Origin of the sequence: Bosea sp. 29B, from assembly GCF_902506165.1 — a bacterium.
Lineage (GTDB): Bacteria > Pseudomonadota > Alphaproteobacteria > Rhizobiales > Beijerinckiaceae > Allobosea.
This window is the reverse complement of the sequence record NZ_LR733817.1, coordinates 3512455-3624656: the sequence shown is the minus strand read 5'-3', so window position 1 is coordinate 3624656 and position 112202 is coordinate 3512455. Positions and strand designations below refer to the sequence as shown.

Below are 112202 nucleotides of genomic sequence, written 5' to 3'. Positions count from 1 at the left end.
CAGGGACTTGCGACGATCGCTAGCCTCATTGCCGAGCGCCTGAAAGCCCTCGGTGGCGAGACGGAGCTGATCGACTCGGCCGAGCCGACACGATCGCCGGCCAAAATCGCGCTCGCCCGCTTCAAGGGCAGCGGCACCAGGAAGATCCTGCTGCTCGCGCATATGGATACGGTCTACGCCAAGGGCATGCTGGCCCAGCAGCCCTTCCGGATCGAGGGCGACAAGGCCTATGGCCTCGGTATCGCCGACGACAAGCATGGCGTCGCCCTGATCCTCCACACCGTCGCGCTGCTCAACACGCTCGCGGCCAGGGACTATGGCACGCTGACCGTGCTCATCAACGGCGACGAGGAGATCGGCTCGGCCGGCTCCAGGGCGCTGATCACCAGGCTCGCGGCCGAGCAGGACGCAGTGTTTTCCTGCGAAGGCTCCGGGATCGGCCAGGACACGCTCCGCCTCGCCACCAGCGGCGTCGGCTCCGTGCAGCTCAAGGTCACCGGCCGGGCCTCGCATGCCGGCAGCTCACCTGAAATGGGCCGCAACGCGCTGTACGAGCTCGCCCACCAGATCTTGCAGATGCGCGATCTCTCCAAGCCGGAGATGGGCCTCAAGCTGAACTGGACGCTCGCGTCCGCAGGCTCGGTCAGCAACGCGATTCCGGCCGAGGCGAAGGCACAAGGTGACATGCGGGCACTGCGCATGGCCGATTTCGACCTGATCGAGGCCGCGGTGAAGGAGCGCATCCAGAACAAGCTCATCCCCGACACGGTGGTGGAGGCGACATTTACCCGCGGGCGCCCGCCCTTGGCGCCGACCGAGGCCAGCAAGGACCTGGGCGCGCATGCCAAGCGCGTTTTCGGCGAGATCGGCCGCCCGCTGACCATCGCCGAAAGGGCAAGCGGCGGCGGAACCGACGCAGCCTATGCCGCGCTTCAAGCCAAGGGGCCGGTGATCGAGGGCTTCGGCCTCAGGGGCTTTGGCTCTCATTCGAATCAGAACGAGTACGTCGCGCTCGATTCGATCGTGCCCCGGCTCTATCTGCTCGCCCGCATGATCACCGACGTATCGCGCGGCGAAGCGAAATAGCCGCTCGCCGCGGCCGGGCTAACGGCAACGCTTGAGTTCCGCCGCGTCCTCGCCGACATTGGCGGCGCTGCAACAAGGGTTCGCACATGCGTTGGGAAGATTACCGCCAGTCCGAGAACGTCGAGGATCGGCGCGGCGGTGGTGGTGGCGAATATGCCGGCCTTCCCGGCGGTCGCGGTGGCATCGGCATCGGCACCATGGTCGTGCTCGGCCTGCTCGGCTGGGCGCTCGGCATTGATCCACGCCTTTTGATCGGCGGCGCCGAGATGATCGGCGGCATCGGCGGACGCAGCGCGCCGACACAGGAGCAGCGCAAATCGGCCGGCCCGCCGCAGGACGAGATGGGCAAGTTCATCTCGGCCGTGCTGGCGCAGAACGAAGACATCTGGACGAAGGTGCTGCCGCAGCAGGCCAACCGGAAATACGTACCGCCCAAGCTGGTGCTGTTCAGCGGGGTCGATCGCTCGGGATGCGGCACGGCCCAGTCGGCGATGGGGCCGTTCTATTGCCCCAACGACCAGAGGGTCTATCTCGACCTCTCCTTCTTCCAGGAGATGCAGCGCAAGCTCGGCGGCGGCGGCGACTTCGCCTATGCCTATGTCATCGGCCACGAGATTGGCCATCATATCCAGAACCAGCTCGGCATCCTGCCCAAGGTGAACGAACTGCGCCAACGGATCTCCGAGCGCGAATCGAATGCGCTGTCGGTGCGCGTCGAATTGCAGGCCGACTGCTTCGCCGGCGTCTGGGCCTACAACCTCCAGGCGATGGACCGGATCGAGGCCGGCGACATCGACGAGGCGATGCGAACAGCTTCGGCGATCGGCGACGACAAGCTGCAGCAGCAGGGCCGCGGCGTGGTCGTGCCGGATTCCTTCACGCACGGCTCGTCGGCGCAACGTACCCGCTGGTTCAACACCGGCTTCAAATCGGGCTCTATGCAGAGCTGCGACACCTTCCGCACCAACCAGCTCTGAGCCTCAGAGCTCGGCGCGCTCGCGGCGGACCGTAAGCCGGCGCGGCGCACGCGCCAGCCGGCCGGAGAGGATCTGCTTCTTGGGCGCGAGCAGCCCCGCCCTGACGCCGCGCGAGCGCAGCGAGACCGCGCCCCATTCGCGCAGCGCCGCAGCCATGCCGCGCAGCGGCATCAGCGCCGGCCGAGCCGCTGCGGTCAACAGATGCCGCTCGATGCTCGGCGTCCATTGCGGCTCGGGCAGGTCGCCGGCCTCAAGCAGGATCACCCAGTCGCCGCGCGCCTGGGCGACTCCTGACGACCAGGCCTCGCCGGCCTTGGCCTTGACGTAGCTCGCACCGGTCTCATCGGCGAGCCGCGCGATCGCGGCGTCGTCGCCATCGTCGACCACCACGGCATGGCCGATCACGCCCTTGGCGACCGCTGGAATCAGCACGGACAAGGTCGCGGCCAGCGCCTCGGCGTCACGATTGGCCCAGATGACGGCAGTGATCATGAGCGATCAGCTTATGACGCAGTGCAACATGTCGCAATCCTGTCACTTGCCTTTCGTTCTCTATATGTTCACATTCCTTGGTCTCGGAACATCCGATTCCGCCGAGGAGACGAAGCCATGCTGCAGGCCAGACCCTCAGCCAAGACGCAACCGCTCAAGCGCCGCGACAGCGAGCCGGGCACGGTCTCGGCACCGGTGCGGCTCGCGCCGGTCGATCCGCTCGCCCATATCGGCAGCCAGATCGACCCTGACAGACGGCGCGGACGCGGCGCGACGATCAACCCCGGCGGCCGCTATGAGGCAGAACAGCGCATCAGCGAGGATGATGGCTGGGGCTCGCTCGGCGAACTGCCGCCGTTCAAGACCGAAGTCTCGGTCGAGAAGCCGCGCACGATCATTACACGCAATGACTCCCCGGATATTTCGTTCGACCGCTCGATCAACCCTTATCGCGGCTGCGAGCATGGCTGCGTTTACTGCTTCGCGCGGCCGAGCCATGCCTATCTCGGCCTCTCGCCCGGACTCGACTTCGAGAGCAAGCTGACCGCCAAGCCCGATGCGGCGCTGCTGCTTGAGAAGGAACTGTCCTCGCCGAGCTACCAGCCGCGCACCATCGCGATCGGCACCAATACCGACGCCTACCAGCCAATCGAGAAGAAGCTCAGGATCATGCGTTCGATCCTCGAGGTGCTGGCGAAGTTCAACCACCCGGTCGGCATCGTCACCAAATCGGCGCTGGTGCAGCGCGACATCGACATCCTCGCGCCCATGGCGGCAAAGGGGCTGGTCAAGGTCGCGCTCTCGGTGACGACGCTCGATCCTAAGCTTTCCCGCAACATGGAGCCGCGCGCCGCCGCCCCGGCCAAGCGCATCGAGACGATCCGCAAGCTGTCGGAAGCCGGCATTCCGGTGACGGTGCTGGTCGCGCCGATCGTGCCGGCGATCAACGAGCATGAGATCGAGCGCATCCTCGACTCCGCCAAGGCTGCGGGAGCTCGCGAGGCCGGCTATGTGCTGCTGCGCCTGCCGCTCGAGGTGAAGGACATCGTGCAGGACTGGCTGGTGACGCATCACCCCGACAAGATGCGCCATGTCGTCTCGCTGATCCGCTCGACCCGCGGCGGCAAGGACTATGATGCCGCCTGGGGCCAGCGCCAGGTCGGCTCCGGCCCCTATGCCTGGATGATCGGCAGGCGCTTCGAAATGGCGGCCGAGCGGCTCGGCTTCAACAGCACGCGGCTGCGGCTTCGCACCGACCTCTTCGTCAAGCCGGAGAAGGAGAAGGCGCAGTTGAGCTTGTTCTGATCCCGCATACCCACGGATGTCATCCCGGACGCAGCGAAGCGGAGGTCCGGGATCCATGCCTGAGCCGTTCCGGAATGGATCCCGGGTCGGACTACGTCCGCCCGGGATGACCGGTTGGATATGGATCGTGGCTGGTGGACAAGATGCAATTCCGGCAGACCTTCAGGCCACGATCTGGCATAGCCGGGCCATGACCGCCGATTTCAGCCGCGAGCAGGCCGCGATGATTGCCGGGCGCGCCCGCGTCGCCGGCGTGGACGAGGTCGGGCGCGGTCCGCTCGCAGGCCCGGTCGTCGCGGCCGCCGTCATCCTCGACCCCTCGGCGATCCCCGACGGACTCGCCGATTCGAAGGAGCTCAGCGCCCAACGCCGGGAAGAGCTCTGCGTGCTAATCCTCGCCAGCGCGCTTGCTGTCGGCGTCGGCAGCGCCTCGGCGACCGAGATCGACACGATCAACATCCGGCAGGCGACGCTGCTTTCCATGCGGCGCGCGGTTGGAGCACTACCGCTATCGCCCGATCTCGTCCTGGTCGACGGCAACGATCCGCCGGCGCTGGCCTGCGGCTGCGAGGCGATCATCGGCGGCGACGGGCTGATCGCCTCGATCGCCGCGGCCTCGATCGTCGCCAAGGTGATGCGCGATCGGATGATGGCGCGGCTCTCGCTCACCTACCCCGCCTATGGCTTCGCCAGCCATGCGGGTTACGGAACGGCCGCGCACCGCGCCGCCATCAAGGAAAAGGGTCCCTGCCCTGCGCACCGCTATTCCTTCGCGCCGATCAAGGGTGTCTGGACGAGATAGCGGCGACGACCGGGCTCGTCATTCTCGGGGGAGCGAAGCGCCGACCCGAGAATCTCATGACGAGCAGGCGGCAACCGGAGCCTCTTCCGGCCCGAGATACCCGGGTCGAGCCCGAGCATGACGCTTGCCCCAACGGCAGCCAGGCGCCGCTTACCCTTCCTTAACTTCCGTTACGAATTCCCAAACATATTCAAAGGGCTAGGCAAAATCTGCAGCCCCAGAATGGGACGCATTTTTTTCAACCTGGAAACCCGCCCTTTACCCTGACCGGCCAGGATCGCGACTGTTGAAGTTGCGTAACGGTCTTGGCGTCATGAGTACCTCGCGTACCGGGACCGCCAGCGCTCCCGTCCGGATTCAGGTTTCGCGTACCGGACGGCCCGCGCTGGGGGCCCGGATGAAGGCCAAGAGCCTTCTCCACTCTCAGATACTCCCTCGCGAGCTTCCGCTCGACCAGGTGATCGTGGGCGATTGCGTCGCCGCGATAGAGGCCCTCCCCCCCGGGAGCGTCGACCTTGTCTTCGCAGACCCGCCCTACAATCTGCAGCTCGGCGGCGATCTGCGCCGGCCCGACGACAGCCTCGTCGACGCCGTCGACGACGACTGGGACAAGTTCGCCTCCTTCGCCGATTACGACGCCTTCACCCGCGCCTGGCTCACCGCCTGCCGCCGCGCGCTAAAGCCGGACGGCGCGCTCTGGGTGATCGGCTCCTATCACAACATCTTCCGCGTCGGCTCGATCCTGCAGGATCTCGGCTTCTGGATGCTGAACGACATCGTCTGGCGCAAAGCCAATCCGATGCCGAACTTCCGCGGCCGCCGCTTCACCAATGCGCATGAGACGCTGATCTGGGCGGCGCGCGGCGAAGCGTCCAAATACACCTTCCATTACGAGGCACTGAAGGGCGGCAATGACGACCTGCAGATGCGCTCGGACTGGTATCTGCCGCTCTGCACCGGCGATGAGCGCCTGAAGGACGACAAGGGCGCCAAGGTCCATCCGACCCAGAAGCCCGAATCACTGCTCGCCCGCGTGCTGCTTTCGGCCAGCAATCCCGGCGACGTCGTGCTCGATCCCTTCTTCGGCACCGGCACGACCGGTGCCGTCGCCAAGGCACTCGGCCGGCATTTCATCGGCATCGAGCGCGAGCAGGTCTACGCCAACGCAGCCCGCGAGCGCATCGCTGCGGTTCAGCCGCTGCCGCCGGAAGCCTTCGCCACGGCGCCGTCGAAGCGCAGCGAGCCGCGCGTGCCCTTCCTCAGCCTGGTCGAAGCCGGGCTGGTCAAGGCGGGCGAGCGCGTCTTCGACGAGAAGCGCCGTCACAGCGCCACCATCCGCGCCGATGGCACTCTGGTGCTCGGCCCGGCCGTCGGCTCGATCCACAAGGTCGGCGCACTGGCGCAGGGGTTGCCAGCCTGCAATGGCTGGACCTTCTGGCATGTCGAGCGCGACGGCAAAGCCATGCTGCTCGATGTCCTGCGCGGTGAGATCAGGACGCAGATGGCGGCGGCCTAAGGCCGCTGCAGCTCTTCCAGCCCGGCCTCGAGCGCCTTCAGGAAGACGTTCGGAAACGCCTCTTCCTTCAGCCTGTTGAACGGCGTGAAACGCATGCCGTCCGGCGCCTGCGTCTCCAGCGGGACGCGCCCGGCGAAGATCGTCAGCTCCAGCGGGAAATGCGTGAAGACGTGGCGGACCGGCAGCATTAGCCGGCGCCATTTCGCCGACACTGGCGCATCGCGCAGGGCGTCATCCACCTCGTAATCCGCCCGCCAGTCGCCACCAGGCACCTCGACCATGCCACCGAGCAACCCCTTGACCGGCCGGGTGCGGACCAGCACGGCGCCATCCTCGCGCATCGCGACGAAGGCCGCGCCATAGCGGGTCTTGCCGGTCTTCTTAGCCGCCTTGCGCGGAAAGCTCTCCTGCGTGCCGGCGATGCGCGCCTGGCAAGGCTCGCGCCAGGGGCAGAGCCCGCAGGCCGGCGAGCGCGGTGTACAGATCGTCGCGCCCAGATCCATCAGCGCCTGCGCGAAATCGCCGGGTCGCTCATGCGACAGCAAAGCCAGCACCCGCTCGCGGATCAGCGGCTTGGCCCCGGGCATCTCGCCCTCGATCGCGAAGAGCCGGGTGATCACCCGCTCGACATTGCCGTCGACCGCGACCGCGGGCCGGTCGAAGGCGATCGCCGCGATGGCTCCCGACGTATAGGCGCCGATGCCCGGCAAGGTACGCAGGCCCTCCTCGGTATCGGGAAAGCGGCCGCCATGCTGATGTGCGACCGTCTGGGCGCAGGCATGGAGATTGCGGGCGCGGGAGTAGTAGCCCAGCCCGGCCCAGGCCTGCATGACGTTCTCCGAGGGCGCCGCCGCCAGCGCCTCGACGGTCGGGAACCGCGCCATGAAGCGCTCGAAATAGGGTTTCACCGCCGCGATCGTGGTCTGCTGCAGCATGATCTCGGAGACCCAGACGCGGTAAGGGTCGGCCCGCTCGCCCGGCAGCGCCCGCCAGGGCAGGACGCGGCGATGCCGGTCATACCAGGCGAGGAGATCGGCGGCGCGGGGCTGGGGAACGGAAGCGTCCATGATTCCGGGTGTAATGCGTCGAGCCAGTCAGGCAAGCTCTGTATGAGCCGTCATACAAATGTCCGCGGCCGGCACGAATCTTTCACAAGCTGGATGAGTCGGTGCGTCGTAATGACGAAGCTGGAAGAATTCGGTCCCGAGATCTGGATCGCGAGCGGGCCCCAGGTGACGGCGGCGCTCGGGTTCAACTACCCGACGCGCATGGCTGTGATCCGCCTCGCTGACGGAGAGCTGTTCGTCTGGTCGCCGGTCGCGTTGAGCGACGAACTCAAGACGGAGCTCGCATCGCTCGGCTCCGTCCGCCATCTCGTCACGCCCAACTCGCTGCATGACCTGTTCATCGCGAGCTGGAAGCAGGCTTATCCCGAGGCTCGCCTCTATGCCGCGCCGGGATTGCAGCAGAAGCGCAGGGACCTCGCCTTCGATGCCGAGGTCACTGATGAGGCGATCCTGCCTTGGACGAGCGAGATCGCTCACATCGTCATGGCGGGCAATGTGATCACGACCGAAGTCGTCTTCTTTCATGCCAAGAGCGGCACGGTGCTGTTCACCGACCTGTTGCAGCAGTTCCCGCCGCGCTGGTTCCGCGGTTGGCGCGCGCTCATCGCGAAGTGGGACCTGATGCTCGCTTTTGAACCCTCGGTGCCGAGGAAGTTCCGCCTCGCCTTCACCGACAGGAAGGCGGCCCGAGCAGCTGCCGAGCGGCTGCTGTCATGGCCTGCCGAGAAGGTGCTGATGGCGCACGGAACCCCGGTCAGAACCGATGGCCGTGCCTTCCTGAAGCGGGCGTTTCGCTGGCTGACCCGCTGAACAATTGCGGCTAATCCTGTCGATCATGGCCAATATCGTTCCCAGCCTCGAAACCGAAAGATTGCTGCTCAAGCCGCTGGCACTCGACGACGCGCCTGCGATCCAGGCGATCTTTCCGCAATGGGAGATCGTGCGCTTCCTCGCCAGCCACATCCCCTGGCCCTATCCGCCCGATGGCGCAGAGAGCTTCCTGCGCACCGTGGCACTGCCCGGTATGGCCGCGGGCACGGAATGGCATTGGAGCTTGCGCCAAAAGGCCGAGCCCGAGCGGCTGATCGGCGTCATCAGCCTTTTGATTGGAGAGAAGAACAATCGCGGCTTCTGGATCGCGCCCGAATGGCGCGGCCAGGGCCTGATGAGCGAGGCGGTCGTCGCCGTGACCGACTTCTGGTTCGAGGTGCTCGGGCGCGATCTGCTACGGGCGCCGAAAGCGGTGGAGAACATCGCTTCGCGCCGGATATCGCAGAGTAGCGGCATGCGCATGGTCGGTGTCGAGACGCACAGCTTCGTCTCCGGCGAGCATCCGGCGGAAATCTGGGAGATCACCGCAGCGGAATGGCGCGCCCACAGGGCGGCTGGTTGATCTGCTTGCCGCCGCACGGCTCCCGTCGCAAAATAGCCCATGCCCGCAAAACCCCTCGCCGAATTGATCGACGACTGCCTCGCGCCGGCGCTCGCCGCCCAAGGCTTCGCCGGGCGCTCGGTCGTCTCCTTCTGGCCGGAGATCGTCGGCGAGCGGCTGGCGCAACGCACGCGGCCGCTCAAGATCGACTGGCCGCGGCGTCGTAGCGCGCCGGGTGAGCTCTCGGACCCGGCGACGCTGGTGGTGCGCGTCGAAGGTGCCTTCGCGCTGGAGATGCAGCAGCTCGGGCCTCTCGTGCTGGAGCGGGTCAACAGCCATCTCGGCTGGCGCGCCGTCGGTAAATTGGTGCTGAAGCAGGGACCGGTCGCGCTGCCTCCCGCGCCGAAACCGGCCCCGCCGCCGGACCCCGCCGTATTGGCGCGGATCGAGGCACAGGTCGCGGGCGTCGAAAATGTGGAGCTGCGCGAGGCGTTGACGCGGCTCGGGCGCGGCATCGCGCAGCGGCGCCAGGCCGCGGGCGACGACACGGCTTCGTGAGCGGGAACCAGCGAACCGATCTTGCCACAATCCTGATGGCGACTATGGTCCGCAGCAATTGCTTCGCCATCAGGGATTGTCTCATGACCAGCCGCCGTCAGGTGTTGATCGGCTCCGCCGCCTTGGCCCTCTCGCCGCTTCTCGCCAGCCAGGGCGCCTCGGCCCAGACGCTTCCCGGCGTTGCCAACCCGCTCGGCGACGTCTGGCTCGGCAACGCCGACGCCAAGGTCTCGATCATCGAATACGCCTCGCTGACCTGCAGCCACTGCGCCGCCTTCCACAAGGAGACCTGGCCGGCGCTGAAGGCCAAGTACATCGACACCGGCAAAGTGCGTTTCGTGCTGCGCGAGTTCCCGCTCGATCCGCTGGCCACGGCGGGCTTCATGCTGGCGCGCTGCAATGGCACCGACAAATACTATCCGCTGACCGACCTGCTGTTCGCGCAGCAGCGCAACTGGGCCTTCACCGAAAAGCCGGTCGATGCGCTCTCGAGCCTGGTCAAGCAGGCCGGTTTCACACAGGAATCTTTCGAGGCCTGCCTGAAACGTCAGGACATTTACGACGCTGTCACGCAGGTTAAGGAAGGTGGGTCCAAGGCTGGCGTGGACTCCACCCCGACCTTCTTCATCAACGGGCAGAAGCGCTCCGGTGCACTCAGCCTCGCCGAATTCGACAAGATCCTCGAGCCGCTGCTCGGCAGCTGACGCGCGCCTGCCCTTCTCCCCTCGGGGGAGAAGGTGGCAGCGCAAAGCGCTGACGGATAAGGGAAGGACAGCTACAGCCTCCCCTCGTCTCACCCAGTCATACCGCCCTCATCCGTCTGCTGCGCAGACACCTTCTCCCCCGAGGGGAGAAGAAGCGAGGCGTCGATGCAGCTGACGCGCCTCAAGCTCGCCGGCTTCAAGACCTTCGTCGAACCGGCCGAATTCCAGATCGAACCGGGGCTGACCGGCATCGTCGGCCCCAATGGCTGCGGCAAGTCCAATCTCGTCGAAGCCCTGCGCTGGGTGATGGGCGAAAGCTCGTTCAAGAACATGCGCGGCTCTGGCATGGACGACGTCATCTTCGGCGGCTCGTCCGAGCGCCCGGCCCGCAACATGGCCGAGGTCGCGCTTACCCTCGACAACAGCGACCGCAAGGCGCCCGCCGCCTTCAATGAGGCTGAGGTGCTCGAGATCACGCGCCGGATCGAGCGCGAGGAAGGCTCGACCTACCGCATCAACGGCAAGGAGGTGCGCGCCCGCGACGTGCAGCTCCTCTTCGCCGACGCCGCGACCGGCGCCCGTTCGCCGGCATTGGTGCGACAGGGCCAGATCAGCGAGATCATCTCGGCCAAGCCGCAATCGCGCCGGCGCATCCTGGAGGATGCCGCAGGCATCGCCGGACTGCACAGCCGCCGGCACGAGGCGGAGCTGCGCCTCAAGGGCGCCGAGGACAATCTCAACCGGCTGGAAGACGTGCTCGCCGAGATCGACGGCCAGGTCGAAGCCTTGCAGCGCCAGGCGCGCCAGGCGACGCGCTATCGCAACCTCGCCAGCGACATCCGCAAGGCCGAGGCCGTGCTGGCGCTGATCGCCCATCACGAGGCGCGCACGCAGGAAGCGGCAGCCGAACGCGCCCTCGAAGCGGCCGTGCGCGAGGTCGCCGACAAGACGGGCGTGCAGGCGGAAGCGGCCCGGTTGCAGGCGATCGCAGCGCATGTGCTGCCGACGCTGCGCGAAGGCGAGGCCGCTGCGGCAGCCGCCCTCGTGCGCTTGAAACGCGGTCTCGACGAGATCGAGGCCGAGAATCGGCGCGCCAAACAGCGCACAGAAGAACTGGCCAAGCGGCTCGCCGAATTGCAGAGCGATCTCGCCCGGCAGGACAGCCTCGGCAAGGACGCGAGCAACAGCCTGTCGCGCCTGACGGCTGAGGATGAGAGCCTGCGGCTGGAGGGCGAGGCTGCGGCCGGTGGCAGCAAGGCTGCGGCGGCCGAACTCGCCGAGGCGGAAAAAACATTGGCAGCGGCGGAAGCAGAGCACGCCGCCGTGCAGGCGCGCCTCTCCGAGCTCGCCGCCCGGCGTGGTGCGCTCGAACGGGCCCTACGCGAGGCCAATGAGCGCGAGGCTCGCCATGCCAGCGAGCGCGAACGGCTGCAGCGCGACCAGGCAGCGCTCGATGCCGACGGTACCGCCGCCTCGCTCGACGGATTACGCGCGATGGTCGCGACCGCGGATACCACGATGCAAAGCGCGGATGCCGCCGCGGGCGTCGCGCGCAGCGCCCTCGCCACTGTCCGCGAGGAGGAAGCGCGGCTACGCGGGCCGGTCGCGGAGGCCGATCGCAAGGCGCAGCGCCTCGAAACCGAAGTCCGCACCTTGCAGAAGCTGCTCGCTCCGGCGGCCGGCGGGCGCTGGCCGGCGATCCTCGATTCGATCGCGGCGGCCAAGGGCTACGAGACCGCGTTGGGCGCAGCGCTTGGTGACGACCTCGACGCCTCGGCCGATCCGGCTGCGCCGGCGCATTGGTCCGACACTGGCAGTGGCGAAAGCGACCCTGCGCTTCCCGATGGCGTCGAGCCGCTCGCCAGACATGTCCGCGGGCCGGCAGCGCTCGCGCGGCGCCTGCGCCAGGTAGGCGTCATCGCCCGGTCGGATGGCGCTGGATTGCGGCCTAAGCTGCTGCCGGGCCAACGGCTGGTCTCGCAAGAGGGCGACATCTGGCGCTGGGACGGCTTCACCAGCGCCGCCGAAGCGCCCTCGCCTGCCGCCCGCCGGCTCGCCGAGAAGAACCGCCTCGGCGATCTCGAACGCGAGGCGCAGGCAGCGCGCGAAGCGTCCGAAGCGGCGCGTGATGGCCTCGACCAGGCGAGCGAGCGCACCAAAGCTGCCGCGCAGTCCGAGACGAAGGCGCTGGAGGCGATCCGCGAGGCCAGACGCAGCCTCGATCAGGCTCGCGAGCGGCTGGCCCAGGCCGAGCGCAAAGCCGGCGAGACGGCGGCGCGCCGCTCGGCCCTGACCGAGGCGATCGGCAGGCTCGGCCAGAACATCGCCGATGCGCAGGCGCAAACCGAGGCCACGAATCAGGATCTGGGGGGCCTCGCCCCGGCGCCCGAACTGGAAAGCGCCCTGCTCGCCGCCCGGGCCGAACTGGGCGAGCGGCGCGCTGCAGCCTCCGAAGCGCGGGCGCGGGTGCAGACCCAGGGGCGCGAGGCCGAACTGCGCAGCCGCCGGCGCGAAGCGATCGCAGGAGATCTGCGCGCCTGGCGCGAGCGCGCTGCCACCAGTGAGCAGAGCGCCGCCGATACACGCCGGCGAATCGCGACGACGGCGGCCGAGCACAAGGCGCTGCTGGAAGCACCCGACACTTTCCTGGTCGAGCGCCGCCGGCTCCTCGCCGAGATCGAGACTGCGGAGGGGGCTCGCCGCGCCGCCGCCGACAAGCTCGCCGCTGGCGAGGTCGCGCAGGCGGAGGCTGACCGGCAGGCTCGCACGGCGCTGGAAGCGTTGTCGGCTACCCGCGAGGCTCGGGCGAGCGCCGAGGCCAGGCTGGAGGCAGCGCGCCAGCGCCTCGCGGACGTGGTGCGCCAGATCGTCGACGGGCTGGAGACCGAAGTCGCAAACCTGCATCAGCTCGCCGGGCTGAAGATCGGCGACACGCCGCCGGATGCAGAGGATGTCGAGCGCCGGCTGGGCGGGCTCAAGGCCGAGCGCGAGCGGCTGGGGGCGGTCAACCTGCGCGCCGACGACGAACTGAGCGAAGTCCAGGGCAAGCGCAGCGGCCTTGCGACCGAGCGCGACGACCTGACCGAGGCGATCCGGCGCCTGCGCCAGGCGATCGGGGCACTCAACCGCGAAGGAAGGGAGCGGCTTCTTGCCGCATTCGAGATCGTCAACGGCCATTTCCAGCACCTGTTCGGGGTCCTGTTCGGCGGCGGCACCGCCGATCTCACGCTGGTCGATTCGGAAGATCCGCTCGAAGCCGGGCTCGAGATCATCGCGCGCCCCCCGGGCAAAAAGCCGCAGGTGATGACGCTGCTCTCCGGCGGCGAGCAGGCGCTGACCGCGACCGCGCTGATCTTCGCGGTGTTCCTGACCAACCCCTCGCCGATCTGCGTGCTCGACGAGGTCGACGCCCCGCTCGATGACGCCAATGTCGAGCGCTATTGCGACCTGCTCGAGGAGATGGCGCGCAACACCGCGACGCGCTTCATCCTGATCACCCACAACCCGATCACCATGGCCCGCATGGACCGGCTGTTCGGCGTCACCATGGCCGAGCGCGGGGTCAGCCAGATGGTCTCGGTCGACCTCGCCACGGCCGAGCGCATCCGCGAGGCGGTCTGACATTATTGCCGCGGCGCACAAGAATCGTCCCCAACCCTCTGCGTCAGTCTAAAATCATTTTATTTTTCAAGGCATTAATGGCTTCTCACTCAGCTTGACACCATATGACCCCGTCAATATGGTGCGCCCGATTTTTCCGGGTGGCGGGGCTTTTTTCATCGCACGGAACGATCGGCAATCCGATGAGCGCACGCCACGACGATCCGGTTCCGGATCGGCTGATCAGGCAGCGCAAATCAGCGACAATTCCGGTATTGTCCGGTTCTCCAGGGGACCGAGCACGGAGGGGTCGTGTCATGACGGCGGTCGAGCGGCAATGACGGGCCAGGACGGAAAGAGTTCGGGCCCGGGGCGGCCTGCAGACAAGGATGCGAGCCTGGAAAGCCGGCTCAAATCCCTCGATGTGGGCCTGAAGCGTGCGACCAACCAGACGGAAGCCGAAATCCGGCGCGAGAGCACATCCGCCGATTCCAGCGGAATCGGGCAGGCGATGCGGCTTTCCACGGAATTCGTTGCCGGCATCATCGTCGGCGGCGGGCTCGGCTGGGCCGTCGATAAATGGCTGGGGACGGCGCCCTTCGGGATGATCGTCCTGCTGATGCTCGGTTTCGGCGCTGGCGTGATGAACGTCGTGCGCGCAGCGGGCTTGATGAAATCGCGCACTGACGATAAGTCGAGCGCGCAGAACTGAGGCTCGGTCCCGAAAGGGGCCGTCTTATGGCAGGAACAAGGGCGACAGATGGCTGGTCCGATCGAACAATTCGAGATCAAACCGATCGTGTCTCTTGGCAAGATCGGCGGAAGCGAAATCGCTTTCACCAATTCCGCCCTGTTCATGGTCGCCGCCGTCGCCATCATCGTGCTGCTGTTCGTCTATGGCACGCGCAACCGCTCGCTGGTTCCGGGCCGGCTGCAATCGCTGGCGGAGATGGGCTACGAGTTCGTAGCCAACACAGTGAAAGACTCGGCCGGCCATGACGGCATGAAGTTCATGCCGCTGGTGTTCTCGCTCTTCATGTTCGTGCTGGTCTGCAACATGCTCGGCATGATCCCGGGCTCGTTCACCGTGACCAGCCATCTGGTCGTCACCGCCGCGCTCGCCGCGCTCGTGATCTTCACCGTCATCATCTACGGCATCGCCAAGCACGGCGCCCATTTCTTCGGCCTGTTCGTGCCCAAGGGCGTGCATCCGCTGATGCTAATCATCCTGGTGCCGATCGAGGTGATCTCCTTCGTCTCGCGCCCGATCAGCCTGTCGGTCCGCCTCTTCGCCAACATGCTGGCCGGCCACATCGCGCTGAAGATCTTCGCCGGCTTCGTGGCGACGCTGCTCTTCGCCGGCGGCTGGGCCATCCTCTCGCCGCTGCCGCTCGTGCTGACCGTCGCGCTGATCGCGCTGGAATTCCTGGTCGCCGGACTGCAGGCCTATGTCTTCGCCGTGCTGACCTGCATCTACCTGCACGACGCCCTGCATCCGGGCCACTGAGCGGCCCTGATCTTAAAGTTCACCCCTCAACTGTCACAACTATCCCCCTAAGGAGCATTTCCATGGATCCCGTCGCAGCCAAGTACATCGGCGCTGGTCTCGCTTGCCTCGGCATGGCCGGCGCGGGCATCGGCCTCGGCAACCTCTTCGGCCAGTTCCTCTCGGGCGCCCTGCGCAACCCGTCGGCGGCCGATGGCCAGCGCGGCACCCTGCTGCTCGGCTTCGCGCTGACCGAAGCGCTCGGCATCTTCTCGCTGCTGATCGCGCTGCTGCTGCTCTTCGCGGTCTGATCGCGAACACTACCCGAGCCTGCCGCAGGCGACGGCCCTCATAGGGCGTCACGCGGCAGGCTCCCGCCTCCCTTCCCATATCGCCGTGCGAACCGTCCGGGCTCGTGCGGCCGGATGAGGTTCAGTGATGGCAGCGCCAGCCACGACCACCGGAACGACCGCCCATGGCGGCGCGGCTCCCGCCCATGGCGGCGGCTTCCCGCCTTTCCAGGGCGAAACCTTCGCCTCGCAGCTGCTCTGGCTGGCGATTACCTTCGGCTTCCTCTACTGGCTCGCCGCCAAGGTCATCGTGCCGCGTCTCGGCGGCATCCTCGAGGACCGCGCCAACAAGATCGGCAACGATCTCGACGAGGCGGCCGCGATGAAAGCCAAGGCTGAAGAGGCCGGCCAGGCCTATGAGAAGTCCCTTGCCGAAGCCCGCGCCAAGTCGCAGGCGATCGCGCAGGAGACGCGCGAGAAGGTCAACGCCGACAGCGCCACGCGGCGCAAGGGCGTCGAGGCCGACCTCGCCGCCAAGCTCGCCGATGCCGAGGCCAAGATCGTCGCCACCAAGATCGAGGCGATGAGCCATGTCGATGCGATCGCCGCCGACGCGGCCGGCGCCATCGTCAGCCACCTGACCGGCACGGCTCCGGCCCCGGCCGACGCCGCCAAGGCGGTCAAGACCGCGCTGGGAGGCTGAGCACCATGTTGAGCAATCCGACCTTCTGGGTCCTCGTCTCGACCGTCATCTTCCTCGCCATGGCGGTGAAGATGGGTGCTCTCAAGAGCCTCACCGGCGCGCTCGACGCTCGCGGTGAGCTCGTCGCCCGTGAGCTCGCTGAGGCCCGCCGCTTGCGCCACGAGGCCGAGCTGCTGCTCGCCGAGTTCGAAGGCAAGCGCAAGGCCGCCGAGGCCGAGGCCGAGGCGATCATCGCCAACGCCAAGGACGAGGCCCAGCGCCTCGCCAAGGACGCCGAGGAGAAGCTGGCGGAGTTCGTTACGCGCCGGACCAAGTCGGCGCAGGACAAGATCGCGCAGGCCGAGACACAGGCCACCGCCGAGGTCCGCGCGGCTGCAGCCGAGGCTGCGACGCGCGCCGCCGAGGTCATCCTGCGTGGCCAGGTCGCCGGCAAGGCCGGTGCCGACCTGATCGCTGCCGGTCTCAAGGATGTCCGCGCCAAGCTCAACTGAGCCGACAGCGTCATCACGAGAAACGAAAACGCCGCGGCCTTCGGACCGCGGCGTTTTCATTTGATCTCCCGGAACGAGAAATGCTGCGCGCGACCTTACTGGATGGCGACGGCCGTCGGAGGCGCCGGACGCGGCGCGACGACGGGAGCCGCGGCAGCCTTCGGCGCAGCCGGCCGGACGACGGGCTGAGGCAGCTTCGCCGTCGCCGGAGCCGCCGTCGGCACGGCAGCAGGCTTCGGCTTGGGCCGGCGCGGCTGGATCGTCGAGGTGACGATGCCCTGCGGCGTGTCGAGCCCATAGATGTCGTCACGGAACTGCACCAGCCCCTCGGCGTCCTGCCAGCCGGTCATGTAGACCCAGGCGACCGGCACGGCCTTCTTCAGCGTGATGTTCTTGCGCTCGCCCTTGGCGATCTCGGCCTCGATCGCCGGCTGGTTCCACTCGGTGCCTTCGAGCAGCCAGGCCGCCAGATCACGCACCCCCTCGATGCGGGCGCAGCCGGAGGAATTGAAGCGGACATCGTTGCGGAACAGCGACTTCTTCGGCGTGTCATGCATGTAGACCGCCTCGCTGTTCGGCATGTCGATCTTGAGCTGGCCGAGCGAATTGGTCGGCCCCGGCTCCTGCCGGACATAGAAATAGGGGTTGCTCAGGCTCGCCCAGTTGACGCTCACCGGGTCGATCTCACGGTTCTCGGCGCCGAGCAGCTTCATGTTGGACTTGGCGATGAAGCCGGGATCCTTGCGCATATGCGGGATGATGTCGGCCTTCACGATCGACATCGGCACCGTCCAGTACGGATTGAGGTTGACCGAGGTGATGCTGGCCTGGAGCACCGGCGAGGGCCGGTCGGGCCGGCCGACGATGGCAAGGTGGCGGCGCTGGACGACACCACCCTCCACGGCCTCGGCGCTGGCGCCGGGGATGTTCACCACGACGTAGCGACCGGTGAAGCTGAAGCCGTTGCCCTTGAGCCGCTCCAGCGTCGCCGTGAGCTGGTTGAGGCGCACTTCCACCGGCACGTTCAGCGCCTTCAGGGTGAGGCGGCCGACGGTACCGAGATCCGAGAGGCCATGGCGGCGCTGGAAGCGCTTCATCGCGGCGACGACGGCTGCGTCATAGACGTCGCCCGGCAACGCATCCGGCGGCAGGTCGCCGCTCAGCATCAGGCGCTGCTTTAACAGCGCGACATCCGGCCCCTGCGAATCGGGCTTCAGCGCGCTCGCCGAATTGGGAATCCTGGGCCAGCCGCCGCGGCCGGCGATATCCTCATGCGTGATCAGCGCCTCGAGCGTGCGGTCATAGGTCTTGGGACCATAGCCCGGTTCCTCGGCGCGGGAGGCCGAGAGCATCGCCGCGAAGGAGACTGCGGCAGCGAGCATATGGCGAAGACGAACGCGATACATGGGCGAGCTTCCAAGGCGCGAGGATACACGCCGTCGGAAGCTTCCCTCGCATATGGTCAAGGAAGACTTAAGGCAGCCGGCTCAGGTGACGAAAGGGCAGCAGCAGCCTTGCCGAAGCCATGCTCTGACTTATATGGTCATGATAGTCACTTTTTTGCGGAGGCCTCCATGACCGCGATCCCTAAGGAAACATGGACCGTCGCCAACGCCAAGGCGCGCTTCTCGGAACTGATCGACAAGGCGAAATCCGAGGGACCACAGACGGTGACGCGCAACGGCAAGCCGGCGGCGGTGCTGGTGTCGGTCGAGGAGTGGGAAAAGAAGACGGCGCCGAAGGGCACGCTCGTCGAGTTCTTCCAGAACTCGCCGCTCTATGACAGTGGGATCGAGATTGAACGCTTCAAAGGCGGTTTTCGGAAGGTAGACCTTTGAGCTTCTTGCTCGATACCAACGTGGTGTCCGAGCTCGCGAAGCGGGACCTCTCTCCGAATGTAGCTCAGTTCATTCTGGAGAAGCCCCAGAACGAATTCTTCATCAGCGTGATCACCCTGGCGGAGATACGCTTCGGCATCGCGTTGTTGCCAACCGGGAAGCGGCGCGACGCGCTGGAAACGTGGCTCGGCGCCGACCTCCCGCAGCGCTTCGACGGTCGCATCATCGAGATCGCTCACGACATCGCATTGGCCTGGGGCGACCTCATGGCGTGGTCGCGCCGAAACGGTGCGAATCTCGAGCCCATGGACGGGCTGATTGCGGCGACGAGCCGGATGCGCGACCTGACGCTCGTCACGCGCAACATCCGGGACTTCGATCGCCTCGGCCTGCGGCTGCTCGATCCCTGGATCGAGCAGCCCTGAGGCCCTTTACTCCGCCGCTTCCTTCACCGGCGCGGGCTTTTCCCATTTCAGCACCGGCTGGCGCGCGGCCCTCGTCTCGTCGAGGCGGCGCATCGGGGCATGGTGCGGAGCTGCGGTGAAGCGGCTCTTGTCATTGCCCTTGGCGGCGATGGCGAGGTCGCGCAGCGTCGCGATGAACAGGTCGAGCGAGGCCTTCGATTCGGACTCGGTCGGCTCGATCAGCATGGCGCCGTGGACGACGAGCGGGAAATACACCGTCATCGGGTGGTAGCCCTCGTCGATCATCGCCTTGGCGAAGTCGAGCGTGGTGACGCCGGTGCCCTTCAGCCACTCGTCGTCGAACAGCGCCTCGTGCATCGAGGGGTGATCCGGGAAGGGCAGCGACATCAGGTCGGCGAGACCGGCGCGGATGTAGTTGGCGTTCAGCACCGCGTCTTCCGAGGCCTGCTTCATGCCGTCGGCGCCGTGGCTGAGCATATAGGCGAGCGCACGGACATACATGCCCATCTGGCCATGGAAGGCGGTCATGCGACCGAACGGGTCGTTACCATCAGGCGCATCGCCCTTGTGCTCGACGAGACGCGACTTGCCGCCCTCGACATGGATGAACGGCACCGGCGCGTAGGGCGCCAACCGCTCCGACAGCACGACCGGGCCGGCACCCGGGCCGCCGCCGCCATGCGGGGTCGAGAAGGTCTTGTGCAGGTTGATGTGCATCGCGTCGACGCCGAGATCGCCCGGGCGCGCCTTGCCGACGATCGCGTTGAAGTTGGCGCCATCGCAGTAGAAATAGGCGCCGGCCTCATGCATCGCCGCGGCGATCTCGACGATCTGCGGTTCGAAGATGCCGCAGGTGTTCGGGTTGGTCAGCATGATCGCGGCGACGTCGGGGCCAAGCAGCGCCTTGACGTCCTCGACCGCGACGGTGCCGTCCGGACGCGCCGGAACCGCCTTCACCGAGAAGCCGATCAGCGCGGCGGTCGCCGGGTTGGTACCGTGAGCCGATTCAGGGACGAGCACGACAGTGCGGGTCGCGCCCTCGCCCTTGGCGGCGATCGCGGCCTTGATCGCCATCATGCCGCAGGCTTCGCCATGGGCCCCGGCCTTGGGCGAGAGCGCCACCGCCGGCATGCCGGTCAGCGTCATCAGATAGCGGGCAAGTTCGAGCATGACGTCGAGCGCGCCCGGCACGGTCGAGACCGGCTGCAGCGGATGCACGTCGGAGAAGCCGGGCAGCCGCGCCACCTTCTCGTTGAGGCGGGCATTGTGCTTCATCGTGCAGGAGCCGAGCGGGAAGAGCCCGGTGTCGATGCCGTAATTCTTCTGGCTGAGGCGCACATAATGGCGCATCGCCTCCGGCTCGGAGAGGCCGGGCAGGCCGATCTCGCCTTGGCGGGCATGCTTGCCGAGGCGGCTCTTGAACGGCGCCGGCTTGTCGATGTCGACGCCGGTCGATTCGTGGTGGCCGATCTCGAAGATCAGCGGCTCGATCTGCTGGAGCGCGCGGTTTCCGGTGAAGGTCTCATGGACCTCGGCAGAAGCTTCGCCAGCCTGGCTAGGACGTCCCTGACGGTTCAGCATCACAGCACCTCCGCGAGCGCCGCCACGAAGGCCGCCCGATCGTCATCCGTGTTCACTTCGGTATTGGCGACGATCAGGAGATCGTCGAGCCCGGCGCCCGGGAGCAGGCGCGAGACCGGCACGCCGGCGAGGATGCCCCTGGCCGCGAGCGCCTCGGCCACCTCGGCCGCCGGCTTGGCGAGCTTCACGGTGAATTCGTTGAAGAAGCTCTCGTTCAGCACCTCGCCCCCCTTCACGCCGGACAGCGCGTCGGCGAGCTTCACCGCATTGGCATGGTTGACCTCGGCGAGCCGGGTCAGGCCGGCCTGGCCGAGCAGCGTCATGTGGATGGTGAAGGCCAGCACGCAGAGGCCCGAATTGGTGCAGATGTTCGAGGTCGCCTTGTCCCTGCGGATGTGCTGCTCGCGGGTCGAGAGCGTCAGGACGAAGCCGCGGCGACCGTCGGCGTCGACGGTCTCGCCGCAGAGCCGGCCCGGCATCTGGCGGATATATTTCGACTTGGCGGCGAAAAGGCCGACATAGGGGCCGCCGAAATTCAGGGCATTGCCGATCGACTGGCCCTCGCCAACGACGATGTCGGCATCCTGGGCGCCGGGCGGGACGACCGCACCGAGCGAGACGACCTCGGTGAAGACCGCGATCAGCAGCGCGCCATGGGCATGTGCCTTGTCGGCAATAGGCTTGAGATCACGCAGATTGCCGAAGACGTCGGGCGACTGCACGACGACGCAGGAGACGCTATCGTCGATCGCAGCGAGGATGTCCTCGGTGGCGCGGACGTCGGGCTTCAACGCCACGACCTCGTCATTCGCCATTTCCGACAGGGTCTCGACGACCTGGGTATAATGCGGGTGCAGGCCGCCGGAGAGCACTGCCTTGCGCCGCCTGGTGACGCGGTGCGCCATCAGCACCGCCTCGGCGGTGCCGGTCGAACCGTCATACATCGAGGCGTTGGCGACCTCCATGCCGGTCAGCGCCGCGACCTGCGTCTGGAATTCGAACAGGTATTGCAGCGTGCCCTGGGCGATCTCCGGCTGGTAGGGCGTGTAGCTGGTCAGGAACTCCGAGCGCTGGATCAGGTGATCGACCGTCGCGGGAACATGGTGCTTGTAGGCCCCTGCCCCGACGAAGAACGGCACCGAACCGGCCGCGATGTTCCTGGCCGACATCTTGCCGAGGATACGCTCGACCTCGAGCTCACCCTTGGTTCGGGGCAGGTCGAGCGGCTCTTTCAGAAGCTTGCCGTTCGGCACGTCGGAGAAGAGCGCGTCGACGTCGGGTACGCCGATGCGCGCGAGCATGTCCTCGCGGTCGGTCTCGGTCAGGGGAAGATAGCGCATGGAGGTTCCGTTCTTCGATACGGCCTGGGACCGTTCAAAAGCTGCGTGGTCGTCCCGGGCGACCGGAGGGAGACCCGGGACCCATGCCGGAACCGTTCAGGCATGAGTCCCGGATCAGCGCCGCTACGCGGCTTGTCCGGGACGACTCGATGAGGGTCAGAGCGTCTTGACGTAGTCCTGGTACTCGGCCTCGCTCAGCAGGCCGTCGAGCTCGCCTGTGTTCGTCAGCTTCAGCTTGACGAACCAGCCCTTGCCGGCCGGGTCCTCGTTGACCGTGCCGGGCGCAGCCTCGAGCTCGCTGTTGACGGCGACGACCTCGCCGGAGACCGGGGCATAGACCTCGGAGGCCGCCTTGACGCTTTCGACGACAGCAGCTTCGCCGCCCTTGGCGAGTGCCTTGCCGACGGTCGGCAGCTCGACGAAGACGACGTCGCCGAGCTGGCCCTGGGCGTAGTCGGTGATGCCGACGGTGCCGGTGTCACCCTCGATGCGGATGTATTCGTGGTCCTTGGTGTAACGGGTCTCGGCCATGGTTTCCTCCGACGAAACAGGTGGGTTCAGCGCTTGTAGCGGTTGGGGACGAAAGGCATTGCGGCGATGGTCGCCGGCAGCGGCTTGCCGCGCACGATAAGATCGAGCCTGGTGCCGGGAGCGGAATGCTCCTTGGCGACATAGCCCATGGCGCAAGGGCCGTTCAGGGTCGGGCCGAAGCCGCCCGAGGTGACCTTGCCGACGATGGTGCCGTCAGCGGTCGCGATATCCGCGCCCTCGCGGGCCGGAGCCCGGCCTTCCGGCAGCAGGCCGACGCGGACGCGCGAGACGCCCTCGGCGAATTCGCGCTGGATGCGGGCCGCCCCCGGGAAACCGCCCTCCTCGCGCCGGCGCTTCTGGATCGACCAGTTGAGCGCCGCCTCGACGGGAGAGGTCGTCGTGTCGATGTCATGGCCATAAAGGCACAAACCGGCTTCCAGCCGCAGCGAATCGCGAGCGCCGAGGCCGATCGGCTTGACGCGCGCGTCGAGCAGGAGCGCATCCCAGATCTCGCCGATGCGATCGGCCGCGGCGGAGATCTCAAAGCCGTCCTCGCCGGTATAGCCGGAGCGGCTGACATTGGCCTTGACGCCGCCGAGCTTCATCGTGCGCAAGGTCATGAAGCCCATCTCGGCAGCCTCGGGATTGAGCGCCGCCAGCGCTTCCTCCGCCTTCGGCCCCTGCAGGGCGATCAGGCCACGATGCTCGGCCTTGACCAGCTTCACATTGGCCGGCAGACGCGCCTCGATATGGGCGTAGTCTTCAGTCTTGCAGGCGGCGTTGACGACGAGCAGCAGCGCGCCGTCCTCGTCCGGATCGGCCGAGCGCGTCACCATCAGATCGTCGAGGATGCCGCCCTCCTCGTTCAGCAGCTGCGAATAGCGCTGCTTGCCCGGCGGCAGGTTGACGATGTCGGCCGGAATCAGCGCTTCGAGCGCACGGGCCGTGGTCTCGTGGTCGGGACCGACGAGGAAGGCCTGGCCCATATGCGAGACATCGAACAGGCCGGCGTTCTCGCGCGTCCAGTTGTGCTCGGCCATGATCCCGGCAGGATACTGCACCGGCATGTCGTAGCCGGCGAACGGCACCATGCGTGCGCCCAGCGTGACATTGCGGGCGTGCAGCGGCGTCTTGAGCAGCGGCTCGGTGCTTGCAGTCTCGGCTTCGGCAGCCATGGCATCCCTTCCAGAGTCGAGCGCGAGCCCCGGACGGATTCGTCCGGAGCGCGCCCCCTCTGTCTCGGGACCTGAGAGATTTCCCCGCCAGGCTTAAAGCCTTGGGCGAGTTACCCCCGTCGGTGGGCGAGCCTCAAAGGCCCGCCACTTTCCAGAGCGCCAATTCCCACGCGGTCCGTTTGCCTGAGCGTTTCCGGGGCGGTTGCGCCTTCGGCGCCGGGTCCGGACGAGTCCGGTCCCGGTCTCTCCCGCGGGGATGATGCGGCTGAGCCAGCAATAGACGAGCGAGGGGCCGAGTCAATTGGCCCGCCCGCGTGAATTTTCGGCAGCGTGCCGCCTACCTGCGCCGGCGCCGCGCCGGCTCGCCTCCGCCGCCCGGATTCAGGCCGACGATGATCTCGACCTCGCCGGACCCTGCGGGAACCGAGATGTTGCTCTCGACATGCGAGAAATCGGCACCGGTCTGGCCACTGGGGATGGCGCCGCCGACGCGGGCACTGCGGCGCGCGATCACCTGGTTGTTGCGCATCACCTGCGTGTACAGCGTCGCGCCATAGCTGCCGGGGCTGCCGGCGGGTCCGATCAGGATACGCCCTTCGACGCCGACCTTGAGAGTGAAGGCGCCATCCTTGCCGATGGGCGTGCATTCGCGCGCGACGGTATTGATCGAGACCTGGCTGCGCAGGCTGCCGCTGTCCTGGCCCGACTGGGCGCGGATCGCCGCGCCACCATCGGAGATGATGACCTGCGGGCAGATGAAATTCACCTCGTCGTCCTGCGGCAGCTGATTGACCGGCGGCGGCGTGGTCGACTGGAACATCAGGATATTGCCGAGCTTCTGCGCGGAACTCGGCTCGCCGGAGCCCGACGAGCCGGAGGAACCGCAGCCGGCGAGCGTGAGCGCCAGAGCGGCAGGCAAAGCGAACCGACCGAAGCGGCCAGCAAAGCGATCAATCACGGCAAAGCCTCCACACCAGGGCCGAATCCGTTGAGCGAAACCGGGATTCCGACCCCTTCCTCCGGCGTCTGAAACACGATGAATGTGGCGCTCTTACCAGTCTTGAGCTGGCCGAGCAGCGTATCGTCCATCACCACCTCGGCAACGCAGCCGGTGGTCAGGCAGCGCACGAAGCCCGCGCGGCCGATATCCTTGTCGTCGATCTTGAGACCGAGGCCGGAGGGGAGCAGCACGCCGAGCGGGGCGACGACGCGCAGCAGACGGCTCTTCTGGTCGGCCGTCTTCAGCACGATGACGAGCAGCGTCAGATTCGGGCGGTCCTCGGCGGCGACGTTCTGAACGAGCGCGCATTGCTCGGCCTTGGCGCCGGGCGGCGTCTCGCAGCGCATCTGCCAATCGCCATGCGTGGAACGTACCGCGCCTTGCGCATGGGCCGGCGTAGCCGAGAGCCAGCCGCAGCCGATGACGGCAAGCGCCGCGGCCACGGGACCGATCAATGAGCGCATCCCTGTCATCCTCTCCTTACAGGTGTGGGAATGTGCGCACACCCACACCGAAACGGCGCCCCCGCCACGCGAGAATGCGTTCCGACCATGCGTCCCGATTCCTGTCAAGGCGAAGGATCACGTGCGTCCGCGCGGCAGACTCCCTGCAAACAGCGCAGATCGACCGCCCGGCGCCCATGCGCTCGTCGCGTACTTATGCCGCACGGGCTGCGTCACAGCCTGTCATTGCCCCACTGGCGCAAGCGTGATCTTTGATTTATCGCAATGCCGAAGAACCGGGCCGGTCAGACGTGGCCGCCCCGGCGCGCGCCTGTCTTAAGCTGACGAAGGCGGATCGCGCGGCATCAAAGGAGCTATGTCGGACCGATGCGATTTGTGACCACTCCTCTCAGGAACGCGCTGGCGGCCCTTGCTGCTGCCCTGGTAGCGTTTTCGCCGGCCGTCGCATCGGCCCAGAACGGCATGCCGCAGCCTTGGGAGCTGAATCTCCAGCCGGCCAATTCCGAGGTGATGACGTTCATCCACTGGTTCCATGACTGGGTGAACGTCCTCATCTTCATCATCACGCTCTTCGTGCTGGGCTTGCTGATCTACGTGGCCTGGCGCTTCAACGAGAAGCGCAACCCGGTCGCCTCGAAGACGACGCACCACGCTCTGCTCGAGGTCGCCTGGACGATCGTCCCGGTCCTGATCCTGGTCGTGATCGCCATTCCCTCGTTCCGCCTGCTCAAGCTGCAGCTGGAGATCCCGCAGGCCGACATGACCGTGAAGGTCACCGGCAAGCAGTGGTACTGGTCCTATGAGTACCCGCAGGACGGCGGCAGCTTCGGCTTCGATTCGCTGATGCTCGACGAGAAGCAGCGCGCCGAGGCAATCTCGTCGAAGAAGATCGCCGAGGCCGAGGCGCCGCGCCTGCTCGCCGTCGACAACGAAGCGGTCGTGCCGGTCGGCAAGATCGTGCGCGTGCAGGTCACCGGCGCCGACGTCATCCACAAGTTCGCGCTGCCTGCCTTCGGTGTGAAGATCGACGCCATCCCCGGCCGCCTGAACGAAACCTGGTTCAAGGCCGATCGCGAAGGCATTTTCTACGGCCAGTGCTCGTTCATCTGCGGCCAGAACCACGCCTTCATGCCGATCGCCATCCGCGTCGTCAGCCAGGAGCGCTACACGGCCTGGCTCGCGGAAGCGAAGCAGAAGTTCGCCAATGCTGCCGACGCCACCAGCAAAGTCGCCGAAGCGGCTCGCTGAACCCGACATTCTTGAAAGAACTCACGCGAAGCGCATTCGCAGGAGGAGACGAAATTCATGGCTACCGCGGCTCCCCACGCCCACGGGCATGACGACGCCCACGCCCACGAGCACCACACCCCAACGGGCTGGCGCCGCTGGCTGCTCTCGACCAACCATAAAGACATCGGCACGCTCTACCTGATCTTCTCGATCATCGCGGGCCTGATCGGCGGCTTCCTGTCGATCATGATGCGCATCGAGCTGCAGCAGCCGGGCCTGCAGATCTTCGCCAACGGCCAGAGCTACAACGTCTTCGTCACCGGTCACGGCCTGATCATGATCTTCTTCATGGTCATGCCCGCCGTCATCGGCGGCTTTGGCAACTGGTTCGTGCCGCTGATGATCGGCGCGCCGGACATGGCCTTCCCGCGCATGAACAACATCTCGTTCTGGCTGACGGTCGCGGGCCTGATCCTGCTGCTGATCTCGATGTTCGTCGAGGGCGCCCCTGGCGCCAAGGGCGTCGGCACAGGCTGGACGATCTACCCGCCGTTCTCATCGGCAGGCCATCCCGGCCCGTCGGTCGATTTCGGCATCCTGTCGCTCCACGTTGCCGGTGCGGCCTCGATCCTGGGCGCGATCAACTTCATCACCACCATCCTGAACATGCGCGCGCCTGGCATGACCATGCACAAGATGCCGCTGTTCGCCTGGGGCGTTCTGGTCACCGCCTTCCTGCTGCTGCTGGCGCTCCCGGTCCTCGCCGGCGCGATCACCATGCTGCTGACCGACCGCAACTTCGGCACGACCTTCTACGATCCGGCCGGCGGCGGCGATCCGGTGCTCTACCAGCACCTGTTCTGGTTCTTCGGCCACCCCGAAGTGTACATCATGATCCTGCCGGCCTTCGGCATCGTCAGCCACATCATCTCGACCTTCTCGAAGAAGCCGATCTTCGGCTATCTCGGCATGGCCTACGCCATGGTCGCGATCGGCGTGGTCGGGTTCATCGTCTGGGCCCACCACATGTACACGGTCGGCCTGTCGCTCAACACGCAGCGCTACTTCGTCTTCGCGACGATGGTGATCGCGGTTCCGACCGGCGTGAAGATCTTCTCCTGGATCGCGACGATGTGGGGTGGCAGCTTGCGCTTCACCGCGCCGATGGTCTGGGCGATCGGCTTCATCTTCCTGTTCACTGTCGGCGGCGTCACCGGCGTGGTGCTGGCCAATGCCGGCCTCGACCGCTCGCTGCACGCGACCTACTACGTGGTGGCTCACTTCCACTACGTGCTGTCGCTCGGCGCGGTGTTCGGCATCTTCGCGGGCTTCTATTACTGGTTCCCGAAGATGAGCGGCTACATCATCCCGGACTGGATCGGCCGCCTGCACTTCTGGATTGCCTTCATCGGCGCGAACCTGCTGTTCTTCCCGCAGCACTTCCTCGGGCTCTCGGGCATGCCGCGGCACTATGTCGACTATCCCGACGCCTTCGCCGGCTGGCATTTCTGGTCGTCGATCGGCTCGTACATCTTCGCGGCCGGCCTGCTGGTCTGGCTCTACGGCATCGTCGTCGCCTTCACCAGGAAGGAGCTCGCCGGCAACAATCCGTGGGGCGAAGGCGCGACCACGCTGGAGTGGACGCTGTCCTCGCCGCCACCGTTCCACCAGTTCGAGACGCTGCCGCGCATCACCGGCTCGGACCACTGAACACACCGGCGGCGGGCCTCTCGCCCGCCGCCGCCCCTCCCCCGAGCGCCTGATCCAGGGCGTTCCGGAGACGGGCGGATCCCGCAAGCGACACCCGGTTTGGGTGTCTTAGAACGTTGAAGTGAACGAGTTTCGATGTCTGCTGCCTTCGATCAGATCACCCAGGCTGACGACGGCGTCTCGCTGAGTTCCCCCGGCGAGGCGCAGGACTTCTTCGCGCTGCTCAAGCCGCGGGTGATGTTCCTCGTGATCGTGACGGCGCTCGGCGGCATGGTCGCGGCGCCAGGAGCGGTCAATCCGGTCATCGGCTTTGCCGCGCTGCTGGCGATCTCGGTCGGCGCCGGCGCCTCGGGCTGCCTCAACATGTGGTGGGACGCCGATATCGACGCGGTGATGGCGCGCACCGCCAACCGGCCGATCCCCGCCGGCCGCATCCTGCCATCCGAGGCGCTCGCCTTCGGCCTGACGCTCTCGATCGGCTCCGTGCTGGTGCTCGGCCTCGTCGCCAATCTGCTTTCGGCCGCGATGCTGGCCTTCACGATCTTCTTCTACGCCGTCGTCTATTCGATGTGGCTGAAGCGGGCGACGCCGCAGAACATCGTCATCGGCGGCGCCGCCGGCGCCTTCCCGCCGATGATCGGCGAAGCCGTGGTCACCGGCGATTTCGGCCTGACCTCAATCGTCCTGTTCGCCATCATCTTCCTGTGGACGCCGCCGCATTTCTGGGCGCTCGCTCTGGTCAAGTCATCAGACTACGCCCGCGCCGGCATCCCGATGCTGCCGAACGTCGCCGGTCCGGCCGCGACCCGCCGCCAGATCGTCGCCTATACGCTGGTGCTGGCCCCGGTCGCGGTGCTGCCGGCGCTGATGGGCTTCGGCGGGCTGATCTATCTGATCGTCTCGGTCGTCACCGGCCTCGCCATGATCGGCCTGTCGCTGCGCGTGCTGCACGTCACCGAGGGCGAGCCGGCCAACAAGGCGGCCTATGCGCTGTTCGGCTTCTCGATCCTCTATCTCTTCCTGCTCTTCGCCGTGCTGCTGGCCGAGAACGGCCTCGGCCTGATGTGGGCCCTGCCCAAGGTGCTGGGATGAGCCAGGACCCGCAGGACAAGAAGCAGCCGCCGGCGGCGTTCTCTCCGGAGGACATGGCCAGGCGCAATCGCCGCTCGATCGCGCTCGCGCTCGTGCTCGGCGGCCTCGTGGTCTTCTTCTTCATCGTGACGCTGGCCAAGACCGGGCCGGCGATCCTCAACCGGCCGCTGTGACGCGATGACCGCCGCTTCCCGCAACCGCCGTACCGTCCTCGCCTGCAGCGCCGCCGTGCTCGCCATGACCGGGCTCTCCTTCGCCGCCGTGCCGCTCTACAACCTGTTCTGCAAGGTCACGGGCTTCGCCGGCACGCCGATGGTCGGAACTGCCGCCACCGGCAAGACCAGCGAGCGCATCGTCTCGGTCGCGTTCGACGCCAATGTTGCGCCCGCGCTGGGCTGGCGCTTCGAGGCGGAGAAGACGGAGATCAGGGCGCAGGTCGGCGTGACGCAGACGGTGTTCTACAAGATCACCAACACGTCCTCGCGACCGATGACCGGGATCGCGACCTACAATGTCCAGCCGAACCAGTCGGGCGCCTATTTCGTCAAGATCCAGTGCTTCTGCTTCACCGAGACGACGCTACAGCCCGGCGAGACCCTGGAAGCGCCGGTCGTGTTCTACATCGATCCCGAGATCGAGTTGAACCGCGAGCTCGCCAGCCTGAAATCGATCACCCTGTCCTACACCTATTTCCCGTCGAAGAACGGGCAGCCGGTGGCGGAAAGCAAGGGTGACGGCAACCAATCGAAACTATAAAGCTGCGCGACAAGCGCTGCACTTCTACGGACGCGGAGACTTGAGCACGATGGCCGGGGCCCATACCAAGAACCACGACTACCACCTCGTCGATCCGAGCCCGTGGCCGATCGTCGGCGCCGCCAGCGCGACCATCATGGCGATCGGCGCGGTGATGTGGATGAAGGCGCTGCCGGTCGCCGGCATGACCGTCGGCCCGCTGGTCTTCGGCGTCGGCCTGCTCGGCGTGCTCTACACCATGCTCGCCTGGTGGATGGACGTGACCCGTGAGGCCGAGCGCGAGGGGCATCACACCCGCGTGGTGCAGCTGCACCACCGCTACGGCATGATGATGTTCATCGCCTCCGAGGTGATGTTCTTCGTCGCCTGGTTCTGGGCCTATTTCGATGCGAGCCTGTTCACCGGCGAGCACATCCAGTACGCCCGCGCCGAATTCACCGGCGGTCACTGGCCGCCGAAGGGCATCGAGACTTTCGACCCCTGGCACCTGCCGCTGCTCAACACGCTGATCCTGCTGACCTCCGGCACGACCGTGACCTGGGCGCACTACGCCCTGATCCAGGGTGACCGTAAGAGCCTGAAGCAGGCCCTGTGGCTGACCGTGATCCTCGGCATCCTGTTCACGCTGTGCCAAGCTTACGAATACTCGCACGCCGCCTTCGCCTTCAAAGGCAACATCTACGGCGCGACCTTCTTCATGGCGACCGGCTTCCACGGTTTCCACGTCATCATCGGCACGATCTTCCTGGCGATCTGCCTGTGGCGCGTCTATCTCGGCCACTTCAAGCCGGACCAGCATCTCGGCTTCGAGTTCGCCGCCTGGTACTGGCACTTCGTCGACGTGGTCTGGCTGTTCCTGTTCGCCTCGATCTATGTCTGGGGCGCCGGAGCGCCGGCAGCGCACTGAATTTCGGGCCGGAAGCGGCCGCGAACCTTCAAAGGGGCGGCCGCGAGGCCGCCCTTTCCATTTAAGGAGACCGCCATGGCGCAGCCGCAGATCACCCCGCCCTCGCCCTACTCGACGGGCCTGACCGGCCGCTGCCCGCGCTGCGGCGAGGGCAAGCTGTTCGACGGCTATCTCAAGCTGAAGCCGCGCTGCGCCGCCTGCGGGCTGGACTTCGCCTTCGCCGATTCGGCCGACGGGCCGGCGGTGTTCATCATGCTGATCGCCGGCTTCTTCGTGCTCGGCCTCGCGCTCTATGTCGAGATCGCCTACACCCCGCCGATCTGGCTGCATCTCCTGCTCTGGCTGCCGCTGGCGCTCGTCACCTGCCTCGGGCTGCTCAGGCCGATGAAGGGGCTCGCAGTCGCCTTGCAATATGCCCACAAGGCCGAGGAAGGCAGGTTGAAGAAGTGAGCGAACAGATTGCGTCCACGAGCCGGCCAAAGCTGCTGCTGCCGGCGCTCCTGACCATCATCGGCGTCGGCGTGCTCTTCTATCTCGGTGCCTGGCAATGGCAGCGCATGGACGAGAAGCGCGCTTTCATCACGCGGCTGGAGACGCAAGCCGCAGGTTCCGCTGCCCCGCTGCCGCCGGCGAGCGACTGGCCGCGGCTCGATCTCGCGGCTGTCGATCTCACAAGGGCTGTCGCCAAAGGCAGCTATCTCGACGGCATCGCCGGCGTCCGCACAACCATCGCGGCCGGTCCGCCCGGCTCACGCCAGCTCTCCGGCTTCGGCCGCTGGGTCTTCCAGGGTTTTCGGCTGGAAGACGGCGCGACGATCCTGATCAATCGCGGCTTCGTACCCGAGGCGCGCTTTAGCGCCATCACGCCGGCGAGCGGCCAGGCGACCGTCACCGGCTTCCTGCGCATCCCGGAGGCTCGCAACAGCTTCACCCCCGCCGACCTGCCACAGCAACGCGAATTCTACACGCGAGACCCCGCAGCGATTGCCGCATCTCTCGGCCTGCCCGCAGCGGCGCCGTTCTATCTCGAAGGCGAACGCCAGGGCGACGGGCTGACCCCGCCGGCCGGCGTCGATGCCAAGGAGCTGATCGCCCGCATCCCGGACAACCATCTGCAATATGCGCTGACCTGGTGGGGGCTGGCACTGACGCTGATCGGGGTGTTCGGCGCTTATGTCTGGCAGGCGCGGAGGCCGACGCAGAGCGGCTAATCAGCCTTTGCTTTTGCCCTCCCCCGCCAACGGGCCTATAGGATCAGCACGACATCAGAGACCATCATCGTGCTGCATATTTCGACCCGCGGCGAAGCGCCGTCGCTCTCCTTCGCCGACGCGCTGCTCGCCGGACTTGCCCGTGACGGCGGCCTCTATCTGCCGCAGACATTGCCGCGCTTTGGCACGCAGGAGATCGCGAGCTTCGCCGGCAAGCCATATGCCGAGGTGGCGGAGCGCGTCATCGGTGCGCTGGCCGATGGCGATATCGCCGCCGATGCGCTGAAGGCCATGATCGGCGAGGCCTATGGCACGTTCCGCCATCCGGCTGTCTGCCCGCTGGTCCAGCTCGGCGACAACCTGTTTTCGCTCGAGCTCTTCCACGGCCCGACGCTCGCATTCAAGGACGTGGCAATGCAGCTGCTCGGGCGGCTGATGGATCATGTGCTGACCCAGCGCGGCGAACGCGCCACCATCGTCGGCGCGACTTCGGGTGATACCGGTGGTGCGGCCATCGACGCCTTCAAGGGGCTGGAACGCGTCGACGTCTTCATCCTCTACCCGCATGGCCGCGTCTCCGACGTGCAGCGCCGGCAGATGACCACGGTCGAGGCGGACAATGTCCACGCCATCGCGGTCGAGGGCACCTTCGACGATTGCCAGAACCTGGTGAAGGCCCTGTTCAACCACCACGCCTTCCGCGACGAACTGCGCCTCTCCGGCGTCAACTCGATCAATTGGGCGCGCATCGCAGCTCAGGTCGTCTACTACTTCACCGCAGCGGTTGCGCTCGGCGCTCCGCACCGGCAGGTCTCCTTTGCGGTGCCGACCGGCAATTTCGGCGATATCCTCGCCGGCTGGATCGCCAAGCAGATGGGGCTGCCGATCGCCCGGCTGATGGTCGGCACCAACAGCAACGACATCCTGGCGCGCACGCTTGAGATCGGCGTCTACGAGATGCGCGGGGTCGCGGCAACGACCTCTCCCTCGATGGACATCCAGATCTCCTCGAATTTCGAGCGCCTGCTGTTCGAGGCGCATGGCCGCGACGGCGCCGCCGTGCGCCGGCTGATGCAGTCGCTGGCACAGTCCAGCCGCTTCGAGATCGCAGCCGAGCCGCTCGCCCGCATCCGCGCCGACTTCGATGCGGTCTCGCAGGATGAGGCCTCCATCGCTTCCGAGATCGGCACCACCTGGCGCGAGGCCGGCTATCTGCTCGACCCGCACAGCGCGATCGGCGTCGCCGCCGCCCGCAAGCTGCTCGAAGCCGATCCGGCCACGCCGGTCATCGCGCTCGGGACGGCCCACCCGGCCAAGTTCCCGGCGGCCGTCGCGGCGGCGAGTGGAATCACACCCGCCCTGCCCGCACATCTCGCCGACCTGATGGAGCGCAAGGAGCGCTTCAGCCTGCTGCCGAACGACCAAGGCAAGCTCGAGCGCTTCATCGCCGAGCGGGCACGGGCCGTCAGGAGTGCCGCGGCATGACGGTAGCCAAGACGCTCAAGGCCAAGATCGAGAAGCCCGTGAAACCAGGCGAGGCTGGCCACGACCCGGCCGTCAGCCTGACGACGCTGCCGTCGGGCCTGCGCATCGTCTCCGAGCACATGGCCCATGCCTCGACCGTCTCGCTCGGCATCTGGATCGGTGCCGGCGCACGGGACGAGCTGCCGCATGAGCACGGCCTCGCCCATCTGCTCGAGCACATGGCCTTCAAGGGCACGGCCCGGCGCACCGCGCTTCAGATCGCCGAGGAGATCGAGAGCGTCGGCGGCGACCTCAACGCCGCGACATCGGTCGAATACACCTGCTACACCGCCCGCGTGCTCGGCCAGGACCTGCCGCTGGCGGTCGACATCCTCGCCGACATCCTGACCCAGCCCTCGCTCACCGAGGAGGAGCTGGCGCGTGAGAAGGGCGTGATCCTGCAAGAGATCGGCGCCGTGCAGGATACACCGGACGATCTCGTCTATGACCGCTTCCTGCAGGCTGCCTTCCCGGAGCAGCCGCTCGGCCGGCCGATCCTCGGCACGGCGGAGACGGTGAAGAGCTTCACGCCCGACGCGATCCGCGCCTATCTCGACCGGCACTACCATGCTGGCAACATGGTGCTGGCCGCAGCCGGTGCGGTCGACCATGACGAGCTGGTCGCCCTGGCGGAACAGGCGCTCGCAGCGCTGCCGGCACGGCCCGCTGCTGCGCCCGCGCCGCGCACGCCGGCTGCCTATCAAGGTGGCGAAGCCCGCATCGATGGCGACGAGGAACAGGTCCATATCGTCCTCGGCTTCCCCGGCAAGCCGTTCACCAACGGCGTCCACTATCCGCTGCAGATCTTCTCGGCCGTGCTCGGTGGCGGCCTGTCATCGCGCCTGTTCCAGGAAGTGCGCGAGCGCCGCGGCCTCGCCTATGCGGTCGACGCGTTCCACTGGCCCTTCTCCGATTGCGGCGTCTTCGGCATCAGCGCGGGCACCGCGCCGGAGGATGTCGGCGAGCTGGTCGAGGTCGCGCTCGACTGCCTCGCCCAAGCCGCTCGCGACGTCAGCGAGGCCGAGGTCGCCCGGGCCCGGGCGCAGATGAAAGTCGGCCTGCTGGCCTCGCTCGAAAGCCCTGGCGGCAAGCTCGAGCAGATGGCGCGACAGGTGCTGGTCTTCGGCCGGGCGATCCCGCGCGAGGAGCTGGCGCGCCGGCTCGACGCGGTCAGCCTCGCCGATGTGCGGGCGGCCGGTCAGGGCCTGCTCGACGGCGTGGTCACGGTCGCTGCCGTCGGCCCGCTCGACGGTCTTGCCCCGGCGACGGCCTTGCGCGCGCTGCTGGCGCGAGCCGCCTGACGACGATGGCCCTCTTTCGCTTCGCCACCGACCCGCCGGCGCGGCCGCTGATCAGGACGCAGAACCTGATCCTGCGTGCCCCGCTCGCCGGCGACTATTCGGCCTGGGCGAATCTGCGGATGGAGAGCCGCGACTTCCTCACCCCCTGGGAGCCGGTCTGGACCGAAGACGACCTGTCCCGAGCCTCGTTCCGCCTGCGGGTGAAGCGCGCGGCCCGCGAGATCGCGACCGACGAAGCCTATTCCCTGTTCATCCTCGACGCCCGCTCGGAGGCGGTGCTCGGCGGGCTGACGCTGGGCCTCGTCAGGCGCGGTGTCGCCCAGGCCTGCACGCTCGGCTACTGGATGGGCCAGCGCCATGCCGGCAAGGGCCACATGACCGAAGCGGTGCGCGGCGCGCTCGACTTCGCCTTCTCCGAACTCGCTTTGCACCGCGTCGAAGCCGCCTGCCTGCCGCATAACGAGCCCTCGCGCCGGTTGCTGGAGCGCGTCGGCTTCACCCGGGAGGGCGAGGCGCGCGGCTATCTGCGCATCAACGGCGCCTGGGCCGATCACCTGCTCTACGGCATGCTTGCCTCCGAGCTGCGCCGCCCTGCCGAAACCGATCGCAAGCTGTGAACAGGCCGGCATTGCCTTGCCCTCGCCACGTCGCGCCGATACCACTGACCGTCACGCCTGAAGAGTTTCCCGCAGAGCCCATCTTGTCAGCGACACCACGTTTCCTCCGGTCCGGCATTGCCGTCCTCGGCCTCCTGATGCTGGCGCTGCTTTCGCTGCTGCGGCCGGCACTGGCGGTCGAGGCACAGCGCGTGCCGCTCGACGTGCCCGTGCTCGACCTCACCGACGTGGTCGAGCGCAACAAAGCCGATGGCGACGTCATCCAGATCTCGACCGCACCGGGAGCCGACGGCATCGTCCGGCGCATCGCCGTCCGGGCGCGCGAATCCGGAGCGCGACCAGATTGGATCGTGTTCGCGCTGACCAATGATTCCGACGAGCAGATCGACCGGCTGCTGGTCGCGCCCTTCCATCGCCTGATCGGCTCGGGCGTGGTCTGGCCCGATCTCGGCGACCGCCGCATCGAGGCGATCACCGCGAGCCAGGGCCTGCGGCCCGAACGCGAGGAAGCGCCTGACGCCGACATCTTCCAGATCACGCTCGACCCCGGCACCACCGTCACCTTCGTCGCCGAGCTGAAATCGCCGAACCTGCCGCAGCTCTATCTGTTCGAGCCGGAGGCCTATCGCCAGAAGACCAACGGGCTGACGCTCTACAAGGGCATCATCATCGGCATCGCCGGCCTGCTCGCGCTGTTCCTGACCATCATCTTCGTGGTCAAGGGCGCGGTGATCTTCCCCGCCGCGGCGGCGCTGGCCTGGGCAGTGCTGGCCTATGCGGGCCTCGATTTCGGCTTCTTCCAGCGCATCTTCCCGCTGACGCCTGCGATCGAGCGAATCTACCGCGCCGGCGCGGAAGTGGTCCTGGCAGCGACGCTGGTCGTCTTCCTCTTCGCCTATCTCAACCTGTCGCGCTGGCATGTGCGCTACAGCCACATCACCATCGTCTGGATCCTCGGCCTCGCCGGGCTGGTCGGACTTGCGGTGTTCGATGCGCCGATGGCAGCCGGCATCGCCCGCATCTCGATCGCGGCCGTCGCGACGATCGGCTTCGTGCTGATCTTGCACCTCGCCACCCATGGCTATGAACGGGCGGTGATGCTGATCCCGACCTGGTTCCTGCTGCTGGTCTGGGTGACTGCGGCCAGCTTCACGGTGATCGGACAAGTCACCCGCGACCTCGTGCCGCCCGCCCTGATCGGTGGCCTCGTGCTGATCGTGCTGCTGATCGGCTTCACCGTTGTGCAACACGCCTTCGCCGGCGGCGCGCTGGCGCAGGGGCTGGTCTCCGACACCGAGCGGCGCGCGCTCGCGCTCTCCGGCTCGGGCGACCTCGTCTTCGACTGGGACGTCTCGGCCGACAAGATCTTCGTCTCGCCACAGGCCGAGATCCTGCTTGGCCTGTCCAAGGGCGCGCTCGAAGGCTCGGCTGCACGCTGGCTCGAGCACATGCATGTCGCCGACCGCGACCGCTACCGCGTCTCGCTCGACGCAGTGATCGAGCAGCGCCGCGGCAAGCTGCAACTCGATTTCCGCCTGCGCGCCGCCAATGGCGCCTATCACTGGTTCAGCCTAAAGGCCCGGCCGGTGATCGGCTCCGATGGCGAGGTCATCCGCGTCATCGGCACGCTCGCTGACGTCACCGAGCAGCGCACCGCCCAGGAGCGCATGCTGCACGATGCCGTGCACGACAACCTGACCGGCCTGCCCAATCGCGAGCTGTTCCAGGACCGGCTCACCGCCGTGTTCGGCTTCAGCCGCGCCGATGACGCTATCCGCCCGACCGTGATCGTCATCGACATCGACCGCTTCAAGCAGGTCAACGAATCGGTCGGCTTCTCGGCCGGCGATTCGATCCTCTTGACGCTGGCGCGCCGCCTCGGCCGGCTGCTGCGGACGCAGGACACGCTGGCCCGCATCGGCGGCGACATCTTCGCGATGATCATCGTCTCGGAGAGCGATCCCGAGCGCATCCTGGCCCTGGCGGAGCTGATCCGCCGCGCCGTCTCGACGCCGATCACCTTCGCCGAGCGCGAGATCGTATTGACGCCCTCGATCGGCCTCACCCTGTTCGACGGCACGCCGACGGCGCGCAAGGACGACGCGCTGAAGAACGCCGAGCTCGCCATGGCGCATGCGAAGAACCAGGGCGGTAACCTCGTCGAGGTCTTCGTCCCGGCGATGCGCAGCGACCGCAACGACCGTCTCGCGCTCGAAAGCGACCTGCGCCGGGCGATCGAGCGCGGCGAGATCCAGGTGATGTACCAGCCGATCGTCAGGCTGGAGGACCGCACCATCGCCGGCTTCGAGGCGCTGATGCGCTGGGACCATCCGCGCGAGGGCCGGCTGCTGCCTCAGGACTTCCTCGCGATCGCCGAGGAGAGCGGGCTGATCGTCGATCTCGGCGTCTATGTGATGGACCGGACCGCGCGCGAGCTCGCCGCCTGGCAGGCCGCGCTCGAGGTCGAGCCGCCGATATTCGCCAGCGTCAACGTCTCCAGCCGCCAGCTGCTGCGCCACGACCTGCTGAAAGACGTCAAGGCGGTGCTGGCGCGCCGGCGGGTCCTGCCGGGCACGCTCAAGCTCGAGATCACTGAGAGCCTGGTGATGGAGAACCCGGAATATGCGGCGCAGATGCTCAGCCGCATCCGCGACCTCGGCGCCGGCCTGTCGCTCGACGATTTCGGCACCGGCTATTCCTCGCTGTCCTATCTGCAGCGCTTCCCGTTCGACACGATCAAGATCGACCAGAGCTTCGTGCGCCAGATGGGCAACGGCAAGCCGCCGGTGATCCTGCGCTCGATCGTCCAGCTCGCCGCCGACCTGCAGATGGACGTGGTCGCCGAGGGCGCCGAGACCGAATCGGATGCGATCGAGCTCTACCAGCTCGGCTGCCAGTACGCGCAGGGCTACACCTTCGGCCAGCCGATGACGGCGGCCGAGGCGCGGCGGCTGGTGGGAGCGTCGAGCTCGTCCTTCGAGGCGGCGTAAGCCGCGACGTCATTCTCGGGCGGAGCGAAGCGCAGACCCGAGAATCTCCTGACGAGGACGTTCTGTTGGAACCTCTTTCGGCCTGAGATGCTCGGGTCAAGCCCGAGCATGACGCATGTCACGCGTGCCCAGCGTCCTTCGACAGGAAGGCCTGGTCGATGCCGAGCTTGCCGAGCGCGCGGGCGTATTTGGTGTCGAGCGCGTCGTCGAAGAGCAGCGCCTCGTCGGCGGCGCAATGCAGCCAGCCATTGGACTGGATCTCGGATTCGAGCTGCCCCGCCCCCCAGCCGGCATAGCCGAGCGCCAGCACCGCATTCTCCGGCCCGGTCCCGACGGCGATGGCGCGCAGGATGTCGAGCGTCGCGGTCAGGCAGATGCCGTCATCGATCGGCAGCGTCGCCGCTTCCAGGAAGAAATCGGCGCTGTGCAGGACGAAACCGCGCTTGGTCTCCATCGGGCCACCGCGCAAGACCCTCATCCTCTCGGCCTGGCTCGGCAGGCGGATCGCCTGGTCGGATGGGATGACGTCGAGCTGGACGAGCAGTTCCGGAAAGCGCGTGTCGGCGGCGGGCTTGTTGACGATGATGCCCATCGCGCCGTCCTCGGAATGGGCACAGAGATAGACGACGCTGCGGGCGAAGCGCTGGTCGCTCATGCCCGGCATGGCGATCAGGCACTGCCCGTCGAGATAGCTGCGGCCGCTGACGCGCTGGTTCGATCCGAGATTCATGGCTGCCATGCTAAGACATGTTCGGCCGGTGTGGGAACACTTTTGGCTCGCGCGCGAGCCAGGATATTCGGGCTTAGCCGGATGTCTCTCCGGGATGCCGGTCCGCCCTCGCCGCAATGCTGGCGCAAAGCTGGCCATGCTTGGCTGCAATATCGGTCCCGGATCACAGCGCCGGTATCGGCCTCGCAAAATGCGGCTGGATCGCCTAAATCAGACCACGTGAAAACGGTCACGACCCTCTCCTTCCTCGCCGCGCTGGTGCTCGGCACCCCGGCTTCCGCCCAGGACGCCGCGGTTTCGCCGTGGTCGAAAGCCGCGTACTCGTCGATGCGCCTGATCGCGGGCGCGACTGCGCCTTCGGGCAAGCAGCGCGTCGGCGTCGAGATCACGATGTCGCCAGGCTTCAAGACCTATTGGCGCAGCCCCGGCGATGCGGGCGTGCCGCCGGTCTTCGACTGGAGCGGCTCGGAGAATGTCGGCGGGCTCGACGTGCGCTGGCCGACCCCGGAGCGCTTCGACGACGGCGCCGGATCCGGCATCGGCTATGTCGGCGAGGTGGTTGTGCCGGTCTCGGTCCAGCCGATCGATCCGGCGCGGCCGGTCACCGTGGTGCTGAAGCTCGACTATGCGGTCTGCGACAAGATCTGCGTTCCCGCCAAGGGCGAGGCACGGCTCTGGCTGGAACCGGGCGTCACCTCGGTGACCTCGCCACGGCTGGAGCAGTTCGAGGCCCGGATTCCGCACGCGGTCAAGCTGGGCGCGACGGATGACCGCCTGTCGATCCTGGAAGTCACGCATAGCGACGCCGCGGTGAAGCTGCTGCTGAAGGCCCCCGACGGCGGCTCGGTCGACGATGTCTTCGTCGAAGGCGCCGGGATGTGGTCCTTCGGCCGGCCGATGCTGATGCCGCAGCCGGACGGCACCGTCGCGGCGAAGCTCAAGATCGTCGAGCGTCCCAAGGGGACAACCGGCCCGACCCCCCTGATCATCACCGTGCGTGGAAAACCGCAATCGGTGGAGACGCGGCTCGAACTCGACATCGGCAGCGCGAAGCCGTAACCCTGCCCGCGGGCGGCGCGCTGCCGCATGCAGGAGATACGGACATGGCGATCAAGGTCGGTGACAAGCTTCCGCAGGCGACGTTTCGCGTGATGACGGCCGACGGGCCGGCAGCCAAGACCACGGACGACCTGTTCAAGGGCCGCAAGATCGTGCTCTTCGCGGTGCCGGGCGCCTTCACGCCGACCTGCCACAAGAACCATCTGCCGGGCTATGTGAACAAGGCCGCCGAGATCAAGGCCAAGGGCATCGAGGAGATCTTCGTCACCGGCGTCAACGACGTCTTCGTGATGGACGCCTGGTCGAAGGCGACCGGCGGCGCCGGCGTGATCACCTTCCTCTCCGACGGCAACGCCGATTTCGTCAAGGAGATCGGCCTGTCGATGGACGGCTCGGGCTTCGGCCTCGGCACCCGCTCGCAGCGCTATTCGATGGTCGTCGACGACGGCGTCGTCACCACGCTCAACGTCGAGGAAGCGCCGGGCAAGGCCGACCTCTCCGGCGCCGAGGCGCTGCTGAACCAGCTCTGAGCGGCAATTTCGGCTCCTATTGCCTTCGAGCCCGCGCCTCCGGCGCGGGCTTTTGTTTTTCAGCACCAAATCCGATCGATCCGATCTGCGCTTGTCATGAGACAGCGCCCGCGGCCATCGCTAGCCTCCCGGCAAAATCGAGGAGACGCCCCGCCATGTCAGAGATCAGCATCCGCCCGCTCACGGCCGATGACCGCGCCGCCTGGGAGCCGCTCTGGCAGGGCTATCTCACCTTCTACAAATCGTCACTGACGCGGGAAACCACGGACACGACCTTCGCCCGATTGACGGGTGGCCAGGAGCCGATGGGCGGCTTCATCGCCGAGCGCGACGGCCGGGCCCTCGGCATCGTCAACTACGTGCTGCACCGCACGACCTGGAGCCAGAAGGAGATCTGCTATCTGCAGGATCTCTTCACCAGCGAGGAGGCGCGCGGCCACGGCGTCGGCCGCAAGCTGATCGAGGCCGTCCGGCAGATGGCAGAAAAGCAAGGTCTTTTCCGCGTCTATTGGCAGACGCATGAGAGCAATCTGCAAGCGCAGGAACTCTACGACAAGGTCGCGCAGAAATCCGGCTTCATCGTCTACCGCCAACCGCTGGGCTGAGCGGCGGCAAACACACTATTACTGCCGAGATTGCATCGCGGCATTCGTGTCTGTGCATGAGCGCCAGAGCGAAGCCGAGGACCGCGCCTATATGAGGGACACGCACGCCCGGCGGTGATGGCCGCTCGGGCGTTTTCCTGTCGCGGGCCGGCTCCGCGCATTTGGTGGTTCATAGGCGTCACGCGATGAAAAAGATCGGCTTCCTGTCCTTCGGACACTGGACCCCTTCGCCGCAATCCCAGACCCGCACGGCGGGCGACACGCTGCTGCAGTCGATCGACCTTGCCGTCGCAGCCGAGGAGCTGGGCGCGGACGGCGCCTATTTCCGGGTGCATCATTTCGCGCGCCAGCTCGGCTCGCCCTTCCCGCTGCTGGCCGCGGTCGGCGCCCGGACCAGGCGCATCGAGATCGGCACCGCCGTCATCGACATGCGCTACGAGAATCCGCTCTATATGGCCGAGGATGCGGGGTCGGCCGACCTGATCGCCGGCGGGCGGCTGCAGCTCGGCATCAGCCGCGGCTCGCCCGAGCAGGTCATCGATGGCTGGCGCCATTTCGGCTACCAGCCGGCGGAGGGGCAGAGCGACGCCGACATGGCGCGCCACCATGCCGAGGTCTTCCTCGACGTGCTGCGCGGCGAGGGCTTCGCGCAACCCAATCCGCGACCGATGTTCCCCAATCCGCCGGGCCTGCTGCGGCTGGAACCTTATTCCGAAGGTCTGCGCGAGCGCATCTGGTGGGGCGCCTCCTCCGACGCCACCGCCATCTGGGCGGCGCAGCGTGGCATGAACCTGCAGAGCTCGACGCTGAAGACCGACGAGAGCGGCGAGCCCTTTCACATCCAGCAGGCCAAGCAGATCCGCCTCTTCAGGCAGGCCTGGAAAGAGGCCGGTCACACGCGCGAGCCGCGCGTCTCGGTCAGTCGCAGCATCTTCGCCTTGGTCGACGAGCGCGACCGCGCCTATTTCGGCCGCGGCAATGAGAGCGACGATTCGATCGGCTATATCGACGACAGCACGCGCGCGATCTTCGGGCGCAGCTACGCGGCCGAGCCCGACAAGCTCATCGACGAGCTGAAGCGGGACGAGGCGATCGCCGAGGCCGATACGCTCCTGCTGACGGTGCCGAACCAGCTCGGCGTCGACTACAACGCCCATGTCATCGAGGCGATCCTGAAGCATGTCGCGCCGGGGCTGGGCTGGCGCTGAGGAGGCACTTAGCTATGTCACAGGAGAGAACGGGATACCGGTCTGATGATCCCGCCTCCGGTCTATAGCTGACGCTGCTTTCACGACATGATACGCGGTTGCGATACTCCGCTTCCGGGCATGCGTAGATGGCGAACGTATTTCTGCTCTTCCACACGCATGATCTCGGGGAAGGCGAGACCGACAGCAAGCTCATTGGTGTTTACGCATCGTTGGCCGACGCCCAACAGGCTCAAGCACGGACCGCAGTGCTAGAGGGCTTCCGCGACGCACGAGAAGGCTTCGTGATCGACCCCTATGAGATTGGGAAGGATCATTGGAGCGAGGGTTACGTCACAGCCATAACGGGAAGGCCTCTTCCACGTGGGGCACGAGACTGATCAGAGGCCCCAATCTCTGCCTCCGACCCACAACTGCCCTTAGGGTAGCAATCCGCCGCCCGCTCAGCGCCCCGGCTTGAACGGCGCCATGCCGGCGCGCGCCAGCGCGTCAGCGCGCTCGTTCATCTCGTCGCCGGCGTGGCCCTTGACCCATTTCCACTCGATCTTGTGCTGCTTCAGCGCGGCGTCGAGGCGCTTCCACAGCTCCTCGTTCTTGACCGGCTTCCTGTCGGCGGTCTTCCAGCCGTTCTTCTTCCAGCCATGGATCCAGCTGGTGATGCCCTGGCGCAGATACTGGCTGTCGGTGTGGAGCGCGACGGTGCAGGGCCGGGTCAGCGTCTCCAGCGCCGAGATCGCGCCCATCAGCTCCATGCGGTTGTTGGTGGTCAGCGCCTCGCCGCCGGAGAGCTCGCGCTCCTTGCCCTTGTAGGACAGGATCGCGCCCCAGCCGCCGGGGCCCGGATTGCCCGAGCAGGCGCCGTCAGTCCAAACCTCGACGGGGTCGGTCATCGGCGCAGCCCATATTCGCGTGCATCAGAGACGCGCTGGTGGAAGGCAAGCTTGCGGTCGTATTCGAGCGGATCATGCGGCTTGACCAGCGCGCCCGGCGGCACGTTCAGCCAGTCGACCAGCCTTGTCAGCAGGAAGCGCAGTGCCGAGCCGCGGCAGAGCGCCGGCAGGGCCGCGACCTCGGCTTCACCCAGCGGGCGCACGCTCTCATAGCCGGCGAGCATCGCCTGGCCCTTGGTCAGGTTGAACGAGGAATCGACCTCGAAGCACCAGGAATTCAGGCAGATGGCGAGGTCGTAGGCATAGGCGTCGGTGCAGGCGAAATAGAAGTCGATGACGCCCGACAGCTTCTCGCCGATGAAGAAGACGTTGTTCGGGAAGAGATCGGCATGGATGACGCCGCCCGGAAGGTCTTTGGGCCAGCCGGCCTCATGCACCGCGATCTCGGCCATGACCCGCCGCGCCAGCCCGGGCGAGACCTTGTCGGCGTCGGCCCCGGCCTGCTCGGCGAGCGGGCGCCAGCCCGGCACCGAGAGCGCATTGACGCGTGTCATCGCGAAGTCCGCGCCGGCCCGGTGCAGCAGAGCGAGCGCGCGCCCGACCTCGCCGCAATGGCCGGCACCGGGGCGGCGCACCGAGAGCCCGTCGAGGAAGCTGACGATCGCCGCAGGGCGACCGGAGAGCGTGCCGAGCGCCTGGCCGGACTGGTCGAGCACCGGCACCGGGCAATTCAGCCCACGCCTGGCGAGATGTTGCATCAGCTCGATGAAGAACGGCAGGTCGGCCGGATTCACCCGCTTCTCGTAGAGGGTGAGGATGTAGAAGCCCTGCGTCGTGTGGACGAGGTAGTTCGAATTCTCGACCCCCTCGGCGATGCCCTTGGCGGAGAGCAGGTCGCCGATGCCGTAGCGGGCCACGAAGGCAGCCATCTCGTCATCGGGCACTTCGGTATAGACGGCCACGCGCTCTTTACTCTGCTGCGTTCGGGGTCGGCTCGCGCAATTCGCGCGGCAGCGGGAAGAAGACGCTCTCATCGGCGGTCGAGACGGTCTCGACCGTGACCTCGTAGCGCTCGGCGAAGGCGTCGATGATCTCCTCGACCAGAACCTCGGGCGCGCTTGCGCCGGCGGTGATGCCGAGGCGTCGGATCCCGCCGAAGAGCGACCAGTCGATCTCGTTGGTGCGCAGCACCAGGCGAGAAACCGGGCAGCCGGCCCGCTCGGCGACCTCGCGCAGGCGCTGCGAGTTCGAGGAGTTGGGCGAGCCGACCACGATCAGCCCGTCGACCAGCGGCGCGACGCGCTTTACCGCCTCCTGACGGTTGGTGGTGGCGTAGCAGATGTCTTCCTTGTGCGGGGCGATCAGCGCGGGAAAACGCGCCTGCAGGCCCTGCACGATCTCGCGGGTGTCGTCGACCGAGAGCGTGGTCTGCGTGACATAGGCGAGGTCCCGCCCTTCGGGCGGGGTCAGACGGGCGACGTCCTCGAGCGTCTCGATCAGCGTGATCGCGCCGTCCGGCAATTGCCCCATCGTGCCGATCACCTCGGGATGGCCGGCATGGCCAACCAGCAGGATGTGCCGGCCGCGCTTGTGATGGACCTCGGCCTCGCGATGCACCTTGGTGACCAGCGGGCAGGTCGCGTCGATGGCGAAGAACTGGCGTGCCTCAGCCTCCGCCGGCACCGATTTCGGCACGCCATGGGCCGAGAAGATCACCGGCCGGGTCGCATCGGGCACCTCGGAGAGCTCGGCGACGAAGACCGCGCCCTTCCGCTTCAGCGACTCGACCACGTATTTGTTGTGCACGATCTCGTGGCGCACGAAGACCGGTGCGCCGTGCAGAGCCAGCGCCTTCTCGACGGCGTCGATCGCCCTGACCACGCCGGCGCAGAAGCCGCGCGGGGCACAGAGCAGGATGTCGAGCGGCGGCTTGGCGGTCACTGGGGTGCTGGTTCCGAAGGGATCGCGCCTTCTTTTCTGTCTGGCGCCGGCGATGTCAAGGAAGCCCGACGACGCAGTGCCGTAGGCTATGCGCGGCAGCCCCTCGCAGGATGCAGGGATAGGCCCTACATTGCACGCATCCGGCCATCTGCCTTACGCACGGCCCCTTCGTTTCAGCACGAGTTCCTGCATGGCCGATGCCGCCTCGCATGCCAGCTATCTGCCGCCGATCCTGACCTTCTGCGCAGGGGCGGTGGTAGCGGTGCCGCTGTTCCGCCGCTTCGGCCTGTCGGCGGTGCTGGGCTATCTGGCAGCCGGCATCGCCATCGGCCCCTCGGCGCTCGCCGTGATCAAGGACCCCGATGCGATCCGCGGCACCGCCGAGATCGGCGTCGTGCTGCTGCTCTTCCTGGTCGGGCTCGAATTGCAGCCGGCGCGGCTCTATTCGATGCGCAAGGACATTCTCGGTGCCGGCTTCGCGCAGATGCTGCTGAGCGCCGCGGTGATCGGCGCCGTCGCCTGGAAGCTCGGGCTCAGTCCTGCCGGTGCGCTGGCCGTCGGGCTGGCGCTTGCTCTCTCCGCCACCTCGATCGCGCTGCAACTGCTCGAAGAGCGCGGCGACGGCGCCGAACCCTATGGCCGGCGCTCCTTCTCCATCCTGCTGTTCCAGGACATCTCGATCGCGCCGATGCTGGCGCTGCTGCCGCTGCTGGCGACGACCGAGGCCGCCCATGGCGGCGGCTCGACCAAGGCGCTGACGGGCCTCGGCCTTGCCTTGCTCGCCATCGCAGTCGTCGTGCTCGCCGGCCGCTATGCGCTGAACCCGTTCTTCCGGCTGCTCGCCAAGACCGGCGCCAAGGAGGTGATGACCGCGGCCGCGTTGCTCGTCGTGCTCGGCGCTGCGCTGCTGATGGAGCAGGTCGGGCTCTCGATGGCGATGGGCGCCTTCCTCGCCGGCGTGCTGCTGGCGGATTCGCATTTCCGGCACGAGCTCGAGGCCGATATCGAGCCGTTCCGCGGCGTGCTGCTCGGCCTGTTCTTCATGGCGGTCGGCATGTCGATCGACCTGAAGCTGGTCGCCGAGAACGCCTTGCTGCTGGCGCTGGCGGCCCCGCTGCTGGTGCTGTTCAAGATCGCGGCGGCGGCGGCGATCCTGCGGGCGTCCTGCTCCTCGACCACCGAGGCGATCCGCGCCGGCGCCCTGCTCTCCCCTGCCGGCGAGTTCGCCTTCGTGCTGCTGCCGCTCGCCGCCTCGCTCGGCCTGCTCGACGAGAAGCAGGGCGCGCTGGCGACAGCGATCGCCGCGCTCAGCATGCTCATCGGACCGGTCGCCGCCAAGCTGATCGACATCTGGCTCGCCGCCCACGCGCCGCCGGCCGAGGAGATCGAGGAGACCTTCGACGGGGTGGCGCCCTCGGTGCTGGTGATCGGCTTCGGCCGCTTCGGCCAGGTGGTGACGCAGGCGCTGCTGCTGCAGCATCTCGACGTCACCATCATCGATTCCGATATCGAGCGGATCCGCTCGGCCAACAAGTTCGGCTTCAAGATCTATTATGGCGACGGCACCAGGCTCGACGTCCTGCGCGCCGCCGGCGCCGGCAAGGCCAAGGTGATCTGCGTCTGCATCGACGATCGGCAGGCGGCGCTGCGCATCGTCGAGATGGCCAAGGTCGAATTCCCGGCCGCGCGCATCCATGCCCGCGCCTATGACCGCGTCCATGCGATGGACCTGATGCGCGCCGACGTCGACTACCAGATGCGCGAGACCTTCGAATCGGCGCTCGGCTTCGGCCGGGTGACGCTGGAGGCGCTCGGCCTCAGCTATGAGGAGGCCGGCTTCGTGATCGAGCATGTGCGCGACCGCGACGCGCAGCGCATGGAGATCCAGTTCAGCGAGGGCATCGCCGCCGGGATCGACAAGGTGCCGCGCGTCACGCCCGAGCCTATCGTCGCTCCGAAGAGCAAGTCGAAGCCGCTCACCAAGGAAACGCAGGACGTCATCGAGGATGGCGGCGCCGAGGTCGCGGTCGGCGGGGTCGGGGAGCCGGCCGAGTGAACGCACCGCAAAAGCCGCAACAGGCTGTCTTCGTTTCGGGCTCGACGCTGCGCCATGTCGCGGTGATGACCACGACCGCCTCGGTCGGCCTGGTCGCGATCTTCGTCGTAGACTTCCTGTCGCTGCTCTATGTCTCGCGCCTCGGCCGGCCCGAAGCGACGGCGGGCGTCGGCTACGCCACGATCGTGCTCTACCTGATGGTCTCCATCAATGTCGGGCTGATGATCGCGGTTGCCGCGCTGACGGCACGGGCACTCGGCGCCGGCGACCGCGAGGGCGCGCGCCGGATGGCCGGCTCGACGCTGACAGCCATGACCATCTGCGGCCTAGCCGTCAGCCTGCTGATGCTGCCACTGTTGCCCTGGCTGCTGCCCAAGCTCGGCGCCCACGGCGAATCGCTGGCCGTCGCCACCTCGTTCCTGTGGATCACCCTGCCCTCGAATGCGCTGATGGCGCTCGGCATGGGGCTGTCCGGCATCCTGCGCGCGGTCGGCGACGCCAAGCGGGCGATGTATGTCACCCTGGCCGGCGGCATCGTCACCGCGGGGCTCGACCCGATGCTGATCTTCGGCCTTGGCCTCGGTCCCGACGGCGCCGCCTGGGCTACCGTGTTCTCGCGCATCGTCTTCCTGGTCATCGGCTTCCAGAGCGTGATCGGCGTCCACAAGATGATCGCGCGCCCGAGCTTGGCGGCGCTGCGCCGCGATGTCGGGCCAACCTTCGCGATCGCGGCGCCGGCGATCCTGACCAATCTCGCCAACCCGATCGCCAATGCCTGCTTCTTCGGCATCATCGCCCGTTTCGGCGACCAGGCGATCGCGGCGAGCGCGATCATCGACCGGCTGGTGCCGGTCGCCTTCGGCGTGCTGTTCGCGCTGTCGGGCGCGGTCGGGCCGATCCTGGCCCAGAACTGGGGCGCACAGCGCTATGACCGGATGCGCCGGGCGCTGACCGATGCGTTCGGCTTTGCTGCGGCCTATGTCGCGGTGGTGGCGGTGTTGCTGGCACTGCTGCGCCACCAGATCGCCGCGCTGTTCGGCACCGGCGGCGAGACGGCCGAGCTCGTCGCCTTCTTCTGCCTGATCGCCGGGCCGATGTGGCTCTTCGTCGGCGCGCTCTTCGTCGCCAATGCCGCCTTCAACAATCTCGGCATGCCGTTCTACTCGACGCTGTTCAGCTGGGGCCGGGCCACGCTCGGCACGGTGCCGCTCGCCTGGCTGGGCGCGCAGTATGCAGGTCCCAAGGGCGCGCTCGCCGGCGCGGCTCTGGGCGCGGTGCTGTTCGGCATCATCGCGCTCGTTGCCGCCTATCGTGGCATCGCCCGGCTCGAAGGCGCAGCGCAAGCCGCGGCAAGGTCGTCGCTTGCCTGATGGCAGGCGGCTGCTATCGTTTCCCGGTGGATGAGCGGGCTGGTCCCGCCAGGGAGCGCGCCATGATGAACCTGTTCGAGATGATGCAGTCGGCCCAGAACGGCCAGGCCATGCAGAACCTGGCGCGGCAATACGGGCTCTCGATGCAGCAGACGCAGGCGGCGCTCGACGCGCTGCTGCCCGCCTTCTCGATGGGGCTGCAGCGCCAGACCCAGAACCCCTACGCCTTCGGCAACCTCGCCCAGATGATGACCGCGACGCCCTTCGGCCAGATGTATGACAGCGACGGCGACGGCATTCCCGACCGGGCGATGCCGATGGGCCAGGACGTGATGAGCCAGCTCTTCGGCTCGAAGGAGGTCGCCAATGCCGTCGCGGCGCAGGCGGCGGCGACCAGCGGCGTCGGCCAGGCGATCCTGAAGCAGATGCTGCCGGTGATCGCCTCGATCCTGATGGGCGGGTTGTTCAAATCGGTGAACAATCAGGGGCTTGGCGGCATTCTCGGCCAATTCGCCGAAATGATGCGCGGCCAGATGCCGGGCATGCAGCCCCCCGCCCCGCAGCCGAATGCAGCTAATCCCTGGGGACAGATCCTCGGCGGGCTTTTCGGCGGGCAGAACCCTCAAGCGGGGCAGGCGCAGGGCGGCGGTCCCTTCGGCGGCGGGATGCCCGGCATGCCGGCCGACATGGGCAACATCTTCGGCCAGATCCTCGGCGGCATGTTCGGTGGCGGCGCGCAGGGGCAGCAGGCCCCGCAGAGCAGCCCCCAGCCGGCGCCCGAACCCGAGCCGGAACAGGCTCCCCAGTCAGCGGGCGAGGCTAGCCCCGGCTCGATCGGCCTCGATGCGCTCAACCAGATGTTCGAGCATGGCCGGCAGGTCCAGGCGAGTCAGCAGGACGCGCTGCGCTCGATCTTCGAGACCATGCTCGGCGGCGGCCAGCGCAAGGCCTGAGAAATAAACGAACGGCGGCCTTGAGGCCGCCGTCGATCAATTTCCGTGATGTCGGCTATCGTCAGGCGCGCCGGCGCTCGTCCCACTCGTAAGCATCTTCAGCGGCCTGCGTATTGGCCAGAGCGGGGCCGCCGCCAGTGCGGAAGCTCGCAACAAGCTCGTTGAGCCGTCCGATCTGACCGCTGAGCGAGGTCGCGGAGGCCGCGCTTTCTTCGGCGAGCGCGGCATTCTGCTGGGTCATCTCGTCCATATGCGCGACCGTCTGGCTCATCTCGTCGATGCCGTTGGCCTGTTCGGCCGCCGCGGCAGAGATGTCGGAGACTGTGGCCGCGACTTTCCTGGAGGCCTCGACGATCCGGCTGAGCGCTTCGCCGGCAGCCCGGACGAGCCCGACGCCCTGCTCGACCTCGACGCCCGATTCACCGATCAGGCCCTTGATGTCCTTGGCGGCGTCGGCTGAACGCTGCGCCAGCGTGCGCACCTCCGAGGCGACGACGGCGAAGCCCTTGCCAGCGTCGCCGGCGCGGGCCGCCTCGACCGCGGCGTTGAGCGCGAGCAGATTGGTCTGGAAGGCGATCTCGTCGATCACCGAGGTGATGTCGGAGATCTTGCGCGAGGTCTGCTCGATCCGCGCCATGGCATCGACCGCCTGGCCGGCGACGATCCCGCCATTCGCGGCGACGTCCGTCGCTTCATTGGCGAGCTGAACGGCCTGCCGCGAAGCCTGCGCCGAGGCCTTGACCGAAGCGGCGAGCTGCTCGGTGGTGGCAGCGGTCTGCTCGAGCGAGGAGGCCTGCTCCTCGGTGCGCTTCGAGAGATCGTCGGCGCCCGAATTGATCTCGCGCGCCGCATTGCCGACATCGACCGAGGTCGCCTGGATCGTCGCGATCGTCTGCGCGAGATGGCCGACGGCACTATTGAAGTCCTGCTGCAGCGCGACATAATCAGCCGCGACCTCCTCCTCGACACGGGCGCCGAGATCGCCCTGTGACAACCGGGTCAGCCCTTCGGCGAGGGCCTTGACCACGACCGCCTGCTCCGCTGCGAGACGCTGCTGCAGGGCAGCTGCGTCACTGCGCTCGGCTTCAGCGGCGAGACGCTGACGCTCGGTCGTGGTGCGACTGGCCTCGGTCTCGCTTTCGAGACGCTGGACCGCAAGACCGTTCTCCTTGAACACCTGGACGGCGCGCGCCATCTCGCCGACCTCGTCCTTGCGGTTCTGGCCCTCGACCTCGACGGCGTAGTCGCCATCGGCGATCTGGCCCATACGAAGCTTGAGCCGCTCCAGCGGACGCGTGATCGCACCGGCGGTCAGAAGGGCGCCGCCGATCAGTCCGAGCAAGGTACCGGCGATGCTGAGCCCGATCGCAACCAGCGTGACGCGCCGAGCATCGACGGCCAACGCTTCCGACGTCGCATCGGTATCCTTCTTGATCTCGTCATTGAGCTTGGCCGCGGCCTCGACGATCCCGCTGATCGTCTTGTCGAGCTGCGACATGATCGAGAGCGCCGGCAGATCCTCGTCGCGCGCAGCCTGGGCGACGATCTGATCGATGTCGGACTTGGTCGCCTGCAGGCGGCGGCTCAGCTCGTCGAAGCTCTCGGCCCGCTGCGGGAAGCTGATCTTGGCCTCGACCAGCGCCTGCAGCGAAGCCGCGTAGGCGGTCTTGACCTCCTCGATGCTGGTCGCGTTCTGCTTCATGAATTCGGGATAGGCGATCGCCTGGTAGAGATTGCCGACGATCTCGCCCATCGAGGCGGTGGCGCGGGCCGAATCGAGAATGGCGCTGGCACGTTGCGAGACGAGATCGGCGTAGGTCTTCTCGATCCTGCCGAATTCGAGCGCGCCATAGACGGCCGAGCCGATGCCGATTGCGCCCATGACGAGCATCGGAATGGCGATCTTGGTTCGGATCCTCAGGTCATGCAGGCGGAAGCGAAAGCGTCGCATGGAAAACCCCGGGGCGAGGGATTGGGGCGCCGTACTCGGCGCAATGCGGCGCAAATGTGATCGAACTTGCTGAATGAAGCGTTACGTGACGCGCAGGCCGGTTAACGATTGCAGACCAGGCTGCACCCTCCGGGATAAAAAAGGGCGGCAGCCGAAGCCACCGCCCGCAGGGACGCGTCACGCCAAGGGGTCAGGCGTTGCACGCGATCTTGATGTCCTTCGCACTCGGCCGCGTCGCGGCCTTGATCACCACGGGCCGTCGAACCCCGGCCTCTCGCCGGCTCACGGCAGCCGCCTGCTGCTGGTTCGAGCGATCCTGCAGCACGCTCGACGGATCGCTGAGCCAGGAGACCGCGAGCGCGCCGTCGATATCGGAGCGAACGAGGCCGATGTCCTTGAGCCCACGCTCGTCGAGCTCGCTGAGGCGCATCACCTCGCGGCGGTGCAGGAAAGCGCGCACCAGGTTTTTCGTGCCCGTGACCGAATGAGCGGCAGCACGCGCCGCGCCGCCGGAAACGGCAGACAAGGTCTTCGTGACGAAGGTCATGACCAGCATGACAGCCTCCTCGGGGTTGGACGTGGAAACTCGCCTCCCGTCAGAACCGGACTAATCGGCATCGGCGGGAGAATGCCCAAACCATAACTCCACGCTGGCCATCAGCCAAACGAATGGTTATGATACTAAACACAACCGATCTTGATGAACATCTGGGAGGAGGCCGGCCATGGCCCATGTGCTCGACGCCGATCAGCTCAAGACCTTCGTCGCCATCGCCGACACCGGTTCCTTCACCCGCGCCGCCGAGATCGTCTTCAAGACGCAATCGGCCGTTTCGATGCAGATGAAGCGGCTGGAGGAGCGGGTGGGCCGCCCGCTCTTCGGCCGCGATGGACGCCATGCCAAGCTGACCGAGGATGGCGAGCGCCTGCTCGACTATGCCCGCCGCATCGTCCGACTCAACCTCGAATGCGTCGCGAGCTTCACCGAGGCAGATCTGAAGGGCCGCATCCGGCTCGGCGTGCCCGACGACTATGCCGACCGCTATCTGCCGGAGATCCTGGCGCGCTTCGCCCGCTCCAATCCGCGCACCGAGGTCACGGTGGTCTGCGAGCCGACGCCGATGCTGGCGGAGCGGATCGGCGGCGGCGACATCGACCTTGCGATCATCACCCATGTCGAAGGCCGCGGCCAGGGCGAGATCATCCGGATCGAGCCGCTGCTCTGGGTGACCTCGGCCCGCCATTGCGTGCACGAGGAAGACCCGCTGCCGCTGGCGCTGGGCCGCCCGACCTGCAACTGGCGTCAGGCGGCGGTCGAGGCGCTGGAGAGCAAGGGAAGGCGCTTCCGCGTGCTTTATGCCAGCTGGAACTCGACAGCGGTTGGCGCCGCGGTGGTAGCGGGCCTGGCCGTCTCGGTGCTGCCGGAGAGCGCGGTCCGGCCGGGCATGCGCATCCTGGGCCCGGCAGAGGGCTTCTCCACCCTGCCCTCCTGCAAGATCGGCCTGCTGCGCACGCGGCACGACCCCTCGATCCTGTCCAACGCGCTCGCCGAGCACATCATCCAGAGCCTCGACAACCTGCAGAGCTTCAAGGTGGCGGCGGAGTAGGCGACAGCCTGAGACGAGGCTGGGCACTAGGCACGGGCGATTGAAAAACCGCTCCAGAACCCGTGACTGTCGCTGCAGTCTCTGGGAAAGCCCGCCTGGCCGCACGACCCTTCGGCGATGTGGTGAAATGCGATCAAAACTGAACGGAGAACCGCAGCACAGGCGTGCAAGATCGGCGCGCCACGACAGGCGCGCGCAGGAGTGTCCTACTGGAGGCCAGGCAGAATGCTGGCGTATTTCGCGTTCAGCAGCGGGCCGATCTGCCGGATCGTCGCGATCGCCGCGATCGAGACGAAGAACGCGATGAAGCCATATTCGAGCGCAGTCGCGCCGCGGCGGTCGCGCAGGAATTCAAGGGCCAGGGCGGAAAAGCGTTCCATACCCGCCAGATTAGCCCAAAACTCCGGACGATTGGTTAATCCGAAGCGCAAAACACGCGATCACCGGCGAATGTCCCGCTCGCCTTCAGCGCCTACAGCGCGAGCTCCGGGAAGACCGGCTCGACCTTGCCGCCCCAGGCCCCCTGCTCACGCACTGCCAGACGCTCGGCGAGCGTGCGCCCGCTCTGGGCGATGGCGATGACCGGCTCGAGATAGATCGCCTCGTCGCGGCCTTTGTCGTCGAGTCGAGCCCGGCGAGCGAGACCTGCACGCGACAGCTCGACCACCTCGCGGGCGAGCTCACGCAGCGAACGGTTCGCGATCTTGGTGTTGAGCCCGGCCTTCGGCACGGTGTCGCGCAGTTGCTGACGTTCTTCGGCGCTCCAGCCCTTGACCAAGTCCCAGGCGGCCGCGAGCGCAGCGTCGTCATAGAGCAGGCCGACCCAGAAGGCCGGCAGCGCGTTCAGCATCTCGACCGGGCCGGCATCGGCGCCGCGCATCTCGATATAGCGCTTCAGCCGCACCTCCGGGAACAGGGTGCCGAGGTGATTGACCCAGTCCGACATGGTGGCGCGCTCACCCGGCAATTGCGGGAGCTTGCCGGCGAGCAGGTCACGGAAGGAGGCGCCGGCAACGTCGTGATAGGTGTCGCCGCGCTTGACGAAGTACAGGGGGACGTCGAGCGCCCAGTCGACATAGGCTTCGTAGGACATGCCCTCGTCGAAGGCGAAGGGCAGCATGCCGGAGCGGGCATTGTCGGTGTCGCGCCAGATCTCGGAGCGCATCGACTGGAAGCCGTTGAGCTTGCCCTCGCTGAAGGGCGAGGCGGAAAAGAGCGCCGCGGCCAGCGGCTGCAAAGCGAGCGAGACCCGCAGCTTGCGCACCATGTCGGCCTCGCTGGCGAAGTCGAGATTCACCTGGACGGTACAGGTGCGGAACATCATGTCGAGGCCGCGCGTACCGACCTTCGGCATGTAGTTCTTCATGATCTGGTAGCGCCGCTTCGGCATCATCGGCGTCTGCTCGCGGGTCCAGAGCGGCGAGTGGCCAAGCGGCAGGAAACCGATGCCGTGCGGCTCGGCGACCGCCTTCACATCGGCGAGGTGCTGGTCGAGCTCGCTGGCGGTCTCATGCACATTTGCAAGCGGCGCGCCGGAGAGCTCGAACTGGCCGCCAGGCTCCAGCGAGATCGCGCCGCCGCCCTCGGGACCGGCCAGGCCGATGATGTGGCCGGCATCGAGGATCGGCTCCCAGCCGAGGCGTGCCTGCATGCCCTCCAGCAATTGCCGGATGCCGCCGCTGCGGCCGACAGCAGCGCCCTCATAGGGAACCGGGCTGAGATCGTCGCGATAGAACGGGAACTTCTCGTGCTCGGTGCCGAGCCTGAATTCGGAAGCCGGTTTTTCACCCTGCGCGATCCAGCCGACGAGTTCGGCCTTCGAGCTGATCGGAGTCGAATCGGATACGTCGCGGGCCATGGGCGCTCCGGCATGCGTGCACCGACGCGCCGCCTGCCGATCTGGCAGCCGGGCAACGCGCCGGATCTAAGTGCGGCACGGGCGGCGGGAGCTGGCGCTCCACCGCGCCATGCGCTGAGGAGCGCCAGCAATAGGCGAGCGGCGATCATCCGACAACGACTGCAAACGCGTGCAGGCGCTTGCCGACCTTGCATCAACGCATGATCACGAAGCCGTCAGGCGGCACCGCGCAGCAGATTTGCACCTTTCGGTGCGAACTGGTCGTCATCCGCGTCATCCGCACGCGTCTGCGCGGCGATCCAGTCGGTGACGGCGACGAGCCCGGCGTTCTGGCCGCCGGCACCGGCGCGGGCCTCCTCGAAGATCGCCAGCTGCATGTCGGCGCTGGTGCCGCCGGCGACGATGGTGCGGCAATGAGCGAGATCGAGACCGCAGCAGAGCGCAGCGGCATCCTCGTCGAGGAGATCGAGCACCTCATCCAGCACCTGCCCGACCGGCAGCATGGCGCGACGCTTCTCACAGACGAAGCCGCCATGAACGCCATAGCGCTGGGCGCGCCAGATGTTCTCGCCGGCAAGCGCGCGCGAGGCGGCGGTCAGGTCGGCGTTGAGCCCCGGCTTGCGGGCGAGATGGCGCACAAGGCAGCGATAGAGCGCGGTGATGGCGAGTGTGTCGTCGAGCCGTGTGCAGCTGTCCGCGACGCGCAATTCCAAGGTCGGATGCTGATGCGAAGGCCGGATCGCCCACCAGACAAAGCTGGAATCGCGCATCGCGCCGGCGGCGACCATGGTGTCGACATAAGCGCGGTAGTCGGCGGCGTCAGTGAAGAGCTCGGGCAGGCCGGTGCGGGGCAATTCAGCATAGGCGCAGAGCCGGTAGCCCATCAGCCCGGTGCGCCGCCCCTGCCAGAAGGGCGAGGAGGTCGAGAGTGCCAGCAGCAGCGGCAGAAAAGGCAGCATCCGGACCATGATCGAGATACGCTGGTCTTCGTCGGGCACCTCGACATGGACATGCAGGCCGCAGAGCTGGTTGCGGCTGCCGAGCATCTGCAGGTCGCGCATGATGCCGTCATAGCGCTTGGCCTCGGTGGCGCGCTGGCGAGCCCAAACAGCACTCGGGTGGGTGCCGCAGGCGAGCAGCAGCATATCGTGCTCGCGTGCGATCCCGGCGAGCCCCGAGCGCAGCCGGCGCAGCGAATGGCGGGCCTGGGTCATGCTCTCGCAGACCGGCGTCGCCACCTCGATCTGCGATTGCAGCATCTCGCGCTGCAACTCGTCGGGAAAGGCAGCCTGCGCCGCCTCGATGAAGCGCGGTGCGATCTTGCGCACGGCGCCGCGGCTTCCGGCATCGGACAGGAAATACTCTTCCTCGATGCCAAAGCGGTAGGCGCTGCTCACCATGATGTCTCTCCCCCGTGGCGGGCCGCCCCGGAGCGAAGCAGCGGCGCCAGACTGCCAGTCAATGAGTCGGAACTGCGACCAGCGGCGCAGTTTCCACGCCTAAACGCGGAAGCGGCCGTCGCGTTCCGAGCAGCGGGAGAGGAACCCACAGCACGCAAGTTGCGGAGTTATCCGGCGGACCAGTCGCCCAATGTCGCCTGCACGACGGCGAGCGCCGCCACCGCCGCAGTGTCCGCTCGCAGGATGCGCGGGCCAAGCGACAGGCGCAGCACCCGCTCGCGCTGGAGAATCAGAGCGCGCTCCGATTCGTCGAAGCCGCCTTCCGGGCCGATCAGCAGGGCGACCGGCCCATGCGGGGCCCTCTGCAAGGCGGCGATCGGGCTCTGCGGCTCCTGTGCCTCGTCGCAGAAGACCAGCAGCCGCTCCGGCTCGAGCGCCGCCAGCGCTGCCGCGAGCGGCTGCTCTGCTCTGATCTCCGGCAGAGCGAGGATGCCGCATTGCTCGGCCGCCTCGACCGCATTGGCGGCGAGTCGGTCGAGATTGAGCCGCGAGACCTGGGTGAAGCGGGTCAGCACCGGCTGAAGCACGCCCGCCCCCATCTCGACCGCCTTCTGGGCCATATAATCGAGCCGCGCATGCTTCAGCGGCGCGAAAAGGTAGACGAGACCGGGCGCGGGCGGCTGCGGGCGGGTTTGGTTCAGCGCCTCCAAGCTGGCCTGCTTGCGTCCTTCCGCCCGGATCGCGCAGAGCCATTCGCCGTCGCGGCCGTTGAAGGCGAGGATGGTGTCGCCGCTGCGCAACCGCAGCACGTTGAGCAGGTAATTGGCCTGGTCACGCGCGAGTTCCAGTACGGCGCCCGCCGCCAACGGCGCCTCGCTGTACAGCCGATGCTTGGTGAAATCCCGCATGCTCTTCGAATCCGATCCCGTCGTAATGGCGCGAAAGTCGCCACAATCCCACGCTATCAGCAAGCAATCTCGGTGAATTACGAGCCGGCGCTTGTTGGCGCATGGCTCTCACTGTTATGGAAAGGCCCGCGACGCCGGGACGGGCGTGGGTGATGGGACAAGAGCGGAGCGGATGATGCGGCGATACGCGACCCTGAAGCTGGCGGCGGCACTGGCCGGGCTGGCCCTGGCCGAGCCTGCATTGGCGCAAGCGCCTTCGGGCTGCGAGAATATCCAGAAGCTCATGCAGGAGCGCCAGTCTATCGTCGGGCAGCTCAACGCGAACGCGAAGGCCAAGCGCAAGATGACGCCCCAGCAGGCCTGCGGCATCCTGGGCCGGCTGGTCGGCAACGGCAACACCTTGATCAAGTTCGCTTCCGCCAACCAGGACTGGTGCCAGATTCCGGCGAGCTTCGTCGATGGCATGAAGGCCGACAATGAGAAGGCCGGCGCCATCCGCGGCCAGGCCTGCAATGCGGTGAAGCAGCAGGCGCAGATGCAGCGCCGCGCCCAGCAGCAGGCGCAGCAGCAACAGGGCGCCAACCCGTTCGGCGGTAGCGATTCCATCACCGGCGGCCCGATGCGCGTGCCGCAGGGCGCGCTCTGATACGGCCGGCGCCACGATGGCGCCCTCGCCTCCACTTGCCGACGCGCCGCTTCCCGACGCTCTAACCGGGCATTGGGTCGATACCAAAGCGCCGCGTCCCCTTCGGCCCTATCTCAAGCTCGCCCGGATCGAGCGCCCGATCGGTTGGCAGCTCCTGCTGCTGCCGTGCTGGTGGGCAGCCGGGCTCGCCGCGATCGCGGCCGAACTGCCTGTCCCGAACCTCTGGCACTGCCTGCTCTTCCTGATCGGCGCGATCGTGATGCGCGGTGCCGGATCGACCTTCAACGACATCGTCGACCGCAAGCTCGACGCGCAGGTGGCGCGCACCCGTGGCCGTCCCCTGCCCTCCGGCCAGGTCAGCCCGAAGCAAGCCGCCGCCTTCATGGTCGGGCTGTCCCTCGTTGGCCTCGTCATCCTGCTGCAATTCAACCGCTTCACGGTGATCGCCGGCATCGCCTCGCTGGCGATCGTTGCGATCTATCCGTTCATGAAGCGGATCACCAACATGCCGCAATTCGTGCTCGGCCTCGCCTTCTCCTGGGGCGGGCTCGTCGGCTGGAGCGCGGTGTTCGGGCGCCTGGATGCGCCGGCCTATCTGATCTATGCCGCGGCAGTGTTCTGGACGATCGGCTACGACACGATCTACGCGATGCAGGACATCGAGGACGACGTCATCGCCGGGATCAAGTCGAGCGCCCGCTATTTCGGCGCCTTCACCCAGCAGGCGGTCGGGCTCTGCTATGGCATGACGATCGCGCTCGCCGGCGTCGCCGCCTGGTTCTCGGGGGCGGGTCCGGTTGCCTTCATCGGGGTGGCGCTGTTCGCGCTGCACCTCGGTTGGCAGGTCCACAGCATCGCCGGCGCAGACGGGCCCACGGCGTTGAAGCTGTTCCGGTCGAACTGGCATGCCGGCCTGCTGCTCGCGGCCGGCTTCGCGCTCGATGCGCTGGTGAAGTTCGCGTTCTAGAGGCTGAACCACACCGTCGTTCCGGGGGCGATCCAAAGGATCGAGCCCGGAACGACGCGGTGTTTCTGCGCTAAGCCATCCTGCTCTAGGACAAGATCTCGCCGCGGATCACCACGGGGCGCTCCGGCAGGCGGCCGGTCTTGCGCCGCGTCAGGAAGCGCGGGCGGCGGCCAGCGAGCAGGGCATGCCGGCGGCGAATGCGGACCGCGCCGAGCGCGACCCGGCCGACCTGCGGATAGGGTTCGGTGATCACGCCGTCGCTGGTTTCGAGCAGCAACGGCAGGCCGCTCGTGCGGCCGGCATCGCGCCAGACAGCGATGGCATCGTCCTGATCGAGCACGGCGACCACGACCGAACGGCCATCGCCCGCGGTCAGAGCAAGCTGGAAACGGTCATCGTCGGCGATCGCGCCGCCAGCCAGGCGCAGCGCGATACCGCGCCAGCCGGCACCGCCGCGCAAGATGCGCACCGGCCCGACGCGCTCGATGCGTGGACCATTTTGCTGCTGCGGCGCTAGCGCCGGCTGCGAGGGCTGTCCGCTCTGATTATGTGCGCTGCTGGGGAAGGCGGGCGCGCAGCCAACCTCCCCAGCAGCCGGCGTGACGCTGGCCATCGGTTTTAACGCCTCTCTTCTAATCCCTGCTGCCCGGAACCCTCTGTCGATGCGGGGTTCTCGTGCTTTGCAGGGAGGAGAGTGGCCGGAAGGATTGTCCGAGCGCTTAAGCTGGAGGGTTAAACAAAGGTGACGGGGCGGTTTTCCGCCCTCTTCCGGCCGGTTTCCCGGTTGATGCTTGACGGAATCTTTCTCGCAATGGTGGCTTTTTCCTTGTTCAGCCGCCCCGCAAGGCCGTAACGAAGCCCGATGACATCGACACCTTTACCCATCGCCGGGGATTTGTTGCCCGCCGTCGAGGCCGCTTGCCGAGAGGCCGGCGGACTCGCGCTCAACCTGTTCCGCCCCGGCGCGAAGACCGCCGCCAAGACCTGGTCGAAGGCCGGCGGCTCGCCCGTGACCGAGGCCGATATCGGCGTCGACACCTTCCTGCATGTGCGCCTCGCGGCGCTGCTGCCGGAGGCCGCCTGGCTCTCGGAAGAGACGGCCGACGACACGATCCGCCTGTCACGCCGCTTCGTCTGGGTGGTCGACCCGATCGACGGCACCCGCGCCTATATGGCCGGCTCGCCCGATTGGGCGGTCTGCGTCGCCCTGCTCGACGAGGGGCGTCCCGTCCTCGGCGTAGTGCACGCGCCGGCGGGGCCGACGACCTATACGGCGATCAGCGGCGGTGGAGCGCACAGCAACGGCAAGTCGATCCGCGCGAGCGGGCTCACGACGCTCGCCGGTGCCCGCATCGCAGGCCCAAAACCGATGCTCGACGCGCTCGCCCGCCAGGAGGATTTCGTCGCCGCGGACAAGATTCCGTCGCTGGCACTGCGGCTGACCCGCATCGCCGACGGCACGATCGATGCCGGGCTGGTCTCACCGGATGCGCGCGACTGGGATCTCGCCGCCGCCGATCTCGTGCTGAAGGAGGCCGGCGGGCAGGTCACGACCTCCGATGGCGAGGCCCTCGGCTATAACCGCGAGATACCGGTCCACGGCATGCTGATGGCATCGGGAACCGGCCTCGCAGCACCACTCGCGCAGGCGCTGCGCCGGCTGCGCGAGAGCCAGCCGCAGCGGAGCTGAAGCGCGGCGCGACGCCGCTGCAGCAGCGCCAGGGCGAAAGCTGCCGGAAATAACCGCAATTTGTTGGCAATCGGCCCTCGCGCGCGCGCGGCTGATGGCTTATCTGATCGCACGGCAAAAGCGCAGGCGAGGCAGGTCGGAGCGAATCCGGCGCTGCTCCAGCTTGCTTTCGACACAGACCTCAGGACACCGGTCGGAGACGAACGATGAGCACGAGCCAGGACAACAAACAGCTGCTGCACCTCGTGATCGGCGGCGAGTTGAGCTCGCTCGACGGGGTCGAGTTCAAGGATCTATCCAAGCTCGACATCGTCGGCGTGTACCCGAACTACGCCGCCGCCCATGCGGCCTGGAAGTCCAAGGCGCAGCAGACCGTCGATCAGGCCCAGACCCGCTATTTCGTCGTCCACCTGCATCGCCTGCTCGATCCCTCGACGGTTCAGAATTGATCTGAAAGGCACCACAGTCCGGTTCGATGGGATTTTCGCTGCTCAAGACGAAGTTCGCGCAGGAGGCGCTCGGGCGCAGCCTCGCCTATTATCTGCGCCTGGTCAGGCGCACGAACCGCTTCGCCGTCGAGCCGGCCGACGTCTATGAACGCGTGCGCGGCGAGCTGCCACTGATCATCGCGATGTGGCACGGCCAGCATGTCATGATCCCGTTCGCCCGGCCGGAATGGATGCCGTCCTGCTCGCTGGTCTCGCGCCATGGCGATGGCGGCTTCAACGCCGTCGCGCTGCGCGAGCTCGGCATCGGTGCGATCCGCGGCTCGGGCGCCTCGGGCAAGAAGGTCCGCGAGAAGGGTGGCGCGCCGGCCTTCCTCGCCATGGTCCGCCGGCTCGCCGCCGGCGACACCATGGTGCTGACCGCCGACATTCCCAAGCGCGCCCGCATCTGCGGCCCCGGCATCGTTCAATTGGCACGCGCCTCCGGCCGGCCGATCCATCCGATCGCGGTGGTGACCAGCCGGCGCATCGACTTCAACAGCTGGGATCGCGCCTCGATCGGCCTGCCCTTCGGGCGCGGTGCCATCGTCGTCGGCGATCCGGTCTGGGTTGCGCGTGAGGCGGATGAGGCGACCTGCGAGGCGGCGCGGCTCGCCGTCCAGGCCGGGCTCGACGCCGTGCATGAGCGCGCCTATGCGCTGATCGGCGCGCGCGATCCCGGCGCCGACTTGCGTGAAATCCAGGCTGCCAAGGCAACGGCCAAGGCCAACGCCGCATGATCGGCCGCAGCTTCATCATCCAGGCCTACCGGACGCTCACTGCCCTGCTCGAGCCGGTGGCCGCCGGCTTGCTGCTCTGGCGACGCCGGCGCGGCAAGGAGGACCCGGCACGCCTCTCCGAGCGGCGGGGCCATCCGAGCGTCGAGCGGCCGACGAAGACGCTGGTCTGGCTGCACGGCGCCAGCGTCGGCGAAACGGTGACGTTGCTGCCCCTGATCGAGCGGCTGCAGCGGCGCGGGCTCGCCGTGCTGGTGACCTCGGGCACCGTGACCTCGGCGCGGCTCCTGGCGCAGCGCCTGCCGGCTGGGGCGATCCATCAGTTCCTGCCGCTCGACGTGCCGCGCTATATGCGCCGCTTCCTCGACCATTGGCGCCCCGATCTCGGCCTGATCTGCGAATCCGAGATCTGGCCGAACCTGATGATCGAGGCCGGCAAGCGCGGCGTGCCGCTCGTCCTGGTCAATGCGCGCATGTCGGAGCGCTCCTTCCGGCGCTGGTACAAGTTCCCGCAGACCTCGCGCTATCTGCTCTCCGGCTTCGACCGCTGCCTGGCGCAGTCGCAAGAGGACGGGCAGCGCCTCGCCCAGCTCGGCGCGCCACGCGTCAGCATCGCCGGCAACCTGAAATTCGACGTCCCCGCCCCGCCGGCCGATCCCAATACGCTTGCCTTACTTGATGGCCTCGCCGCCGGCCGGCCGGTCTGGGTCGCCGCCTCGACCCACCCGGGCGAGGAGGAGGACGTGCTCGCCGCCCATCTCGGCGTCAGGACGCATCTGCCGAAGCTCCTCACCATCGTCGTGCCGCGCCATCCCGATCGCGGCGGCGAGGTCGAGGCCCTGGCGCAGGCCAACGACGTCGCCAGCGCCCGGCGCTCGCTCGGCCACCTGCCTGAGCGCGACATCGACTTCTACATCGCCGACACTCTCGGCGATCTCGGCCTGTTCTACCGGCTGGCGCCGGTCGCCTTCATCGGCGGCTCGCTCGCCCCCATCGGCGGCCACAACCCGATCGAGCCGGCCAAGCTCGGCTGCGCCCTGCTGCATGGTCCGCTCGTGCATAAATCCGCCGACCTCTTCGCCGCCTTCGATGCCGGCGGTGGCGCAATAGAGGTCGCCGACCGGCAGGAACTGGCCCAGGCCGTGCACCGCTGGCTCAGCGACCCCGCCGCAGCGCGCCAGGCCGCCCGGGCCGCAGCCCGCACCAGCACCGAGCTCAGCGGCGCGCTGGAGCGGACCGTCCAGGCGATCGAGCCGCTGCTGCTGCGCGCCACCATCGGCCAGCGCGAGAGCGTGGACTGATGCGCGCCCCGGGCTTCTGGTGGCGCGCGCCGCCATCCGCCCTCGCCCGGCTGCTGCAACCGCTCGGGGTGCTCTATGGCGCGATCACGCTGAAGCGCATGCGCCGTCCGGGTGCCGAAGCCGGCATACCGGTGATCTGCGTCGGCAACTTTGTCGCCGGGGGCGCTGGCAAGACGCCGACCACGCTGGCGCTGGCATCCCGGCTCGCCGCGATGGGCGAGACGCCATTCGCCCTGACGCGCGGCTATGGCGGGCGGCTCTCCGGCCCGGTGCAAGTCAAGCCGGACCGGCACGGTGCAGTCGATATCGGCGACGAACCGCTGCTGCTGGCGGCGCGGCTGCCGACGATCGTCGCGCGCGAACGGCCAGCTGGCGCTGCGCTGGCGCGCGAGGCCGGCGCCAGCCTCGTCCTGATGGATGACGGGCTGCAGAATCCGTCGCTGCACAAGGACCTGCGACTGGCGGTCATCGATGGCGCCGTCGGCGTCGGCAACAGACTTTGCCTGCCGGCCGGGCCGCTGCGCGCACCGCTCGCCGGGCAACTCGGGCAGGCCGATGCCCTCGTCGTCATCGGCGAAGGAGCGGCCGGCGACCATGTCGCCGCGCAGGCGCTCACCGTCGGCAAGCGCGTCCTGCGGGCGAAGCTCGTGCCGCCGATCGACATTCAGGCGGAGCTCGCCGGCCTGTCGGTGCTGGCGGTCTCGGGCATCGGCCGGCCCGAGAAATTCGCGGCAACACTGCGCACCGCTGGTGCACGGCTCGCTGGCGAGCGTGCTTATGGCGACCACCATGCCTATTCGGATGCTGACGTCGCGGCGCTGATCGCCGATGCGAAGACGAAGGCCTGCCGCATCGCCGTCACCGAGAAGGACATGGTCAAGCTCGCGCCGCTCTGGCCGGCGGCCGAGCGCTCGCTCCTTCTGTGCGTGCCGGTCACGCTCGTCTTCGAGGATGACGCAGCGCTCAACGCGCTGCTGCGCAATGCCCTCGCAAAGGCCCGCTCAGGTGCGGCCGGCTCGGCGTACGCGCAATAGCACCGCCTCGGGTGAGGCATAGGCCTCCTGCCAGTCGACCGACCAGTAGCGCAGATCCTCGAGCCGGATCGCGGCGCCGGTGACGGCGCAGCGGACGAAGGCGCCGGGGCGCACGACCCGAAACTCGCCATGGCCGTAATCGACCAGCGCTTCCGATCCTGAGGGGGGCAGACGTTCGTTGATGTTCATCACGGGGTCGGGCGATCGAGCGACAGCAGGTTAACGTACAGGTTGCAGCTTGACGCAACCATTTCTGAAACCACGCATTGTTCCAGCATGGTCTTTCTGTGATAGCGTCAGTTGCGATGATGTCCAGCCTGACCCGCGCCACCTTGCTGGCGATTGGTCTTGTTTCCCTGCTCGCGGCGCCCGCGATGGCGGGCGGCTATGAACGCGTCCGCATCCCGCATGACGACTATCAGCTCGATGGGGTGATGTTCCGCCCGACGGGCCCGGGGCCGTTTCCCGCTGTCGTCGCGCTGCATGGCTGTGGCGGCCTCTGGCGCGAGCCCGAGAAGCTCTCGATGCGACACAGCGACTGGGGCGAGCGCCTGGCCGAGACCGGACTGATCGTGCTGATGCCGGACAGCTACGGCTCGCGCGGGCTCGGTTCGCAATGCGGTGTCAAGGACGTCACCATCCGCGCCAGCCGCGAACGCGTCGGCGATGCGATGGCGGCGCGGCGCTGGCTGCAGGACCGCCCCGATGTCCGCCGCGATGCGATCGCGCTGCTCGGCTGGTCGGGAGGCGGCTCCAGCGTCCTCGCCGCGATCCGCAAAGACCGTCGGCCGGCCGACCGCCAGCCGGACTTCGCTCGCGCCGTCGCCTTCTATCCCGGCTGCCGGCTGCAATCGGAGTCGGGCAGCTTCGAGGCGAGGCTGCCGACCCTAATCCTGATGGGCGATGCCGACGACTGGACGCCGCCCGCCCCTTGCGACTTCCTCGCCAAGGCCGCCCGCGCCCGCGGCGAGCCGGTTGAGCTCGTGCTCTATCCCGGCGCGGTGCATGATTTCGACCATCCGCGCCTCGACCGGCGCGAGAAGGAAGGCGTCGCCTATTCGGCCTCCGGGACCGGCAAGGTCACGATCGGCACCGACCCAGCCGCACGCGCGGACGCGATCAAGCGGGTCAAGGCCTTCCTGATGGGCAGGTGAAGCTGCGGCGAGCCGCGGCCTGTCAAACTTCAGCGTGCCGAGGCCGTGAGCGTCGCAGCCGGCCTGTCACCTAGGAGTGAGCGGGCGATGTCCTGGGCCAGGCAGCCATAACCGGCATCGCTCATATGAAACCGGTCTCCGGCGAGCGCGGCCATGAAGCCGTCCGCATCGCGCTGATACCAGCTCAGCATCGCCTGATAGCGCGACAGCACCGGGACTGCCTGCGCCCTGGCGACCTCGGCGATGGCGTCGACATAGGCACGATAACGCGCCGTTTCCTTGATGCCGGGATAGAACTGCGGATCGAGGATGACGAGCCGGGTGCGGGCCTGCTTGGCGGCGGCGATGCCGTCTGCGACGAGTTGGCGGAAGGTGCCGAGATCGCCGCCGGTCACGGCGTCGTTGGTGCCGACCTGCCAGATCACCAAATCGTAGCGGCCTTCCGACAACGCGGCCTTGAGGCGCGACAAGGTCTGCGGCGCCGTCTCGCCGCCGATGCCAGCATTGACCATCTCGATGGAGCGGCCTGACAGGCCTTCGCGCAACAACGCGCCGAGCCGGGCCGGGTAGGTCTTGTCCTTGCCGCTGGCGCCGATGCCTTCGGTCGAGGACGAGCCAATGGCGAGAATGCGCAAGGGGGTGCTGCCCCTGCTCCAGGAGGAAGCGAGATCGGCGGCATCGCGCGTCAGCGTCGACGGCCTGCAGACGAATTCGGTCGCATTCGCCTGCTGCACTTGCAGGCCCAGAGGCGCAAGCATGGCAAAGGCACAAGCAAGGCGTATCCGGAAACCGGCGAGCATCAAGGAACATTCCCCCAACCGCTATCAGGCAGCGATTAGCCAGCTCTAGCTGAACGCTATCTGAACGGGACGCTATTCATCCAAATTGGTGGTGAATGACCGGTTTTCGGAATGTCAGAACAGATCGCCCTGCCCGCTCCCGCCGACCGCCTTGCGGGTCGGCTGCCGCGGCGCCTGCGGCGGAACAGCCCCGCCCGGCACGATCGCAGCGAAGCTGCCATCGGCGAGCGTGACCTGGAGGGCCAATCCCGGCCGAGCGGCCGCAGCACTGCGCAGCAGATTGCCGCCCTCGTCGCGCACAAGCGCATAGCCGCGCGCCAGCACAGCCTGCGGCCCTAACGACGCAGCGAGCGCCCAGACGCTGTCGAGCCGGTCGCGGCGGCGCTGAATCTGGCGGGCGAAGGCTGGCAGCGCCCGTGTATGGACGGAATGAAGATTATCTCGGGCTCTGGCGATCCTGTTGCGCTCGACCAGAAAGATCTTGTCGCGAGCAGCCGCGAGGAGCTTAGCAAGACCATCCAGCTTCGCAGCATGCGTCTTGAGCTTTGCCGCTGGCGACTGCGTGTGGAGGCGGCGGTCGAGCTGGGCGAGACGCTGCTCGTACGCACGAGCATTGCGCGCCAGCGCCGGACCGAGCTTGGCAGCGGCGAGGTCGAGCCGCTGACGCGGTGCGGCCAGCAGATTCTCGGGCGTCGGCAGGGCGCGGGCGAGCGCGCGCAGATCGTTGCGGCGACGCTCGGACAGGCGCAGCGTCGCTCCGGAGAGCCGCCGGGAAAGATCCGTCACCTGCCCCAGCAATTCGACCCGCACCGGCACGACCTTCTCAGCCGCGCCGGTCGGCGTCGGCGCCCGCAGATCGGCGGCGTGATCGATCAGGGTCACATCGGTCTCGTGGCCGACCGCCGAGACCAGCGGGATCAGCGAGGCCGCGGCGGCGCGGACCACCACCTCCTCGTTGAAGCCCATCAGGTCTTCGAGCGAGCCGCCACCGCGCGCGACGATGATCACATCCGGACGCGGAATGCGCCCGCCTTCGGGCAGCGCGTTGAAGCCCGCGATCGCGTTGGCGACCTCGGCCGCGCTGCTCTCGCCCTGGACACGCACCGGCCAGACCAGGACCTGACGAGGGAAGCGCTCCTCCAGCCGGTGCAGGATGTCACGGATGACGGCGCCGGTCGGCGAGGTGATGACGCCGACCACGCGCGGCAGGAACGGGATGAGCTGCTTGCGACCGGCATCGAAGAGGCCCTCGGCCGCGAGCTTCTTGCGGCGTTCCTCCAGCAGCGCCATCAGCGCGCCGATGCCGGCCGGCTCCAGCGAATCGATAATGATCTGGTAGCTCGACTTGCCGGCGAAGGTGGTGATCTTGCCGGTGGCGATGACCTCGAGCCCTTCCTGGGGCTTGGTCTTCAGCCGGCCGAAGACGCCCTTCCAGATCACCGCGTCGATCTTGGCGTTGGCGTCCTTCAGCGAGAAATAGACGTGGCCGGAGCCGACCGGGCCGCGATAGCCGGAGATTTCACCGCGTACGCGCACGAAACCGAAGGCATCCTCCAACGTGCGCTTGAGCGCGCCGGAGAGGTCGGAGACTGACCATTCGGGAGCATTGCCGGGGGCTTGAGGCGATTCGTTGTCCATGGCGCGAACTTAGCGGCACGAGGACGCCAGCAGAAGCGTTGCTCCGTCAGCCCGCGGCAGCTATTGCGCCTTTGAGCAAGCGGAGAGATGCGATGAACATTCTTCTGATCGGGTCCGGTGGGCGCGAGCATGCCCTAGCCTGGGCGATCTGCGCCTCCCCGCTCTGCGACAAGCTTTTCATTGCCCCCGGCAATCCCGGCACCGCCCAATGCGGCGACAATGTCGTGCTGGATATCGCCGATCACCGCGCCGTCGCCGATTTCTGCAAGCTGCAGGGCGTCGGCCTCGTCGTGGTCGGGCCGGAGGGTCCGCTGGTCGACGGTATCGTCGACGATCTCGAAGCCGCGGGGATCAAGACCTTCGGCCCGTCCAGGGCGGCAGCGCAGCTCGAGGGCTCGAAGGCCTTCACCAAGGAGCTCTGCGCCGAGTTCGGCATCCCGACCGCGGCCTTCGCCCGCTTCACCGACGAGGCTACGGCGAAGGCGTATGTCGCGAAGACCGGCGCGCCGCTGGTGATCAAGGCCGACGGGCTCGCCGCCGGCAAGGGCGTGGTCATGGCCGAGACGGTCGAGCAGGCCAATGAGGCGCTGGCGATGATGTTCTCCGGCGGGCTCGGCGCTGCCGGCGCCGAGGTCGTGATCGAGGAGTGGATGATCGGCGAGGAAGCGAGCTTCTTCGCGCTCTGCGACGGCGCGCATGCTCTGCCCCTCGCCTCGGCTCAGGATCACAAGCGCGCCTTCGACGGCGACACCGGCCCGAATACCGGTGGCATGGGCGCTTACTCACCGGCGCCGGTCATGACCAAGGCGATGGAAGCGCAGGTCATGACCGAGATCATTGCGCCGACGCTGGCCGGCATGAACCAGCGCGGCACGCCGTTCAAAGGGGTGCTCTTCGCCGGGCTGATGATCACCGCCGACGGCCCGAAGCTGATCGAATACAACACCCGCTTCGGCGATCCAGAATGCGAGGTGCTGATGCCGCGCCTGAAGAGCGATCTGGTGCCGGCCCTGCTCGCCGCGCGCGACGGCGTGCTGAATGCGATCGACCTGCGCTGGTCCGACAACGTCGCGCTGACGGTGGTGATGGCGGCGAAGGGCTATCCCGGCACGCCCGAGAAGGGCAGCGTCATCGAGGGCATCGACAAGGCTGCCGCCGAAAAGGATGTGCTGGTCTTCCACGCCGGCACGCAGGCGAAGGGCAACGACATCGTCGCCAACGGTGGGCGCGTGCTCAACATCGTCGCGCTCGGAAAGAGCGTCAGCGAGGCGCAGGCCAAGGCTTACGCGGCTGTCGACCTGATCGACTGGCCCGGCGGCTTCTGCCGCCGCGATATCGGCTGGCAGGCGATCAAGCGCGAGCGCGAAGGCTGACAGAGCGATCGGCGCGTTGTATATATCGAACTAGCAATCGATATATACACGAGGATGCCATGGCCATCCTGATCAAGGATCCCGACGCCGACAGGATCGTAAGAGAGCTCGCCGCTCGGACCGGAGAGACGATCACCGACGCAGTCAAAACGGCAGCCGAGGAACGGCTTGCGCGTCTGCCCAAGCCGAAGCAGGGGCGGATCGATCTGGAGAAGGTCGAGAAACTTCTCGCCGAGATCCGGACCTATCGGGTCGACGATCCGAGAACCGATGACGAGATCATCGGCTATGACGAGAACGGCCTGCCCTCGTGACAGCAGACACGATCGTCGTCGACAGCTCGGTCATCGTTGCAATTTTGCTTGAGGAGCCGGAAGCTCGATCGTTCTTGGAACGGTTGAGCTTCAGCCCTCGAAATATCTGCTCGGCCATGAGCTTCGTGGAGTGCGTCATGGTGCTTTCGACGCGAGCACCCGGGCTATCTCTGGAGCGCTTCACGCAGTCTCTGTCGGATTTCGCCATCGATATCGCTCCTGTCGATCCAGCCCAGGCCTCAATTGCCGCGAAGGCCTTCCTGCGCTTCGGCAAGGGCCGCCACCCGGCCAAGCTCAATCTCGGCGACTGCTTCTCCTATGCTCTTGCCAAATCCTTGAACGCGCCTCTGCTCTACAAGGGCGAGGATTTCGGCCTGACGGACATCGCCGCGGCCGTACCGTCACAGGAGCAGCGGCCATGACCAATATCGACAGCCTCTTTCCCGGTTTCGAGGCGCGCTGGATCGACGGGCCGGTCGGCAAGATCTTCGCCCGCGTCGGCGGCGAAGGGCCGCCGGTGGTGCTGATCCACGGCTTCCCGCAGACCCACGCCGAATGGCACGAGATGGCGGGCGAACTGGCGAAGACGCACACGGTCGTCTGCCCGGACCTGCGCGGCTATGGCTGGTCGGCCGCTCCGCATGGCGATGACGGCAAGGCGCTCTACGGCAAGCGTGGCATGGGCGAAGACATCGTCGCCGCGATGAGTACGCTCGGCTTCAACCGCTTCGCGGTGATCGGCCATGACCGCGGCGCCCGCGTCGCCTATCGCCTCGCACTCGACCATCCCGGCCGGGTCGAGCGGCTCGTCCTGCTCGACATCCTGCCGACCGTCTCGATGTGGGAGGGCATGAACGCAGCGCGCGCCATGCAGGTCTATCACTGGACCTTCCTCGCCCAGCCCGAGCCCGTGCCGGAGAAGCTGATCCAGGCCGACCCCGCCGGCTGGCTCGACCATACGATCGCGAGCTGGACGCGGGCCAAGAAGATCGAGGCCTTCCACCCGCTGGCGATGGCCGCCTACGTCGACTCCTTCGACGACCCCTCGCGCATCCATGCCGCCTGCGAGGATTATCGTGCCGGCGCGACCACCGATCTCGATCACGACAAGGCCGATCTCGGGGCGGGCAAAAAGATCCTCTGCCCGGTGCTGGTGCTCTGGGGCGAGGCTGGCATCCCGGCCAAGGGCGCGAGCCCACTCGCGATCTGGCGCGAGACCTTCGCACCGCAGGCGGAGGGTCAGGCGATCGTCAGCGGCCATTTCCTGCCGGAGGAGAATCCGCAGGACACCCTCGCGGCAGTGAAACCTTTCCTGGCGCAACCGCTTTCATAAACAAGCTGGTCATCCCGGACGAAGCGCAGCGGAGATCCGGGATCCATGCCTGAGCCTCACCAATAAAGGTTCCGGCATGGATCCCGGGTCTCCCTTCGGTCGCCCGGGATGACTATGAAGGGGGTGTGCTTTCGACATGCCCAGAAGCGGATCGCCTTTCGCCATGACTTCAGCCCTGCCAGCGACGAACAGAGCCTCTTCACAGCCCGAGCTCGTCCTCGTGCTCGGCTCGGGCGGCGCGCGCGGGCTCAGCCATATCCCGGTGCTGGAGGCGCTCGACGAGCTCGGCCTGAAGCCGGCGCTGATCGCCGGCTCGTCGATGGGCGCGATCGTCGGCGCGGCCTATGCCGCCGGCCTCTCCGGACGCGACCTGCGCGCCCATGTCGAGGCGAGCTTCCGCGACCGTGCCCGGGTGATCGCCCGGCTGCTCGAAGCGCGCATCGGCAAGATCGCCGATCTCTGGCGCGGCGGCCTCGGCAATCCCGTGCTGATCGACGGGGAGCGCCTGCTCGACCTGTTCTGGCCACAGGCCGTGCCTGATCGCTTCGAGGAGCTCGGCATCCCCTTCCTCGCGGTGGCGACCGATTACCATCTGCATGACGAGGTCGTCCTCGGCAGCGGACCGCTCACGCCAGCCGTCGCCGCCTCGCTGGCGATCCCCGGGCTGATCCGGCCGGTGACGATCGGCGGGCGCGTGCTGATCGATGGCGGCGCCATCAATCCCCTGCCCTATGACCGTCTGCTCGGACCGGGCCGGCTCGTGCTCGCGGTCGACACCAGTGCGCCGGCGACCGTCAGCGACAGCCGCGTGCCCGAGCCATTGGAGGCGATGGTCGGCGTCTCGCAGATCCTGACGCGGGCATTGGTCCAGCGCATGATCGAGCGCCAGCCGCCCGACATCCTGATCCGTGCCGGCGGCGAAGGTTTTGGCGGGCTCGATTTCTTCCGCTGGCAGGCGATCCTCGAGGCCGCCCAGCCGGCGAAGGAAGAGGTCAAGCGGAGGCTGTCAGAGGCGCTCGAACGGGCGGCGTGACCGCCTCCGGCTCGTCGCAGCGGAAACCGGGCAGGCCGGCCTCCAGCGCCGCGCGCCCCTTCTCCGTCAGGACAACGGCTCGGCTGTCCTTGATCCGCGTCACCCAGCCCGTCTCGAAGCAGCGGCAGGCCAACGCTGCCGCGAGCGAGCCGGCGAGATGCGGGCGGCGCTCGCTCCAGTCGAGGCAGGGACGCAGCGCGGCGCGCCTGCCCTTGCTCGCCGTCGCCGGATCGATCCCGAGCCCGGCGAAGAGCGCGACACCGGAGCGGCTGAGCCCATAGCCGCCATCAGCGACGGTGAGATGGCCGCCCGCCAAAAGCGCATCATGGATCGCGATGCCCAAGCGGCCGGCGAAATGATCATAGCAGGTCCGGGCACGGGCGAGGTCGGCACTGATGCGCGAGGGCAATCGCCTGCCATTCGCCTGGCCTCCGGAGAGCACCATCAGCCCTTCCAATGCGGTCGCGACCTCCGGCCCAGCCAGGCGATAATAGCGATGGCGGCCTTGCGCGGCGACGTCGAGCAGGCCGCCCTGCATCAGCTTGGCAAGGTGGCCGCTCGCCGTCTGCGGCGCGACGCCGGCGAGGAAGGCGAGCTCCTTGGCCGTCAGCGCGCGTCCGTCCATCAGCGCATGCAGCATGTTGGCGCGGGCGGGATCACCCATCAGATGGGCGATCTCGGCGAGATAGGGTCCGTGCATGGCCATGGCTCGACGTCTCCATTGTGGCTGCCATGATGACGTCCGCGCCCGCTGAGGCAAGCAAGGACGCTACGGCGGAGACCGTAGCATCGAAGAGCGACAGCCAGGGTCAGGACTGCCACAAGTCGCGGCATCGCAATCAGGATCGGCAGGATCATGGACCAGACGACGCTCCTCACCTTCATCGCCGCGACCTTCGTGCTCGCCGGCTTCGTCAAGGGCGTGATCGGGCTCGGCCTGCCGACGATCGCGGTCGGCGTGCTCGGCGTGGTGATGGCGCCGGCGCAGGCGGCGGCGCTGCTGGTCATTCCCAACCTCGTCACCAATAGCTGGCAGCTCACCGGGCCGAAGCTCAAGGCGATCGCGATCCGGCTCTGGCCGATGCTGGCCGGGACCTGCGTCGGCACCTGGGCCGGCGCTGGGCTGCTGGAGAAGGCCAAGGACGGCTCGGCAACGCTCTGGCTCGGTATCGCGCTGGTGCTCTATGCGCTGGTCGGGCTGAAAGCCGCCAAGCTGCGCGTGCCCGCCAACGCCGAGATCTGGCTCGGCCCGCTGGTCGGCGTGATCACCGGCGCCGCCACCGCCGCGACCGGCGTCTTCGTGCTGCCGGCCGTGCCCTATCTGCAGGCGCTCGGCTTCGACAAGGACGAATTGGTGCAGGCGCTCGGCCTGTCGTTCATCGTCTCGACCATCGCGCTATCCTTCGGGCTGGTCGGCGCCGGCGCGCTCGATCTCAAGGTCGCCAGCGCCTCGTTGCTGGCGCTCCTGCCGGCGCTGGCCGGGATGTGGTTCGGCCAGGCGATCCGCCAGCGCATCTCGCCGGCGACCTTCAAGCTCTGCTTCTTCGCCGGACTATTGGCGCTCGGTGGTTATCTTGTTGCCCGGGCGTGGCTCTGAGCTAGCGCCCACGCCCCGCATAAGCCAGGCGACGGCTGCGCTTGTGGCCGTACCAGGCGATCTCGCGATCACCGACATCGACATGGACGAGGCCGTTCGAATAGGAGCCGACGCCGCCGACGGCTTCGATCTTCTTGGCAACGGCCGCGGCGTTGCGTGGCGAGGTGGCGAGCGGGCGGAAATCGATGGCGTTGCCACGATAGTGCTGGGAGTTGCGGGCGTGGCGGCCGCCGCAGGTCGAGGTGATCTGGATCGGGCCGATCTTCGCGGTGAGCTCCTTGATCATGCCGAGGGTTTCGGGCTTCAGGCAGCCGAGACCCTTCACTTGGGGCTGGAACGAGATCATCGCGAGATGGGTATCGGCGGCGAAGGAGGGGGACACAGACCAACAGGCCGCGGACAGCGCAGCCAACGCAACTTTACGCATAATGGAGATTTACCGACTTTGGGGAATGGAAGGCTCAAGCCACCATTCCTTGGTCTGGCTGAGCAGTGCAGCGGCGACCTACGGATGATACAAGGCAAAAACATGGCGAAAATCACCAGCAACGCCTTGATCCATCAACTCGAAACGCCTCTGCCCCATCGGAGTTAGATCGATCGAACTAGGCGTTTCGAATTCCAATACCAGACAATTTACTTTATCTTTACTCTCAAAAATTCCTGAAAGTGACGCAAATACTCTTTCTTGAAGTGCTGACACCGCTCCTTGAAGCATTCGCGCGCAATTCGGCGGCCATACGGGCGGACCGGCCGACTACAGCCCAAACGCCGCCGGGTAGCTGACCGAGCCCTGCTGCCCCGCCAGGGCTTCCGGCACGAGTTCCAACGCCATGAAGGCCTCGCCCGAGAAAGGAGAGGCGAGGTTCCGTGCCAGCGCCGCCGAGAAGCCGAAGCGCGGATAATAATCGGGATGGCCGAGCACGATCACCGCCTCGGCGCCAGCAGCCCGCGCCTCATCCAGCGCCGCCATGATCAGCCGACCGCCGATGCCCTGCTTCTGCAATTCCAGGCGAACGGCCATCGGCGCCAGCGCCAAGGCCTTCACGGCGCGCCCGTCCATCATCGTCGGCAGCCAGCTCAACAGAATATGGCCGATCAGCGCACCGCCCTGCTCCGCGACCAGCTCGACGGCAACGAGACCATCGCTGTGCAGGCGCTCGACGATGCCGACCTCGTCCCCGCCACCGAAGGCGGCGCGGTTGAGCGCGGCGATGGCGTCGGCGTCAGCTGGGTTCGCGGCGCGAATGATCTCCGCCATCAGCGCCGCTCCCGGAAGAAATCGCGCAGCAGCTCTGCCGCCTCGCGCTCGCTCAGGCCGCCATAGACCTCGGGCGCGTGATGGCAGCTCGGGCTGCGATAGAGCCTGACACCGTTCTCGACCGCCCCGCCCTTCGGGTCGGAGGCTGCGAAATAGAGCCGCCTGATCCTTGCGAAGGAGATCGCCGCGGCGCACATCGGGCAAGGCTCGAGCGTGACATAGAGATCGCAATCGATCAGCCGCTCCGACTGGATGGCTTCGCAGGCCAGCCGGATCGCCAATGTCTCGGCATGGGCGGTCGGGTCCTTGAGTTCGAGCGTGCGGTTGCCGGCGCTCGCCAGCACCTCACCGCCCCGGACGACCACCGCCCCGACCGGCACCTCGCCGCGCTCCGCCGCGGCGCGCGCCTCGGCGAGCGCCAGCGCCATCGGCGTAACCTCGACCTGCTTTGCGTCGATCGATCCCATCGAACCCCATCATTGCCGCTCGCAGCGGGCGAAATCGCCTGCTACAAGCGCCGGCTAATACCAGATTCAAGAGCCGCTGCCGTCCCGGATCGCTTCGCAACCCGGTCCGCGATGATCCGGCTTCAGGAGCCACCATGAGCGACGACAACAACCAGAAAAGCCGCGGCCCGCGCAAGGGCGGCGGAACCGGCGGCCGCGGCGGCGGACGCGATGGCGGCCCTGGACGCGGCGGGCCCGGCGGCCGGCCGCCCGGCCGTGGCGGCGCTGGCAAGCCTCCGTTCCGTTCGCGCGATGGCGAGGAACGCCCCCGGCGCGCGCCCGCTGAAGGTGCCGAGCGTCGCCGCAGCGAGGGTGAGCGCCCGGCGGCGCCGCGCTTCGAGAAGAAGCCGTTCCGCGAGCGCCCGAGCGGCGAGCGGCCGTCGCGCGAGGGCGGCGAGCGGCCATTCCGCGACCGTGGCAGCGACGAGCGCCGCGCCAGCCGGCCGCCGCGCGATGGCGACCGGCCAAGTCGCGACAGGACTGGCGGCGACAGGCCCGGCGGCTTCGAGCGTCCTTCTCGGGACGGCGCACCGTCGCGCCCACCGCGCGATGGAGACCGTCCCTTCCGCGGGCGCGGTGACGACGAGCGTCGTGCGGCGCGCCCCGCCCGCGACGGCGCACCGTCCCGGCCGCCTCGCGAAGGCGGCGAGCGGTCGTTCCGTCCGCGCGACGGCGAGGAGCGCCGGCCGCCGCGGGACCGCGGCGAACGTCCATTCCGCGAGCGTAGCGGCGACGCCCCCCGCGCTGCCCGGCCGCCTCGCCGTGAGGAGCGTGGCGAGAGCCGCAGCTTCGGCGGTGGCAAGCGTTTCGATGCGCCGCGTGGCAGCAATCCGACCCGCAGCCGCCCCGACCGGGCGCATCGCAACGCCGCCGAGATCGCCGAGGCCGTCTCGGTTCCGGCCGCGCCGCAGGAGCCCGAGCGCATCGCCAAGGTGATGGCCCGCGCCGGCGTCGCCTCGCGCCGCGACAGCGAGGCGCTGATCGCGGAAGGCCGCGTCAGCGTGAACGGCAAGGTGATCGAGAGCCCGGCGCTCGATGTCGGCCCGAACGACGTCGTTCTGGTCGATGGCGAGCCGTTGCCAGCGCGCGAGCGCACGCGGCTCTGGTTCTACCACAAGCCGCGCGGCCTGGTGACGACCAACCATGATCCGGAGGGGCGCCCGACCGTGTTCGATGCGCTGCCGGAAGACCTGCCGCGCGTGCTCTCGGTCGGCCGGCTCGACATCAACACCGAAGGCCTGCTGCTGCTCACCAATGATGGCGGGCTGGCGCGCATGCTGGAGCTGCCCGAGACCGGCTGGCTCCGGCGCTATCGCGTGCGCGCCTTCGGCCAGGTCAACCAGGGCCAGCTCGACACGCTGAAGGGCGGCGTCACCATCGACGGCGTCCAGTACGGGCCGGTCATCGCCCAGTTCGAGCGCGAGCAGGGTGCGAACACCTGGCTGACCGTCGACCTGCGCGAGGGCAAGAACCGCGAGGTCAAGACGGTGCTGGAGCATCTCGGCCTGCAGGTGAACCGGCTGATCCGGGTCTCCTTCGGCCCGTTCCAGCTCGGCGATCTGCCCGAGGGCGAGGCCGAGGAGGTTCGCTCCAAGGTGCTGAAGGACCAGCTCGGCACCGAGCTGATGACCAAGGCCGGCGTCGATTTCGACTCGCCGCGGCGCGACGAGAACCGATCGGACGACCGACTCACCCGCGGTAGGCCCGCCCCCGCCGGCGACGACCGGCCGCGCCGCCGTCCGCGCGAGGAGCAGGCCGAGGAGGCCCGCCCGCTGCGTGGCGACAAGCCGTGGACGCGCGGCGTCTGGCGCGATGTCGAGGCTGAGCCGCAGCGCGAGCGCAAGGCGCCACCGCGCCGGGGCGCCGATCCAAAGGAAGAACGGCAGGCGCGCGAGGCCACCGGCACCGTCGCCCGCGTGCGCGACAAGGCGATCGCCGATCCGAAGGGCCGACGCGTCAAGGTCGAGCGCATCGCCGCCAAGCCTGGCGACCAGCCGCGCGAGGACAGGCCGGCGCGCGCACCACGCGGCGAGCGTCCAAGCCGTGCGCCACGCGAGGAGAGCTTCGGTCGCGATCGCGGCGGTGAAGCACCCTGGCGCGGCAGCGGCGACTGGGCCGACAAGTCGCCGCGCGGCAAGCGCCCGCCAGGCGCCGGCGCTGGTGCCGACGAACGCCCTGCCCGCCCCTTTCGCGGCAAGCCGACCGGCGACCGGCCGGGCGGCGATCGGCCGGGCGGACGAGGCCCGCGCCCAGGTGGCGACAAGCGCCCACCGCGCTCCGGTCCGCCGCGGTCCGGTCCGCCGCGCTCTGGCGGCGGGCGTGATCGTCGCGGCTGAGGCGGGCATGATGCCGAAAAGTGGGACCCGGTTTTCGGGTTACATCATGCCCACAATGCAAGAGACCGCCTGATGCGCATCGTCGGGGGGCGCTTCGGCGGCCGGTCTCTCGCCAGCCCGAAGCCGGGCATCGGCGCGATCCGGCCGACCTCGGACCGCCTGCGGGAATCGCTGTTCAACGTGCTGGCGCATGGCCATGGCGATGCGGCCGACGGGGCGCGCGTGCTCGATCTCTTCGCCGGCACCGGCGCGATGGCGTTCGAGGCGCTGTCGCGCGGCGCCGCCTTCGCGCTCCTGGTCGATGACGGGGCCGAGGCGCGCGGGCTGATCCGCGAGAACCAGATGGCGCTGGGGCTCGCCGGCTATAGTCGCATCTTCCGCCGCGACGCGACCAGGCTCGGCCCGATCACCGGCATGGCGCCGTTCGACCTCGTCTTCTGCGACCCGCCCTATCGCAAGGGCCTGGGTGAAAAAGCCCTCGCCTCGGCCCGAGAAGGCGGCTGGTTGGCGAAGGATGCTCTCGTCCTGCTGGAAGAAGCCGCCGGAGTGGAGATCGCGCTGCCCGAAGGCTTCGAGGAGCTCGACCGGCGCGACTATGGCGAGACGCAGGTGCGGTTTCTGCGGATTACCTGAGGCGGAAGTGCCCTTTGCTCTGACGAGCGGGGATAGAATGCAATCTTATCCCCGGCCCGATTTTCGCGCTTAATCTCCGTGTCCGTCGCGGAGATGCGCACGGATGCTTCCCAAACACTCGCTTTCCCAATCAGCTCGCCCAAGACCACTGAGCGTCCGCGCGCTGGCCTGCCATATCGCCGGCGAGCGCATGATGGCGGCCTTCGCCCGCCTGCAAGAGTTCGTCGAGAAGGCCGGTTTCAATCCCGATCAGCCACGCGCGCCCGGAGGCGGGCCGGGCGGTGGACAATGGATCTATGTTGACGACTATGCCCAAGGCCGGCAGCCCGGCATCGGCGACAATGGTGGCCCGCCGCTCGACCCGCCGGAACCTCCCAAGGAGCCGCCGAAGGACAAAGCCTCGCGCACGCAGGCCGCCAAGGAGCTGGCGAAGCAAATACTGCGGCGAGCTGGCCCGATCGGTGCCCTAATCACAGTAATTGAAGCTGCCGAGCATTACTCTGAAATCCCATCGATCACGTCCTATCAGGACGCGCCGAAGACGCTTTCAGAGCTCCAGCAAAATGCTGGCAAAAGGCGCCCGGGCTATGAGGACCACCACATCGTCGAGCAAGGGGCGGGCGATCGCGAGGGCTTCTCACGCTCGCGGATCGACGGCGCCGACAACGTCGTCAGCGCACCGAAATACAAGCATCATGAGATCACGGGCTGGTACAATAAACCGAACCAGAATTTCGGCATGCAAACACCACGGAACTATCTGCGCGGGAAGGACTGGTCCGACCATGTCAGCGTCGGGCACCAAGCATTGCGTGAAATCGGGGTCCTGAAATGACGCAGCAAAAGAACCTGAAATCCCTGTCGAACGCCGAGATCGTCAACCTCTTCGAACGCCTCTGCATCCAGCAATACGATGCGATGGAGCGCGAGGAGCAGGCACGCGTCAATCGCCTGGTCTGGCGAGTCCACGACCTCGAAATGGAGCTCAAGTCGCGGCCCGGCGATCAAAGGTGTGAACTCATGAGATTGTTCGGCCATCCTAATATGCAGGTCCGACTTTCCGCCGCACAAGCAAACCTCGCCGTCGATTATGCGTCCGCTCGGCGAGAGATTCAGGCGATCAAAGACTCGAAATGGTACCCACAGGCCATGGATGCCGGCATGACCCTCTATTTTCTCGATACCGGCGAATCCAAGCCCACGTGACTTGGACTGTCCCTCACCTTCTCCCGAACAGCTTCTCGATATCGCTGAGCTTCAATTCGACATAGGTCGGCCGGCCGTGATTGCACTGGCCGGAATTCGGCGTCGCTTCCATCTCGCGCAGCAGCGCGTCCATCTCCTCCGGCCGCAGGCGGCGGCCAGCTCGGACCGAGTTGTGGCAGGCCATCGTCGCCAGCACATGGTCGAGCCGCCGTTCCAGCGAGCCGGCATCGCCATGCTCGGCGAGCGCGTCGGCGACGTCGCGGACGATGCCCTGGAGATTGCCGCCGGCAACCGCGGCCGGCGCCTCGCGCACCAGCACGGCGCCGGGGCCGAAGCTCTCGATGACGAGGCCGAGCGAGGCGAGATCCGGAGCCGCCGCGTTCAGCCGGTCGGCGTCGACCGGATCGAGCTCGACCACCTCGGGCAGCAGCATGGGCTGACTGATGATGCCGCTCTTCGCCCGCTCCGCTTTGAGCCGCTCATAGACCAGGCGCTCATGCGCGGCGTGCTGGTCGACGATGACCATGCCGTCGCGGGTCTGCGCGACGATATAGGTGCCGTGGACCTGGGCGCGGGCGGCCCCGAGCGGCCGGTCGAGCGCATCCTGCGGCGGCTCGGCGAGATGGGCGCGCGCATCGGCCGAGGGCATGGCGAGATCGGCGAAACCGGCCTGCAGCGGCTGGGCGGGAGCCTCGGGCATGCGCCAGTCGGCGACGCTACCGAAATTCGGGCGCTGGATCGTCGCCGGGCCGCCATTGCCGAAGCCGCCCCCTGAAAAGACGGCGCGGAAGGCGTCGAGCGTGCGGGCGCCGCCGGTGGTGGTCGCGCGGTGGCCGGCGCCGGCGAGCGCCGCCTTCAGGCTCGAGACGACGAGGCCGCGCACCAGCGCCGGATCGCGGAAGCGGACCTCGCTCTTGGCCGGGTGGACGTTGACGTCGACGACGGCGGGATCGCAGAGCACGTCGAGATAGAGCACCGGGTGCCGGTCAGAGGGCACGACGTCGGCATAGGCGCCGCGCACCGCCGAGAGCAGCAGCTTGTCACGTACCGGGCGGCCATTGACCGCCATATGGACGCCGGCCGAGGTGCCGCGATGGAAGGTCGGCAGGCCAGCGAAGCCCGAGAGCCTGACGCCCTCGCGCTCGGTCTCGACGGGCAAGGCGTTCTCGGGGAAGTCGCGGCCAAGCGCGCGGCCAAGGCGGCGCAGATGGCCATCGGAACCGATCGGCTCAGCCGGCCAGTCGAAGGCGCCGGCATGCTCGCCTTCGAGCGAGAAACGCACGTCCGGATGGGCGATGGCGAGCCGCCGCAGCATGTCGGAGACGGCCTGCGCCTCGGCCCGGTCGCTCTTCAGGAATTTCAGGCGGGCCGGGGTGAAGATGAAGAGGTCGCTGACCTCGATGCGGGTGCCGGGCGCAGCCGCAGCCGGCCGCACCGCCCCCTTGGCGCCGGCCTCGACCACGAGGGCGCAGCCCTGCGCCGCATCGCGCTGACGCGAGGTGATCGACAGGCGCGCGACCGAGCCGATCGAGGGCAAGGCCTCGCCGCGGAAGCCGAGCGAACGGATGGCGAAGAGGTCGCCATCGGGGAGCTTGGAGGTGGCGTGGCGCTCGACGCAGAGGGCAAGGTCCTCCGGGCTCATGCCGATGCCGTCGTCGACGACGCGGATCAGTTCGCGCCCGCCGGCCCGGATGGTGACGGCGATGCTGGCGGCACCGGCATCGATCGCGTTCTCGACCAATTCCTTCACCGCCGCGGCCGGCCGCTCGATCACCTCGCCGGCGGCGATGCGATCGACCAGAACGGGATCGAGGCGGCGAATACTCATGAGAGCTCCTCGGCCGGGAGCGTCAGACCAGCCCGACCGGCCGGCCGACGGCCTGGACGAGCAGCTTGCCCTCGCCGAACAGACGCTGCGCGACGCGCCGGACATCGGCGAGCGTCACGGCGGCGAAGCGTTGGTTGCGGGTCTCGACGAAGTCCGGCTGCTCGCCGCGAATCGCAAGGCCGAGCAGTTCGCCAGCGATCTTCGGCGAGGTGTCGAAGCGCAGCGAATAGGAGCCGATCAGATAGCGCTTGGCCTCCTCGACCTCGTGCTCGCTCGGCCCTTCAGTGACGAGCTTGGCGATCTCCTCGCGGATCACCGCCATGGACTCGGCGACCCGGTCGTTGCGGGTCGAGGTGCCGCCGACGAGGAAGCCGGTCTGGCGCAAGGGCATCAGGCTGGAGGATACGCCATAGGCGAGACCGCGCTTCTCGCGCACCTCCATGAACAGACGCGAGGTGAAGGCCGAGCCGCCGAGGATATGGTTCAGCACGGTCGCGGCGATGAAATCGGGATCGTCCCACATCAGGCCGGGGCCGACGAAGCGTAGCACGGTCTGCGGCACGTCCAGATCGACGATATGCGTCTGGCCGAGCCCTGCGACCGGCAAGGGCGCTGCCGGCTCGACACGCGGTGCCCCTGCCGGCAGTGAACCGAAGAGAGCGTCGAGCCGCAAAGCCAGCTCGCTCGCGGTGATGTCACCAACCGCGACGACCTTGAGACCACCACGGGTGAAGAGGCCCTGCGTCAGCGCCTTCAGCGCCGCAGGCTCGATCCCGCCGACGCTGGCGACGTCGCCGCGCTCGGGCCGGCCATAGGGATGGCCGGGAAAGGCCGCGGCGAAGAGCGCGTTGCGGCACATCACATCCGGGTTCTGCGCCTGGCGCTGCAGGCCGGCGATCACCTGTGCCTTGACCCGCGCCACCGCATCGGCGTCGAAGCGTGGCGCGTTGAGCGCCAGGCCGAGCAGTTCGAAGGCGACCTCGCGATGCTGCGACAGCGTCTGGAGCTGGCCGTGGAAGTCGTCGCGGCGGGCATCGAAGGAAAGGTTGATGGCGTGGTCGGCGAGCCGGCCCTGGAAGGCCTCGGCATCGAGATCGCCGGCTCCCTCGTCGAGCAGGCCGGAGACGAGATTGGCGCTGCCGGCCGCATTGGCGGGGTCGCGGTTGGCGCCGCCGTCGAAGGCGAAGTCGAGGGCGAGCAGCGGCAGGCTGTGCTCCTCGACCAGCCAGGCCTCGACACCGCAGGCGGCGGTGACGCGCTGGACGGCAAGGGACGGACCGGGAGTGGCGGCGGTGGGAGCGAGCGAAACGGTCATCGGCAATCCTCGGCGGCGGACCTGCGCCCGCCTATCATGGCTTCAAGCGCGATATCAGGCAGCGGCCGGCAGCAGCAGGCCGGTAACCGAGCGATCGGGCCGGAGATAGCGCCGCACCGCTTCGACGACCTGCTCGCGCGTCACCGCCTCGATACGCTGCGGCCAGAGCAGCACGTCCTCGACGCTCTCACCCACAGCGAGCGCCGAGCCGAAGATGCGGGCGAGCGAGGACTGGCTGTCGCGGGCGAAGACCGTCTCGGCGACGAGGCGGGTGCGGGCGCGAGCGAGCTCCAGCTCGGTCGGTCCCTCGGCGATGAAGGCGGCGAGCGCCGCATCGAGCCCGGCTTCGAGCGCCGCCATCTCGACACCCGGACGCGGGCTGACCGAGAGCTGGAAGGCCGAGCGGTCGACCATCGAGCCCATGAAATAGGCGCCGGCGCCGGCAGCGAGCTCCTGCTCGACGCAGAGCCTGCGATAGAGCCGCGAGGTCGTGCCGCCGCCAAGGATCTCGGCCGCCAGCTCGAGCGCGAAGGCTTCGTCACGCTGCGGCGAGACATAGGTCGGCGCCAGCCAGGCGCGGCGCAGCGACGGCTGCTGCACGCGCGGGTCGGAAAGCGTTACGCGCCGTGCGGCGCGCGGCTCCGGCTCGGCCGGGCGCTTGCGGCGCGGCGCCTCGCCGCGGGCCGGGATCACGCCATAGGTCTCCTGGGCGAGGCGCAGCACCTCGGCCGGCTCAACGTCGCCGGCAACGACCAGGATGGCGTTCTCCGGCGTGTAGAAGCGCTGGTAATAGGCAAAGGCATCGTCGCGCGAGAGTTCCTCGATCTCGTGCTCCCAGCCGATGATCGGCGTGCCGTAGGGGTGGTGAGCATAGAGTGCGCTGGAGAACTCCTCACCGAGCTGTGCGGCCGGATCGGCATCGACGCGCATGCGCCGCTCTTCCAGCACCACGTCGCGCTCGGGCGCAACCACGCTCTCGTCGAAAGCGAGGCCGGTCATCCGGTCGGCCTCGTAGTCCATCATCGCGCGCAGGTGCTCCTTCGGCACGCGCTGGAAATAGGCAGTGTAGTCATAGGAGGTGAAGGCGTTCTCCTGGCCGCCATAGCTCGCGACGATCTTCGAGAACTCGCCGGCCGGCCATTTCGCCGTGCCCTTGAACATCAGGTGCTCAAGGAAATGAGCGATGCCCGACTTGGCGGTCGGATCGTCGCCGGAGCCGTTGCGGTACCAGACCATATGGGTGACGACGGGGGCGCGATGGTCGGGCGCGACCACGATCTGGAGCCCGTTGGCAAGCCTATAGGATTCGATCTGGCTGGCGGCTGTATTGGCGGGAGCGGTGTGCACCGTCATGACCTTGAAAAGCTCCTGCAGATCGCGAGGTCCAGAAACGAACCGGCTCGGGCCCGCATGGGCCCGAGCCGGGGAAGAGGCTTGTGCTCTAGATAGTCCGGCTGCAGCAGAAAACCAACGCAGCGCAGGACAATGGCATGCAGCCTATTGGTTTTCGTAGACCTTCTGGCCGACGAGGAACTCGCGCTGGCCGACAGCCTGCTTGTCCTCGCGCGGACCGGATGCGCCCGGACCGAGCGCGGCCGTCGCGGCCGGGCGACGATAGCCGGTCGGCGGCTCATGCAGATAGCGGCGGGACGGCTCGGTGCCAAATTCGAGATTGGAGGTATCGGTCTGCGCCTGACGTGCCGCCATCTCGCGGCCGATACGGATCGGCTCGATCTGGTTGTTGCCGGTATTGTGGTCGGGAACGATGCCTTCGGGCCCGTTGCCGCGTCCGTTGACGCGGCCGCGGCGCAGTTCCTCCTGCGACATCAACGGCCTGGTGTTGGCGCGGTAGGCCTCGGTGGTCGCGAACAGGATGTTGGAGCTGTCGCGGTCGGCCTTGCGACGGGCGACGTCCGGATCATCCGGCCAGGCGGCGCTGCGGTTGGCGCCAACTTCCTGCGGCTTCGGCAAGGTGGAGGACGGCGGCACGACCAGCGGGGCGCGCTGCTTATACTCGATGTCCGATTTGTCGCGGCCGAACAGGCCCATGCCATCGACCAGATTCTTGAAGAGCATGCCTTCCTGGGCGAAAGCAGGGGTCGTCGCCAGCAGCAGGCCGCCGGCGAGCAGCATGCGCGAAGCGCGGATCCGATAAGCCATCTCACCTCTCCATACCGATACCTGCCGGCGTCTTGCCTGAGCGACGCGGCGAAAGCATGGCGGGCCTTTTAACCCATATCCGGCAAAATCGGGAGCCCTTTTGCCGGATTGCCGTAAATGAGCTGTGGCCGGCCTGTTTGCGAGCGCCGCGGAGACGCGCTCAAGCCGCCTTGGAACGCCCCGCCCCCGGCCTCAGCGATTCCCAGAGCAGACCGAGCACACCGAAGACGATCGCCGCGTCGGCGATATTGAAGATGTACCAGCTGAAGCTGCCGACGTGAAAATGCACGAAGTCGACGACGGCGCCATAGACCATGCGGTCGAGCCCGTTGCCGAGCGCGCCGCCGATGATCAGCGCAAGGCTCACCACCGTCAGCCTGTCATCGCTGCGCCACATCCAGCGCCAGAGCCAGACCGCGGCAACGACGGAGAGCACGACCAGCGCCCAGCGACCGATATCCGTCGACTGCTGGAACAGGCCGTAGGAGATGCCACGATTCCAGGCGAGCACGATCTCCAGGAAGGAGGCGAGCTGGAACGGCCCCTCCTCGGCCAATCTCAGGCCGAAGAGCAGCCAGAGCTTCAGCGCCTGGTCGAGCACGAAAGTCAGCGCGACGATCCAGACGCCGAGGCGGCGCAGCGATGGCGTCTGCGCGCTCACGCAGCGCGCCCGAGCTCGCGCAGCGCCTTGGCGTCACGCGGCGTTACCTCGGGGAAGCTGGGCTCGGCCGTCGCCGGATCGAAATACTTCCAGGAGCGGGCGCATTTGATGCCCGAAGCGCGCGCCGGCACCACCGCGACGCCGGGCACGTCCGGCAGGCGGAAGGCCTCCGCCGGCCCCTCCCCGTCCGCGATCCGCGCACCGGAGGTGATGCAGATTTCGGCGAGGTCGAGTCCGCTCAGCGCCGCGCGCAAATCGGGGTCGGCGATGTGAACGACCGGCGCGGCTTCCAGCGAGGAGCCGATGCGCTTTCCGGCACGCTCCAGTTCGAGCGCGCCGGTGACGACACGGCGCACGCGGCGGACCTTGGCCCAGCGCTCGGCGAGTTCCGGATCGAGCCAGGCACCATCCGCCTTGGCGAAGAGTTCCAGGTGCACCGAGCCGTTGCCGTCCTTCACCTGCGGATAGCGGTCGAGCCAGGCTTCCTCGGCGGTGAAGACCAGGATCGGCGCGAGCCAGGTCGTCAGGCAGCGGAAGAGATGGTCGACCACGGTGAGCGCGCTCTTACGGACATGGCTGGAGCGCGGATCGCAATAGAGCGCGTCCTTACGGACGTCGAAATAGAAGGCCGAGAGCTCGGTGTTCATGAACTGCGAGAGCAGGTTCACGACCTTCTTGTAGTCGTAGGTCCGGTAGGCCTCCTCGACCTGCGGCCCTAGCTCGGCGAGGCGGTGCAACATCAACCGCTCCAGCTCCGGCATCGAGGCCGGGTCGGAGACGCGGATCGCCTCGTCGAAATGGGCGAGCGTGCCGAGCATCCAGCGCATGGTGTTGCGCAGCTTGCGATAGGTCTCGACGAAGGTCTTAAGGATCTCCTTGCCGATGCGCAGATCGTCGGAATAGTCGGCCGCCGCCACCCAGAGCCGCAGGATATCGGCACCGCTGTCCTTGATGATGTCCTGCGGTGCGGTGACATTGCCCTTCGACTTCGACATCTTCTCGCCCTTCTCGTCGAGACAGAAGCCGTGGGTCAGCACCACGTCGAAGGGCGCGCGGCCGCGCGTGCCGCAGCTTTCGAGCAGGCTCGAATGGAACCAGCCGCGATGCTGGTCCGAGCCTTCGAGATACATCACCTTGTCGCGGCCGCCGTCGACGATGCGATGGGTCCTGAGATCGGCACGCTTCTCCAAAGTGAAGGCATGGGTCGAGCCTGAATCGAACCAGACGTCGAGCACGTCGACGACACGCTCGTACTTCGCCGGGTCGTAGCCATAGGGCTTCAGGAAGCGCGCACCGTCGGTGTCGGTGAACCAGGCGTCGGCGCCCTCCTGCTCGAAGGCCTCGGCGATCGCGGCGTTGACCTTCTCGTCGACTAGAATCTCCTTGCTCTCCTTGTCGACGAAGACGGTGATCGGCACACCCCAGGCGCGCTGGCGCGAGACCACCCAGTCGGGCCGGTTGGCGATCATGCCGTTGATGCGGTTCTCGCCGGCAGCGGGGACCCATTCGGTCTGCTTGATTGCCGTGAGCGCGCGGTTGCGCAGCGTGTCGGCGTTGCCGCCGGCGGTCGGGGCCGGCGCCGCCGGATCAGGCGCGCCGGCATCGCCATAGGGCTTGTCCATGGCGATGAACCATTGCGGCGTATTGCGGAAGATCACCGGCTTCTTCGAGCGCCAGCTATGCGGATACTGGTGCTTGAGGCGCCCGCGCGAGACGAGGTTGCCGGTGGCGGCGAGCGCCTTGATCACGACCTCGTTGGCATTGCCCTTCTCGCCCTTGTCGGTGATGACCTGCGCGCCTTCGAAGCCGGGCGCCTCCTTGGTGAAGCGGCCATCGGCGTCGACGGTATAGGGGATGCGGGTCTCGATGCCGCGCTCTGCGAGCATGCGGCCATTGGCCATCCAGACGTCGAAGTCCTCGCGGCCATGGCCGGGCGCGGTGTGGACGAAGCCAGTACCGGCATCGTCGGTGACATGGTCACCGTCGAGCAGCGGCACGTCGAAGTCGTAGCCCTGGCCGCGCAGCGGGTGAGCAGTGGCGAGACCGGCGAGGTCGGCGGCCGTGACGTCACGCTCCAGCTCGTAGGCCTCGACCTTGGCGGTCTTGAACAGCGCCTCGGCGAGGTTCTTGGCCAGCACATAGCGCGCCCCGACCTTGGCCCAGTTGCCCTCCGGGGCGGCCGTGACGCGATAGAGGCCATAGCCGATCTTGTTGTGGAACGAGATCGCGCGGTTGCCGGGGATGGTCCAGGGAGTCGTCGTCCAGATCAGCACCGACGCGCCGGCAAGCGGCCCCGAGCCGAGCACCGGGAACGCCGCGAAGATCGTGTCGCTGGTGTGCTCCTCGTACTCGACCTCGGCCTCGGCCAGAGCGGTCTTCTCGACCACCGACCACATCACCGGCTTGGAGCCGCGATAGAGCATGCCGTTCTCGGCGAATTTCATGATCTCGCGGGCGATCTGCGCCTCGGCGCCATAGGCCATGGTCAGGTAGGGATCGTCCCAGTCGCCCTCAACGCCGAGGCGCTTGAACTCGTTGCGCTGGATATCGACCCATTTCTCGGCAAAGACGCGGCATTCCTTGCGGAACTCGACGACCGGCACATCGTCCTTGTTCAGCCCCTTGGCGCGGTATTGTTCCTCGATCTTCCACTCGATCGGCAGGCCGTGGCAGTCCCAGCCCGGGACGTAGTTGGAGTCGTAGCCGAGCATCTGCTGCGAGCGCGTCACCAGGTCCTTCAGCACCTTGTTGAGCGCATGGCCGATATGGATGTTGCCGTTCGCATAGGGCGGGCCGTCATGCAGGACGAAGCGGTCGCGGCCCTGCCCAGCCTCGCGCAGCTTGCGGTAGAGGTCCATTTTCGCCCAGCGGGCGAGCAGTTCCGGCTCGCGCAGCGGCAGGCCGGCGCGCATCGGGAATTCCGTCTGCGGCAGGAACAGGGTCTGCGAATAATCGGTGGTCTCGGGCTTCTCGGCGGTCTTGTCGGTCATGATCCGGCTCGGCAGTGCGGATGGCGGCTCAGCATGCGGTGCGGCGCCCATCCTTGAGATGTCACGGGGAAGCGATCGTCGTCCCGGCCTGCGCAAGCGCCCGCGCGGTCAGCGCAGGGCGGCAGCCGGGCCGGTAATTCGCAGGGGCGAAACGAGGTGCAGAGCGGACATCAGCGGCTTCTAGCAAAGCGTGGTCACGGAAGAAAGGCCGGCGTCGCCGCCAGGATGCCGCGCGCGCTTGCACTGTCGGCATCCATCTGGACGATCAGCGCGTCGAGCGTATCGAATTTCGCCTCACCGCGCAGGAAGGCGACGAAGGCGACGTCGACCGTCTTGCCGTAAAGATCGCCCGAAAAGTCGAAGACGAAGGTCTCGAGTTTTGGCGCGCCGTCGTCGAAGGTCGGCCGGCTGCCGAAGCTGGCGACACCGTTATGCCAGGCACCGTCGATCTTCATGCGAACCGCGTAGATGCCGAAGTGCAGGCGGCAATCATAGCTGAGATGCATGTTGGCAGTGGGATAGCCGAGATCGCGCCCACGCTTGTCGCCATGGGCGACCTCGCCGCGCACGAACCAGGGACGGCCAAGCAGCGCCGCGGCATGGCCGACATCGCCGGCTTCGAGCGCAGTGCGCACCAGCGTCGAGGAGACCGGTTCGCCCTGGAAGGCGAAAGGCGGGACTACAGCGACGGGAATACCGGCATGGCCGGCGCGTGCCTGCAGCATTTCCGGCGAGCCGGTGCGACCCTTGCCGAAATGGAAATCATAGCCGCAGACGAGGCCGGCGGCGCCGAGCTGGCCGAGCAGGAGGTCATCGACGAAGGCCTCGGCTGGAATGGCGGCGACCACGCGATCGAAAGGCACGACGAAGCTTGGACTGAGCCCGAGGCTGGCGAGGAGCACGACCTTGATCGGCTCCGGCGTCAGCCGGAACACCGGCTGTTCCGGCCGGAAAACCGTGCGCGGATGCGGCTCGAAAGTCAGCGCCGCGGCGCTGGTCCCCTGCTGCGCCGCCATCTCGCCGGCGACGCGGGCGAGCTCGGCATGGCCGCGATGGACGCCGTCGAAATTGCCGAGCGCCAGCACCCGGCCGCGCAGATCGGCCGGCACCGGCTTGCCGGGTTCGAGGGTGAAGGCGGGCAGTGCACGAAAACGCGCCGCCTCGGGGGATGAGGTCATGGAACGCAAGGTCGACGCCGGGACGCCCCGGCTAGCGCCGTGTTTGGCCCCAAGCGACGGGAAGCGTCAAGGCCGGTTCAGGCTTGCGCCGCGCGCGGCAGCGCCACCCAGGCTTCGCCTTCCAGCACCGCCTTGCCGTCGACCAGGCACTCACAGAACAACCGGGCGCGGCGGCGCTCCGGCACGAGCTCGACCACTTCGACGCGGGCGGTGACGACGTCGCCGATCTTCACCGGCGCCAGGAAGTTGAGCGTCTGCGAGAGATAGACGGCGCCCGGCCCCGGCAGGCGCGTGCCGAGCAGGGCCGAGACCAGGCTCGCCGTCAGCATGCCATGGGCGATGCGCTGGCCGAACTTGGTCGAGGCGGCATAGCGGTCGCAGAGATGGATCGGATTGGCATCGCCCGAGAGGTCGGCGAAGAGCGAGATGTCACGCTCCATGACGGTGCGCATCAGGCTTTCGCGCTGGCCGACGACCAGATCCTCGAAGGCATGGACTTGATAGAGCGTGCTCGCCATCATCGGTCGGCTCTCGCAACTGCAGCACGGCCCAAGGCCGTCTGAATCCGGAATCGAGCAGGCAGCCTCTCACACCTCGCTGCACCGCACCATTGAACTTTGGTGCCTGTTGCCTTGTTCCGGCATCCCCCGAAGGTCGTATGCCGCAAGGTCACTCAGCGACCGGGTTAACGGCTTTGAAACGCCGAGCGCCTATCACAATTGACCCAAGGTCGCTGCTCTGCGAGAGCGGCCCCGCGCTGGCGCCGTTGGGCCCTGCTGACTACTGGATTGGAGCGCCGTCATGGCTGTCGACCCGTCAATGCCGATCCTGGTGGTGGACGACTATCAGACGATGGTGCGGATCATCCGCAACCTCCTGAAGCAGCTCGGCTTCGAGAATGTCGACGACGCCTCCGACGGCAATGCCGCGATCGCCAAGATGCGCGACAAGAAATACGGGCTGGTGATCTCGGACTGGAACATGGAGCCGATGACCGGCTACGAACTGCTCCGCCAGGTTCGCAACGAGGACGCGATTTCCGAGACGCCGTTCATCATGGTCACGGCGGAATCGAAGACCGAGAACGTCATCGCCGCCAAGAAGGCCGGCGTGAACAACTACATCGTCAAGCCGTTCAACGCGCAGACGCTGAAATCGAAGATCGAGGCCGCCTGCGCGGCGTGAGTTTTCGGCTGCACCGCTCGCCTCACCAGGCCAGATGCGGCATGGCGTAGTCGGGCCGATGGCTCTGCCGGCCGAACCAGCCCTGCAGCGCCTCCTCCGACAAGCCCGCCATCTCGCCGGCATGGATGCCGGCGACGCACATCAGCGAAGCCAGGCCATATTGCGCAGCGCCGGCGATGTCGGTGCGGATCGCATCGCCGATCGCCAGGATGCGCGCTTTCTCGACCGTTTCGCCGCGCAGTTCCTGGCCGATGCGGATGGCGAGGTCATAGATCGGCGCATGCGGCTTGCCGGCATAGATCGCCTCGCCGCCGAGCTTCTCATAGGCGACGGCGAGCGAGCCGGCGCAGGGCACGATGCGTCCGCCACGATCGACGACGAGGTCCGGATTGGCGCAGATCAGCGTCAGACCGCGGCGAGCGAAATCCGCAAGCTGTTCGGCATAGCTCTCGGCCGTCTCCGTCTCATCGTTGAACAGGCCAGTGCACAGGACGTAATGCGCCTCAGCAGAGCCGACGCGCGGCGCGTCGAGCCCTGCCATCAGCGGCAGGTCGCGGGACGGGCCAAGATGATAGAGCGGCTCGCCGGCGCGGTGGGCGATCAGATCGCGCGCGACGTCGCCGGAGGTGACGATCGCGTCGAAGGCGTCGCCGGGCACGCCGAGCTTGCCGAGCTGGACGGCGATCTCCGAGCGCGGGCGCGGTGCGTTCGAGACCAGCACGACAGTGACGCCGCCAGCGCGCATCCGGGCCAAGGCATCGCAAGCGGCAACGAAGGGCGCAACGCCGTTATGGACCACGCCCCAGATGTCGCAGAGGCAGAGCTCGTACTGGCCGATGACGGGCGCAACCCCGGACAGAAGGCGGGTCGATGACGGCACGGCTGAAAGCTCCCACGAACAGGCGCGGCCTGTTTACGCGGCTTCGCCGGCACAGGCCAGCGCTTCCGCCGTGAGAGAATTCTCAGGCAGTGGCGCGGCGCAGGATATCGCGGAAAGGCACGCGCTTCACAGCCGCCGGCGGTGCCATGGCAGGGTGCTCGACCACTTCAGCGGAGGCCGGTGGCGCCATGGCAACGGCGGGCACCGGTGTCGACCCAGCGTCCGACTGTGGTTCGGCGAAGACTTCGGGCCTGACCGGCCGAGGCGGCGAGAAGACGATGCCCTGACCGAAAGCGATGCCGAGATCGAGCATGTCGGCGACCATCGGATCGTCCTCGACCTCCTCGGCGACGAGCTGGATCGAGCCGCGCGCGAGCTGAACCGCGATGTCGCCCGCCGCGATGTCGGCGAGCTTGCCACCGCGCGCCTCGGCCAGCAGCAGCGCCGCCGAGACCTTGACGAAGCGCACGCCGCGATCATGCAGCGAGACCGGATCGAAGCGCAGATCGGCAACATGGTCGAGCGCGAAGCGCACGCCATTGGCCGACATGGCGCCGAGCAGACCGAGGCTCGCCGGCTCCAGCGCCCGGAAGACGCGCTGCGGCACCTCGATGACGAGATTGCCAATGTGGTCGTGGTATTTTTCCAGGATGCGCGACAACGCCGCCAAGGCGCGCGACGAGCCCCAGGTCGCCGCGCTGAAATTGCAGGAGACGAAGAGCTCGCCCGGCTTGCTGCCGAGATGACGGGCGATGGCGAGGGCGCGCGTCAGCACGAGCGCATCGAGCGTCGGGCCGAAGCCGCGACCCTCGACCGTGGTCAGGAATTCGGAAGGGAGCAGCAGCGTCTTCTCGTCGAGCCTCAGCCGGACGAGCGCTTCATATCCCCGCGTCCGGCGCTGCGGCAGGCTGACGATCGGCTGGAGATGGACCTCCACCTGCCCCTTCGCCAGAGCTTCGCTGATCAGGGCGGCGCGCTCCTCGGCGGCGCGGCGCTGCGCCGCCTCGGCCGGGTCCTGCCGTGTCGCGACCAGAGGCTCGGGAGCGCGGAACTCGGGACGTTCAGGGACCAGCGCTGCAATCCGCGCCGGTTGCGGCGGTGGGTTGGCGAGCCGGCCCTCGATCCGGCTGAGCTGGTCGTCATGCTCGCCCAATGTCGTCGCGACCTGCTGCAGGAGATCGCCGAGCAGGCCGACCTCGGCCGTCAATTCGTGGAGCATCGCCTTGGCCGGCGCGGCGTCGGCCTCGCCCATCGGCATTTGATCGAGGCGCTTGGCCATCGAGTCGACGCGAATGGCGTTGGTCGCGAGGCGAACCTTGACCTCGCCGATCGCCGCGAGCAGTTGCTCGCGCTCGCGCGCCGTGTTGCGGCGCGCCAAGGCTGACGCTCCGGCCAAACCGAGCCCGGCGCTGAGCAATCCCAACGCATTGGCGAGATTGCCCGGCAGGAGCAGGATCGCGGCGGCGCCCAGCGAAAAGCCGACGACGCCGCTGGCGGCCGGAGAGAGAGCGCTGAGGCGGGTGCGAGCCAAGGGCTGAAATCGCGCAAGGGGTTGAGGGACAACGCAACGCTACGAATCAGCTGCGACAGCCACAGAATAGCGGCCGGATTCAGCAACTGCGAGGCCCATCGACGGATTGCGCGACCGAACCTTGCCGGTATCCCCTGCTCCCGGTCTATCGCAACTGCAGCCCGGCTTGGCCGATCGCGGCCAGGATGCGGTCGATGACCGGCGAGGAGAAGCCCTTGCGGGTCAGGTAGAGCCGCGCATCGAGAGCAAAGAGCGGCTCGGCCTGGCCCAGCATCCGCAAGGCTTCCTCCAGCCCGTCCCGATCACCCGCGGCGGCGCTCGCCACGGCACGTGCGACCAAAGCGAGCGGCGTCTCCTCCGCCTTGATCAGGGACGCCTGGCTCTCCGCGAGCTTGTTCGCGCCGGTGAGATACGCCGCGAAGTAGAGGAAGACATCATACCAGGAAGGCCGGCCATTGCTCAGCGCAGCTGCGCGCTCGAGCAAGGGCAAACCCTCGGCCGCCCGGTCGAGCTGGACGTAGCGCGCGCCGAGATCGGCCATGATGTCGGGATCGTAGGGGTTGCGCGTCATCGCCTCCCGGCCGGATTTGAGCGCTTCCTCGGTCATGCCGCGCAGGAACTGCGCCTCCATCAGGGCCTGATGCGCGCGCGCGCTCGCCGGCGCCAGCCTCACGGCAGTGACCGCGGCGGCAAGGGCCCGGTCGAGCGGCGAGCCGGAGCGCGCGTTCAAACCGGAGGCGTATTCATCCGCCGTGAGCAAGGCCAGATGCGACCAGGCCGGATGGAAGTCGGGATCGCGCGCGACCAGCGCATCGAGGCAGTTGCGTGCGGCGAGATGATCGTCCGCTCTCATATGCCGCCGAAAATTGAGCGCCTGGTAGATGCAGCCGATCCCGGGCGGCAGCGTGGCCAGCCTGAGATCGGCATGCAGGATGCCGAAGGGCTGAGCCAGCCGGATCGCCACGCTCTGCGCCAGCTGGCGCAGTTCCGTGCCGTCGCTCACGGCCGCCAGGCTGCGCGAGCCGGAGGTGGTCCAGACGACACGCCCATCCCTTGCCGCGCTCAGCCGCACGAACCCCTCGACCTTGTCGCCGGCTCGCGACGTATTGAGGGACAGGATGTAATCGGCCCCCTCCTCCGCCCGCAGCGCCGTACCCGGCGTCTTGACCACGAGCAGGTCGTCGAAGCGCGCCATGGTGTCGACGAGATGACGCATGAACAGCCGCGCCGCATCCTCGACCGCGGGATCGACGATGTCTCCGGCGATCACCACGGCAATCACGGGCAGGCTCGCAGGCGCCGCGACCGGCTCGGGAGGCTGCGCCGAAGCGGACTGGTCGGGCGCATTGGAGGTTGCGGGCCGCGGCGCCTGCACGTCCCCGCTCGAGACGGCGACGCCCAGCTCCGGCCCGGTCCCGGCCGGATGCCAGGCGGTGAACGCGATCGCGCCAGTCAGAACCAGCGCGGCAACCGCATAGGCCCATGCGCGCCATCGCCTGCCAGCGACTGCTGCGGGCTGCGCAGGCTCGAAGCTTGCGGTTGCAGCCTCGGGCTCCGGGAAGCCCTGCCGCGTGAAGCTCGGCACATAGGCCCCGACGGGAATCGCGATCCGCACGGGATCGCGCACGCCCTCGGCCGCGAAATAGAGATTGAGCGCCTTGCGCAGGCGCCCCGCCTCGACGCGCACGATCGGGTCAGATTGCGGGTCGAACTCGGGCGGGCGTCCGAACGCCTCGACAGCAATTGTATAGCCCTTGAGCTCGGCGGCGCGGCCGGCCAGGGCCTGCTCGACGACATAGCTCAGGAAGGCGATCAGCTGCGGCGCGCTGCGAAAGATGTCAGACGCAACGACGCGGTCGAGCTGCGCGCGGATATCCTCCGGCGCGATCGTCCCGCTTCCGTCCCGACCGGCAACGCCTACAGTCATTGGGGCGTAGTCCAGTGTTACCCCCTTGTTCAGACTACGCCAGAAACGACGTAACGTCACCTGCCCCGAGCGGCAGGCCGCCGCTCGCCGGACGCAGGCATGCCCCGAGCCGACATGGATTTACAGCCCCGACCGCGCTGCTAGGTTGAGGAAGCCTTAAAACCCAAAACGGGACCGGATCATGACCTCTGCGCCGAGCGCCATCAGCTCCCCGAACGATCTCGAAGCCTACTGGATGCCGTTCACGGCGAACCGGTCGTTCAAGCAGAACCCGCGCATGGTCGCCCGGGCCGAGGGCATGTTCTACTATACGCCCGAGGGCAAGCCGGTGATGGACGGCACCGCCGGCCTGTGGTGCTGCAATGCCGGCCACGCCCGCGAGCCGATCATCCAGGCGATCCAGGCGCAGGCGCGCGAGCTCGACTACGCCCCGTCCTTCCAATACGGCCATCCCAAGGTCTTCGCGGCGGCGGCCCGGATCGCGGCGCTGGCGCCGGGCGATCTCGACCATGTCTTCTTCGCTGGCTCAGGCTCGGAAGCGGCGGATTCGGCGCTAAAGATCGCGCTCGCCTACTGGAACGTCTCGGGCAAGGGCTCGAAGACCCGGCTGATCGGCCGCGAGCGCGGCTATCACGGCGTCGGCTTCGGCGGCATCTCGGTCGGCGGCATGGTCAACAACCGCAAGTTCTTCGGCGGGCTGCTCACCGGCACCGACCACATCTCCCACACCTATGATCGCGAGAAGCAGGCCTTCAGCAAGGGCGAGCCTGAATACGGCGCGCATTTCGCCGATGATCTCGAGCGTGTCGTCGCCCTGCACGACGCCTCGACCATCGCCGCCGTGATCGTCGAGCCGATGGCCGGCTCGACCGGGGCACTGCCGCCGCCGAAGGGCTATCTCAAGCGCCTGCGTGAGATCTGCGACAAGCACGGCATCCTCCTGATCTTCGACGAGGTCATCACCGGCTTCGGCCGCCTCGGCTTCGCCTTCGCCGCCGAGCGCTACGGCGTCATCCCGGACATGATCACCTTCGCCAAGGGCGTCACCTCGGGCACGGTGCCGATGGGCGGCGTGATCGTGCGCAAGCACATCTACGACGCCTTCATGAACGGCCCCGACAACGTCATCGAGCTGTTCCACGGCTACACCTATTCCGGCCACCCGCTGGCGGCGGCGGCCTCGCTGGCAGCGCTCGACATCTATCGCGAGGAGGGCCTGTTCGAGCGCGCTCGGGCGATGGAGGATAGCTGGGCCGATGCGGTGATGAGCCTGAAGGGCGAGCCGAACGTAGTCGACATCCGCACGCTCGGCCTGGTCGGCGCCGTCGATCTCGCGCCACGGGCTGATGGTGTCGGCAAGCGCGCCTTCGAGGCGATGGATCGCTTGTTCCGCGAAGAGGGCCTGATGGTCCGTACCGCCGCCGACACGATCGCCTTCTCGCCGCCGCTGATCATCACGGAGAGCCAGGTCGACGAGTTGATCGGCAAGCTCAAGCGGGTGATCCGGGCTGTGGCGAACTAGCCGCCACACGCCATGGACCGACGCGCCTTCCTGGCAGGTGCCGGCGCGGCATTGACGGCCATTCCGTCGGCCGCGCAGGTGTCGGGGCGCGCCTGGCAGACGTCATCGCTCGCAGAGGCTGGCTTCCGGCCCGATGCGAGCGAGCGCATCGAAAAGGCTTTCGCGGCCGGGGAGCTCAGCGGATTGCACGGGCTCGTCGTGCTGCGGCACGGCAGGATCGCGATCGAGCACTATTTCGCCGGCGTCGACGAAATCTGGGGCGACAGCCGCGGCGTCGTCAGCTTCAACGCCGACGAGCTTCATGATCTGCGCTCGGTGTCGAAGAGCATCGTCAGCCTCGTCTATGGCATCGCTCTGGCCGACGGATTGGTTCCGAAGCCCGACGCGCCGCTCCTGGCGAGCTTTCCGGGCTATCCCGATCTCGCTGGCGACGCTGAACGGCAGCGGCTCAAGATCGAGCATGTCCTGACCATGACCATGGGCCTCGCCTGGGACGAGTCGCTGCCCTACAGCGACCCGCGCAACAGCGAGATCGCGATGGAGAACGCCCCGAACCGATACCGCTTCATCCTCGACCGGCCGATCGCTCGTCCGCCGGGTGAGGCCTGGACCTATAGTGGTGGCGCGACGGCCCTGCTCGGTCATCTCGTCGCCAAAGGCAGCGGCAAGCGGCTCGGCGAGTTCGCGCGTGAGCGGCTGTTCGCGCCGCTCGGCATCGATCGCTTCAGCTGGACCAACGGCCTCGACGGTCGGGAAGCTGCGGCATCGGGCCTGCGCCTGCATCCGCGCGGCCTCGCGGCGATCGGGCAGTTGCTGCTCGACAAGGGCAGCCATGCCGGCCGGCGGATCGTGCCAGCGGACTGGCTGGAGCAGAGCCTGACGCCACGCACGCAGACCAAGGACGGACTGGGCTACGGCTACCAATGGTATCTCGGCCGGGACCGCTCCGGCGAGCCCTGGTACAGCGCCTTCGGCAATGGCGGCCAGCGCCTCGTCGTCGCTCCCAAACAGCAGGTCGTCGTCGCCGTCACCGCGGGCAATTACAACAAGCCCGGCAACTGGCAGCTGCCGGTCAAACTGACGAACGAATTCGTCTTTGGCGCGCTGGCGCAGTAGCCGACAGACCACTCACCCCCGCTGCAGTTTGTTGTAGCGGGCGATCAGCCTGTCGCGCTTCAGCCGCGACAGACGGTCGATCCAGAAGATGCCGTCGAGCTGGTCGATCTCATGCTGGTGGCAGACGGAGAGCAGGCCGTCCGCGTCCTCGCTCCGCTCATTCCCGTCGAGATCGACATAGCGCACGCGGATACGGGCATGGCGCTCGAGCTCGTCGGTGACGCCCGGCATCGAGACGCTGCCCTCGGTATGGCGGATGGTTTCGCGCGAAACCTGGTCCAGCACCGGATTGGCGTAGACGCGGACCTCGCCCGGCGTCAGCTCAAGCACGACGAGCCGCGATGACACGCCGATATGCGGCGCGGTGATGCCGATGCCGGGCGCTGCCCGCATCGTGTCGAGCAGGTCTTCGGCAAGCGCACGCAGATCCGCATCGAAGCGCGTGACCGGCACTGCAGGGAGGCGCAAACGTGGATCGGGAAAGTTCAAAATCGGCCGCACAGGCATGAATTCAAGTTTTCCCCGGTCCAAAGCCAGCCGAGTCTAGTCCCATGCCGCTCAGAGCGACCATAGGGGAAAGACCTGAGTTGTCTGGGTGAGCCACCATGGCCGCCCGCACGGCAGCCACCTCAGCGTGCGACACGCCAGGCGACGAGCAAAGCGAGAGCCGCCGGCACGACGAAGACCACAGCCAGGATCGGCAATTCCTCGCGCACCGAATAGCCGGCTTTGGTGACGCCGACCCACATGTTGACCAGCGAGATCGCGAGCCAGGCTGGCACGAAGAGCCTGGCCGCCGTCGCGAATGCCGGTTCGGCCCCGCCCCAGAGCTTGCCGAACAGCAGGAACAGCCCGAGCAGGACCACGCCGCCACCGATCACCATCGCCATGTGCATGCGCCGTTCCTCAACTCGGGAAACCCGCTCGTGCCGCCTTGATATCCTTGCGAGGATAGACGGGAGCTGAATGAATGCTTCAGCTTTCAGCAAGGAAAGCGGTCGGCCACCTCGGGACGAATGGCCGACCGGTACCTCACTTCGTCGTGTAGCCGCCATTGACCAGGATGGTCTGGCCGGTCATCCACCAGCCATCCGAGACGAGGAAGCGGATGAAGGGGACGATGTCCTTGATGTCGGTGAGCCCGGTCTTCGAGAACGCCGACAACGCCGCCGCCGTCTTGTGATAGGCGACCGCATCGGCGCCTTCGGCCGGATAGAAGAAGGGCGTGTCCATCGGGCCGGGCCCGATCGCGCTGACCGAGATGCCGCGCTCGCCGAACTCCTTGGAAGCGGCGCGGGTGAAGTGCTCGACCGGGGCTTTCATGCCGGCATAGGCGGCATAGAACGGGGTGAAGGCGCCGAGCAGCGAAGTCACCAGCGTAGTGATCTTGCCGTTATCGTTCAGCGCCTTGCCGGCCTCCTTGAGGAAGAAGAAGGCCGATTTCGAGTTCACCGCGGCCATCTCGTCATATTCGGCCTCGCTGATCTCGACCATCGGCTTCTTCAGCACCTTGCCGACGGTGTTGATCGCGATATCCGGCCGGCCGAGCGCGGCGACCACATCGGCGAACAGCTTCTCGACAGCGCCGGCGGTGGTGAGATCGGCCTGGAAGGCAGCCGCCTCGGCACCCGCAGCCTTGACGGCGGCCACCGTCGCGTCGGCATCGGCCTTGGTCGCGGCGCTGTTGTAATGGATGGCGACCGCCCTGGCGCCGTGGGCGGCGAGATCGCGAGCGAGCAGTCCGCCGAGATTCTTGGCACCCCCGGCGATGATGACGGTCTTGCCCTTGATGCTGTGGTCGGCCATGGCCTGGTCTCCTGCTGTCGCTGCGAGCCCTGCTCGCCTCGTCAGCAAGGTAACCAGCCAATTGTTCTGATAAAGCCGGATAGGCTGACATGACTTGTCAGCCAGGGCGAACAATCGCATCGTCCCGGCCATGGACCGGATCGAGCTCTTCGCCACTTTCGCCCGCGTCGTCGAATGCGCCAGCTTCACGCGGGCGGCGGCGACGCTCGGCCAGCCGCGCTCCTCGGTCTCGGCGGCGATCCGGCTGCTGGAGGACCGGCTGGGGACGCGGCTGCTGCACCGCACGACCCGCCATGTCGCGCCGACGCAGGACGGGCTCGCCTTTTATGAGCGCTGCCTGAGATTGATCGCCGATGTCGAGGAAGCCGAGACGCTGTTCCGCAGCGCCAGCGACGGGCCGGCCGGCAAGCTCAGGATCGACGTGCCCGGCCGGATCGGCCGCCTGATCATCGCTCCGGCCCTGCCCGATTTCCTGGCACGCTATCCGGATGTCGCGATCGAACTCGGTGTCACCGATCGCGCCGTCAATCTGGTCGAAGGCAGCGTCGACTGCGTGCTTCGGGTCGGGCCACTCAGCGATTCCAGCCTGATCGCGCGCAATCTCGGCGAGCTCAGGCTGATCAATGTCGCGAGCCCGGCCTATCTCAAGCGAGTTGGGATGCCGGAAAGCCCGGAGGACCTCTCAGCGCATGAGGCCGTGCATTACGCCTCGCCCTCGACTGGCACGGTCGAGGACTGGCAATGGCTGGAGGGCGAGCGGCCGCACAGCCGGGCCATGGCCGGCCGGGTCACCGTCAACAGTGCGGAGGCCTATATCGCCTGCTGCCTTTCCGGGCTCGGGCTGATCCAGATCCCGGCCTATGACGTCGCCGCGCATCTCAAGGCGAGCGAACTGGTCGAGGTGATGCCGGAGCACAGGGCGGAACCGATGCCGGTCGCCCTGCTCTATCCGCACCGGCAGCATTTGTCGCGCCGCCTCAAGGTCTTCGCCGACTGGCTGGAGCCGCTCCTGAGGGAGCGGCTCTTCGCCTGATCAGGCCGCGGCCTTCTTCTCGGCGCTGCCGTAGAAGCTCTCGCCAGTCTTGGCCATGCGCTTCAAAAGCCGGTTCGGCTTGAAGCGCTCGCCATGCTTCTTCGCCAGCCCCTCGCAGAGCTTCACGAAGGCGGCCGCGCCCATATTGTCGATATAGGAGAGCGTGCCACCGCTATAGGGCGCGAAGCCGAAGCCGATGATCGAGCCGACATCGGCCTCGCGCGGATCGGTGACGACGCCTTCCTCATAGGTCTTGGCGGCTTCGAGCGCCTGCGTGACCAGGAGGCGGTGCTTCAGCTCCTCCATGTCGATCAGCTCGGGCTCGAGCTTGTTCTTGGTGAGCTCGGCAAGGCCGGGCCAGAGCCGCTTCGGGCCGGCTTCCGGATAATCGTAGAAGCCCTTCCTGTTCTTGCGGCCGAGGCGGCCATGCTTCTCGACCATTTCGTTGAGGAGCTTCTCCTGCGCCGGATCGACTGAAGCCTCGCCCAGCTGGGCCTTGGTCGCCTTCAGCACCTTGTAGGCGAGATCGACCGCGACCTCGTCATTGAGCGAGAGCGGGCCGACCGGCATGCCGGCCTGCTTGCCGGCAGCCTCGATCATCGCCGGCGGCACGCCTTCCATCAGCATGAGGTGGCCCTCGCGGATGTAGTTGCCGACGCAGCGATTGGCGTAGAAGCCGCGGGTGTCGTTGACGACGATCGGCGTCTTCTTGATGGCGCGGACGAAGTCGAGCGCCAAGGCGAGCGCCTTCTTGCCCGTCTTCTTCGCCATGATGATCTCGACCAGCAGCATCTTCTCGACCGGCGAGAAGAAGTGGATGCCGATGAAATTCTTCGGGCGCTCGCTGTGCTCGGCCAGGCCGGTGATCGGCAGCGTCGAGGTGTTGGAGCCGAAGATGGTCTTGGGGCCGACCACGGCCTCGACCTTGGCGATGACCTCGGCCTTGACCTTGGGGTCCTCGAACACCGCCTCGACGATGAGGTCGCAGCCCTTGAGGTCCGCATAGTCGGCCGAGGCCTTGATGCGGCCGAGCAGCGCGTCGCGATCGGCGGTCTTGGCGCGGCCCTTGGTGATCTGGTCGGTGACCAGCTTGTGCGAATAGGCCTTGCCCTTCTCGGCCGCCTCGATGTCGCGATCGACCAGCACAACCTCCAGGCCAGCCAATGCCGTGACATAGGCGACGCCGGCACCCATGAAGCCGGCGCCGACGACGCCGACCTTCTTCAGCTTGCTCGGCGGCACATCGGCAGGGCGGCGGGCACCCTTGTTGAGTTCCTGCATCGAGACGAAGAGCGAGCGGATCATCGAGGCCGCCTCCTTCGTCCGCAGGATCTTGGCGAAGTAGCGGCTCTCGACCTTGAGGGCGAGGTCCATCGGCAGCTGCAGGCCCTCATAGACCGCGCTGAGGATGGCGCGGGCGGCCGGGTAGTTGTCGTTGGTCTCGCGGCGATAGATCGCGCTGGCCGGCGGCCAGATCTGCATGCCGGCCGGCGAGTGGACCTTGTTCGAGGGCAGCTTGAACTTCGGGTCCTCCCAGGGCTGCTTGGCCTGCGGATTGGCCTTCAACCATTCCTTGGCGGCGGCGACGATCTGGTCGCGCGGCAAGACGGCGTGGACGAGGCCCATATTGCGAGCCGGCAGCGCCTTGATCTGGTCGCCCTTGAACATCATCTGCAGCGCGTCGCCGGTCTGCATCAGGCGCGAGACGCGCTGGGTGCCACCGGCGCCGGGGAACAGGCCAACCTTGATCTCGGGCAGACCGACGCGGGTCGAGGCATCATCCGAGACGACGCGGAGCTGGCAGGAGAGCGCGAGCTCGAAGGCGCCGCCGAGGCAGACGCCATGGATCGCCGCCGCGAACGGCTTCCCGCAGGTCTCGAGCTTGCGGTAGAGTTGGCTGAGCTTGCGGCTCTCGTCGAAGAAGCGCTGCATCGCGATCTGCTCGCCCTGCTCCTTGGCGAGCTTGACGTAGAGGTCGCGCAGGCCCTGCAGCATGGTGAGGTCGGCGCCGCCGGAGAAGGCTTCCTTGCCGGAGACGATGACGCAGCCCTTGATGGCTTCGTCGCCCGCGACCTTGTCGACGACCTGGTTGAGCTCTTCCATCACCTGCGGGGTGATGACGTTCATCGAGCGCTCGGGCATATCCCAGGTCAGGGTGGCGATGCCGTCGGCGTCGGTCTCGAAGCGGAAATTGACGAGGTTCATCGGCTCTCTCCTCAAACCCGTTCGATGATAGTGGCGACGCCCATGCCGACGGCGACGCAGAGCGTGACCAGAGCGGTCTGCTTGTTGGTGCGCTCGAGCTCGTCGAGCACGGTGCCGAGGATCATTGCGCCGGTGGCGCCGAGCGGGTGACCCATGGCGATGGCGCCACCATTGACGTTGAGCACGGCGTCGTCGATGTCGAAGGCCTGCTGATAGCGCAGCACGACCGAGGAGAAGGCCTCGTTCAATTCGAACAGGTCGATGTCCTTGACGCTCATCCCGGCCTTCTTCAGCACCAGTTCGGTGACGTCGACCGGGCCGGTCAGCATCAGCGCTAGATCGGAGCCGGTGGTGGCGAAGGCCTTGATGCGGGCGCGTGGCTTCAGACCCGCGGCCTTGCCGGCCTTCTTCGAGCCGACCAGCACGGCAGCGGCGCCGTCAACGATGCCCGAGGAATTGCCGGCATGGTGGACGTGGTTGACGAACTCGACATCCGGATGCGCCGCAGTCGCGACCGCATCGAAGCCGCCCATCTCGCCCATCTGGACGAAAGAGGCCTTGAGCGAGGCCAGCGCCTGCATGTCGGTGTTCGGACGAATGGTCTCGTCACGGTCGAGGATGATCAGCCCGTTGACGTCGGTGACCGGGATCACCGAGTTCTTGAAGTGGCCAGCCTGCCAGGCGGCCGCGGCGCGCTTGTGCGAGCGCACGGCATAGGCGTCGACATCGTCGCGCGAGAAGCCGTATTTGGTCGCGATCAGGTCGGCCGAAACGCCCTGCGGCATGAAATAGGTGTCGATCGCGACGGATGGGTCGACCGCGATGCCGAAGCCCGAGGCGCCCATGCCGATGCGGGACATGCTCTCGACGCCGCCACCGATCGTCATTTCCTTCTGGCCGGACATGACCTGCGCCGCGGCGAGGTTCACCGCGTCGAGGCCCGAAGCGCAGAAGCGGTTGATCTGCACGCCCGGCACTTCCTTGCCGTAGCCGGCTTTCAGCGCAACCGTGCGAGCGATGTCGGCACCGGCCTCGCCGACCGGATCGACACAACCGAAGACGACGTCCTCGACCAGCTTGGTGTCGAGGGTGTTGCGCTCCTTGAGGGCGCGCAGGGTCTGCGTGCCCAGTTCGATCGCTGTGACTTCGTGGAGCGAACCATCGGCCTTGCCTTTGCCGCGCGGCGTCCGGACGTGATCGTAGATGAAGGCTTCAGCCATCAAGGCCTCCCGGGCTGGCCGCAATTGCGGCTCGTTTCGGTCCCCGCCGTCATGGCCGGGCTTGGCCCGACCATTTCACGACGAGGCAATTCTGCAAGAGATGCCCGGGCCAGAGCCCGGGCTGAGATTCACGTTCAGAACTGCTCGGCGCTCAGCGCCATGGTGGTGTCGGAGCCGGAGGTGATCCGCGCCAGATGCGCGGCGGTCTCAGGCAGCGAACGCTCCATGAAGAAACGGGCGGTGACGAGCTTGGCGTTCATGCGCTCGGTCGCACCATTGGCGCCGGCCTTGAGCTTGTCCTGCGCGACCTTGGCCATCTTCGCCCACATATAGCCGAGCGAGACCAGGCCGAGCAGGTGCATGTAGTCATGTGCGCCCGCGCCGGCATTGTCGGGCTTGGCGAGCGCGTTCTGCATGAACCACATTGTCGCTTGTTGCAGGTGATTCAGCGAGACCTGGAGAGAGGCCAGCAGCGGCTTCAGCGCCTCGTCGCCCTCGTTCTCCTTCACGAAGGCACCGACCTCGTTGAAGAAGGCCATGATGGCGCGGCCACCGTCGCGGCCAAGCTTGCGGCCGACCAGGTCCATCGCCTGCACGCCGTTGGCGCCCTCGTAGATCATGGCGATGCGGGCATCGCGGACGAACTGCTCCATGCCGTGCTCGGCGATGTAGCCATGGCCGCCATACATCTGCTGGGCCTTCACCGCATTGTCGAAGCCGACATCGGTGAGCACGCCCTTGAGCACCGGCGTCATGAGGCCGAGCTGGTCGTCGGCAGCCTGACGCTCGGCATCGTCGCCGGAGCGGTGAGCAACGTCGGACTTGATCGCGTTCCAGATGACGAAGGCGCGCGCGGCCTCGTTGAAGGCCTTGATCGACATCAGCGTGCGGCGCACGTCCGGATGGACGAAGAGCGGATCGGCCGGCTTGTCGGGGTTCTTGGAACCGGTCAGCGCCCGGCCCTGCAGGCGGTCCTTGGCGTAGGCGACGGCGTTCTGATAGGCGACCTCGGACTGGGCCAGCCCCTGGATCGCGACACCGAGGCGGGCCTCGTTCATCATCACGAACATGGCGTTGAGACCCTTGTTCTCGGTCCCGATCAGCCAGCCCCTGGCCCCGTCATAGTTCATGACGCAGGTCGAGTTGCCGTGAATGCCCATCTTGTGCTCGATCGAGCCGCAGGAGACGTGGTTGTTCGCGCCGACCGATCCGTCAGAACCGACCTCGTTGCGCGGCACGACGAAGAGCGAGATGCCCTTGACGCCGGCAGGGGCGCCCTCAATGCGAGCGAGCACGAGATGGATGATGTTCTCGGTGATGTCCTGCTCGCCGGCCGAGATGAAGATCTTGGTGCCGGTGATAGCATAGGAGCCATCGCCGTTCGGCACGGCCTTGGTCTTGATCAGGCCGAGATCGGTGCCGCAATGCGGCTCGGTCAGGTTCATCGTGCCCGACCAGATACCCTCGGCCATCTTTGGCAGATAGGTGCGCTTCTGCTCGTCAGAGCCGTGGACATAGAGCGCGGCCATAGCGCCCATGGTAAGGCCCGGATACATGGCGAAAGCCATGTTCGCCGACGAAGAGAACTCGTTCATGATGGCGCCGAGCGTGTAGGGCAGGCCCTGGCCGCCGTATTCGGGATCCATCGCGAGCCCGACCCAGCCGCCGGCGGCGTAGGCTTCATAGGCCTGCTTGAAGCCCTTCGGCGTCGTCACCGAGCCGTCGGCATTGCGCTTGCAGCCTTCCTGGTCGCCAGAATGGTTGATCGGCTGCAGCACCTCCTCGCAGAGCTTGGCGCCTTCGCCGAGCACGGCCTCGACCAGGTCCGGCGTCGCCTCGGCAAAGCCCGGGAGGTTGTTGTAGCGCTCGAACTGGAAGACGTCGTTGAGCAGGAACAGCGTGTCCTCGACAGGCGCCTTGTAGACCGGCATCGCATCCCTCCCTGGCGTTTCGTGCAGCCTTCGTGACGAAGCTTGCCGGCTCGATATGACAGCGGCGCTTCGAGATAGTTCATATATAAACTATCTAGTCGCAGCTTGCCAAGGGGCCAGCCCACTTTTTCTTCCGGACAGCGTAGTCGGGAGAGATTGGCGCGCCGCACGCGGTACGTGCAAACGAAAAATGCCCCGAACCGGCGAGGGTTCGGGGCATCGTGATCGTAGCGGCTGCCGGTCTCAGGACCGGGCGGCTTCAGGCGTCGAGGCGCGCGAGCGTGGCTTCGAGCTCGGCAATAGCGGTCTCGATCTCTGTGCGCTGGCTGCGCAGCAATTCGAGCTGCTCGGCGATCTGGCTGCGGCTGAGCTGCAGGCCGCCGACCGAGGCGGACGGTTCCTTGCCCTTGAGCTCCTTGCCTTCCTCGTTGGCGAGCATGGCGCGAATCTCGACCAGGGTGAAGCCGAGCTGCTTGCCCTTGAGGATGAGAGCGAGCCGGGCGCGGTCGCGCCCGGAATAGATCCGGGTCAGGCCGGAACGGGCCGGCGCAAGCAGGCCGCGCGATTCGTAAAAGCGCAGCGTGCGCAGGGTGACCCCGAATTCGCGGGCGAGGTCGCTGATGGTGAAGCCATCGGCTTCGGCGGGATTCGTGGTCTGCGGGGAGGCGGAGCGGCCGTCGTGACTTGGTGTGGCCGCCAGAGCTGAGCTTTGGCGCGGCATGTCTGATCCTTAAGGTTGCGAAGCGGGGACGGCTACCCACTGGAGGGCGCCCCTGCGTTGCCGGCAATGTAGGCGCGACGGCTCCCTTACGTCACGTCGTTAGCTGCCGGCCGGGGGTAAGTTACCGTTATGCCCGGCCCGGGCAACCTCCCCCGACAGGCGTTTCCAGAAAATTAACGTCCGGCCCCGCGATCTTAACGCTCTATTTACCGTGACGGCCAAAAGTCGCTGCCGTGGTCTCCAGTATCGTTCGCATCAACCCGATGTTCATGATTGCCGAGATCGCAAAGGCGCCGCCGCCTGAGGGGGCTGCGAGCGCCTTTGGTCGAGATTGCCCCTCGAGGCGAGCGTGACATGGCGACCAGCCTGCCCTGGAGCGTCAAGGGCGTCGATCCGCGCACACGCGACGCGGCGAAGGCGGCCGCGCGCCGTGCCGGGATGACGCTCGGCGAGTGGCTCGACAACAAGATTCGCGAAGAGGCCGGGGAGCCGGAGACCGTCGCACAGGACGCCGAGGAGCAGGACATCGCCGCGCTCTCCGAGCGCCTTGCCCGCCTCTCCCAGGGCGGCATGCAGACGGCTGCGGCCCCGCAGGCCGCCCCAGCCAGACCCGAGTTCACGCGCGACCGCATGGACGCGTTCATAACCCAGGCCGCCATGGCCGAGCGCCTGACGCGCGACAGCAATGCGCGCACCGCAAGCGCTCTCGACTCGATCGCGCAATGGATGGAGCGCACCGAGGGCCGCCTGTCGCATGGCGAGCGCGCCACGGTCGAGCGCCAGGAGCGCGCCACCGCCGTGATCGCCGACGCGATCAAGACGATGGGCACCCGCCTCAGCGACATCGAACGCCGGGCCGAGGACGTAAGCCGCAGGCCGGCTGTGCCACCCCCGCCCCCGCCGCAAGCCACGCGCCCCGTCGTGCTCAGCCGCGACGGCCTCGCCGCCGCCGTGTCCGACATCCGCTCGCGCCAGCGCGCCCTCGACGGCGATGCGCGCGCCGCAGCCTTCGAGCGCCCTGCCGCTGCAGCCTTTGAGCGCCCTGCCACCGCCGCACCGACGCTCGCGAGCCTGCGCGAGGATCTGCGCCAGCTGAACGATCGCATCGCCCCGGCCCAGCCGGCGATGCGGGTCGAGGAGCAGCGCGCCGCCTACAAGCCGCTCGAACGGGCGATCAGCGAGCTTGGAGCCAGGCTCGACCGCCTCGACGGGCGTGAACGGCTCGACCCCGTCCTGAAGCCGCTGGCGCGGATCGAGGCCGAGATCAGCCGCCTGTCCGACGGACGCTCACAGGAAAGCTACAATCGCTTCGAGCTCGAAGTCGCCCATCTCGCCGCCAAGGTCGATGCGCTCGCCGCACGCGGCGGCGACCGCCAGATGATCGCTCCGATCCTGAACGAACTGGCCGAGTTACGAGAGATCGTCTCCACTCCGGACGGCCGGCGCTTCGACGACCTGTCGCTGCAGCTCAACGCGCTGACCTCGGATGTCGGGCGCCTGCGCGACGACACCCGCGACCTGCGCAGCCTGTCGCTGGCGATCGAGGATGTGCGCGAGAGCCTGCACACCGATCGCCTGCGCGAGCGCACCGGTGACAGCGCCCCGCTGCTGGCCCTGTCGCGCCAGGTCGAATCGCTCGCCCAGAAGCTCGACTCGCTGCCGACGATGAAGACCTCGGTGATCGACGGGCAGGTCGACCAGCTCGTCGCCCGCCTCGGCGAACTCGACGCCATCGGCCGGCCGGCCTCCAACGAGCTCGCCGGGCGCATCGAATCGCTGGTGATCAAGCTCGAAGACCTGGCCGACCGGCCGCCAAGCCGGCTCGAAGACCGGATCGAGACGCTGACCGATCGCGTCGAGCAGCTCGCCGCGTCGAGCAGGCTCGCCCAGATGGTGGACGATGGCGGCGCGCCCCTCGCCCGGGTTGATATGCGCCCGGTCGAGGACATGCTGCGCGGCCTCGCCGCCAAGATCGACGAGGCCGGCCGGCCCGGCGCCGGCTCCGATTCCTTCGATGCGCTCGAGCGCCAGATCGCCGGCCTGACCCAGCGGCTGGACCAGCAGGCCGCGACCCGCTCGGCCGAAAACGGCATCGAGCGGACGCTGCAGGACCTCGTCGTCCATCTCCAGGGCATGCGCGAGGACACCACAGCAGCGGCCGAGCGCGCGGCGCGCGCCGCCATGGCCGACCTGCCGCCGTCTCGCGGCGCCAGCCTGTCGGAGCTCAGCGACCTGATGAGCGGCCTGCGCGAGACCCATGTCTCGACCGGACGCGAGACCCAGGATGCGATCGGCGCCGTGCACCGGACGCTGGAGACCATCATCGGTCGCCTCGGGGATCTCGAAGCCGAGCTGGGCGACGACCGGCGCGGTGGCGCACCCACGCCGCGCGTGCGCACTCCCGCTGCCGCCGACGAGATCAGGGCGGTGGCTCCCGCCATCCCGATGGCCGAGCGCTTCGCCGCCGAGACGCGCCTGCCGCGCACCGGCGGGCTCGACCTGCCGCTGGAGCCGGGCTCCGGCCGGCCGCGTCCCGAGGCACCCGCCCCACAGGGCAATGATCCGCAGGCCGTCCGCCAGAGCCTGATCGCCGCGGCGCGTCGCTCTGCCAAGGCCGCCAGCGACGCTGCGGCGACCAACCCGGCCGCGACCGAGACGACCAAGCCCGGCAAGGCGGCCAAGTCCGCCTCCGGCAGCGGGCGCCTCAAGGAGATTCTCGAAAAGCGCCGGCGGCCGCTGCTGCTCGGCCTCGCCGCGCTGGTTCTCGCGATCGGCGCCGCCCAGGTCTTCTCCAGCAGCCAGCAGGGCAGCGCCAAGAAGCAGGTGGTGAACGAGAGCAGCAGCCGGACCGAAACGACCCGGCCCGCCCCCGCCGAAGCTCCTGCGGCCAAGCCAGCCCCGCAAGGGGCCCCGACCGAGCCGGCGGCACCGCCGGTGAAGGACCAGAGCTCGGCCCTGCCGCCGCTGCAGATCGGCACGACGCCGGCGCAAGCCGCCGTTCCCGCGCCGGCCCAGACGGCGAGTGCCGAGTCGCCGCCGCCGGCAGCCTCCGTGCCCTCCATGGTGGCCTCGCTGCCGCTGCAGAGCCCGTCCGAGGCGGTCGAGACCGTCACCGGCATCGGCGAGCTGCCGCCGACCGCGGGCACTACCGGCCTGCGCAAGGCGGCGCTCGCGGGCGACGCCCGCGCCGTCTACCAGATCGCGGCCCAGGCGGCCGACGGCCCCGGCAACCGCGACCCGAAGCTGGCGCTGCGCCTGTTCGAGCGCGCCGCCGTCGCCGGTCTCGGGCCGGCGCAGTTCCGCCTCGGCAACATGTTCGAGAAGGGCATCGGCACCAATCGCGACCCGGCGCTGGCCAAGGTCTGGTATGGGCGCGCCGCCGAGCGCGGCAACGCCAAGGCGATGCACAATCTCGCAGTGCTCTACGCCGAGGGTGCCGGCGGCAAGCCGGACTATGCCACGGCGACCGACTGGTTCCGCCGCGCCGCCGAGCACGGCGTGCGCGACAGCCAGTACAACCTCGCCATCCTGCTCGGCCGCGGCCTCGGCGCTCCGGCCGATCTTAGCCAGTCCTATCGCTGGTTCGCGATCGCGGCCGCCCAGGGCGACGAGGATGCCGGCCGCAAGCGCGACGAAGTGGCGAGCCGGCTGCCGGCCGGTGATCTCGCCGCCGCCAAGGCAGCGGCGGAGAGCTGGAAGCCGAAGCCGCTGGAAGCGAACGCCAACGAGGTCACGCAGCCGCCCAAGGGCTGGGACGAGCCGCCGGTCGCCGCCAAAAAGCCGGCCAAGCCGAGCCGCGGCTGAGCTTTCGGTGCAGGCCGGACCTGCACCGAAAGCCACTCAAAACTGCACAAATTGAAAAGGTTTCCGCTGTAGCATCACCGCTACGGCGTGATTTCCGTTTGGCCGGTCGCGGCCGAGCAGCAGAAATTCGTGCCGGCTCAGCACGTCGGGCATGTTCTCGTCGCAAAAGTCGTATCCACTTTTGCGGCTCATGCCCGACATGGGATGGCATCGACGGCCGGCAAGGTTTGGAAGCGTGCAGATCTATCTCCCGATCGCGGAACTGCCGATCAGCATTTTCCTGGTGCTCGGGCTGAGCGGCGCGGTCGGCTTCATCTCCGGCCTGTTCGGCGTCGGCGGCGGCTTCCTGCTGACACCCTTGCTGATCTTCCTCGACATCCCCCCGGCCGTCGCGGTCGCGACCGTCGCCGCGCAGGTCGCCGGCTCATCGATGACGGGCGTGCTGACCTACTGGCGACGCAACGCGCTCGACTTCAAGCTCGGCGGCATCCTGGTCTCGGGCGGCATAGTCGGCACGATCCTGGGCGTGCTGTTCTTCAACTCGATGCGGCGGCTCGGCCAGCTCGAGCTGGTGATCACCCTGGCCTATGTCACGCTCTTCACCTGTATCGGCGGGTTGATGCTGTTCGACGCGGTGCGCGCCGCGCTGCGCGACCGCAGGGGCAAGCCGGCCCGCCGCCTGCGCGAGGCCGGTTCGCACCCGCCCTGGATGGGCCTGCCGCTGCGCATGCGCTTCCCGCGCTCCCAGCTCTATGCCAGCGTGATCCCGATCGCGGCGCTCGCCGTGATCATCGGCTTCATCGGCGCCGTGCTCGGCGTCGGCGGCGGTTTCATGCTCGTGCCGGCGCTGATCTACTTCTTCCGCATCCCGCCGGCCGTGGTGGTCGGCACCTCGCTGTTCCAGATCCTGGTCACCATGACCGGCGCGACGGTGTTGCACGCCGTCACCAACCAGTCGGTCGACATCATCCTGGCCATGCTGCTGCTGGTCGGCGGCGTCATCGGCGCGCAGTTCGGCGGCCGGGCAGCGCGCAACCTCAACGTCTCGTCGTTCCGGCTGCTGCTGGCGCTGCTGATCCTGTCGGTCGGCCTGCGCTTCGCGGTCGAGCTCTTCCTGCCTCCGAGCGAGCCCTATTCGGTGGTCGTGCCGGAAGGAGCGCAGCGATGAGACGCGCGGCGCTCGCCCTCATAGCGGCCTGCCTCGCGGCCCTCGCTGCCCTCCCCGCGAAGGCCGAGGCGCTGATCGCGGCCCTGTCGACCCACCGGATCGCGATCGCCTCCAACTTCACCGGCGACCAGCTAGCGGTGTTCGGCCTGGTCGAGCGCGATGGCCGTTCCGTCGCGCGAGCCGACCCCTACGACATCGTCGTCACCGTCCGCGGCCCGCGGCGCATGCTGATCGTGCGCGAGAAGGAGCGCGTCGGCCCGCTCTGGATCAACCGCACCCAGCGCCGCTTCCCGGACCGCTCGATCTATCTCTCGGTCGCGACCAACCGGCCGATCAAGGAGATCCTGTCGGAAGAGGCGGCGCGGCGCGACAAGATCGGCCTGGCCAATGCGCAGCGCACACCGACGGGCTTCGACTTCGAGCTCGATATCGCCCGCTTTCGCGAAGCGCTGATCCGGACGCTCGAAGGCAAGCAGCTCTATGGGCTGGACGAACGAGGCGTGACCTTCCTGTCACCGGCCCTGTTCAGCTCGCAGATCAAGATTCCCGCGATCGCGCCGACCGGCCCCTATGAGGTCGAGGTCCTGCTCTATGCCGGCGGCTCGATCCTGGCGCGCCAGACCACCAATTTCGAGGTGGTGAAGACCGGCGCGGAACAGCGCATGACCTCGGCCGCGCATGACCGGCCGCTTCTCTACGGCCTGGCGACCGTCACGGTGGCGCTGCTGCTGGGCTGGCTGGCGACGGTGATCTTCCGACGCGACTGAGTT

Annotated in this window: 108 protein-coding genes and 1 riboswitch (1 of these 109 running past the window's edge); of the genes, 62 read left to right on the top strand and 46 right to left on the bottom strand. The window is 67.5% G+C overall.

The window, feature by feature from the left end; translation table 11 throughout:
• Positions 1 to 1086, top strand: the 3' portion of a protein-coding gene (locus GV161_RS17525) for a glutamate carboxypeptidase (protein WP_152016909.1). It extends 174 nt beyond the left edge of the window; only the last 1086 of its 1260 coding nucleotides appear in the window; the start codon falls outside the window, past its left edge; it ends in the stop codon at positions 1084 to 1086.
• Between the two features lie 86 nt (positions 1087 to 1172).
• Positions 1173 to 2063, top strand: coding sequence for a neutral zinc metallopeptidase (locus tag GV161_RS17520; RefSeq protein WP_152016908.1), 891 nt, complete (start codon positions 1173 to 1175; stop codon positions 2061 to 2063).
• A 3-nt stretch (positions 2064 to 2066) separates the two neighbouring features.
• On the opposite strand, the gene GV161_RS17515 is transcribed toward GV161_RS17520, so the two are convergent.
• Positions 2067 to 2555 carry a glycosyltransferase family A protein gene (locus GV161_RS17515; protein ID WP_152016907.1) on the bottom strand — a complete coding sequence of 163 codons (489 nt, stop codon included), beginning with the start codon at positions 2553 to 2555 and terminating at the stop codon, positions 2067 to 2069.
• Positions 2556 to 2672: 117 nt separating this feature from the next.
• Here GV161_RS17515 and GV161_RS17510 point away from each other — a divergent pair, with 117 nt between their 5' ends.
• The 3 genes from GV161_RS17510 (at position 2673) to GV161_RS17500 (ending at position 6178) form a co-directional block, all read left to right on the top strand.
• Positions 2673 to 3860 carry a PA0069 family radical SAM protein gene (locus tag GV161_RS17510; protein ID WP_152016906.1) on the top strand — a complete coding sequence of 396 codons (1188 nt, stop codon included), beginning with the start codon at positions 2673 to 2675 and terminating at the stop codon, positions 3858 to 3860.
• Positions 3861 to 4050: 190 nt separating this feature from the next.
• Entirely contained in the window at positions 4051 to 4662 is a 612-nt protein-coding gene (locus GV161_RS17505; protein WP_152016905.1) for a ribonuclease HII, read from the top strand.
• A gap of 313 nt (positions 4663 to 4975) precedes the next feature.
• A complete protein-coding gene (locus GV161_RS17500) occupies positions 4976 to 6178 on the top strand; it encodes a site-specific DNA-methyltransferase (RefSeq protein WP_152017502.1) in 1203 nt (400 codons plus the stop codon).
• On the opposite strand, the gene mutY is transcribed toward GV161_RS17500, so the two are convergent.
• Positions 6175 to 7245: an A/G-specific adenine glycosylase gene (gene mutY, locus GV161_RS17495; protein ID WP_152016904.1), complete on the bottom strand. Its 1071-nt coding sequence runs from the start codon at positions 7243 to 7245 to the stop codon at positions 6175 to 6177. The two genes, GV161_RS17500 and mutY, sit on opposite strands and share 4 nt — an antisense overlap.
• Before the next feature lie 111 nt (positions 7246 to 7356).
• On the opposite strand from mutY, the gene GV161_RS17490 reads away from it, so the two are divergent.
• The 10 genes from GV161_RS17490 (at position 7357) to GV161_RS17445 (ending at position 16449) form a co-directional block, all read left to right on the top strand.
• The gene (locus GV161_RS17490) at positions 7357 to 8055 is read left to right on the top strand and encodes a DUF4336 domain-containing protein (RefSeq protein ID WP_152016903.1); all 699 of its coding nucleotides are present in this window, start codon (positions 7357 to 7359) and stop codon (positions 8053 to 8055) included.
• 25 nt (positions 8056 to 8080) lie between these two features.
• A complete protein-coding gene (locus GV161_RS17485) occupies positions 8081 to 8638 on the top strand; it encodes a GNAT family N-acetyltransferase (protein ID WP_152016902.1) in 558 nt (185 codons plus the stop codon).
• 39 nt (positions 8639 to 8677) lie between these two features.
• Positions 8678 to 9175, top strand: a complete 498-nt coding sequence (locus GV161_RS17480; RefSeq protein WP_152016901.1) for a DciA family protein — start codon at positions 8678 to 8680, stop codon at positions 9173 to 9175.
• A gap of 83 nt (positions 9176 to 9258) precedes the next feature.
• Positions 9259 to 9879 carry a DsbA family protein gene (locus GV161_RS17475; RefSeq protein WP_152016900.1) on the top strand — a complete coding sequence of 207 codons (621 nt, stop codon included), beginning with the start codon at positions 9259 to 9261 and terminating at the stop codon, positions 9877 to 9879.
• A 165-nt stretch (positions 9880 to 10044) separates the two neighbouring features.
• Entirely contained in the window at positions 10045 to 13500 is a 3456-nt protein-coding gene (locus GV161_RS17470; RefSeq protein WP_152016899.1) for an AAA family ATPase, read from the top strand.
• 316 nt (positions 13501 to 13816) lie between these two features.
• The gene (locus GV161_RS17465; protein WP_152016898.1) at positions 13817 to 14191 is read left to right on the top strand and encodes an AtpZ/AtpI family protein; all 375 of its coding nucleotides are present in this window, start codon (positions 13817 to 13819) and stop codon (positions 14189 to 14191) included.
• A gap of 48 nt (positions 14192 to 14239) precedes the next feature.
• Positions 14240 to 14986, top strand: a complete 747-nt coding sequence (locus GV161_RS17460; RefSeq protein WP_152016897.1) for a F0F1 ATP synthase subunit A — start codon at positions 14240 to 14242, stop codon at positions 14984 to 14986.
• Positions 14987 to 15048: 62 nt separating this feature from the next.
• A complete protein-coding gene (locus GV161_RS17455) occupies positions 15049 to 15276 on the top strand; it encodes a F0F1 ATP synthase subunit C (protein WP_091831801.1) in 228 nt (75 codons plus the stop codon).
• Between the two features lie 127 nt (positions 15277 to 15403).
• Positions 15404 to 15958, top strand: coding sequence for a F0F1 ATP synthase subunit B (locus GV161_RS17450; RefSeq protein ID WP_152016896.1), 555 nt, complete (start codon positions 15404 to 15406; stop codon positions 15956 to 15958).
• 5 nt (positions 15959 to 15963) lie between these two features.
• Positions 15964 to 16449: an ATP F0F1 synthase subunit B gene (locus GV161_RS17445; RefSeq protein ID WP_152016895.1), complete on the top strand. Its 486-nt coding sequence runs from the start codon at positions 15964 to 15966 to the stop codon at positions 16447 to 16449.
• 95 nt (positions 16450 to 16544) lie between these two features.
• Here GV161_RS17445 and GV161_RS17440 read toward each other — a convergent pair whose 3' ends face one another.
• Positions 16545 to 17855: a L,D-transpeptidase family protein gene (locus GV161_RS17440; RefSeq protein WP_152016894.1), complete on the bottom strand. Its 1311-nt coding sequence runs from the start codon at positions 17853 to 17855 to the stop codon at positions 16545 to 16547.
• 168 nt (positions 17856 to 18023) lie between these two features.
• Between GV161_RS17440 and GV161_RS17435 the strand changes: the two genes are divergently transcribed.
• Both GV161_RS17435 and GV161_RS17430 read left to right on the top strand, forming a co-directional pair.
• The gene (locus tag GV161_RS17435) at positions 18024 to 18287 is read left to right on the top strand and encodes a type II toxin-antitoxin system Phd/YefM family antitoxin (RefSeq protein WP_152016893.1); all 264 of its coding nucleotides are present in this window, start codon (positions 18024 to 18026) and stop codon (positions 18285 to 18287) included.
• A complete protein-coding gene (locus GV161_RS17430; protein ID WP_152016892.1) occupies positions 18284 to 18712 on the top strand; it encodes a type II toxin-antitoxin system VapC family toxin in 429 nt (142 codons plus the stop codon). The genes GV161_RS17435 and GV161_RS17430 overlap by 4 nt, the downstream gene beginning before the upstream one ends.
• 6 nt (positions 18713 to 18718) lie before the next feature.
• Here GV161_RS17430 and gcvPB read toward each other — a convergent pair whose 3' ends face one another.
• The 6 genes from gcvPB to GV161_RS17400 form a co-directional block, all read right to left on the bottom strand.
• Positions 18719 to 20293, bottom strand: a complete 1575-nt coding sequence (gene gcvPB, locus GV161_RS17425) for an aminomethyl-transferring glycine dehydrogenase subunit GcvPB (RefSeq protein WP_152016891.1) — start codon at positions 20291 to 20293, stop codon at positions 18719 to 18721.
• A complete protein-coding gene (gene gcvPA, locus GV161_RS17420; RefSeq protein ID WP_152016890.1) occupies positions 20293 to 21633 on the bottom strand; it encodes an aminomethyl-transferring glycine dehydrogenase subunit GcvPA in 1341 nt (446 codons plus the stop codon). Before gcvPA ends, gcvPB begins: the two co-directional genes overlap by 1 nt.
• Positions 21634 to 21789: 156 nt before the next feature.
• The gene (gene gcvH, locus GV161_RS17415; RefSeq protein ID WP_152016889.1) at positions 21790 to 22164 is read right to left on the bottom strand and encodes a glycine cleavage system protein GcvH; all 375 of its coding nucleotides are present in this window, start codon (positions 22162 to 22164) and stop codon (positions 21790 to 21792) included.
• A 26-nt stretch (positions 22165 to 22190) separates the two neighbouring features.
• Entirely contained in the window at positions 22191 to 23339 is a 1149-nt protein-coding gene (gcvT, locus tag GV161_RS17410) for a glycine cleavage system aminomethyltransferase GcvT (protein ID WP_152016888.1), read from the bottom strand.
• Positions 23340 to 23500: 161 nt separating this feature from the next.
• Positions 23501 to 23600: riboswitch (glycine riboswitch) on the bottom strand.
• Between the two features lie 76 nt (positions 23601 to 23676).
• Complete coding sequence (locus GV161_RS17405) at positions 23677 to 24297, bottom strand: hypothetical protein (protein ID WP_152016887.1); 621 nt, start codon at positions 24295 to 24297, stop codon at positions 23677 to 23679.
• Positions 24294 to 24803 (bottom strand): invasion associated locus B family protein, encoded by a 510-nt coding sequence (locus GV161_RS17400; RefSeq protein ID WP_244624251.1) that lies wholly within the window; start codon positions 24801 to 24803, stop codon positions 24294 to 24296. The genes GV161_RS17405 and GV161_RS17400 overlap by 4 nt, the downstream gene beginning before the upstream one ends.
• Before the next feature lie 462 nt (positions 24804 to 25265).
• Between GV161_RS17400 and coxB the strand changes: the two genes are divergently transcribed.
• From coxB to GV161_RS17345, 12 genes are all read left to right on the top strand, one after another.
• On the top strand, positions 25266 to 26051 hold the full coding sequence (coxB, locus tag GV161_RS17395) for a cytochrome c oxidase subunit II (protein ID WP_244624298.1): 786 nt from the start codon (positions 25266 to 25268) through the stop codon (positions 26049 to 26051).
• A 57-nt stretch (positions 26052 to 26108) separates the two neighbouring features.
• Positions 26109 to 27743 (top strand): cytochrome c oxidase subunit I, encoded by a 1635-nt coding sequence (ctaD, locus tag GV161_RS17390; protein ID WP_152016884.1) that lies wholly within the window; start codon positions 26109 to 26111, stop codon positions 27741 to 27743.
• 135 nt (positions 27744 to 27878) lie between these two features.
• On the top strand, positions 27879 to 28835 hold the full coding sequence (locus tag GV161_RS17385) for a heme o synthase (RefSeq protein WP_152016883.1): 957 nt from the start codon (positions 27879 to 27881) through the stop codon (positions 28833 to 28835).
• The gene (locus GV161_RS30945) at positions 28832 to 29008 is read left to right on the top strand and encodes a hypothetical protein (protein ID WP_193219592.1); all 177 of its coding nucleotides are present in this window, start codon (positions 28832 to 28834) and stop codon (positions 29006 to 29008) included. The genes GV161_RS17385 and GV161_RS30945 overlap by 4 nt, the downstream gene beginning before the upstream one ends.
• Before the next feature lie 4 nt (positions 29009 to 29012).
• On the top strand, positions 29013 to 29591 hold the full coding sequence (locus GV161_RS17380) for a cytochrome c oxidase assembly protein (RefSeq protein ID WP_152016882.1): 579 nt from the start codon (positions 29013 to 29015) through the stop codon (positions 29589 to 29591).
• Between the two features lie 49 nt (positions 29592 to 29640).
• On the top strand, positions 29641 to 30498 hold the full coding sequence (locus GV161_RS17375) for a cytochrome c oxidase subunit 3 (RefSeq protein WP_152016881.1): 858 nt from the start codon (positions 29641 to 29643) through the stop codon (positions 30496 to 30498).
• Between the two features lie 75 nt (positions 30499 to 30573).
• Complete coding sequence (locus tag GV161_RS17370; protein ID WP_152016880.1) at positions 30574 to 30948, top strand: DUF983 domain-containing protein; 375 nt, start codon at positions 30574 to 30576, stop codon at positions 30946 to 30948.
• Entirely contained in the window at positions 30945 to 31709 is a 765-nt protein-coding gene (locus GV161_RS17365) for an SURF1 family cytochrome oxidase biogenesis protein (RefSeq protein ID WP_152016879.1), read from the top strand. The genes GV161_RS17370 and GV161_RS17365 overlap by 4 nt, the downstream gene beginning before the upstream one ends.
• Before the next feature lie 69 nt (positions 31710 to 31778).
• A complete protein-coding gene (thrC, locus tag GV161_RS17360) occupies positions 31779 to 33194 on the top strand; it encodes a threonine synthase (RefSeq protein ID WP_152016878.1) in 1416 nt (471 codons plus the stop codon).
• Complete coding sequence (locus tag GV161_RS17355) at positions 33191 to 34534, top strand: pitrilysin family protein (RefSeq protein ID WP_152016877.1); 1344 nt, start codon at positions 33191 to 33193, stop codon at positions 34532 to 34534. The genes thrC and GV161_RS17355 overlap by 4 nt, the downstream gene beginning before the upstream one ends.
• Positions 34535 to 34539: 5 nt before the next feature.
• Positions 34540 to 35151, top strand: a complete 612-nt coding sequence (locus GV161_RS17350; protein WP_152016876.1) for a GNAT family protein — start codon at positions 34540 to 34542, stop codon at positions 35149 to 35151.
• Between the two features lie 137 nt (positions 35152 to 35288).
• Positions 35289 to 38141: an EAL domain-containing protein gene (locus tag GV161_RS17345; RefSeq protein WP_091831843.1), complete on the top strand. Its 2853-nt coding sequence runs from the start codon at positions 35289 to 35291 to the stop codon at positions 38139 to 38141.
• A 118-nt stretch (positions 38142 to 38259) separates the two neighbouring features.
• Here the strand turns inward: GV161_RS17345 and GV161_RS17340 are convergent, their stop codons facing one another.
• Positions 38260 to 38880, bottom strand: coding sequence for a YqgE/AlgH family protein (locus GV161_RS17340; RefSeq protein ID WP_152016875.1), 621 nt, complete (start codon positions 38878 to 38880; stop codon positions 38260 to 38262).
• A gap of 210 nt (positions 38881 to 39090) precedes the next feature.
• Between GV161_RS17340 and GV161_RS17335 the strand changes: the two genes are divergently transcribed.
• The 4 genes from GV161_RS17335 (at position 39091) to GV161_RS17320 (ending at position 42273) form a co-directional block, all read left to right on the top strand.
• On the top strand, positions 39091 to 39930 hold the full coding sequence (locus GV161_RS17335; RefSeq protein WP_159650285.1) for a protein-disulfide reductase DsbD domain-containing protein: 840 nt from the start codon (positions 39091 to 39093) through the stop codon (positions 39928 to 39930).
• A 44-nt stretch (positions 39931 to 39974) separates the two neighbouring features.
• Complete coding sequence (locus GV161_RS17330; RefSeq protein WP_152016873.1) at positions 39975 to 40460, top strand: peroxiredoxin; 486 nt, start codon at positions 39975 to 39977, stop codon at positions 40458 to 40460.
• A gap of 155 nt (positions 40461 to 40615) precedes the next feature.
• Complete coding sequence (locus GV161_RS17325) at positions 40616 to 41065, top strand: GNAT family N-acetyltransferase (RefSeq protein ID WP_152016872.1); 450 nt, start codon at positions 40616 to 40618, stop codon at positions 41063 to 41065.
• Between the two features lie 185 nt (positions 41066 to 41250).
• Complete coding sequence (locus tag GV161_RS17320; RefSeq protein WP_152016871.1) at positions 41251 to 42273, top strand: LLM class flavin-dependent oxidoreductase; 1023 nt, start codon at positions 41251 to 41253, stop codon at positions 42271 to 42273.
• 443 nt (positions 42274 to 42716) lie between these two features.
• On the opposite strand, the gene rnhA is transcribed toward GV161_RS17320, so the two are convergent.
• Genes rnhA through ispH form a run of 3 tightly spaced genes read right to left on the bottom strand, consistent with a single transcriptional unit; the run spans position 42717 to position 45104 of the window.
• A complete protein-coding gene (gene rnhA, locus GV161_RS17315; RefSeq protein WP_152016869.1) occupies positions 42717 to 43163 on the bottom strand; it encodes a ribonuclease HI in 447 nt (148 codons plus the stop codon).
• Positions 43160 to 44125, bottom strand: coding sequence for a homoserine kinase (locus GV161_RS17310; RefSeq protein WP_152016868.1), 966 nt, complete (start codon positions 44123 to 44125; stop codon positions 43160 to 43162). The genes rnhA and GV161_RS17310 overlap by 4 nt, the downstream gene beginning before the upstream one ends.
• A gap of 7 nt (positions 44126 to 44132) precedes the next feature.
• Entirely contained in the window at positions 44133 to 45104 is a 972-nt protein-coding gene (gene ispH / locus GV161_RS17305; RefSeq protein ID WP_193219591.1) for a 4-hydroxy-3-methylbut-2-enyl diphosphate reductase, read from the bottom strand.
• A 190-nt stretch (positions 45105 to 45294) separates the two neighbouring features.
• On the opposite strand from ispH, the gene GV161_RS17300 reads away from it, so the two are divergent.
• The 3 genes from GV161_RS17300 to GV161_RS17290 all read left to right on the top strand — a co-directional run bounded on the left by GV161_RS17300 (position 45295) and on the right by GV161_RS17290 (position 49483).
• A complete protein-coding gene (locus GV161_RS17300; RefSeq protein ID WP_152016866.1) occupies positions 45295 to 47160 on the top strand; it encodes a monovalent cation:proton antiporter-2 (CPA2) family protein in 1866 nt (621 codons plus the stop codon).
• Positions 47157 to 48530 (top strand): MATE family efflux transporter, encoded by a 1374-nt coding sequence (locus GV161_RS17295; protein ID WP_244624250.1) that lies wholly within the window; start codon positions 47157 to 47159, stop codon positions 48528 to 48530. The genes GV161_RS17300 and GV161_RS17295 overlap by 4 nt, the downstream gene beginning before the upstream one ends.
• 62 nt (positions 48531 to 48592) lie before the next feature.
• A complete protein-coding gene (locus tag GV161_RS17290; RefSeq protein ID WP_159650284.1) occupies positions 48593 to 49483 on the top strand; it encodes a DUF937 domain-containing protein in 891 nt (296 codons plus the stop codon).
• 61 nt (positions 49484 to 49544) lie between these two features.
• Here GV161_RS17290 and GV161_RS17285 read toward each other — a convergent pair whose 3' ends face one another.
• Entirely contained in the window at positions 49545 to 51434 is a 1890-nt protein-coding gene (locus tag GV161_RS17285; RefSeq protein ID WP_152016864.1) for a methyl-accepting chemotaxis protein, read from the bottom strand.
• A gap of 190 nt (positions 51435 to 51624) precedes the next feature.
• Positions 51625 to 51990 (bottom strand): DUF1127 domain-containing protein, encoded by a 366-nt coding sequence (locus GV161_RS17280; protein ID WP_152016863.1) that lies wholly within the window; start codon positions 51988 to 51990, stop codon positions 51625 to 51627.
• Positions 51991 to 52159: 169 nt separating this feature from the next.
• Between GV161_RS17280 and GV161_RS17275 the strand changes: the two genes are divergently transcribed.
• A complete protein-coding gene (locus tag GV161_RS17275) occupies positions 52160 to 53041 on the top strand; it encodes a LysR substrate-binding domain-containing protein (protein ID WP_091832439.1) in 882 nt (293 codons plus the stop codon).
• Between the two features lie 206 nt (positions 53042 to 53247).
• Here GV161_RS17275 and GV161_RS17270 read toward each other — a convergent pair whose 3' ends face one another.
• The 4 genes from GV161_RS17270 to GV161_RS17255 form a co-directional block, all read right to left on the bottom strand.
• Complete coding sequence (locus GV161_RS17270; RefSeq protein ID WP_152016862.1) at positions 53248 to 53421, bottom strand: Flp family type IVb pilin; 174 nt, start codon at positions 53419 to 53421, stop codon at positions 53248 to 53250.
• A 92-nt stretch (positions 53422 to 53513) separates the two neighbouring features.
• Positions 53514 to 54899 (bottom strand): glutamate--cysteine ligase, encoded by a 1386-nt coding sequence (locus GV161_RS17265; protein ID WP_152016861.1) that lies wholly within the window; start codon positions 54897 to 54899, stop codon positions 53514 to 53516.
• A 215-nt stretch (positions 54900 to 55114) separates the two neighbouring features.
• Positions 55115 to 56299 (bottom strand): carboxylate-amine ligase, encoded by a 1185-nt coding sequence (locus GV161_RS17260; RefSeq protein WP_152016860.1) that lies wholly within the window; start codon positions 56297 to 56299, stop codon positions 55115 to 55117.
• Positions 56300 to 56466: 167 nt separating this feature from the next.
• A complete protein-coding gene (locus tag GV161_RS17255; protein WP_152016859.1) occupies positions 56467 to 57207 on the bottom strand; it encodes a 16S rRNA (uracil(1498)-N(3))-methyltransferase in 741 nt (246 codons plus the stop codon).
• A gap of 175 nt (positions 57208 to 57382) precedes the next feature.
• On the opposite strand from GV161_RS17255, the gene GV161_RS17250 reads away from it, so the two are divergent.
• Together GV161_RS17250 and ubiA are read left to right on the top strand one after the other, a co-directional pair.
• Complete coding sequence (locus GV161_RS17250) at positions 57383 to 57853, top strand: hypothetical protein (protein ID WP_152016858.1); 471 nt, start codon at positions 57383 to 57385, stop codon at positions 57851 to 57853.
• A 16-nt stretch (positions 57854 to 57869) separates the two neighbouring features.
• Entirely contained in the window at positions 57870 to 58820 is a 951-nt protein-coding gene (gene ubiA, locus GV161_RS17245; protein ID WP_152016857.1) for a 4-hydroxybenzoate octaprenyltransferase, read from the top strand.
• Between the two features lie 85 nt (positions 58821 to 58905).
• Here the strand turns inward: ubiA and GV161_RS17240 are convergent, their stop codons facing one another.
• Positions 58906 to 59433, bottom strand: coding sequence for a DUF6101 family protein (locus GV161_RS17240; RefSeq protein ID WP_152016856.1), 528 nt, complete (start codon positions 59431 to 59433; stop codon positions 58906 to 58908).
• A 249-nt stretch (positions 59434 to 59682) separates the two neighbouring features.
• Here GV161_RS17240 and GV161_RS17235 point away from each other — a divergent pair, with 249 nt between their 5' ends.
• The 5 genes from GV161_RS17235 to lpxK all read left to right on the top strand — a co-directional run bounded on the left by GV161_RS17235 (position 59683) and on the right by lpxK (position 64067).
• Complete coding sequence (locus tag GV161_RS17235; RefSeq protein WP_152016855.1) at positions 59683 to 60510, top strand: 3'(2'),5'-bisphosphate nucleotidase CysQ; 828 nt, start codon at positions 59683 to 59685, stop codon at positions 60508 to 60510.
• Positions 60511 to 60716: 206 nt separating this feature from the next.
• On the top strand, positions 60717 to 60959 hold the full coding sequence (locus GV161_RS17230) for a DUF4170 domain-containing protein (RefSeq protein ID WP_152016854.1): 243 nt from the start codon (positions 60717 to 60719) through the stop codon (positions 60957 to 60959).
• 26 nt (positions 60960 to 60985) lie between these two features.
• On the top strand, positions 60986 to 61735 hold the full coding sequence (locus GV161_RS17225) for a lysophospholipid acyltransferase family protein (RefSeq protein ID WP_152016853.1): 750 nt from the start codon (positions 60986 to 60988) through the stop codon (positions 61733 to 61735).
• Positions 61732 to 63033 carry a 3-deoxy-D-manno-octulosonic acid transferase gene (locus GV161_RS17220; RefSeq protein WP_152016852.1) on the top strand — a complete coding sequence of 434 codons (1302 nt, stop codon included), beginning with the start codon at positions 61732 to 61734 and terminating at the stop codon, positions 63031 to 63033. Before GV161_RS17225 ends, GV161_RS17220 begins: the two co-directional genes overlap by 4 nt.
• Positions 63033 to 64067: a tetraacyldisaccharide 4'-kinase gene (lpxK, locus tag GV161_RS17215; RefSeq protein ID WP_152016851.1), complete on the top strand. Its 1035-nt coding sequence runs from the start codon at positions 63033 to 63035 to the stop codon at positions 64065 to 64067. The genes GV161_RS17220 and lpxK overlap by 1 nt, the downstream gene beginning before the upstream one ends.
• Here the strand turns inward: lpxK and GV161_RS17210 are convergent.
• On the bottom strand, positions 64035 to 64256 hold the full coding sequence (locus GV161_RS17210; protein ID WP_152016850.1) for a DUF2093 domain-containing protein: 222 nt from the start codon (positions 64254 to 64256) through the stop codon (positions 64035 to 64037). The genes lpxK and GV161_RS17210 overlap by 33 nt on opposite strands.
• 119 nt (positions 64257 to 64375) lie before the next feature.
• Here GV161_RS17210 and GV161_RS17205 point away from each other — a divergent pair, with 119 nt between their 5' ends.
• The gene (locus GV161_RS17205) at positions 64376 to 65221 is read left to right on the top strand and encodes a dienelactone hydrolase family protein (RefSeq protein ID WP_152016849.1); all 846 of its coding nucleotides are present in this window, start codon (positions 64376 to 64378) and stop codon (positions 65219 to 65221) included.
• Between the two features lie 29 nt (positions 65222 to 65250).
• Here the strand turns inward: GV161_RS17205 and GV161_RS17200 are convergent, their stop codons facing one another.
• Positions 65251 to 65979: an SGNH/GDSL hydrolase family protein gene (locus GV161_RS17200; protein WP_159650283.1), complete on the bottom strand. Its 729-nt coding sequence runs from the start codon at positions 65977 to 65979 to the stop codon at positions 65251 to 65253.
• A gap of 156 nt (positions 65980 to 66135) precedes the next feature.
• A complete protein-coding gene (gene xseA / locus GV161_RS17195; RefSeq protein WP_152016847.1) occupies positions 66136 to 67659 on the bottom strand; it encodes an exodeoxyribonuclease VII large subunit in 1524 nt (507 codons plus the stop codon).
• 92 nt (positions 67660 to 67751) lie between these two features.
• Between xseA and purD the strand changes: the two genes are divergently transcribed.
• The 5 genes from purD to GV161_RS17170 all read left to right on the top strand — a co-directional run bounded on the left by purD (position 67752) and on the right by GV161_RS17170 (position 71712).
• A complete protein-coding gene (gene purD / locus GV161_RS17190) occupies positions 67752 to 69032 on the top strand; it encodes a phosphoribosylamine--glycine ligase (protein WP_152016846.1) in 1281 nt (426 codons plus the stop codon).
• Between the two features lie 59 nt (positions 69033 to 69091).
• Positions 69092 to 69346, top strand: a complete 255-nt coding sequence (locus GV161_RS17185; RefSeq protein ID WP_152016845.1) for a type II toxin-antitoxin system VapB family antitoxin — start codon at positions 69092 to 69094, stop codon at positions 69344 to 69346.
• The gene (locus tag GV161_RS17180; protein WP_244624249.1) at positions 69343 to 69768 is read left to right on the top strand and encodes a type II toxin-antitoxin system VapC family toxin; all 426 of its coding nucleotides are present in this window, start codon (positions 69343 to 69345) and stop codon (positions 69766 to 69768) included. Before GV161_RS17185 ends, GV161_RS17180 begins: the two co-directional genes overlap by 4 nt.
• Positions 69765 to 70679, top strand: coding sequence for an alpha/beta hydrolase (locus tag GV161_RS17175; protein ID WP_152016844.1), 915 nt, complete (start codon positions 69765 to 69767; stop codon positions 70677 to 70679). The genes GV161_RS17180 and GV161_RS17175 overlap by 4 nt, the downstream gene beginning before the upstream one ends.
• A gap of 163 nt (positions 70680 to 70842) precedes the next feature.
• Complete coding sequence (locus GV161_RS17170; protein WP_152016843.1) at positions 70843 to 71712, top strand: patatin-like phospholipase family protein; 870 nt, start codon at positions 70843 to 70845, stop codon at positions 71710 to 71712.
• Here the strand turns inward: GV161_RS17170 and GV161_RS17165 are convergent.
• The gene (locus tag GV161_RS17165; protein ID WP_244624248.1) at positions 71672 to 72418 is read right to left on the bottom strand and encodes a helix-turn-helix transcriptional regulator; all 747 of its coding nucleotides are present in this window, start codon (positions 72416 to 72418) and stop codon (positions 71672 to 71674) included. The genes GV161_RS17170 and GV161_RS17165 overlap by 41 nt on opposite strands.
• 150 nt (positions 72419 to 72568) lie before the next feature.
• Here GV161_RS17165 and GV161_RS17160 point away from each other — a divergent pair, with 150 nt between their 5' ends.
• Positions 72569 to 73309 (top strand): sulfite exporter TauE/SafE family protein, encoded by a 741-nt coding sequence (locus GV161_RS17160; RefSeq protein WP_152016842.1) that lies wholly within the window; start codon positions 72569 to 72571, stop codon positions 73307 to 73309.
• A gap of 1 nt (position 73310) precedes the next feature.
• Here the strand turns inward: GV161_RS17160 and GV161_RS17155 are convergent, their stop codons facing one another.
• The 3 genes from GV161_RS17155 to GV161_RS17145 all read right to left on the bottom strand — a co-directional run bounded on the left by GV161_RS17155 (position 73311) and on the right by GV161_RS17145 (position 75037).
• Positions 73311 to 73691: a D-Ala-D-Ala carboxypeptidase family metallohydrolase gene (locus tag GV161_RS17155; RefSeq protein WP_159650282.1), complete on the bottom strand. Its 381-nt coding sequence runs from the start codon at positions 73689 to 73691 to the stop codon at positions 73311 to 73313.
• Positions 73692 to 74066: 375 nt separating this feature from the next.
• Positions 74067 to 74570: an N-acetyltransferase gene (locus GV161_RS17150; RefSeq protein ID WP_152016840.1), complete on the bottom strand. Its 504-nt coding sequence runs from the start codon at positions 74568 to 74570 to the stop codon at positions 74067 to 74069.
• Positions 74570 to 75037 (bottom strand): nucleoside deaminase, encoded by a 468-nt coding sequence (locus GV161_RS17145; protein ID WP_244624247.1) that lies wholly within the window; start codon positions 75035 to 75037, stop codon positions 74570 to 74572. Before GV161_RS17145 ends, GV161_RS17150 begins: the two co-directional genes overlap by 1 nt.
• 134 nt (positions 75038 to 75171) lie before the next feature.
• On the opposite strand from GV161_RS17145, the gene GV161_RS17140 reads away from it, so the two are divergent.
• The 4 genes from GV161_RS17140 (at position 75172) to GV161_RS17125 (ending at position 79251) form a co-directional block, all read left to right on the top strand.
• Positions 75172 to 77412 (top strand): pseudouridine synthase, encoded by a 2241-nt coding sequence (locus tag GV161_RS17140; protein WP_152016839.1) that lies wholly within the window; start codon positions 75172 to 75174, stop codon positions 77410 to 77412.
• A gap of 72 nt (positions 77413 to 77484) precedes the next feature.
• Positions 77485 to 78045 (top strand): 16S rRNA (guanine(966)-N(2))-methyltransferase RsmD, encoded by a 561-nt coding sequence (rsmD, locus tag GV161_RS17135; protein WP_152016838.1) that lies wholly within the window; start codon positions 77485 to 77487, stop codon positions 78043 to 78045.
• A gap of 103 nt (positions 78046 to 78148) precedes the next feature.
• On the top strand, positions 78149 to 78880 hold the full coding sequence (locus GV161_RS17130; protein ID WP_152016837.1) for a hypothetical protein: 732 nt from the start codon (positions 78149 to 78151) through the stop codon (positions 78878 to 78880).
• Positions 78877 to 79251 carry a DUF2019 domain-containing protein gene (locus GV161_RS17125; protein ID WP_152016836.1) on the top strand — a complete coding sequence of 125 codons (375 nt, stop codon included), beginning with the start codon at positions 78877 to 78879 and terminating at the stop codon, positions 79249 to 79251. The genes GV161_RS17130 and GV161_RS17125 overlap by 4 nt, the downstream gene beginning before the upstream one ends.
• 13 nt (positions 79252 to 79264) lie before the next feature.
• Here the strand turns inward: GV161_RS17125 and mutL are convergent, their stop codons facing one another.
• From mutL to GV161_RS17085, 8 genes are all read right to left on the bottom strand, one after another.
• Complete coding sequence (mutL, locus tag GV161_RS17120; protein WP_152016835.1) at positions 79265 to 81079, bottom strand: DNA mismatch repair endonuclease MutL; 1815 nt, start codon at positions 81077 to 81079, stop codon at positions 79265 to 79267.
• Between the two features lie 22 nt (positions 81080 to 81101).
• Positions 81102 to 82394 (bottom strand): pitrilysin family protein, encoded by a 1293-nt coding sequence (locus GV161_RS17115; protein ID WP_152016834.1) that lies wholly within the window; start codon positions 82392 to 82394, stop codon positions 81102 to 81104.
• Between the two features lie 54 nt (positions 82395 to 82448).
• On the bottom strand, positions 82449 to 83747 hold the full coding sequence (locus GV161_RS17110; protein ID WP_193219590.1) for a pitrilysin family protein: 1299 nt from the start codon (positions 83745 to 83747) through the stop codon (positions 82449 to 82451).
• Positions 83748 to 83891: 144 nt separating this feature from the next.
• A complete protein-coding gene (locus tag GV161_RS17105) occupies positions 83892 to 84554 on the bottom strand; it encodes a hypothetical protein (protein ID WP_152016833.1) in 663 nt (220 codons plus the stop codon).
• Between the two features lie 160 nt (positions 84555 to 84714).
• Positions 84715 to 85194, bottom strand: a complete 480-nt coding sequence (gene lspA / locus GV161_RS17100) for a signal peptidase II (protein WP_152017497.1) — start codon at positions 85192 to 85194, stop codon at positions 84715 to 84717.
• Between the two features lie 17 nt (positions 85195 to 85211).
• A complete protein-coding gene (gene ileS / locus GV161_RS17095) occupies positions 85212 to 88205 on the bottom strand; it encodes an isoleucine--tRNA ligase (RefSeq protein WP_152016832.1) in 2994 nt (997 codons plus the stop codon).
• A gap of 194 nt (positions 88206 to 88399) precedes the next feature.
• Positions 88400 to 89383, bottom strand: coding sequence for a bifunctional riboflavin kinase/FAD synthetase (locus GV161_RS17090; protein ID WP_152016831.1), 984 nt, complete (start codon positions 89381 to 89383; stop codon positions 88400 to 88402).
• A gap of 77 nt (positions 89384 to 89460) precedes the next feature.
• Complete coding sequence (locus GV161_RS17085) at positions 89461 to 89901, bottom strand: MaoC family dehydratase (RefSeq protein WP_152017496.1); 441 nt, start codon at positions 89899 to 89901, stop codon at positions 89461 to 89463.
• Positions 89902 to 90184: 283 nt separating this feature from the next.
• Here GV161_RS17085 and GV161_RS17080 point away from each other — a divergent pair, with 283 nt between their 5' ends.
• Positions 90185 to 90568, top strand: coding sequence for a response regulator (locus tag GV161_RS17080; RefSeq protein ID WP_152016830.1), 384 nt, complete (start codon positions 90185 to 90187; stop codon positions 90566 to 90568).
• A gap of 22 nt (positions 90569 to 90590) precedes the next feature.
• On the opposite strand, the gene GV161_RS17075 is transcribed toward GV161_RS17080, so the two are convergent.
• The 3 genes from GV161_RS17075 to GV161_RS17065 form a co-directional block, all read right to left on the bottom strand.
• Positions 90591 to 91448: a TIGR01459 family HAD-type hydrolase gene (locus GV161_RS17075; RefSeq protein ID WP_152016829.1), complete on the bottom strand. Its 858-nt coding sequence runs from the start codon at positions 91446 to 91448 to the stop codon at positions 90591 to 90593.
• An 82-nt stretch (positions 91449 to 91530) separates the two neighbouring features.
• Positions 91531 to 92979 carry an EAL domain-containing protein gene (locus GV161_RS17070; protein ID WP_152016828.1) on the bottom strand — a complete coding sequence of 483 codons (1449 nt, stop codon included), beginning with the start codon at positions 92977 to 92979 and terminating at the stop codon, positions 91531 to 91533.
• 145 nt (positions 92980 to 93124) lie between these two features.
• Positions 93125 to 94906 carry a hypothetical protein gene (locus tag GV161_RS17065; protein WP_152016827.1) on the bottom strand — a complete coding sequence of 594 codons (1782 nt, stop codon included), beginning with the start codon at positions 94904 to 94906 and terminating at the stop codon, positions 93125 to 93127.
• A 181-nt stretch (positions 94907 to 95087) separates the two neighbouring features.
• On the opposite strand from GV161_RS17065, the gene GV161_RS17060 reads away from it, so the two are divergent.
• Together GV161_RS17060 and GV161_RS17055 are read left to right on the top strand one after the other, a co-directional pair.
• On the top strand, positions 95088 to 96428 hold the full coding sequence (locus GV161_RS17060) for an aspartate aminotransferase family protein (protein ID WP_152016826.1): 1341 nt from the start codon (positions 95088 to 95090) through the stop codon (positions 96426 to 96428).
• A 12-nt stretch (positions 96429 to 96440) separates the two neighbouring features.
• A complete protein-coding gene (locus GV161_RS17055) occupies positions 96441 to 97544 on the top strand; it encodes a serine hydrolase (protein WP_152016825.1) in 1104 nt (367 codons plus the stop codon).
• 12 nt (positions 97545 to 97556) lie between these two features.
• On the opposite strand, the gene GV161_RS17050 is transcribed toward GV161_RS17055, so the two are convergent.
• From GV161_RS17050 to GV161_RS17040, 3 genes are all read right to left on the bottom strand, one after another.
• Entirely contained in the window at positions 97557 to 98051 is a 495-nt protein-coding gene (locus tag GV161_RS17050; RefSeq protein ID WP_152016824.1) for a peptide deformylase, read from the bottom strand.
• Positions 98052 to 98173: 122 nt separating this feature from the next.
• The gene (locus GV161_RS17045) at positions 98174 to 98440 is read right to left on the bottom strand and encodes a hypothetical protein (protein WP_152016823.1); all 267 of its coding nucleotides are present in this window, start codon (positions 98438 to 98440) and stop codon (positions 98174 to 98176) included.
• A gap of 136 nt (positions 98441 to 98576) precedes the next feature.
• Complete coding sequence (locus GV161_RS17040; RefSeq protein WP_152016822.1) at positions 98577 to 99350, bottom strand: SDR family oxidoreductase; 774 nt, start codon at positions 99348 to 99350, stop codon at positions 98577 to 98579.
• A gap of 130 nt (positions 99351 to 99480) precedes the next feature.
• Between GV161_RS17040 and GV161_RS17035 the strand changes: the two genes are divergently transcribed.
• On the top strand, positions 99481 to 100383 hold the full coding sequence (locus GV161_RS17035; RefSeq protein WP_152017495.1) for a LysR family transcriptional regulator: 903 nt from the start codon (positions 99481 to 99483) through the stop codon (positions 100381 to 100383).
• On the opposite strand, the gene GV161_RS17030 is transcribed toward GV161_RS17035, so the two are convergent.
• From GV161_RS17030 to GV161_RS17015, 4 genes are all read right to left on the bottom strand, one after another.
• A complete protein-coding gene (locus GV161_RS17030; protein ID WP_152016821.1) occupies positions 100384 to 102588 on the bottom strand; it encodes a 3-hydroxyacyl-CoA dehydrogenase NAD-binding domain-containing protein in 2205 nt (734 codons plus the stop codon).
• A gap of 11 nt (positions 102589 to 102599) precedes the next feature.
• Complete coding sequence (locus tag GV161_RS17025) at positions 102600 to 103808, bottom strand: acetyl-CoA C-acetyltransferase (RefSeq protein ID WP_152016820.1); 1209 nt, start codon at positions 103806 to 103808, stop codon at positions 102600 to 102602.
• 134 nt (positions 103809 to 103942) lie between these two features.
• Positions 103943 to 105739 carry an acyl-CoA dehydrogenase C-terminal domain-containing protein gene (locus tag GV161_RS17020; protein WP_152016819.1) on the bottom strand — a complete coding sequence of 599 codons (1797 nt, stop codon included), beginning with the start codon at positions 105737 to 105739 and terminating at the stop codon, positions 103943 to 103945.
• Positions 105740 to 105998: 259 nt separating this feature from the next.
• Positions 105999 to 106460, bottom strand: coding sequence for a MerR family DNA-binding transcriptional regulator (locus tag GV161_RS17015; protein WP_152016818.1), 462 nt, complete (start codon positions 106458 to 106460; stop codon positions 105999 to 106001).
• 354 nt (positions 106461 to 106814) lie between these two features.
• Between GV161_RS17015 and GV161_RS17010 the strand changes: the two genes are divergently transcribed.
• Positions 106815 to 110264, top strand: coding sequence for a tetratricopeptide repeat protein (locus tag GV161_RS17010; protein ID WP_152016817.1), 3450 nt, complete (start codon positions 106815 to 106817; stop codon positions 110262 to 110264).
• A gap of 36 nt (positions 110265 to 110300) precedes the next feature.
• On the opposite strand, the gene GV161_RS17005 is transcribed toward GV161_RS17010, so the two are convergent.
• Positions 110301 to 110465 (bottom strand): hypothetical protein, encoded by a 165-nt coding sequence (locus GV161_RS17005; RefSeq protein ID WP_159650281.1) that lies wholly within the window; start codon positions 110463 to 110465, stop codon positions 110301 to 110303.
• 34 nt (positions 110466 to 110499) lie between these two features.
• Here GV161_RS17005 and GV161_RS17000 point away from each other — a divergent pair, with 34 nt between their 5' ends.
• A complete protein-coding gene (locus GV161_RS17000; protein WP_152016816.1) occupies positions 110500 to 111432 on the top strand; it encodes a sulfite exporter TauE/SafE family protein in 933 nt (310 codons plus the stop codon).
• Positions 111429 to 112199: a TIGR02186 family protein gene (locus GV161_RS16995; RefSeq protein ID WP_152016815.1), complete on the top strand. Its 771-nt coding sequence runs from the start codon at positions 111429 to 111431 to the stop codon at positions 112197 to 112199. The genes GV161_RS17000 and GV161_RS16995 overlap by 4 nt, the downstream gene beginning before the upstream one ends.
• The last annotated feature ends 3 nt before the right edge of the window (positions 112200 to 112202 follow it).

Coding starts and splice junctions, on each gene's coding strand:
- GV161_RS17520 (WP_152016908.1), top strand. CDS start 1,173: ATGCGTTGGGAAGATTACCGCCAGTCCGAGAACGTCGAGGATCGGCGC.
- GV161_RS17515 (WP_152016907.1), bottom strand. CDS start 2,555: ATGATCACTGCCGTCATCTGGGCCAATCGTGACGCCGAGGCGCTGGCC.
- GV161_RS17510 (WP_152016906.1), top strand. CDS start 2,673: ATGCTGCAGGCCAGACCCTCAGCCAAGACGCAACCGCTCAAGCGCCGC.
- GV161_RS17505 (WP_152016905.1), top strand. CDS start 4,051: ATGACCGCCGATTTCAGCCGCGAGCAGGCCGCGATGATTGCCGGGCGC.
- GV161_RS17500 (WP_152017502.1), top strand. CDS start 4,976: ATGAGTACCTCGCGTACCGGGACCGCCAGCGCTCCCGTCCGGATTCAG.
- mutY (WP_152016904.1), bottom strand. CDS start 7,245: ATGGACGCTTCCGTTCCCCAGCCCCGCGCCGCCGATCTCCTCGCCTGG.
- GV161_RS17490 (WP_152016903.1), top strand. CDS start 7,357: ATGACGAAGCTGGAAGAATTCGGTCCCGAGATCTGGATCGCGAGCGGG.
- GV161_RS17485 (WP_152016902.1), top strand. CDS start 8,081: ATGGCCAATATCGTTCCCAGCCTCGAAACCGAAAGATTGCTGCTCAAG.
- GV161_RS17480 (WP_152016901.1), top strand. CDS start 8,678: ATGCCCGCAAAACCCCTCGCCGAATTGATCGACGACTGCCTCGCGCCG.
- GV161_RS17475 (WP_152016900.1), top strand. CDS start 9,259: ATGACCAGCCGCCGTCAGGTGTTGATCGGCTCCGCCGCCTTGGCCCTC.
- GV161_RS17470 (WP_152016899.1), top strand. CDS start 10,045: ATGCAGCTGACGCGCCTCAAGCTCGCCGGCTTCAAGACCTTCGTCGAA.
- GV161_RS17465 (WP_152016898.1), top strand. CDS start 13,817: ATGACGGGCCAGGACGGAAAGAGTTCGGGCCCGGGGCGGCCTGCAGAC.
- GV161_RS17460 (WP_152016897.1), top strand. CDS start 14,240: ATGGCTGGTCCGATCGAACAATTCGAGATCAAACCGATCGTGTCTCTT.
- GV161_RS17455 (WP_091831801.1), top strand. CDS start 15,049: ATGGATCCCGTCGCAGCCAAGTACATCGGCGCTGGTCTCGCTTGCCTC.
- GV161_RS17450 (WP_152016896.1), top strand. CDS start 15,404: ATGGCAGCGCCAGCCACGACCACCGGAACGACCGCCCATGGCGGCGCG.
- GV161_RS17445 (WP_152016895.1), top strand. CDS start 15,964: ATGTTGAGCAATCCGACCTTCTGGGTCCTCGTCTCGACCGTCATCTTC.
- GV161_RS17440 (WP_152016894.1), bottom strand. CDS start 17,855: ATGTATCGCGTTCGTCTTCGCCATATGCTCGCTGCCGCAGTCTCCTTC.
- GV161_RS17435 (WP_152016893.1), top strand. CDS start 18,024: ATGACCGCGATCCCTAAGGAAACATGGACCGTCGCCAACGCCAAGGCG.
- gcvPB (WP_152016891.1), bottom strand. CDS start 20,293: ATGCTGAACCGTCAGGGACGTCCTAGCCAGGCTGGCGAAGCTTCTGCC.
- gcvPA (WP_152016890.1), bottom strand. CDS start 21,633: ATGCGCTATCTTCCCCTGACCGAGACCGACCGCGAGGACATGCTCGCG.
- gcvH (WP_152016889.1), bottom strand. CDS start 22,164: ATGGCCGAGACCCGTTACACCAAGGACCACGAATACATCCGCATCGAG.
- gcvT (WP_152016888.1), bottom strand. CDS start 23,339: ATGGCTGCCGAAGCCGAGACTGCAAGCACCGAGCCGCTGCTCAAGACG.
- GV161_RS17400 (WP_244624251.1), bottom strand. CDS start 24,803: ATGCGCTCATTGATCGGTCCCGTGGCCGCGGCGCTTGCCGTCATCGGC.
- coxB (WP_244624298.1), top strand. CDS start 25,266: ATGCCGCAGCCTTGGGAGCTGAATCTCCAGCCGGCCAATTCCGAGGTG.
- ctaD (WP_152016884.1), top strand. CDS start 26,109: ATGGCTACCGCGGCTCCCCACGCCCACGGGCATGACGACGCCCACGCC.
- GV161_RS17385 (WP_152016883.1), top strand. CDS start 27,879: ATGTCTGCTGCCTTCGATCAGATCACCCAGGCTGACGACGGCGTCTCG.
- GV161_RS30945 (WP_193219592.1), top strand. CDS start 28,832: ATGAGCCAGGACCCGCAGGACAAGAAGCAGCCGCCGGCGGCGTTCTCT.
- GV161_RS17380 (WP_152016882.1), top strand. CDS start 29,013: ATGACCGCCGCTTCCCGCAACCGCCGTACCGTCCTCGCCTGCAGCGCC.
- GV161_RS17375 (WP_152016881.1), top strand. CDS start 29,641: ATGGCCGGGGCCCATACCAAGAACCACGACTACCACCTCGTCGATCCG.
- GV161_RS17370 (WP_152016880.1), top strand. CDS start 30,574: ATGGCGCAGCCGCAGATCACCCCGCCCTCGCCCTACTCGACGGGCCTG.
- GV161_RS17355 (WP_152016877.1), top strand. CDS start 33,191: ATGACGGTAGCCAAGACGCTCAAGGCCAAGATCGAGAAGCCCGTGAAA.
- GV161_RS17350 (WP_152016876.1), top strand. CDS start 34,540: ATGGCCCTCTTTCGCTTCGCCACCGACCCGCCGGCGCGGCCGCTGATC.
- GV161_RS17345 (WP_091831843.1), top strand. CDS start 35,289: ATGCTGGCGCTGCTTTCGCTGCTGCGGCCGGCACTGGCGGTCGAGGCA.
- GV161_RS17340 (WP_152016875.1), bottom strand. CDS start 38,880: ATGGCAGCCATGAATCTCGGATCGAACCAGCGCGTCAGCGGCCGCAGC.
- GV161_RS17330 (WP_152016873.1), top strand. CDS start 39,975: ATGGCGATCAAGGTCGGTGACAAGCTTCCGCAGGCGACGTTTCGCGTG.
- GV161_RS17325 (WP_152016872.1), top strand. CDS start 40,616: ATGTCAGAGATCAGCATCCGCCCGCTCACGGCCGATGACCGCGCCGCC.
- GV161_RS17320 (WP_152016871.1), top strand. CDS start 41,251: ATGAAAAAGATCGGCTTCCTGTCCTTCGGACACTGGACCCCTTCGCCG.
- rnhA (WP_152016869.1), bottom strand. CDS start 43,163: ATGACCGACCCCGTCGAGGTTTGGACTGACGGCGCCTGCTCGGGCAAT.
- GV161_RS17300 (WP_152016866.1), top strand. CDS start 45,295: ATGGCCGATGCCGCCTCGCATGCCAGCTATCTGCCGCCGATCCTGACC.
- GV161_RS17290 (WP_159650284.1), top strand. CDS start 48,593: ATGATGAACCTGTTCGAGATGATGCAGTCGGCCCAGAACGGCCAGGCC.
- GV161_RS17285 (WP_152016864.1), bottom strand. CDS start 51,434: ATGCGACGCTTTCGCTTCCGCCTGCATGACCTGAGGATCCGAACCAAG.
- GV161_RS17280 (WP_152016863.1), bottom strand. CDS start 51,990: ATGCTGGTCATGACCTTCGTCACGAAGACCTTGTCTGCCGTTTCCGGC.
- GV161_RS17275 (WP_091832439.1), top strand. CDS start 52,160: ATGGCCCATGTGCTCGACGCCGATCAGCTCAAGACCTTCGTCGCCATC.
- GV161_RS17270 (WP_152016862.1), bottom strand. CDS start 53,421: ATGGAACGCTTTTCCGCCCTGGCCCTTGAATTCCTGCGCGACCGCCGC.
- GV161_RS17265 (WP_152016861.1), bottom strand. CDS start 54,899: ATGGCCCGCGACGTATCCGATTCGACTCCGATCAGCTCGAAGGCCGAA.
- GV161_RS17260 (WP_152016860.1), bottom strand. CDS start 56,299: ATGGTGAGCAGCGCCTACCGCTTTGGCATCGAGGAAGAGTATTTCCTG.
- GV161_RS17255 (WP_152016859.1), bottom strand. CDS start 57,207: ATGCGGGATTTCACCAAGCATCGGCTGTACAGCGAGGCGCCGTTGGCG.
- GV161_RS17250 (WP_152016858.1), top strand. CDS start 57,383: ATGCGGCGATACGCGACCCTGAAGCTGGCGGCGGCACTGGCCGGGCTG.
- ubiA (WP_152016857.1), top strand. CDS start 57,870: ATGGCGCCCTCGCCTCCACTTGCCGACGCGCCGCTTCCCGACGCTCTA.
- GV161_RS17240 (WP_152016856.1), bottom strand. CDS start 59,433: ATGGCCAGCGTCACGCCGGCTGCTGGGGAGGTTGGCTGCGCGCCCGCC.
- GV161_RS17235 (WP_152016855.1), top strand. CDS start 59,683: ATGACATCGACACCTTTACCCATCGCCGGGGATTTGTTGCCCGCCGTC.
- GV161_RS17230 (WP_152016854.1), top strand. CDS start 60,717: ATGAGCACGAGCCAGGACAACAAACAGCTGCTGCACCTCGTGATCGGC.
- GV161_RS17225 (WP_152016853.1), top strand. CDS start 60,986: ATGGGATTTTCGCTGCTCAAGACGAAGTTCGCGCAGGAGGCGCTCGGG.
- GV161_RS17220 (WP_152016852.1), top strand. CDS start 61,732: ATGATCGGCCGCAGCTTCATCATCCAGGCCTACCGGACGCTCACTGCC.
- lpxK (WP_152016851.1), top strand. CDS start 63,033: ATGCGCGCCCCGGGCTTCTGGTGGCGCGCGCCGCCATCCGCCCTCGCC.
- GV161_RS17210 (WP_152016850.1), bottom strand. CDS start 64,256: ATGAACATCAACGAACGTCTGCCCCCCTCAGGATCGGAAGCGCTGGTC.
- GV161_RS17205 (WP_152016849.1), top strand. CDS start 64,376: ATGTCCAGCCTGACCCGCGCCACCTTGCTGGCGATTGGTCTTGTTTCC.
- GV161_RS17200 (WP_159650283.1), bottom strand. CDS start 65,979: ATGCTTGCGCCTCTGGGCCTGCAAGTGCAGCAGGCGAATGCGACCGAA.
- xseA (WP_152016847.1), bottom strand. CDS start 67,659: ATGGACAACGAATCGCCTCAAGCCCCCGGCAATGCTCCCGAATGGTCA.
- purD (WP_152016846.1), top strand. CDS start 67,752: ATGAACATTCTTCTGATCGGGTCCGGTGGGCGCGAGCATGCCCTAGCC.
- GV161_RS17185 (WP_152016845.1), top strand. CDS start 69,092: ATGGCCATCCTGATCAAGGATCCCGACGCCGACAGGATCGTAAGAGAG.
- GV161_RS17175 (WP_152016844.1), top strand. CDS start 69,765: ATGACCAATATCGACAGCCTCTTTCCCGGTTTCGAGGCGCGCTGGATC.
- GV161_RS17170 (WP_152016843.1), top strand. CDS start 70,843: ATGACTTCAGCCCTGCCAGCGACGAACAGAGCCTCTTCACAGCCCGAG.
- GV161_RS17165 (WP_244624248.1), bottom strand. CDS start 72,418: ATGGCCATGCACGGACCCTATCTCGCCGAGATCGCCCATCTGATGGGT.
- GV161_RS17160 (WP_152016842.1), top strand. CDS start 72,569: ATGGACCAGACGACGCTCCTCACCTTCATCGCCGCGACCTTCGTGCTC.
- GV161_RS17150 (WP_152016840.1), bottom strand. CDS start 74,570: ATGGCGGAGATCATTCGCGCCGCGAACCCAGCTGACGCCGACGCCATC.
- GV161_RS17145 (WP_244624247.1), bottom strand. CDS start 75,037: ATGGGATCGATCGACGCAAAGCAGGTCGAGGTTACGCCGATGGCGCTG.
- GV161_RS17140 (WP_152016839.1), top strand. CDS start 75,172: ATGAGCGACGACAACAACCAGAAAAGCCGCGGCCCGCGCAAGGGCGGC.
- rsmD (WP_152016838.1), top strand. CDS start 77,485: ATGCGCATCGTCGGGGGGCGCTTCGGCGGCCGGTCTCTCGCCAGCCCG.
- GV161_RS17130 (WP_152016837.1), top strand. CDS start 78,149: ATGCTTCCCAAACACTCGCTTTCCCAATCAGCTCGCCCAAGACCACTG.
- GV161_RS17125 (WP_152016836.1), top strand. CDS start 78,877: ATGACGCAGCAAAAGAACCTGAAATCCCTGTCGAACGCCGAGATCGTC.
- mutL (WP_152016835.1), bottom strand. CDS start 81,079: ATGAGTATTCGCCGCCTCGATCCCGTTCTGGTCGATCGCATCGCCGCC.
- GV161_RS17115 (WP_152016834.1), bottom strand. CDS start 82,394: ATGACCGTTTCGCTCGCTCCCACCGCCGCCACTCCCGGTCCGTCCCTT.
- GV161_RS17110 (WP_193219590.1), bottom strand. CDS start 83,747: ATGACGGTGCACACCGCTCCCGCCAATACAGCCGCCAGCCAGATCGAA.
- GV161_RS17105 (WP_152016833.1), bottom strand. CDS start 84,554: ATGGCTTATCGGATCCGCGCTTCGCGCATGCTGCTCGCCGGCGGCCTG.
- ileS (WP_152016832.1), bottom strand. CDS start 88,205: ATGACCGACAAGACCGCCGAGAAGCCCGAGACCACCGATTATTCGCAG.
- GV161_RS17090 (WP_152016831.1), bottom strand. CDS start 89,383: ATGACCTCATCCCCCGAGGCGGCGCGTTTTCGTGCACTGCCCGCCTTC.
- GV161_RS17085 (WP_152017496.1), bottom strand. CDS start 89,901: ATGGCGAGCACGCTCTATCAAGTCCATGCCTTCGAGGATCTGGTCGTC.
- GV161_RS17080 (WP_152016830.1), top strand. CDS start 90,185: ATGGCTGTCGACCCGTCAATGCCGATCCTGGTGGTGGACGACTATCAG.
- GV161_RS17065 (WP_152016827.1), bottom strand. CDS start 94,906: ATGACTGTAGGCGTTGCCGGTCGGGACGGAAGCGGGACGATCGCGCCG.
- GV161_RS17060 (WP_152016826.1), top strand. CDS start 95,088: ATGACCTCTGCGCCGAGCGCCATCAGCTCCCCGAACGATCTCGAAGCC.
- GV161_RS17055 (WP_152016825.1), top strand. CDS start 96,441: ATGGACCGACGCGCCTTCCTGGCAGGTGCCGGCGCGGCATTGACGGCC.
- GV161_RS17050 (WP_152016824.1), bottom strand. CDS start 98,051: ATGCCTGTGCGGCCGATTTTGAACTTTCCCGATCCACGTTTGCGCCTC.
- GV161_RS17045 (WP_152016823.1), bottom strand. CDS start 98,440: ATGCACATGGCGATGGTGATCGGTGGCGGCGTGGTCCTGCTCGGGCTG.
- GV161_RS17040 (WP_152016822.1), bottom strand. CDS start 99,350: ATGGCCGACCACAGCATCAAGGGCAAGACCGTCATCATCGCCGGGGGT.
- GV161_RS17035 (WP_152017495.1), top strand. CDS start 99,481: ATGGACCGGATCGAGCTCTTCGCCACTTTCGCCCGCGTCGTCGAATGC.
- GV161_RS17030 (WP_152016821.1), bottom strand. CDS start 102,588: ATGAACCTCGTCAATTTCCGCTTCGAGACCGACGCCGACGGCATCGCC.
- GV161_RS17025 (WP_152016820.1), bottom strand. CDS start 103,808: ATGGCTGAAGCCTTCATCTACGATCACGTCCGGACGCCGCGCGGCAAA.
- GV161_RS17020 (WP_152016819.1), bottom strand. CDS start 105,739: ATGCCGGTCTACAAGGCGCCTGTCGAGGACACGCTGTTCCTGCTCAAC.
- GV161_RS17015 (WP_152016818.1), bottom strand. CDS start 106,460: ATGCCGCGCCAAAGCTCAGCTCTGGCGGCCACACCAAGTCACGACGGC.
- GV161_RS17010 (WP_152016817.1), top strand. CDS start 106,815: ATGGCGACCAGCCTGCCCTGGAGCGTCAAGGGCGTCGATCCGCGCACA.
- GV161_RS17005 (WP_159650281.1), bottom strand. CDS start 110,465: ATGTCGGGCATGAGCCGCAAAAGTGGATACGACTTTTGCGACGAGAAC.
- GV161_RS16995 (WP_152016815.1), top strand. CDS start 111,429: ATGAGACGCGCGGCGCTCGCCCTCATAGCGGCCTGCCTCGCGGCCCTC.